The sequence below is a fragment of the Brevibacillus sp. MS2.2 genome, from assembly GCF_013284345.1.
In the GTDB taxonomy this organism is placed as follows: Bacteria; Bacillota; Bacilli; order Brevibacillales; family Brevibacillaceae; genus Brevibacillus; species Brevibacillus brevis_C.
This window is the reverse complement of sequence record NZ_JABSUZ010000005.1, coordinates 57672-173014: the sequence shown is the minus strand read 5'-3', so window position 1 is coordinate 173014 and position 115343 is coordinate 57672. Positions and strand designations below refer to the sequence as shown.

The 115343-nt window shown below is 46.5% G+C and carries 108 protein-coding genes, 3 tRNA genes and 3 pseudogenes (2 of these 114 cut by a window edge); 87 read left to right on the top strand and 27 right to left on the bottom strand.

Going from position 1 to position 115343, the window contains the following annotated elements; genetic code table 11:
• The 10 genes from HP568_RS06465 to HP568_RS06420 form a co-directional block, all read left to right on the top strand.
• Window positions 1–150: the 3' portion of a hypothetical protein gene (locus HP568_RS06465; RefSeq protein WP_048032724.1), read on the top strand. 93 nt of this gene lie to the left of the window's left edge; the window shows 150 of its 243 coding nt (coding positions 94–243); the start codon falls outside the window, past its left edge; the stop codon is at window positions 148–150.
• Window positions 147–1445 carry a sigma-54 interaction domain-containing protein gene (locus HP568_RS06460; RefSeq protein WP_173628663.1) on the top strand — a complete coding sequence of 433 codons (1299 nt, stop codon included), beginning with the start codon at window positions 147–149 and terminating at the stop codon, window positions 1443–1445. Before HP568_RS06465 ends, HP568_RS06460 begins: the two co-directional genes overlap by 4 nt.
• 162 nt (window positions 1446–1607) lie before the next feature.
• The gene (locus HP568_RS06455; protein ID WP_048032726.1) at window positions 1608–2477 is read left to right on the top strand and encodes an energy-coupling factor transporter ATPase; all 870 of its coding nucleotides are present in this window, start codon (window positions 1608–1610) and stop codon (window positions 2475–2477) included.
• On the top strand, window positions 2474–3334 hold the full coding sequence (locus tag HP568_RS06450) for an energy-coupling factor transporter ATPase (RefSeq protein WP_173628662.1): 861 nt from the start codon (window positions 2474–2476) through the stop codon (window positions 3332–3334). The genes HP568_RS06455 and HP568_RS06450 overlap by 4 nt, the downstream gene beginning before the upstream one ends.
• Before the next feature lie 13 nt (window positions 3335–3347).
• The gene (locus tag HP568_RS06445; RefSeq protein WP_048032728.1) at window positions 3348–4184 is read left to right on the top strand and encodes an energy-coupling factor transporter transmembrane component T family protein; all 837 of its coding nucleotides are present in this window, start codon (window positions 3348–3350) and stop codon (window positions 4182–4184) included.
• A gap of 66 nt (window positions 4185–4250) precedes the next feature.
• Entirely contained in the window at window positions 4251–4808 is a 558-nt protein-coding gene (locus HP568_RS06440; RefSeq protein ID WP_056493023.1) for an ECF transporter S component, read from the top strand.
• Window positions 4808–5770, top strand: coding sequence for a P1 family peptidase (locus HP568_RS06435; protein WP_173628661.1), 963 nt, complete (start codon window positions 4808–4810; stop codon window positions 5768–5770). Before HP568_RS06440 ends, HP568_RS06435 begins: the two co-directional genes overlap by 1 nt.
• Before the next feature lie 37 nt (window positions 5771–5807).
• Complete coding sequence (locus HP568_RS06430; RefSeq protein ID WP_173628660.1) at window positions 5808–7025, top strand: M20 family metallopeptidase; 1218 nt, start codon at window positions 5808–5810, stop codon at window positions 7023–7025.
• Between the two features lie 143 nt (window positions 7026–7168).
• Window positions 7169–8956, top strand: coding sequence for a M3 family oligoendopeptidase (locus HP568_RS06425; RefSeq protein ID WP_048032732.1), 1788 nt, complete (start codon window positions 7169–7171; stop codon window positions 8954–8956).
• Window positions 8957–9077: 121 nt separating this feature from the next.
• The gene (locus HP568_RS06420) at window positions 9078–9320 is read left to right on the top strand and encodes a hypothetical protein (protein WP_007722993.1); all 243 of its coding nucleotides are present in this window, start codon (window positions 9078–9080) and stop codon (window positions 9318–9320) included.
• Between the two features lie 79 nt (window positions 9321–9399).
• Here the strand turns inward: HP568_RS06420 and HP568_RS06415 are convergent, their stop codons facing one another.
• Window positions 9400–10308 carry a C40 family peptidase gene (locus tag HP568_RS06415; protein WP_173628659.1) on the bottom strand — a complete coding sequence of 303 codons (909 nt, stop codon included), beginning with the start codon at window positions 10306–10308 and terminating at the stop codon, window positions 9400–9402.
• Window positions 10309–10484: 176 nt separating this feature from the next.
• Between HP568_RS06415 and HP568_RS06410 the strand changes: the two genes are divergently transcribed.
• The 19 genes from HP568_RS06410 to HP568_RS06320 all read left to right on the top strand — a co-directional run bounded on the left by HP568_RS06410 (window position 10485) and on the right by HP568_RS06320 (window position 26409).
• Window positions 10485–10561 (top strand) — tRNA-Asp (locus HP568_RS06410).
• A 43-nt stretch (window positions 10562–10604) separates the two neighbouring features.
• Window positions 10605–10680: transfer RNA gene (locus tag HP568_RS06405), tRNA-Thr, on the top strand.
• Window positions 10681–10687: 7 nt separating this feature from the next.
• Window positions 10688–10774, top strand: a tRNA-Leu gene (locus tag HP568_RS06400).
• A 180-nt stretch (window positions 10775–10954) separates the two neighbouring features.
• Window positions 10955–12001, top strand: a complete 1047-nt coding sequence (locus tag HP568_RS06395) for an NAD(P)/FAD-dependent oxidoreductase (protein WP_173628658.1) — start codon at window positions 10955–10957, stop codon at window positions 11999–12001.
• 138 nt (window positions 12002–12139) lie between these two features.
• Complete coding sequence (locus HP568_RS06390; protein ID WP_173628657.1) at window positions 12140–12769, top strand: VanW family protein; 630 nt, start codon at window positions 12140–12142, stop codon at window positions 12767–12769.
• Between the two features lie 26 nt (window positions 12770–12795).
• Complete coding sequence (locus tag HP568_RS06385; protein WP_254551050.1) at window positions 12796–13449, top strand: hypothetical protein; 654 nt, start codon at window positions 12796–12798, stop codon at window positions 13447–13449.
• A gap of 58 nt (window positions 13450–13507) precedes the next feature.
• The gene (locus HP568_RS06380; protein ID WP_048032737.1) at window positions 13508–14134 is read left to right on the top strand and encodes a fumarylacetoacetate hydrolase family protein; all 627 of its coding nucleotides are present in this window, start codon (window positions 13508–13510) and stop codon (window positions 14132–14134) included.
• Window positions 14135–14435: 301 nt separating this feature from the next.
• Window positions 14436–15338 carry a C40 family peptidase gene (locus tag HP568_RS06375; RefSeq protein WP_048032738.1) on the top strand — a complete coding sequence of 301 codons (903 nt, stop codon included), beginning with the start codon at window positions 14436–14438 and terminating at the stop codon, window positions 15336–15338.
• Window positions 15339–15535: 197 nt separating this feature from the next.
• Window positions 15536–16141, top strand: a complete 606-nt coding sequence (locus tag HP568_RS06370; protein WP_017248223.1) for a TetR/AcrR family transcriptional regulator — start codon at window positions 15536–15538, stop codon at window positions 16139–16141.
• Between the two features lie 33 nt (window positions 16142–16174).
• Window positions 16175–17701, top strand: a complete 1527-nt coding sequence (locus HP568_RS06365) for an o-succinylbenzoate--CoA ligase (protein ID WP_048032739.1) — start codon at window positions 16175–16177, stop codon at window positions 17699–17701.
• Window positions 17702–17711: 10 nt separating this feature from the next.
• Complete coding sequence (locus HP568_RS06360; protein ID WP_048032740.1) at window positions 17712–18128, top strand: MaoC family dehydratase; 417 nt, start codon at window positions 17712–17714, stop codon at window positions 18126–18128.
• On the top strand, window positions 18125–19171 hold the full coding sequence (locus HP568_RS06355; protein ID WP_173628656.1) for a 3-oxoacyl-ACP synthase: 1047 nt from the start codon (window positions 18125–18127) through the stop codon (window positions 19169–19171). Before HP568_RS06360 ends, HP568_RS06355 begins: the two co-directional genes overlap by 4 nt.
• Before the next feature lie 67 nt (window positions 19172–19238).
• Window positions 19239–20405 carry a substrate-binding domain-containing protein gene (locus HP568_RS06350; RefSeq protein ID WP_375154924.1) on the top strand — a complete coding sequence of 389 codons (1167 nt, stop codon included), beginning with the start codon at window positions 19239–19241 and terminating at the stop codon, window positions 20403–20405.
• A gap of 12 nt (window positions 20406–20417) precedes the next feature.
• On the top strand, window positions 20418–21188 hold the full coding sequence (locus HP568_RS06345) for an ABC transporter ATP-binding protein (RefSeq protein ID WP_173628655.1): 771 nt from the start codon (window positions 20418–20420) through the stop codon (window positions 21186–21188).
• A complete protein-coding gene (locus tag HP568_RS06340) occupies window positions 21172–21873 on the top strand; it encodes an ABC transporter ATP-binding protein (protein ID WP_173628654.1) in 702 nt (233 codons plus the stop codon). The genes HP568_RS06345 and HP568_RS06340 overlap by 17 nt, the downstream gene beginning before the upstream one ends.
• Window positions 21874–21900: 27 nt before the next feature.
• Window positions 21901–22761 carry a branched-chain amino acid ABC transporter permease gene (locus HP568_RS06335; protein ID WP_173628653.1) on the top strand — a complete coding sequence of 287 codons (861 nt, stop codon included), beginning with the start codon at window positions 21901–21903 and terminating at the stop codon, window positions 22759–22761.
• 7 nt (window positions 22762–22768) lie between these two features.
• The gene (locus HP568_RS06330) at window positions 22769–23767 is read left to right on the top strand and encodes a branched-chain amino acid ABC transporter permease (protein ID WP_173628652.1); all 999 of its coding nucleotides are present in this window, start codon (window positions 22769–22771) and stop codon (window positions 23765–23767) included.
• A gap of 137 nt (window positions 23768–23904) precedes the next feature.
• A complete protein-coding gene (locus HP568_RS06325; protein WP_173628651.1) occupies window positions 23905–25488 on the top strand; it encodes an acetate--CoA ligase in 1584 nt (527 codons plus the stop codon).
• Between the two features lie 105 nt (window positions 25489–25593).
• A complete protein-coding gene (locus HP568_RS06320) occupies window positions 25594–26409 on the top strand; it encodes a transglycosylase domain-containing protein (RefSeq protein ID WP_048032747.1) in 816 nt (271 codons plus the stop codon).
• An 838-nt stretch (window positions 26410–27247) separates the two neighbouring features.
• On the opposite strand, the gene HP568_RS06315 is transcribed toward HP568_RS06320, so the two are convergent.
• Window positions 27248–28081, bottom strand: coding sequence for a hypothetical protein (locus HP568_RS06315; RefSeq protein ID WP_173628650.1), 834 nt, complete (start codon window positions 28079–28081; stop codon window positions 27248–27250).
• Window positions 28082–28353: 272 nt separating this feature from the next.
• Here HP568_RS06315 and HP568_RS06310 point away from each other — a divergent pair, with 272 nt between their 5' ends.
• Complete coding sequence (locus HP568_RS06310) at window positions 28354–28602, top strand: YuzF family protein (RefSeq protein WP_173628649.1); 249 nt, start codon at window positions 28354–28356, stop codon at window positions 28600–28602.
• A gap of 70 nt (window positions 28603–28672) precedes the next feature.
• Window positions 28673–29566: a manganese catalase family protein gene (locus HP568_RS06305; protein ID WP_173628648.1), complete on the top strand. Its 894-nt coding sequence runs from the start codon at window positions 28673–28675 to the stop codon at window positions 29564–29566.
• Between the two features lie 80 nt (window positions 29567–29646).
• On the opposite strand, the gene xerS is transcribed toward HP568_RS06305, so the two are convergent.
• Complete coding sequence (gene xerS, locus HP568_RS06300; protein WP_048032749.1) at window positions 29647–30759, bottom strand: tyrosine recombinase XerS; 1113 nt, start codon at window positions 30757–30759, stop codon at window positions 29647–29649.
• A 146-nt stretch (window positions 30760–30905) separates the two neighbouring features.
• On the opposite strand from xerS, the gene HP568_RS06295 reads away from it, so the two are divergent.
• The 5 genes from HP568_RS06295 (at window position 30906) to HP568_RS06275 (ending at window position 34422) form a co-directional block, all read left to right on the top strand.
• A complete protein-coding gene (locus HP568_RS06295; RefSeq protein WP_048035797.1) occupies window positions 30906–31283 on the top strand; it encodes a (2Fe-2S) ferredoxin domain-containing protein in 378 nt (125 codons plus the stop codon).
• Between the two features lie 293 nt (window positions 31284–31576).
• Entirely contained in the window at window positions 31577–32770 is a 1194-nt protein-coding gene (locus HP568_RS06290; RefSeq protein ID WP_017248237.1) for a glycine C-acetyltransferase, read from the top strand.
• Complete coding sequence (locus HP568_RS06285) at window positions 32767–33729, top strand: L-threonine 3-dehydrogenase (RefSeq protein WP_048032750.1); 963 nt, start codon at window positions 32767–32769, stop codon at window positions 33727–33729. Before HP568_RS06290 ends, HP568_RS06285 begins: the two co-directional genes overlap by 4 nt.
• A 162-nt stretch (window positions 33730–33891) precedes the next feature.
• On the top strand, window positions 33892–34227 hold the full coding sequence (locus tag HP568_RS06280; protein ID WP_173628647.1) for a hypothetical protein: 336 nt from the start codon (window positions 33892–33894) through the stop codon (window positions 34225–34227).
• Window positions 34228–34269: 42 nt separating this feature from the next.
• On the top strand, window positions 34270–34422 hold the full coding sequence (locus HP568_RS06275; RefSeq protein WP_173628571.1) for a hypothetical protein: 153 nt from the start codon (window positions 34270–34272) through the stop codon (window positions 34420–34422).
• Window positions 34423–34529: 107 nt separating this feature from the next.
• Here the strand turns inward: HP568_RS06275 and HP568_RS06270 are convergent, their stop codons facing one another.
• On the bottom strand, window positions 34530–35084 hold the full coding sequence (locus HP568_RS06270; RefSeq protein WP_056493088.1) for a spore coat protein: 555 nt from the start codon (window positions 35082–35084) through the stop codon (window positions 34530–34532).
• Between the two features lie 260 nt (window positions 35085–35344).
• Window positions 35345–35713 carry a hypothetical protein gene (locus HP568_RS06265; RefSeq protein WP_082195919.1) on the bottom strand — a complete coding sequence of 123 codons (369 nt, stop codon included), beginning with the start codon at window positions 35711–35713 and terminating at the stop codon, window positions 35345–35347.
• A 129-nt stretch (window positions 35714–35842) separates the two neighbouring features.
• On the opposite strand from HP568_RS06265, the gene HP568_RS06260 reads away from it, so the two are divergent.
• Window positions 35843–36007 (top strand): hypothetical protein, encoded by a 165-nt coding sequence (locus HP568_RS06260; RefSeq protein WP_173628646.1) that lies wholly within the window; start codon window positions 35843–35845, stop codon window positions 36005–36007.
• A 76-nt stretch (window positions 36008–36083) separates the two neighbouring features.
• On the opposite strand, the gene HP568_RS06255 is transcribed toward HP568_RS06260, so the two are convergent.
• Complete coding sequence (locus tag HP568_RS06255; protein ID WP_254551049.1) at window positions 36084–37685, bottom strand: glycosyl hydrolase family 18 protein; 1602 nt, start codon at window positions 37683–37685, stop codon at window positions 36084–36086.
• Window positions 37686–37834: 149 nt separating this feature from the next.
• On the opposite strand from HP568_RS06255, the gene HP568_RS06250 reads away from it, so the two are divergent.
• Window positions 37835–38809 carry a YpdA family putative bacillithiol disulfide reductase gene (locus HP568_RS06250; protein WP_048032754.1) on the top strand — a complete coding sequence of 325 codons (975 nt, stop codon included), beginning with the start codon at window positions 37835–37837 and terminating at the stop codon, window positions 38807–38809.
• 13 nt (window positions 38810–38822) lie between these two features.
• On the opposite strand, the gene HP568_RS06245 is transcribed toward HP568_RS06250, so the two are convergent.
• The gene (locus HP568_RS06245; RefSeq protein WP_173628644.1) at window positions 38823–39161 is read right to left on the bottom strand and encodes a histidine triad nucleotide-binding protein; all 339 of its coding nucleotides are present in this window, start codon (window positions 39159–39161) and stop codon (window positions 38823–38825) included.
• A 70-nt stretch (window positions 39162–39231) separates the two neighbouring features.
• Complete coding sequence (locus HP568_RS06240) at window positions 39232–40521, bottom strand: acyl-CoA thioesterase/bile acid-CoA:amino acid N-acyltransferase family protein (protein WP_173628643.1); 1290 nt, start codon at window positions 40519–40521, stop codon at window positions 39232–39234.
• A gap of 155 nt (window positions 40522–40676) precedes the next feature.
• Between HP568_RS06240 and HP568_RS06235 the strand changes: the two genes are divergently transcribed.
• The gene (locus HP568_RS06235; RefSeq protein ID WP_012686286.1) at window positions 40677–41117 is read left to right on the top strand and encodes an Rrf2 family transcriptional regulator; all 441 of its coding nucleotides are present in this window, start codon (window positions 40677–40679) and stop codon (window positions 41115–41117) included.
• Between the two features lie 126 nt (window positions 41118–41243).
• On the opposite strand, the gene HP568_RS06230 is transcribed toward HP568_RS06235, so the two are convergent.
• Entirely contained in the window at window positions 41244–42299 is a 1056-nt protein-coding gene (locus HP568_RS06230) for a bifunctional transcriptional activator/DNA repair enzyme AdaA (RefSeq protein ID WP_048032756.1), read from the bottom strand.
• A gap of 299 nt (window positions 42300–42598) precedes the next feature.
• Here HP568_RS06230 and HP568_RS06225 point away from each other — a divergent pair, with 299 nt between their 5' ends.
• From HP568_RS06225 to HP568_RS30150, 10 genes and pseudogenes are all read left to right on the top strand, one after another.
• On the top strand, window positions 42599–42973 hold the full coding sequence (locus HP568_RS06225; protein WP_007727358.1) for a response regulator: 375 nt from the start codon (window positions 42599–42601) through the stop codon (window positions 42971–42973).
• 138 nt (window positions 42974–43111) lie between these two features.
• Entirely contained in the window at window positions 43112–44473 is a 1362-nt protein-coding gene (locus tag HP568_RS06220; protein ID WP_048032757.1) for an ethanolamine ammonia-lyase subunit EutB, read from the top strand.
• A gap of 20 nt (window positions 44474–44493) precedes the next feature.
• A complete protein-coding gene (gene eutC / locus HP568_RS06215; protein ID WP_173628642.1) occupies window positions 44494–45327 on the top strand; it encodes an ethanolamine ammonia-lyase subunit EutC in 834 nt (277 codons plus the stop codon).
• 76 nt (window positions 45328–45403) lie between these two features.
• A complete protein-coding gene (locus HP568_RS06210; protein ID WP_173628641.1) occupies window positions 45404–45613 on the top strand; it encodes a hypothetical protein in 210 nt (69 codons plus the stop codon).
• A gap of 375 nt (window positions 45614–45988) precedes the next feature.
• Window positions 45989–46918, top strand: coding sequence for a helix-turn-helix transcriptional regulator (locus tag HP568_RS06205; RefSeq protein WP_173628640.1), 930 nt, complete (start codon window positions 45989–45991; stop codon window positions 46916–46918).
• Between the two features lie 83 nt (window positions 46919–47001).
• A complete protein-coding gene (locus HP568_RS06200; protein ID WP_173628639.1) occupies window positions 47002–47496 on the top strand; it encodes a GyrI-like domain-containing protein in 495 nt (164 codons plus the stop codon).
• 126 nt (window positions 47497–47622) lie between these two features.
• On the top strand, window positions 47623–48207 hold the full coding sequence (locus tag HP568_RS06195) for a TVP38/TMEM64 family protein (protein ID WP_173628638.1): 585 nt from the start codon (window positions 47623–47625) through the stop codon (window positions 48205–48207).
• An 11-nt stretch (window positions 48208–48218) separates the two neighbouring features.
• Window positions 48219–48908, top strand: coding sequence for a response regulator transcription factor (locus HP568_RS06190; protein WP_048032763.1), 690 nt, complete (start codon window positions 48219–48221; stop codon window positions 48906–48908).
• A gap of 7 nt (window positions 48909–48915) precedes the next feature.
• Window positions 48916–50262, top strand: coding sequence for a HAMP domain-containing sensor histidine kinase (locus HP568_RS06185; protein ID WP_173628637.1), 1347 nt, complete (start codon window positions 48916–48918; stop codon window positions 50260–50262).
• 27 nt (window positions 50263–50289) lie between these two features.
• Window positions 50290–50370: pseudogene (locus tag HP568_RS30150) on the top strand (LysE family translocator); the annotation flags it as partial.
• A 54-nt stretch (window positions 50371–50424) separates the two neighbouring features.
• Here HP568_RS30150 and HP568_RS06180 read toward each other — a convergent pair.
• From HP568_RS06180 to HP568_RS06165, 4 genes and pseudogenes are all read right to left on the bottom strand, one after another.
• Window positions 50425–50760, bottom strand: a pseudogene (locus HP568_RS06180) (chromate transporter); the annotation flags it as partial.
• Window positions 50739–50966, bottom strand: a complete 228-nt coding sequence (locus tag HP568_RS06175; RefSeq protein WP_173628636.1) for a hypothetical protein — start codon at window positions 50964–50966, stop codon at window positions 50739–50741. The pseudogene HP568_RS06180 and the gene HP568_RS06175, both read right to left, overlap by 22 nt.
• 101 nt (window positions 50967–51067) lie before the next feature.
• Window positions 51068–52450 carry a M14 family zinc carboxypeptidase gene (locus tag HP568_RS06170; protein WP_173628635.1) on the bottom strand — a complete coding sequence of 461 codons (1383 nt, stop codon included), beginning with the start codon at window positions 52448–52450 and terminating at the stop codon, window positions 51068–51070.
• 129 nt (window positions 52451–52579) lie between these two features.
• Entirely contained in the window at window positions 52580–54217 is a 1638-nt protein-coding gene (locus HP568_RS06165) for an ABC transporter substrate-binding protein (RefSeq protein ID WP_173628634.1), read from the bottom strand.
• Between the two features lie 545 nt (window positions 54218–54762).
• On the opposite strand from HP568_RS06165, the gene HP568_RS06160 reads away from it, so the two are divergent.
• The 5 genes from HP568_RS06160 (at window position 54763) to HP568_RS06140 (ending at window position 59195) form a co-directional block, all read left to right on the top strand.
• Window positions 54763–55389 carry a LysE family translocator gene (locus HP568_RS06160; protein WP_048032767.1) on the top strand — a complete coding sequence of 209 codons (627 nt, stop codon included), beginning with the start codon at window positions 54763–54765 and terminating at the stop codon, window positions 55387–55389.
• Between the two features lie 215 nt (window positions 55390–55604).
• On the top strand, window positions 55605–56816 hold the full coding sequence (locus HP568_RS06155; protein ID WP_048032768.1) for an MFS transporter: 1212 nt from the start codon (window positions 55605–55607) through the stop codon (window positions 56814–56816).
• 78 nt (window positions 56817–56894) lie between these two features.
• Window positions 56895–57869 (top strand): LLM class oxidoreductase, encoded by a 975-nt coding sequence (locus HP568_RS06150; protein WP_173628633.1) that lies wholly within the window; start codon window positions 56895–56897, stop codon window positions 57867–57869.
• A gap of 28 nt (window positions 57870–57897) precedes the next feature.
• Window positions 57898–58227, top strand: a complete 330-nt coding sequence (locus tag HP568_RS06145; RefSeq protein ID WP_056493139.1) for a winged helix-turn-helix transcriptional regulator — start codon at window positions 57898–57900, stop codon at window positions 58225–58227.
• Between the two features lie 14 nt (window positions 58228–58241).
• Complete coding sequence (locus tag HP568_RS06140; RefSeq protein WP_173628632.1) at window positions 58242–59195, top strand: NADP-dependent oxidoreductase; 954 nt, start codon at window positions 58242–58244, stop codon at window positions 59193–59195.
• Between the two features lie 137 nt (window positions 59196–59332).
• On the opposite strand, the gene HP568_RS06135 is transcribed toward HP568_RS06140, so the two are convergent.
• The 3 genes from HP568_RS06135 to HP568_RS06125 form a co-directional block, all read right to left on the bottom strand.
• Window positions 59333–59488, bottom strand: a complete 156-nt coding sequence (locus HP568_RS06135) for a hypothetical protein (protein ID WP_162837747.1) — start codon at window positions 59486–59488, stop codon at window positions 59333–59335.
• 252 nt (window positions 59489–59740) lie between these two features.
• Window positions 59741–60970, bottom strand: coding sequence for an MFS transporter (locus tag HP568_RS06130; protein ID WP_173628631.1), 1230 nt, complete (start codon window positions 60968–60970; stop codon window positions 59741–59743).
• Between the two features lie 215 nt (window positions 60971–61185).
• Window positions 61186–62619 carry a SulP family inorganic anion transporter gene (locus HP568_RS06125; protein WP_173628630.1) on the bottom strand — a complete coding sequence of 478 codons (1434 nt, stop codon included), beginning with the start codon at window positions 62617–62619 and terminating at the stop codon, window positions 61186–61188.
• A 231-nt stretch (window positions 62620–62850) separates the two neighbouring features.
• Between HP568_RS06125 and HP568_RS06120 the strand changes: the two genes are divergently transcribed.
• The 8 genes and pseudogenes from HP568_RS06120 to HP568_RS06085 all read left to right on the top strand — a co-directional run bounded on the left by HP568_RS06120 (window position 62851) and on the right by HP568_RS06085 (window position 70977).
• Window positions 62851–63393: a DUF3221 domain-containing protein gene (locus HP568_RS06120; protein ID WP_173628629.1), complete on the top strand. Its 543-nt coding sequence runs from the start codon at window positions 62851–62853 to the stop codon at window positions 63391–63393.
• Window positions 63394–63515: 122 nt separating this feature from the next.
• Complete coding sequence (locus tag HP568_RS30210) at window positions 63516–63650, top strand: phosphoadenosine phosphosulfate reductase family protein (RefSeq protein WP_173628699.1); 135 nt, start codon at window positions 63516–63518, stop codon at window positions 63648–63650.
• A 355-nt stretch (window positions 63651–64005) separates the two neighbouring features.
• Window positions 64006–64263, top strand: a pseudogene (locus HP568_RS06110) (DUF5412 family protein); the annotation flags it as partial.
• 202 nt (window positions 64264–64465) lie between these two features.
• A complete protein-coding gene (locus HP568_RS06105) occupies window positions 64466–65563 on the top strand; it encodes a C39 family peptidase (RefSeq protein WP_173628628.1) in 1098 nt (365 codons plus the stop codon).
• 77 nt (window positions 65564–65640) lie between these two features.
• Window positions 65641–65949, top strand: a complete 309-nt coding sequence (locus HP568_RS06100) for a YfjL-like protein (protein WP_217366434.1) — start codon at window positions 65641–65643, stop codon at window positions 65947–65949.
• A gap of 393 nt (window positions 65950–66342) precedes the next feature.
• Window positions 66343–68088, top strand: a complete 1746-nt coding sequence (locus HP568_RS06095) for an ABC transporter ATP-binding protein (protein WP_173628626.1) — start codon at window positions 66343–66345, stop codon at window positions 68086–68088.
• A gap of 21 nt (window positions 68089–68109) precedes the next feature.
• Window positions 68110–68895: a Fe-S oxidoreductase gene (locus tag HP568_RS06090; protein WP_235617686.1), complete on the top strand. Its 786-nt coding sequence runs from the start codon at window positions 68110–68112 to the stop codon at window positions 68893–68895.
• A gap of 141 nt (window positions 68896–69036) precedes the next feature.
• On the top strand, window positions 69037–70977 hold the full coding sequence (locus HP568_RS06085) for an EAL domain-containing protein (RefSeq protein WP_173628625.1): 1941 nt from the start codon (window positions 69037–69039) through the stop codon (window positions 70975–70977).
• Window positions 70978–71004: 27 nt separating this feature from the next.
• On the opposite strand, the gene HP568_RS06080 is transcribed toward HP568_RS06085, so the two are convergent.
• The 3 genes from HP568_RS06080 to HP568_RS06070 are packed head-to-tail and all read right to left on the bottom strand — an operon-like array spanning window position 71005 to window position 75609.
• The gene (locus HP568_RS06080; protein WP_173628624.1) at window positions 71005–71142 is read right to left on the bottom strand and encodes a hypothetical protein; all 138 of its coding nucleotides are present in this window, start codon (window positions 71140–71142) and stop codon (window positions 71005–71007) included.
• A 7-nt stretch (window positions 71143–71149) separates the two neighbouring features.
• Entirely contained in the window at window positions 71150–74008 is a 2859-nt protein-coding gene (locus HP568_RS06075; protein WP_173628623.1) for a DEAD/DEAH box helicase, read from the bottom strand.
• Window positions 74005–75609, bottom strand: coding sequence for an SWIM zinc finger family protein (locus HP568_RS06070; RefSeq protein WP_173628622.1), 1605 nt, complete (start codon window positions 75607–75609; stop codon window positions 74005–74007). The genes HP568_RS06075 and HP568_RS06070 overlap by 4 nt, the downstream gene beginning before the upstream one ends.
• Before the next feature lie 237 nt (window positions 75610–75846).
• Between HP568_RS06070 and HP568_RS06065 the strand changes: the two genes are divergently transcribed.
• The 13 genes from HP568_RS06065 (at window position 75847) to HP568_RS06005 (ending at window position 90547) form a co-directional block, all read left to right on the top strand.
• A complete protein-coding gene (locus HP568_RS06065; RefSeq protein WP_173628621.1) occupies window positions 75847–76701 on the top strand; it encodes a DMT family transporter in 855 nt (284 codons plus the stop codon).
• Window positions 76702–76802: 101 nt separating this feature from the next.
• The gene (locus HP568_RS06060; protein WP_048035802.1) at window positions 76803–77687 is read left to right on the top strand and encodes a YitT family protein; all 885 of its coding nucleotides are present in this window, start codon (window positions 76803–76805) and stop codon (window positions 77685–77687) included.
• Window positions 77688–77846: 159 nt separating this feature from the next.
• A complete protein-coding gene (locus HP568_RS06055) occupies window positions 77847–78638 on the top strand; it encodes an IclR family transcriptional regulator (RefSeq protein ID WP_254551048.1) in 792 nt (263 codons plus the stop codon).
• Window positions 78638–79591 carry an ABC transporter ATP-binding protein gene (locus HP568_RS06050; protein ID WP_173628619.1) on the top strand — a complete coding sequence of 318 codons (954 nt, stop codon included), beginning with the start codon at window positions 78638–78640 and terminating at the stop codon, window positions 79589–79591. The genes HP568_RS06055 and HP568_RS06050 overlap by 1 nt, the downstream gene beginning before the upstream one ends.
• 20 nt (window positions 79592–79611) lie before the next feature.
• The gene (locus HP568_RS06045; RefSeq protein WP_173628618.1) at window positions 79612–80598 is read left to right on the top strand and encodes an ABC transporter ATP-binding protein; all 987 of its coding nucleotides are present in this window, start codon (window positions 79612–79614) and stop codon (window positions 80596–80598) included.
• Window positions 80599–80666: 68 nt separating this feature from the next.
• Complete coding sequence (locus HP568_RS06040; protein WP_173628617.1) at window positions 80667–82247, top strand: ABC transporter substrate-binding protein; 1581 nt, start codon at window positions 80667–80669, stop codon at window positions 82245–82247.
• A gap of 69 nt (window positions 82248–82316) precedes the next feature.
• Window positions 82317–83252 carry a nickel ABC transporter permease gene (gene nikB / locus HP568_RS06035; protein ID WP_048032782.1) on the top strand — a complete coding sequence of 312 codons (936 nt, stop codon included), beginning with the start codon at window positions 82317–82319 and terminating at the stop codon, window positions 83250–83252.
• Window positions 83249–84160, top strand: coding sequence for an ABC transporter permease (locus HP568_RS06030; protein ID WP_173628616.1), 912 nt, complete (start codon window positions 83249–83251; stop codon window positions 84158–84160). Before nikB ends, HP568_RS06030 begins: the two co-directional genes overlap by 4 nt.
• 12 nt (window positions 84161–84172) lie before the next feature.
• A complete protein-coding gene (locus HP568_RS06025; RefSeq protein WP_173628615.1) occupies window positions 84173–87370 on the top strand; it encodes a M14 family metallopeptidase in 3198 nt (1065 codons plus the stop codon).
• Window positions 87342–87989 (top strand): pyroglutamyl-peptidase I, encoded by a 648-nt coding sequence (pcp, locus tag HP568_RS06020; RefSeq protein WP_173628614.1) that lies wholly within the window; start codon window positions 87342–87344, stop codon window positions 87987–87989. The genes HP568_RS06025 and pcp overlap by 29 nt, the downstream gene beginning before the upstream one ends.
• A gap of 31 nt (window positions 87990–88020) precedes the next feature.
• On the top strand, window positions 88021–88770 hold the full coding sequence (pxpB, locus tag HP568_RS06015) for a 5-oxoprolinase subunit PxpB (RefSeq protein WP_048032786.1): 750 nt from the start codon (window positions 88021–88023) through the stop codon (window positions 88768–88770).
• A complete protein-coding gene (locus tag HP568_RS06010) occupies window positions 88771–89778 on the top strand; it encodes a 5-oxoprolinase subunit C family protein (protein WP_173628613.1) in 1008 nt (335 codons plus the stop codon). It abuts the gene before it with no gap.
• 4 nt (window positions 89779–89782) lie between these two features.
• The gene (locus tag HP568_RS06005) at window positions 89783–90547 is read left to right on the top strand and encodes a LamB/YcsF family protein (RefSeq protein ID WP_173628612.1); all 765 of its coding nucleotides are present in this window, start codon (window positions 89783–89785) and stop codon (window positions 90545–90547) included.
• 4 nt (window positions 90548–90551) lie between these two features.
• Here the strand turns inward: HP568_RS06005 and HP568_RS06000 are convergent, their stop codons facing one another.
• The 3 genes from HP568_RS06000 to HP568_RS05990 are packed head-to-tail and all read right to left on the bottom strand — an operon-like array spanning window position 90552 to window position 94276.
• On the bottom strand, window positions 90552–91685 hold the full coding sequence (locus HP568_RS06000; RefSeq protein ID WP_173628611.1) for a GerAB/ArcD/ProY family transporter: 1134 nt from the start codon (window positions 91683–91685) through the stop codon (window positions 90552–90554).
• Between the two features lie 21 nt (window positions 91686–91706).
• Entirely contained in the window at window positions 91707–92750 is a 1044-nt protein-coding gene (locus tag HP568_RS05995; RefSeq protein ID WP_309142207.1) for a Ger(x)C family spore germination protein, read from the bottom strand.
• 50 nt (window positions 92751–92800) lie between these two features.
• Window positions 92801–94276: a spore germination protein gene (locus tag HP568_RS05990; RefSeq protein WP_173628609.1), complete on the bottom strand. Its 1476-nt coding sequence runs from the start codon at window positions 94274–94276 to the stop codon at window positions 92801–92803.
• Between the two features lie 154 nt (window positions 94277–94430).
• Here HP568_RS05990 and cdaS point away from each other — a divergent pair, with 154 nt between their 5' ends.
• Window positions 94431–95045, top strand: coding sequence for a sporulation-specific diadenylate cyclase CdaS (gene cdaS / locus HP568_RS05985; protein WP_048032792.1), 615 nt, complete (start codon window positions 94431–94433; stop codon window positions 95043–95045).
• Between the two features lie 70 nt (window positions 95046–95115).
• Here cdaS and HP568_RS05980 read toward each other — a convergent pair whose 3' ends face one another.
• Window positions 95116–96342 carry an aminopeptidase gene (locus tag HP568_RS05980; protein WP_173628608.1) on the bottom strand — a complete coding sequence of 409 codons (1227 nt, stop codon included), beginning with the start codon at window positions 96340–96342 and terminating at the stop codon, window positions 95116–95118.
• Between the two features lie 247 nt (window positions 96343–96589).
• On the opposite strand from HP568_RS05980, the gene pepF reads away from it, so the two are divergent.
• A complete protein-coding gene (pepF, locus tag HP568_RS05975) occupies window positions 96590–98389 on the top strand; it encodes an oligoendopeptidase F (protein WP_173628607.1) in 1800 nt (599 codons plus the stop codon).
• Between the two features lie 80 nt (window positions 98390–98469).
• Complete coding sequence (locus HP568_RS05970; protein WP_173628697.1) at window positions 98470–98778, top strand: MGMT family protein; 309 nt, start codon at window positions 98470–98472, stop codon at window positions 98776–98778.
• 16 nt (window positions 98779–98794) lie between these two features.
• On the opposite strand, the gene HP568_RS05965 is transcribed toward HP568_RS05970, so the two are convergent.
• Complete coding sequence (locus HP568_RS05965) at window positions 98795–99154, bottom strand: Lin0512 family protein (protein ID WP_173628606.1); 360 nt, start codon at window positions 99152–99154, stop codon at window positions 98795–98797.
• 167 nt (window positions 99155–99321) lie between these two features.
• Between HP568_RS05965 and HP568_RS05960 the strand changes: the two genes are divergently transcribed.
• Window positions 99322–101286, top strand: coding sequence for an ATP-dependent DNA helicase (locus tag HP568_RS05960; protein WP_173628605.1), 1965 nt, complete (start codon window positions 99322–99324; stop codon window positions 101284–101286).
• A 43-nt stretch (window positions 101287–101329) separates the two neighbouring features.
• Here the strand turns inward: HP568_RS05960 and HP568_RS05955 are convergent, their stop codons facing one another.
• On the bottom strand, window positions 101330–102946 hold the full coding sequence (locus tag HP568_RS05955) for a multicopper oxidase family protein (protein WP_173628604.1): 1617 nt from the start codon (window positions 102944–102946) through the stop codon (window positions 101330–101332).
• 188 nt (window positions 102947–103134) lie between these two features.
• Here HP568_RS05955 and HP568_RS05950 point away from each other — a divergent pair, with 188 nt between their 5' ends.
• From HP568_RS05950 to HP568_RS05925, 6 genes are all read left to right on the top strand, one after another.
• On the top strand, window positions 103135–103335 hold the full coding sequence (locus HP568_RS05950; RefSeq protein ID WP_017248292.1) for a hypothetical protein: 201 nt from the start codon (window positions 103135–103137) through the stop codon (window positions 103333–103335).
• Between the two features lie 973 nt (window positions 103336–104308).
• Window positions 104309–106390, top strand: a complete 2082-nt coding sequence (locus HP568_RS05945) for an acyltransferase family protein (protein WP_254551047.1) — start codon at window positions 104309–104311, stop codon at window positions 106388–106390.
• A 199-nt stretch (window positions 106391–106589) separates the two neighbouring features.
• On the top strand, window positions 106590–107861 hold the full coding sequence (locus tag HP568_RS05940) for an ATP-binding protein (RefSeq protein WP_173628603.1): 1272 nt from the start codon (window positions 106590–106592) through the stop codon (window positions 107859–107861).
• Window positions 107862–107892: 31 nt separating this feature from the next.
• The gene (locus HP568_RS05935; RefSeq protein WP_173628602.1) at window positions 107893–109164 is read left to right on the top strand and encodes a tetratricopeptide repeat protein; all 1272 of its coding nucleotides are present in this window, start codon (window positions 107893–107895) and stop codon (window positions 109162–109164) included.
• On the top strand, window positions 109130–109846 hold the full coding sequence (locus HP568_RS05930; protein ID WP_173628601.1) for a hypothetical protein: 717 nt from the start codon (window positions 109130–109132) through the stop codon (window positions 109844–109846). Before HP568_RS05935 ends, HP568_RS05930 begins: the two co-directional genes overlap by 35 nt.
• Before the next feature lie 101 nt (window positions 109847–109947).
• Window positions 109948–110835: a DMT family transporter gene (locus tag HP568_RS05925; protein WP_048032802.1), complete on the top strand. Its 888-nt coding sequence runs from the start codon at window positions 109948–109950 to the stop codon at window positions 110833–110835.
• Between the two features lie 72 nt (window positions 110836–110907).
• Here HP568_RS05925 and HP568_RS05920 read toward each other — a convergent pair whose 3' ends face one another.
• Window positions 110908–111435, bottom strand: a complete 528-nt coding sequence (locus HP568_RS05920; RefSeq protein WP_048032803.1) for a GNAT family N-acetyltransferase — start codon at window positions 111433–111435, stop codon at window positions 110908–110910.
• A 431-nt stretch (window positions 111436–111866) separates the two neighbouring features.
• Complete coding sequence (locus tag HP568_RS05915; RefSeq protein ID WP_048032804.1) at window positions 111867–113177, bottom strand: helix-turn-helix domain-containing protein; 1311 nt, start codon at window positions 113175–113177, stop codon at window positions 111867–111869.
• Window positions 113178–113561: 384 nt separating this feature from the next.
• Between HP568_RS05915 and HP568_RS05910 the strand changes: the two genes are divergently transcribed.
• Both HP568_RS05910 and HP568_RS05905 read left to right on the top strand, forming a co-directional pair.
• On the top strand, window positions 113562–114494 hold the full coding sequence (locus tag HP568_RS05910) for an ABC transporter permease (RefSeq protein ID WP_056493248.1): 933 nt from the start codon (window positions 113562–113564) through the stop codon (window positions 114492–114494).
• Between the two features lie 3 nt (window positions 114495–114497).
• On the top strand, window positions 114498–115343 hold the 5' portion of the coding sequence (locus tag HP568_RS05905; RefSeq protein ID WP_173628600.1) for an ABC transporter permease. 99 nt of this gene lie beyond the right edge of the window; only the first 846 of its 945 coding nucleotides appear in the window; its start codon is at window positions 114498–114500; its stop codon lies beyond the right edge, outside the window.

The window sequence follows — 115343 nt, the reverse complement described above, 5'->3', positions numbered from 1 at the left end:
CAACCAATCGAGCTCGCCATCCTCGGGCTGATGCTCCTGTCTATTTTCATTTTACGGAAAAAGAAACGAAAAAAGCGTCGGGCAAGTAGACGAGCACCGGAAGTAGCAGTCATGCTTGAGCATGCCGAGGAAGGAGAGCCGGGCAAATGATCCATGACATCCACATGCAGGCGATTCTGGATGCTTCTCATGACGGGATCATTGCGGTCGATCGGGATTCCATTATTATCGGGGTCAATAAAAATGCGATGGAAATACTCGGCCTGCCAGGCAATATCGTTGGACAAAAAATTACCCGTTATATCCCCAATTCAGATATGTTGAGAATTTTGGCAACGGGGAAAAAAGAGATTGGGGACATCGCAACGATCCTGAATCGACAAATTATCATCAACCGGTTGCCGATTGTCGTAGAGGGTGAAATCGTAGGTGCTGTGTCCACTTTTAAAGAGATCACCGACATTCAAAAAATGGAGATGCGCATTCGCAAGCAGAGCATGGAGAGCGGCTTGGAAGCCAAATTCCGCCTGGAGGATATCGTTGGAGATTCTTCTGCGATCCGCGAAGCGAAGGAATGGGCGGAAACTTTCGCACGGACAGATGCGACGGTTCTCATACAGGGGGAGTCCGGGACTGGCAAGGAGCTGTTTGCCCAAGGGATTCATTTGAGCAGCCAGCGTGCAGCCGGGCCGTTCATTCCGGTTAACTGTGCGGCTCTCCCCGGCAACTTATTGGAGAGCGAATTGTTTGGATACGAGGAAGGAGCATTTACTGGCGCGCGCAAAGGCGGAAAGCCTGGGCTGTTTGAATTGGCACACGGAGGGACTCTGTTTCTCGATGAAATCGGAGAGATGTCGATCCCGATCCAAGCGTTGCTCTTGCGTATCTTGCAGGAGAAAAAAGTGCGCAGAATCAGCGGGGAGCGTATCGTCCCTGTCGATGTGAGAATCATCGCGGCAACGAATCGGGATTTGGAACGACTGGTAGAGGAAAAGCAGTTTCGTTCAGACCTGTACTTCCGATTGAATGTGTTGACGCTTGAGCTGCCTGCTTTGCGAGAACGAATTGAAGATATTCCGCTATTGGTGGCATCGATCATGGGAGAAATCAAGGAACGGGAAAATAAAAGGCATCTGAAAGTAGAGGAGGCCGTTTTCCACGTTCTCAAACAATATGACTGGCCAGGCAATGTACGAGAACTGCGCAACGTGGTAGAAAGAATGGTTTTGCTCTGTAAGAATGACGCGCTTGGCAAGGAGGACACGGCTTTTTTTGCCAAGAAGCTGTATCAGCGACAATCTTACCGTGATCAAGAAGAGAGAGAAGCAGAAGTCATCCGAAAGGTTTTGGCGGAAACGAAGGGAAACAAGGGAGAGGCGGCGAAAATTTTGGGAATGGATCGGTCCACCCTGTGGAGAAAAATGAAGCGCTACGAAAGATTGTAGAAATTGATGCAAGCGCAACATCAGCGATGCATGTTTGCAACAGAGTTATTCAGTTTCTTGTTTAATTTACAGAAAATTTAAAACATATTCATTTGGCATGGTAGTTGCTTATTGATGGAGAACACAGCACATACGACTTTTACGAAGAGGCGAGGGGAGAGCATGACACCACAACCGATTATTCGTGTAGAAAATGTCTCGTTTGCCTATCAGGTTAACCAAGATCAACAAATTCCTGTCCTGCAAAATGTCTCCCTAGAAGTGTTTCCAGGAGAGTATGTTGCCATCATCGGTCATAATGGGTCCGGTAAGTCAACGTTGTCTAAGCATCTCAATGGAATTTTGACTCCAAACGATGGCGATGTCATTGTTAACGGTATCAACACACGTGAAAAACAGCGAATTCACGAAGTGAGGAGCCGTGTCGGGATGGTTTTTCAGCATCCGGACAATCAGATTGTCGCGACGATTGTAGAGGACGATGTGGCCTTCGGATTGGAGAATATTGGGACATCTGCGGAAGAAATGAAAACGCGAGTGGATAATGCTCTAGAGGCTGTTGGGATGAGTGCCTTTCGTCATCGACCGCCTCATCATTTGTCTGGCGGACAAAAGCAACGGATCGCCATTGCGGGGATATTGGCGATGAAGCCGCAAGTCCTTGTCATGGATGAAGCGACGAGTATGCTGGACAGCTACGGTAGACAGGATATACTGGCAGTCGTTCGCAAGCTGCATCGCGAAGGAATGACGATCGTCACCGTGACTCATCACATGTCAGAGGTAGCAGAAGCGGATCGCGTCATCGTGATGGAGGGTGGCAAGATCGTATTGGAGGGTACCCCGCGTGAAGTGTTTTCCCATCAGGAAAGACTACGCGAGCTTCATCTGGATGTTCCGGACGCGAGCCGAATTGCTCATCTCGTTCACTCCGAAAATAGCGAATTTTCACCTGATCTCATCCACAATGAGGAAGTTGTCGCGGAGGTTAATCGTCTATACGTCAGGCAAGCGGAGGCGAGTGGTTCATGACGCAACCGATTGTAAACGTAGAAAATCTATCTCATGTCTACATGCAGGGAACACCCCTCGAACATCGGGCTCTCGACCAGGTAAGCATACAGGTGGCAGAGGGCGAATGCTTGGCGATTATCGGCCATACCGGATCGGGGAAATCGACGTTAATCCAGCATTTTAACGGCCTGATTCGCCCGCAATCCGGTACAGTCATCATCAATGGAATGGATGTATCTTCACCCAAGATCGATATTCGTACGTTACGCAGACAAGTGGGGCTCGTTTTTCAAAACCCGGAGGATCAACTGTTCGAAAAACTGGTCGGTGATGATGTAGCCTACGGCCCTTTTCGGATGGGGCTTCCTTTAGAGGAAGTGCGGCGACGCGTTCAGTGGGCGATGGACTTGGTCGGCCTCTCGTTTCAGGAGATGAAAGACCGTCCCACTTTTGCCTTGAGTGGCGGACAGAAACGCAAGGTGGCATTGGCTGGCGTCCTTTCCTTGCAACCCAAGGTTCTCGTGCTTGACGAGCCAACAGCAGGGCTGGACCCGCGCTCTCGTCTTGAGCTATTGGAACGCATCCGCCGTCTCAATCGGGAAGAAAAGCTAACGGTTATTTTCGTCTCACACAATATGGAAGAGGTCGCCAAGCTTGCGGATCGTGTCTACGTCTTGGCAAACGGGAAATCAGTCTGCGAAGGGACACCGCGACAAATTTTTGGCAATCAGGAATTGCTGCGACAGCATCATATCGGCACACCAGAATCGGTTGATATTTTATACAAACTCCGTGAACAGGGCTACAGCATCGATCCTAGCGCTTTTTTACCCGAAGAGACAGCGATGGAAATTTTGAAACTGTTGAACCGCTAAGGAGGGGGTCCACATGTCAGCAGAATTTGAATTGACGCGCAATATTACCATCGGTCAATATTTACCCACTGCTTCGGTCGTTCATCGTCTCGATCCTCGCTTCAAGCTTGGTGCCTTCGTCATTCTCATCCTAGCCATTGCCATCTGCGATACATACGTGGGTAATCTGTTTGCTTTAGCCATTTGTATCTGGATGTTTCAAATCTCAAAAATCCCCTTGCATTACGGCATATCCGGGATCAAGCCAGCTATCCCCTTTATCATTATTTTGGCGATCATGCAGTTGCTTTTTTACGGGGAGGTTGTCAATGGCGGAACCGTTTATTTGAAATACGGCTTCATCACGATCACAAGTGAGAGTGTGCGCCTCGTCATCGTGTCTGCCATGCGGTTTGTAGAAGTGATCTTCTTATCAAGTGTCCTTACGCTCAGCACTTCGACGACGGAACTCACGCACGGCATGGAACGACTGCTGGGGCCTTTGGAAAAAGTAAAGTTTCCCGTTCACGCGTTTGCATTGATCATCACGATTGCTGTGCGCTTTGTACCTACCTTCGCGATGGAAATGGAAAAAATGATGAAAGCACAAGCGTCCCGTGGTGCAGATTTTGGTACAGGAGAATGGTGGCGGATCATCCAGCGAACAAAAGATATGTTTCCCATCATCATCCCGCTATTTAATGTGGCACTCTCCAGAGCAGAAGATTTGATTTTGGCAATGGAAGCCAGATGCTACACACCAGGTGCTGCACGGACCAGATACACCCAATACAAGGCAGTGGGCAAGGATTACGTCGCGCTGATCGCAAGCATAGTCATTTCTGCCGTCATGCTCGCCATACCTTGGTAAGGAAGACTAGCGGGAACTCGCCCGAATAGGGCATTCCACATAAAACTCGTAAAAGGAGGAGTATGCATGGAAAAAGGCTTGACCGTTCGCAAGATTGTCATTGCAGGCGTTCTGGGCGCGATAGCGATTTTGCTCGGGGTGACACGTCTCGGCTACATTCCGGTTCCGACAGCAGCGGGCAATGCCACTATTATGCACATCCCGGCTGTTATCGGGGGCATAATGGAGGGCTGGGGCGTTGGTATGATCATTGGCCTTATATTTGGAGTCTCTTCTTTCTTAAATGCCACCGTCCCGCTGTTTAAAGATCCCCTTGTCGCCATCCTGCCACGGTTGTTCATCGGTGTGACTGCGTACTTGACCTATGTCGGTTTGAAAAACGTCAATCAGTACTTGGCGATTGGTGCCGCTGGCTTTATTGGGGCGATGACAAACACGATTTTGGTACTGGGCATGGCCGTTATTCGAGGATACATGACGCTTGGTGTAGCGACAACAGTCGCAATCACAAGCGGTTTGCCAGAAGCAATTGTTTCTGTCATTGTTACATTGGCTGTCGTTGCGGCTTGGAAGAAATTGGGCTCAGCGGGCAGACAAAAATCAAAAATTTCAGGAGACTTATAATGACCGGAACGATTGTTGACGTACCCGGCGTTCTCGTCGGGCATGCACAAAACGAAGAAACATTAACGGGATGCAGTGTGATTATGCTGGAAAAGCCGTCTGTCTGCGGCGTGGATGTCCGGGGTTCTGCCCCGGGCACCCGCGAGACAGACCTTTTGGACCCTATCAATCTGGTGAGTGTCGTCCATGCGATTTGCCTCTCAGGTGGCAGTGCATACGGTTTGGATGCTGCAACAGGTGTCATGCAGTATTTGGAGGAACAAGGCATCGGGCTAGATGTTGGCTATGGCGTCGTTCCTATCGTTCCAGCAGCCGTCTTGTTCGACCTGGCTGTAGGCGACTATCGGGTTCGTCCGGATCGTCATATGGGCTATGAGGCAGCGCAGGCAGCGAACCGTGAGACAGTAGCACAAGGAAACGTCGGTGCTGGTACAGGTGCGTCAGTAGGCAAGCTGAATGGATTTGCGAATGCGATGAAGAGCGGGTTGGGCACAGCTTCCGTGATTTTACCCAATGGACTCGTCATAGGCGCAATCGTCGCTGTAAATGCGGTCGGTCATGTCGCAGATCCGCAGTCAGGGACGATCATAGCCGGGCCGAGAGATGAACAGGGAACCATTCGAGATAGCATGGAGATGATGCGCCAGCAAGCCTTTTCTCCGATCCCACCAGGTACGAACACGACGATTGCCGTAGTCGCGAGTAATGCCCGCTTGTCCAAAACAGAAGCAAAAAAAGTAGCGCAAATGGCTCATGACGGGCTTGCCCGTACGATCCGTCCGATTCACACCATGTACGATGGCGATACGATCTTTGCTGTAGCAACAGGCGAAGTAGAGGCGAGTGTAGACCTGGTGGGCGCGTTGTCCGCAGATGTGCTGGCAGAAGCCGTCATCCAAGCGGTTAAGCACGCAGAGGAAGCAGGGGGACTGCCATCTTATCGCAGTTACTTCCAGGAATAGGTGTAACATAATTGGATGCAGAGGAGAGGATTGTCGGATGAATCAGGTGATATCCTTTGTTGACGAGCAGGAAGTTGTGCGCCTAACGCAGGAGCTAGTTAGAATTCCGAGTGTGTTTCGCCCCGATCAGGCAGGAGCGAATGAAGAGCGGGTCGCACTATTTGTCGCCGATTATCTTCGCAATATGGGTTTGCAGGTCTTCTATGAAGAGGTTGTTCCGGGCAGACCGAATGTCATCGCTTTTTACGATTCGGGCAGGCCTGGCAAAACGCTTTTGTTCGAAGCCCATACAGATGTCGTAACAGAAGGGGACCGGGATGCTTGGAGCTACGATCCTTTTGGCGGGACAATATCTGGTGGACGTATCTATGGACGTGGCTCCTGTGACACAAAAGGAAATCTGGCTGCCGCGATATGTGCCGTCAAAGCTATCCAACGATCCAAACAGTCTTTTACAGGAAAAATTCTCCTGTGCATCCCTTGTGATGAGGAGAGCATGATGATCGGGATCAAAGATTTCATCCGTCGCGGCTGGGCCAACAACGTCGATGCGGCGATCATCTGCGAACCGGAAGAAAATCAGCTCTGCATCACGCAAAAAGGAGCTATGCGAGCCATCCTTCGTACGTTTGGCAAAATGGCGCATGGTGCCATGCCACTGACGGGAATCAATCCAAACACAAGGATGGCACGCGCCATAGTTGCATTAGAGGAGCTGGAGCGCAAGGAAATGGCTCGTCTGGGAGAGCACCCGATGTTGGGGTGGCCGAGTATCACTCCGACGATTTTGCAGGCACCGGTCAAAGGAGACGCCCAAATTAACGTCGTGCCGGATCAATGCATGACTACACTTGACATTCGCACGGTACCCGGGCAGGACCACCAGGAGCTGTACAAAGAAATCAGTGCGATATTAGAAGGTTTAAGCAAAGAAGATGACAAGTTCAAAGCCACCTTGGAAGTCATCGAAGAGCGTCCTTGGACGTTGACTGGCATGAAGGAAGAAGTCGTGACCGCTGTCGCGAGCGCCTATCGGGAAATCACGAAAAAAGAACCCGTATATAATGGCGTTCCAGGTGCGACAGATGGAACCTTCCTGCACAAAGCAGGTATTCCAATTTTGACGACAGGCGCAGGCGATCGTCACATCCCTCATCATGCAGATGAGTACGTAACGATTGACCAATTGGTAGAATCCACCCAGCTTTTTGCCTTGTCTGCATTAACGTTTTTGACGCAGTCAGTACGAGCTTGATCGCCTACAAAAGAACTCTGCTTAAGCTAGTGGCAGAGTCTTTTTATTCTCGAAAAAGAAGTTTTCTTAGTAAAAACTTGCAGAATCCATCTAAATTTTTTTACAATAGGCTTGTTACATAAGCGAAAAGGAGGCGCGTGCCCATGAATATGCGCTGGAAATTGGATGTCTTGTATTCCTCGTTTGATGCACCAGAATGGAAACAAGATTGGGAGAAGTTCGTACGGGAAACAGAAGAGATCAAAAGCTGGGCAGCGCAAAACTTGCAATCATCAGAAGATGCAGTAGCGAAGATGGAGACATACATCACGATGATGACCTCCGTTCTGCAAACGCAATTCCGCTTGTACGCCTACGGAGAGCTGACTGCTAGCGTAGATGCCAAGAATGAAGTAGCACTGCTCGCGATTGAAAAAGTACAGAATCAGGCTGTGGAATTGGTTGAACCAGGCGTGCAATTCCAAAAATGGCTAGGAGCGTTGAGTAACCTGGACGAGTTGATTAGCCGATCGGAGCTGTTAGAAACACACCGCTTTATGTTGACAGAAATGTCAGACAAGAGCAAATACATGTTGAGCGAAAAAGAAGAAATCGTCCTGGCAAAAATGAAAAATACAGGGTCAAATGCATGGACAAAGCTCCATGAAATGTTGACTTCCACTTTGCTGGTAGACATTACAATCGATGGGGAGCACAAGCAGCTTCCATTGCCAGTGGTGCGGAACATGGCGAACGAAAAAGATCCGCAGCTTCGCAAAACGGCATACGAGGCGGAGCTTGCCGCTTACAAAAAAATCGTTGAAGCTGCTGCTGCCAGCTTGAATGGAATTAAGGGCGAGGTTATTACCGTAGCGAAGCTCAGAGGCTATGAATCGCCGCTGGATAAGACGTTACAAGACTCCCGCATGGACCGCGAGACGCTCGAAGCGATGCTTCAGGCGATGCGTGAGAGCCTGCCATCCTTCCATCAATACTTCCGTACAAAGGCGAGGCTGCTCGGTCATGAGAGTGCTCAGTTGCCGTTTTATGATTTGTTTGCGCCAGTGGGCGAGGCAGACATGCGGTTCTCGTATGAGGAATCCCGCGACTTCATCGTGAAGCACTTTGGTAGTTTTAGCGAAAAACTCGCCAACTATGCAGCACGAGCTTATGACAATCAGTGGATTGATGCTGAGATTCGTGAAGGCAAGCGTGGAGGGGCATTCTGCTACAACCTGCACATCGTAGGGGAGAGCAGAATTATGTCCAACTACACAGGCAGCTACAGCGATGTGAGTACAATGGCACATGAATTGGGACATGGCTATCACGGTGAATGTCTCGTAAACGAAGCATTCTTGAATAGCGAATACCCGATGCCAATCGCCGAAACCGCGTCCATTTTGTGCGAAACCATCATTGCCAATGCAGCGCTTGAACAGGCGACCTCCGAGGAAGCATTTGCGATTTTGGAACATGATATTAGTGGTGCAAGTCAGGTGATCGTCGATATTTATAGCCGTTACTTGTTCGAGACGGCTGTATTTGAGCGCAGAACAGAAGGTGCCTTGTCTGTTTCCACATTGAACGAACTAATGCTGCAAGCGCAAAAGGACGCTTACGGGGATGGTTTGGACCCGGCAGCCCTACACCCGTACATGTGGGTATGCAAACCGCACTATTATAGCGCGGATTACAATTTCTACAACTTCCCGTATGCTTTTGGGCTTCTGTTCGCAAAAGGCTTGTACGCAGAGTATCTCAAGCGCGGGGAAGCTTTTGTTGAGCAGTACGACAAGCTCTTGTCTGTAACAGGCAAAATGAGTGTTGCAGATGTAGCAGCTATTATGGATGTTGATGTACGCTCAGTCGATTTCTGGCGGAATTCACTCTCTTTGGTTGCAAAAGATATCGACAAGTTCGTTGAGCTCGCGTCTGCACGACTGAACTAATATAAAAAGAACGTCCGCTATGTCATTAGCGGACGTTTTTTATTCATGATGCAAAGCGTTTTTGTGCGCATAGGGAACAGAGGGGAAGGAGAAAGTAAGAAAAAACAGATGAGGTGATTACGTGGTAAACGGATTGCAGTTACTCGACCTATTACGGGAAACGGAGAACAAGATGCTGCATTTACATAGAGCCATAGACAGAGTAAGCAGCGAGCCGGATTTCAAGGAGTCTGTCAGTGTTCTTACTGTAGTCGTTCGTGATTATCAGCTTCAGCTCGACAAAATGAAGCAAGCGTTGGGCAAAATCGAAATCGGAGGGCAACAACAGCAGCAACAGCAGGCCCATAATACCGAAATACATTAAGCACAAAGAAAGACAAACAGCCCTCGAACTGCTGTAAAGGCAGATAGGGCTGTTTGTTTGCTTTTATGTGTAGGAAAGCTTACTGGAAATTAGCGTAACGCTTCACTCCGTAAAACGGGTAGAGCTTATGCATGTATTCTACTTTGCCATAGCGAACATCTTCGCCATTCGCATGCACGATTGCTCCATTACCCAGATAGATCGCTACGTGGGACACGCGTCCTTTACCAAGCGCATCGTAGAACAAGAGGTCACCAGGTTGTGCTTGATCCAGTGATACTTCTTGACCGCCACGGAATTGATCTTCAGAAGTGCGCGGAAGTGTAACCCCAAGCTGCTCAAAAACGTATGAAGTAAAGCCACTACAATCAAAGCCATTCGGAGTAGTTCCGCCTAAGACGTAAGGTGTATTGAGCAATGGTTCAAAAATTTCCTTCATCCGACCCAGATCTTCTTCATTTATCTCGGCAGGCAGCGAAACGGTAGAAGTGAGGTTTGGACTTAGGAACTCTGTAGCAACGTATGCTTCACGATCTTCGAATTCGATTTTCGTCCATTCACTACCCGTTTCTACGACTTCTACAATGGAACCGAATCTTAGCTTGCCTAATACTTTTGCGTCAGTCGAAGGCTTTTTACGCACATTCAGTACATCACCAGTGACGCGGGCTTTTTCCCCAGCGGTTAGTTCTTTCGACTCACTGGTAGCGTTGTCATTCTGATCGACAGCTACATCGGAAGGAAGGTCAGGCTCAATGGAGCCAGAAGTGCTTGCACCATGAATAGACAAAGTTTGTCCAATTGACAATCTATCATCGTTCAGTTGGTTCCATTGAATGATTTGATCCACGGTTACTTGATGCTCGCGAGCGATCTTGCTCAGCGTATCACCTGCTGATACCACATATGCCGATGAGGATGCATGGGCAGCAGTAGGCAGCAGAGTGAAGAGCGCGAGGAAGGTGAGTAGCCTTGAAGTCTTTTTCATGTCATCGTCTCCACCAATCTACTAAAATCTGCATATCTAGCTAAAATTCTAGCGGATTTTGCTTGGTAAATCTATGAAAAAAATAATCTTTATTTTATTTTTTAAAAACTATTGCATCAAGAGATAGGAATGTGCTATATTACAGAAGTCGCCGCAAGCTGGAGACAAAACTACATGGAGCTGTGGTGAAGTTGGAGTTCACGCCGGTCTGTCACACCGGAGGTCGCGGGTTCGAGTCCCGTCAGCTCCGCCATTCTTTTACTAGAATGTGCGAATTACATAGTTTCTCGTAATGTGCCGGTATAGCTCAATTGGTAGAGCACCTGACTTGTAATCAGGGGGTTGTGGGTTCAAGTCCTATTGCCGGCACCATTTTTATGCGGTCGTGGCGGAATTGGCAGACGCGCTAGATTCAGGTTCTAGTGGTGGCAACACCGTGGAGGTTCAAGTCCTCTCGACCGCACCATATGGTAAACAACAGGTTCGTAAATTGGCTGATGAAGCTAATTACGAGCCTTTTTATTTTTTCTTGAATGTTGAATCCTCCTCCATTTTCCATTACAATCACAATGTGATAATGAATCTCATTTTCAATGTTGTTTTTGATGTTTCATAAACAAACATGAGAGACGGTGGAGGGGTAGTTGTGGCAAAACAGTTGGAGCTGTTTGATGTAACCATTATTGGCGGTGGCCCTGCGGGTATGTACGCTGCCTTTTATAGCGGAATGCGCGATATGAAGACGAAACTCATTGAAGCGAAAGAAGAGCTCGGTGGACGAATGTTGATCTATCCAGAAAAGATGATCTGGGATGTGGGCGGTGTACCCCCACAACTATGTGAAAAGCTGGTTGCCAATCTGGTGGAGCAAGCAAAGACATTTGATCCCACCATCGTGCTAGGCGAGGCGATTATTGGACTGGAGCCACAAGAAGATGGCACGTACATACTCGTTGCAAAATCGGGGAGACGACATTGGACTCGCACGATCATATTGGCTTTGGGCCGAGGCATTTTGAAAATGGCAAAGCTGGAGATCGAAGGAGCCGAGCGCTACGAGGTGACAAATCTTCATTATACGGTGCAGGAATTGGAGCCATTCCGTGGGAAGCACGTCCTCATCTCAGGGGGCGGGGACTCCGCGGTCGATTGGGCAAACGAACTGGTGCAAATCGCAGCGTCCGTAACTGTCGTGCATCGCCGTGATGTATTTGGTGGACATGAGCGGAATGTAAAGCGCATGAAAGAGTCATCTGCGATCGTTCGCACTCCATATGCGGTCACGCAATTGCAAAGCTCAGACAAAGAAACGATCGATAAAGTGACGATACGTCATTTGGAGACAGACGAGACGGAGCAAATCGATGTAGACGCCATCATCGTCAATCACGGATTGAAGGCCGATTTCACCGGGATTAAAGAGTGGGGCTTGGACATGGATGAGTGGAACGTGTTTGTCAGTCCTCGCCTGGCAACGAATCTGCCAGGTATTTTTGCGGCGGGAGATTTTGCGAGCTTCGACAGTAAGATTACGTTGATCGCGGGAGCATTCACAGATGCTGCTGTGGCTGTAAACAGTGCCAAATTGCACATAGACCCGGTAGCAGATCGGATGGCCTATGTTTCTTCCCATAACCAGCGCTTTAAGGAAAAGAACAAAGCCCTTGGGGTTATGGATGAGGACGACGAGTAGAACTGCTGTAGGCCAAAAAGCCCAACATTTGCAGGTTGATTGTCGCTTTCCCCATACGTTACATTGTTAGTGGCAAGGTGTAATAACAATGACAGGCTATATATAAATCGATCAACAAATGTGGGAGAGGAAGTAGAAATGAAGAAAGTTCGGCATTGGCCGATCACGATAGCGACAGTGGCACTTGTGTTCTCACTAGGTATGAACTACGCGCCTGAGCATGCAATGGCGTTACAAGTAGACCCGTTATCTCCTGCTATCGACTTGCAGGGAAAGTTACAGGAAAAGTATGTGGAGAAGATGGACCTCAAGGAAGAGGAGGTTCTCGGGTTTTATTACTCTTCGATGAAAAACAGCACAGATGCGCGTAAACATAACATCAAGCAAGCATTGAGCAAGATTCATAATGAAAAAATCAAGCCGCAACAGGTGTTTTCTTTCAATGAAATAGTGGGAAATTCGAATTTGTCTGAGGATGGTTGGCAAAAGGCCGGCGTTATTCAGAATGGCCAGCTCGCCGATGACTATGGAGGCGGGATTTGTCAGGTTTCCAGCACGCTTTACAATGCCGCTGCTGAAGCGGGGATGATCATGGTGGAACGGCATAACCACAGCAAATCAGTGGGATACGTACCTCTGGGTCAAGATGCTACAGTAGCCTATGGTTATAAGGATTTTAAATTCACCAACCTGTATGATTTCCCTGTGAAAATTAAAGCAAAATCATACGATGACGAACTTGTTGTGATTGCGATCATACGTGCGTAGCTTAGCAGGAATAAAGGGGGCATCCTATGGATGAACCCCGTTTTTTTCGGCATTTCGTCAGGAAAAAAATGGATGGCTATTTCGTTTTGAGTCATGCATTCCTGACCATACTGTATGTAGAGGGAGGTGCCGTGATGTTCGTTCAGGTGACAGGTGATTCAAACAATCAAGAAGTTCTCGTCATGGGAGAACGGTTAGATCGCCAGCAGGATGGTTACTATCTTTTGCCTGGGAGACTCGTCCACGCATTGAAGCCACAGGATTTGCCGGTAGGAATCCCATTCAAGCTCTCAGGTGCGCTGCCCTCTGGCTACGGCTTTTATCGGGAGGACTCTGTTATTTTTCGCCGGACGAATGATACTCCCTCCCTGTGGATTGATGTTACTTCTACATATATGGTTGCTGAATGGGATGGTTTGTTCTCGGTAGAAGCGACGGTTGAAGCCAGAAAGCATGTTGTGGAACAACAGCAGCAGTTTGCGTTTGTTCTCTCCGAAGCGACAGAGCAGCAAGTGATTTTCCATTACGAATTTTCCTGGAGCTCTGAGCAAGAGATGGACCTGGAGAGTGCATTGGAATCTATTTGTGATACTGTGATTGAAGTAGAAGCACGAGGAAATGCCCGTCTTTGGCCAGGCTATCGAAACTGTGTGGAAGAGGACGAACAAGACAAGCTGTAATACGCCGTGCAGCCATGATATAGTGAAAAAAGAGACAGCCACCAAAGGAGAGGACAAAATGGAGTCAGTCAAAAATATTTACTGTATCGGGCGTAACTATCGATTGCATGCAGCGGAGTTGGGGAACGATGTGCCAACCAAGCCAATGATCTTTGATAAGCCAACACATGCGCTTGCAATGGCAAATGGCGAGGCGATTGAGCTTCCGGCATCTCGTGGAGAGCTCCATTATGAGGCGGAGCTTGTGATTCACATCGCGAGACCATATGAGGCTGGGGTTACACTTGACGAAATGATTGACAAAATAGCACTCGGAATCGACTTTACTTTGCGGGATGTTCAGAGCGAGCTGAAGAAAGCAGGGCATCCATGGTTGTTGGCAAAAGGGTTTAAAAATTCAGCAATTTTGACGCCGTTTCATCCTTTCCCTGGTATCCATGAGCTGCACCAAACGGATTTCTCCTTGCTGAAAAACGGAGAGCAAGTGCAACGCGGCAATCTGCGTGATGTGATTTTTGATTTGCAAACCATTATGGCCTATATTTCCGAAAATCTAGGTCTGGATCAAGGGGATATCATTTACACGGGTACGCCAGCGGGGGTAGGCCCAGTTACGGATGGAGATGTCCTGACTCTCAAGTGGGGAGAAGAGACCTGGGGACAGTTTACGGCGAACATGAAATAGGTACAAATGGAGAACCATCTTCTGACAGAAACATGCAGAAGATGGTTTTTGTTTGGAGTTCGAGCCAGCAATATAGCGGGTTTTTGCGAAGAAAATCATCTTTGATACCGTTTTGTAACTTTTATGGTTCCATGGAACTAAGAAGTAGCAACCGCCTACATTACACCTTGTTTTCTGACTAGTCCCATGCTACCAATTCCATCATTGGAAAATTTTACGGTCTTATCCTCCTGTTTCCTCCTGCGCTATTCTGTCCATGTACCCAAGACGGGTGCCACAACATGACATGGAGGAAAAGAAAGTGACGAAACGAGATTGGGTAATGAAGTCAACAGTAGCAGTCATGCTGAGTACGTCCCTGTTAATGGGTGGTCAAGCTGGAGTAGTGGCCGCTAAGACACAAGATTCAAAACAGTCAGAGGTTGCAAATATTGCTACTTCTTTGATCGGGAAGGATTACGAGTACAAAGCAAAGGGACCGAAGCAATTCGGATCAGCGGAGCTGGCTACGTATGCTTACAAACAAGTAGGGATTTCCATCGGGAGCACAATCTCTAGCCTGTACAAGACTGGGACGAAAGTATCCGAAAAAAGCGTGGTGCCAGGAGATTTGGTGTTCTTCGCTTCTAGCGGAAGCGGCAGCCCAACCTTTATGGGAATATACATAGGCAGTGATCAATTCGTTTATTCTTCGAAAGGGGAAGACGAGGTAGTTGTAAAAAAATATTCGGAGTACAGCAACAAATTTGTAGGGGCTCGTCGTGTTATTGATAGCAATTCCTCAGAGAATACGCCTAGCAAGCCAGAAAAGCCGGTAAGCAATATTGCCGACCAAGTCATTAAAAATGGCGAAAAGTATATGGGCACAAAATACAAATACGGGTCTAGCAGCAGTACGACTAAAACATTCGATTGCTCTTCCTTTACACAACGCGTCTTTAAAGAAGCGGGCATTACATTGCCGCGCGATTCCCGCCAGCAATCTACTGTGGGGAAATCTGTTTCCAAGAGCAATCTGCAAAAAGGTGATCTGATCTTCATGAAGGCATCGGTAACCAGTTCTTCTGATCGGATTACACACGTAGCTATTTATGCAGGGGATGGGAAAATCCTGCACACGTACGGTAGTCCTGGTGTGACTTATTCCAAGTACGATGGTACGAATTGGGAAAAGCGCACAGTTAAAATCAAGCGCGTCATTTAAGCATCAAATCCATTTCAGCTCTCGTGCATTCGCATGGGAGCTCTTGTAATATATATGACGTTTGTTCGTACAGATCGTTTCGCGTCAATTTCTGCCAATGGGAATCATACCGTTTTCCGTTCGCTGAAAATGAACATCGAGAAATGTGTTGTAATATTTTGAATTATACATATAATAAAAACTGAGAGGTGATTCAGGTGTCAGAAAATAGTCTGCCTACCCCTGTTTTAACCAAAAAAGGACAGGAGACCCGCAAAAAAATACTGGATGCCGCAGAGCATGTGTTTGGTGAGCTGGGCTATTATGATGCGTCTATCGTCTTGATCACACAGCATGCACAGGTGTCCCAAGGAACGTTTTACAATTATTTTGAGTCGAAGAAAGCGATTTATGATGAATTGATCAGGCAGCTGAGCAGAGAGCTTCGTTCAACGATCAAAGAAGCGATCATGGGTGCGACCACACAAGAAGAGAATTTGCGCCTGGGATTTCTGGCCTTTTTTCGTTGGATTAAACATCATCGCAACATGTACAGCATTATTCAACAGGCTGCCCTCGTCGATCAGGAGCTGTATCGCTGGTATTACGCCAAATTGGCAGCGGGGTACGTACGAAGTCTGAAAAACGCTATGAACGAAGGTGCGTTTCGGGAGATGGATCATGAGACGCTGGCTTATTGTCTCATGTCGATCGGACAATTCATCGGGATGCGTTGGGTTTACTGGGAAAATGAAGACGTACCGGAAGAGGTGTTAGAAACAGCCATGTCGATGATTATGAAAGGGATTGCTGCCAAGCCGTAACCGATCCATTTTATAGGCAAAGGAGTAGAGTTCATGCACGGAATTGCTTATTGGATTGAAAAGCGAGCCCGAATCACTCCGACGCGGATCGCAGTGATTGCCAACGATCAATCACTTACGTATCAGCAAATGAATGAGCAGATCCAACGTCTTGCCAACTATTTACGGCATGAGCTACAGGTCAAAAAGGGAGACAGGATCGGCATTTTGTCCCAGAACAGTTTGGAGTATGTGCTCTTGCTGTTTGCCATCGCCAAACTCGGTGCGATTGCCGTCCCCTTTAATATCCGCTTGACCCCTGCCGAATTAGACTATCAGTTTGAGGATAGTGGTATCCGTGTGTTATGTGCCCAGCCGGAATTCGCTGCCACGATTGAGCTGATCAAGGCGAAGGCCAGTATTGCGCACATGATATGGCTGGAACCGGGAGAGCTCCCTTGTAACCAGGATGACCCGAGTGAGTCATCCCAGCACAGTAGGACCGAGGCAGATGACGGCAGTGGAGATGATCCATACATCATTTGCTATACATCAGGAACGACAGGAAAGCCAAAGGGAGCAGTGCTCACCCAAGAAAATATGTTTTGGAACGCCGTACACAATGTAGCCGCGCTTGATCTCACCTCAGAAGACTGCTCGATTGTCTTATTGCCACTCTTTCATATCGGGGGAATCGGACTGTTTGCCTTCCCAACATGGCTTGCTGGCGGTCGCGTTGTTATCGCCGGGAAGTTCGACCCTGATAGAGCAATTCAATTAATGGAAACACACCGAGTCACCATCGTGATGGGTGTGCCCGCCATTCATGAAGCCATTCGTCAAAGTCCCTTATTTGCTACCACATCATTCGATTCCGTCCGTTGGTTTTACAACGGCGGCGCTCCATGCCCCATGGAACTCATCCAGCATTTTCAGGAGCGAGGCCTCCCTTTTGGACAAGGATACGGCCTAACAGAAACATCCCCCACCGTGTTTATGATTGCGAAGGAAGATGCAAAAAGAAAAGCCGGCTCAATCGGCAAGCCCGTTATGTTTTGTGAAGTCCGCCTGATCTCGGATGACGGAAAAGACGTGGGTCAGGGCGAAATCGGAGAACTGCTCGTCAAAGGTCCGAATGTGATGAAGGAGTACTGGAACAGACCAGAAGAAACAGCCAAGACCATCCGGGATGGCTGGCTGTACACAGGGGATTTGGCGCGTTTTGATGAAGAAGGGTTCGCCTATATCGTAGGCAGGCGCAAAGATATGATTATCTCAGGCGGGGAGAACATTTATCCGTTGGAGCTGGAGCAGGTCATCGGTGAGCTGGATGGCGTTCAGGAAGCCGCAGTCGTCGGTATACCCGATGAAAAATGGGGAGAGGTCGCGAAGGCGTTTATTGTGCCCAAATCAGGTGCAGTCATCACGGAAGCACACATCAAAGTACACTGTGAGCAAAGACTGGCGAAGTATAAAATCCCGAAGTCATTCGTGTTTTTAACCGAGCTGCCACGCAATGCAACAGGGAAAATCGTCAAGCAAGCATTGACCAGATTGAAGAGCGATTCCATTACGCAATGAGGTGATTCACATGGCGAGATTTGCAATAGGGGAACAAGCATCTTTTAGTAGAACGATTACGGAAACAGATATCGTCCTATTTGCGGGAATGAGTGGGGATTACAATCCGGTGCACATCGACCAACAGTACGCAAAAGACACGCGGTTTGGCCAGCGTATCTCACATGGACTGTTGACGGCGAGCATGTTGTCCAGATTGCTCGGGATGCAGTTGCCTGGCATCGGTTCCATTTACAAGGAGCAAACCATTCAGTTTACGGCTCCGGTATTGATTGGAGACACGATCACTGCGACCGCCACCGTGTTGGAATATCAGGAAGAGCGGGGGATAATCCGCTTGCTTACGGAATGTGCGAATCAACATGGAAAAGTAGTTCTGACTGGAACAGCGACGATGCTCGTACCGAGGGAAGGAGCGAAAGTATGAATCATTTTGATGCAAATACGATTCACGAGCAGACCATCGGAGTGGAAGCGACGTCCGTATTTTTTCCAGAGGGAGTAGAAACAGCCGAGCGATTGGCTGAAAAGACAGGAATCCCCATAAGAGTCATTATCGAAAAATTCGGTCTTTATCAAAAGCATGTCGCAGATGATACCCTTCATGCATCAGACCTCGCTGTGCTCGCTGCCCAACAGCTAACCGAATCGGTGATTGATCCATCTGAGATTGACGTGATTATTTACTTCGGCAGTCCGCACAAAGATTACTATGTATGGTCCAGCGCACCGAAGATTACATACGAACTTAAAGCAACAAACGCATACGGTTTCGAGATGATGAACGTCAGCTCGTGCTTTCCAATCGCCTTGAAGGTTGCCAAAGATATGCTGACGGCAGATGCATCCATTGAAAACATCTTGCTGGTTGCTGGCTGTAAGGAATCACAAATCGTCGATTACGACAATCCTCGCTCACGCTTCATGTTTAATTTTGCAGATGGGGGGACAGCGGCTCTCGTAAAGCGAGGTGCGACAAAGAGCAAAATTCTCCACAGCTGTGTCATTACCGATGGTTCTTTTCACGATGATATAAGGGTTCCCGCAGGCGGCTCGAGGCACCAACCTAGTCATGAAACGGTGGAAAACAGACTCCACTACATCGATGTGCCGAATCCGGTCGATATGAAAGAACGACTTGATCCCATCTCGATACCGAATTTTGTTCATGTAGTAGAGCAGGCATTGGCAAAAAGCAACCGTTCCTTGCAGGATTTGAAGCTGCTGCTTCCTTTGCACACAAAGCGTTCGATGTTCTTGGAGCTGTTGGAACGTTTGCAACTTCGCGAGGAGCAGGCTGTCTATCTCGATCATTACGGGCATTTGTCTGCACTCGATCCGTGTATTGGACTACATGTCGCACAGCAAGAGGGACGTCTGGCTCCAGGGGATATTGTCGTAGCTGTCAGTGCTGGAACTGGCTATACGTGGGCTGCAACGGTACTGGAATGGTTAGCCGAATCGCAATGAACAGTTTGACTCTTGAGGAGGAACGGACGTGAAAAGAAGAGGATGGAAAATGTTGCTCCCGCTAGCGATGTCAGTCGTGCTTGTTGTTGGTTGCAGTCAAAATGAAAGCGCTTCATCTGGTAGTAATACGATCAAGGTAGGTGTACTCGCTTCCCTTACGGGGCCATTGGAGAGCTACGGCAAGCAGACGGCAAGAGGTTTTGAGCTCGGACTCGATTATGCAACTGAGGGCAAGCGAGAGATCGCTGGTAAAAAGATCGAGTTTGTCGTGGAAGATACGGAGACGAAGCCGGATGTTGCCGTCCAAAAAGCGACGAAGCTTTTGGAGACGGACAAGGTAGATTTTCTCGTAGGCTCCTCGAGCTCAGGCGATACGCTAGCTGTCCTTCCCCTGGCAGAGGAGTACAAAAAAATCATGGTTGTAGAACCGGCTGTAGCAGATAGTATCACCGGGAAAAACTGGAACAAGTACATTTTCCGCACAGGTCGAAATTCTTCGCAGGACGCAGTTGCTGGTGCTGCGGCGATTGCTTCCAAAGGAACGAAGATCGCGACGATGGCCCAAGACAGCGCCTACGGTCGAGAAGGGATCGAAGCCTTTAAGACCGCGGCTGAAAAATTAGGGGCTGTCATCATCGAAGAGCAATACGTGGACACGAACACGACTGATTTTACAGCCAACATCCAAAAAATCATCAGCGCCAAACCCGAATATGTGTTCATCACGTGGGCAGGTTCGAACTCCCCGTGGAAACAGCTTCAAGATATGCAGGTTCAGCAAAAAGGCATCAAGGTATCTACGGGAGCACCTGATATCGCTGCCTTGAAAACGATGGAGGCTATGATCGGAATGGAAGGTTTCTCGGTGTATTACCATTCGCTCCCGAAAACGAAAATGAACGATTGGCTCATCGATGAGCACAAGAAGCGTTTTCATGGCGAGATTCCAGATTTATTTACGGCAGGTGGGATGACAGCAGCCGTAGCGATTGTGGAAGCACTGAAAAAGACCAACGCTGATACAGATTCGGAAAAGCTGATTGCTACGATGGAAGGCATGACCTTTGATACGCCGAAGGGCCAGATGCAGTTCCGGGCGGAGGACCATCAGGCACTGCAAACGTTGTACGCGATCAAACTGGAGAAAAAAGACGGAGTCGATCATCCTGTGCCTGTACTCGTCCGGGAGATGACGATTGAAGAGACAGCACCACCTGTCAGGAACCAGAAGTAGAGGAGGTGTGTGATGAGTTACTTGTTGGAAACGGTTGACCTCAGCGTAGCATTCGGGGAGCAAACAGTCATAAACAAGGTATCGCTACGAATACCGAAGCAGCGATTTACGTCGATCATCGGACCAAATGGAGCAGGAAAGACGACATTGTTTAACTTGTTAAGCGGACAGCTTACTCCATCGCAAGGAACGATCAAGTACAAGGGGCAAGAAATTACACACTTGCCCCCAGCAGCACGAACGAGATTGGGTATTGGCCGTTCGTTTCAATTGACAAACCTATTTCCCAAGCTAACGGTGCGGGAAAATATTCGATTAGCAGTGCAAGCCGCACAGGGCGTTCGGTTTCGTTTATGGATTTCCCAAGGAGATCAGATGCGACAGACTGAGGAAGTCGAGCGATTGCTGCATCTGGTATTGCTGGAAAAAAAGGCGGATGTGCAGGCAAGCTTACTGGCTCATGGGGAGAAACGAAAGCTGGAGCTAGCCATGCTTCTTGGACTGCGTCCAGATGTTCTCTTACTCGACGAACCGACGGCGGGGATTTCGTTGGAAGAAGTCCCCGCTGTATTGAAGGTGATCGAATCGATTAAGGAAAGCCATTCTTGTACGATCATCCTAATTGAACACAAGATGGACATGGTCAAATCACTCTCCGATCACATGGTCGTTCTGTTTCATGGAGAGCTATTGGCTGAGGGGACACCGACTGACATGATGCGAAATGAACAGGTGCAGTCAGCCTACTTGGGAGGGTTGTATAAGCATGATGCTGCAACTTGATCAGATCGAAACGTACCTCGACCAGTTTCACATCTTGCAGGGTGTCTCGCTATCCGTGCAAGCGGGCAGTATTACCGTTTTGTTTGGTCGAAACGGAGCGGGTAAAACAACGACGCTTCGTTCCATCATGGGGCTTGCCCCGATACGTCATGGCCAAATCCGCTATCTAGGAGAAGAAATCGGACATCTGCCGACCTATTCCATTGCGCGTAAGGGGATTGGCTATGTGCCCGAGAATCAAGGAATTTTTCATGATTTTACGGTAGAAGAGACGTTCCGGCTCGTCATGCAAAAGAATGACGACGAACAAAAAGAAAAGCTCGCGTGGATGCTGGATCTATTCCCTGATCTGCGTCACTACTGGAAAAAGAAAAGTGGGCACTTAAGCGGTGGTCAAAAGCAAATGCTGGCGATTGCACGAGCTTATGTGAACAGCAACGGACTCTTGTTAATTGACGAGCCGAGCAAGGGACTGGCGCCCATCATGGTGGAAAAGCTCATGTTCCACATCGATTCGATGAAGCAGAAAACGACCGTACTTTTAGTTGAGCAAAACTTTATGATGGCGAGCATGATCGGCGAGCAGTACTACTTGATGGATGAAGGGAAAATTGTCCGCGGTGGCGCGATGCAGGAGTTGAAGGATGATGCAGATACACGACAAAAGTATTTGGGCATTGCCTGAGCGTATAACAGGGAGGGGGAGGATGAAATGGATGTCGCGACTAATTTGCTTGTAAATGGACTGGCGACAGGCACACTCATTTTCTTGCTCGCTTCCGGGCTCACGTTGATCTTTGGCTTAATGAGTGTATTGAACTTTGCTCACGGTGGTTTGTTTGCCTGGGGAGCTTTTGCTGGTGTATGGCTTTTCGGATTGACGGATAGCTTTCTTCTGGCCATCGTAGGGGCTGTAGCCATTGGTATGCTGCTTGGCTTCGTGTTAGAGCGCGTGCTGATCCGTCCCGTGTACGGTGATCACATTCAGCAACTGCTCGTGACATTGGGCGGGATGCTCGTAATAAGTGAACTGCTCAAGGTATTTTGGAGCCCCAATCCCATTCGGGCGGTATTACCAGATTATTTGCAAGGGAGCATCGAGCTTGGCGACATCATATTGATCACATATCGCTTGTTCGTCATCGCAGTGGGAATAGTTGTGTACGTCGGGTTGCACCTGTTATTGACGCGAACCAGACTAGGCTTGATCGTCAGAGCGGGTGTCATCGATAAGGAAATGGTGCAGGCACTCGGCATCAATATTAAACGAGTGTTTACTTTCGTCTTTTTGCTGGGGGCAGGCATGGCCGCGCTCGGAGGAAGTCTGCTGGCCCCGTATTCGGGGGTTATTTTTGCGGAAATGGGTATGCAGTATGCGATTCTGGCATTCATCGTCGTCATTGTCGGAGGGATGGGAAGCGTTCAAGGCTCTATGATTGCGGCGCTTTTAGTAGGGGTGCTTGGCTCGTTTATGGCTTACTTCGTTCCAGAGCTTTCACTGGCAGTGAATATGCTGCTGATGCTGGCAGTGCTGCTTATCAAACCATCCGGCCTGTTTGGAGCGAAGGGGTGATCATGCGTTGACTACGTCCGGATTGTTGAACCATCGATTTATTGTTTTTGTCTTTCTATCCTTGGCGGTTTTGCCGATTCTTTCTGACTCGCGAAGCATGTACATCTTGTTCACCCAAATCTTTATCTTTGCGATTTTTGCGATGAGCTTTGATTTGTTGCTTGGCTATACGGGGATCGTCTCATTCGGACACTGTATGTTTTTCGGAATAGGTGCGTACTCCGTGTCTTTATTCCTGAAAAATTTTGAGGCGACGATCAGTTATTTCTTGCTTGGCGTACTCGTTGCTATCGTGCTCTCCGGTATTCTCAGCTATGTGATCGGGATGCTGTCCTTGCGATTGAAAAGTCATTTTTATGCGATGCTGACCTTGGCGATTTCCCAACTGCTATTCGTGTTGGCAGAAAAATGGCGCTCGCTGACGATGGGTGGCGATGGCTTCACCTTCCCGGTGCCTGAGCTGTTTCGTGATCGTTTGTCCTTTTACTATGTATGCCTAATGCTAATGGTCATGCTGTTCGTCATCTTGCGGGCGTTTACGCGCTCTCCACTCGGAAAGGTACTGAAAGCCATCGGTCAAAATGAACAACGCGCGGAAGCATTAGGCTATCAAATTCTTCATTATAAGGTAATCGTCAGCATTGTCGCTGGAGTGGTTGCTGCAATTAGTGGAGGCTTGTACGCGGTCATGCTGCGATTCGTAAACACCCAGGTATTTTCGATTGAAACGACGCTGGATGCGCTCTTAATGAGCATGATCGGTGGGCTGGGAACGCTATTTGGCTCTATTTTGGGGTCGGGGATCGTGGAGCTGGCGCATCACGGGCTGACTGAGTTGGCGAAGCTTCACCCCATATTCGAGAGATGGGTCATCTTCCTTGGCTTGCTCTATATTTTGGTCGTGCTCTGCTTTCCGAGCGGAATTGTCGGCAGCTTTCAAGAGTGGAGGGAAAAAAGAAAACAGCGTTCTGGGCAGGCTGCAACGATCACGGAGCAAGTAGAGTGACAGGAATAAAGAAGGGAGGTCAACCCCATGCAAAAGGTTGGCCTTTTTTTGTCCCATTTTTGTCGAAAGAAAAAGGTAAGAATTATAGTTATGTCGAATTATTATTCATCACTCTTAGAAAAGGTGGAGATGTGCCTATGGAACTAAACATGCCAGTGAACTATAACTTCGCTGCCCAGGTGGACGAATGGGCGAAAAAACATCCGGAGAGACGAGCGGTTTGGGAGCTAGATGAACAAGGTCAAGAAAGTATCCTTACGTACGAATATTTGCGCCAATATTCAAACAAAATCGCAAATGGTCTAGGTTCCATTGGAATTGAGCATGGGGATCGGGTACTCGTCCTGGTTTCCCGAGGAACATTGGCTTATGGTCTCTATTTGGCACTGCTGAAGCTGGGGGCAGTGATTTTGCCAGGGTCAGAGATGCTGCGTTCCAAAGATATCGAGTACCGGATCAATCATGCAAAAGTCAAGGCTGTGATCAGCTTCGCGGGAGCAATGAGTGAGGTTGATCTGACGAGAGGTAACTGTTCTACACTGCAACACTACATCACGACTGGCGAAGAGAAAGAAGGGTGGATTTCGCTTGAGGGGTTGCTCCAGGGGCAGGACACAGAATTTGAGGTAGTAAACACGAAGTCGGATGAGCTGGCCTTCCTGTCTTATACATCAGGGACGACTGGGGGACCAAAAGGGGTTATGCACGTTCACGGTTGGCCGTTTGCGCATTTGGCTGTGGCCGCTACGCAGTGGCTGGACGTTCGTGAAGGTGACGTCGTTTGGGCAACGGCTGGGCCTGGTTGGGCCAAGTGGATCTGGAGCCCGTTTGTCTCTACGTTAGGGCTGGGAGCGACTGCGTTTGTCTATAAAGGAAAGTTTTCTGCGGAAAATTATTTGACAATTCTGCAAAAGTATCCGGTTTCTGTCTTGTGTGCGACGCCAACCGAGTATAGAATCATGGCAAAAGTAACGGATTTGGAACAATACAAGCTGTCCGCTTTGCGCTCCGCATGTTCCGCCGGTGAACCGCTCAATCGGGAAGTGATCGACACATTCCGCCGCGTATTCCATTTGACCGTGCGAGACGGATACGGACAGACAGAGAATACTTTGCTGGTGGGTACCTTTGTCGGCATGGAGCCGAGGCCAGGTTCGATGGGCAAGCCATCGCCAGTTGTAAGGATCGCTATTATTGACGAAGAAGGAGCCGAGCTGCCGGTAGGTAAAGTGGGCGATATTGCCATTGATCGCCATATGGTAGCGCTGTTCAAAGGCTATCTGGATGATCCCCAGCGAACAGCCAGAGCGTTTCGCGGCGACTGGTACGTGACGGGTGACCAAGGTCGCATGGACGAAGATGGCTACATCTGGTTCGAAGGACGTTCAGACGACATTATCATCTCAGGTGGATATACAATTGGTCCGTTTGAAGTCGAGGATGCGTTGGTGAAGCACGCGGCAGTAGCGGAATGTGCGGCGGTTGCTAGTCCAGATCCAGAGCGTGGTCATGTGGTAAAAGCCTTTGTCATCCTGAAAAAAGGGAATGAGCCATCCGAAGCGTTGATCGGGGAATTGCAAAACCATGTGAAGCAATTAACAGCTCCGTATAAATACCCGCGCAAAATCGAATTTGTACAGGAACTGCCGAAGACGACCTCCGGTAAAATCAGACGGATCGAGCTGCGACAGCAGGAGGCACAGCAAGATCAGCATTCGTAATGGTTTGTCTTACGAAATTGTAAGATTGCTGTAAGTGGATTCGATGGGACGAAATGCGCGCATCCCCTACAATGTGAGTAGAAGCAAGGCAAGGGGGAATGCAGCATGAACCACCTTCCAATCCCATTAGGAAGAAACACCGACTTGTATGAAGCGGCAAGCATGCCCAAGAGCATCAAGAATCTCGGTGTTCGTTGGAAAAAACGACTGCGTATCAGTTTTCTCGTGATCATGATGGTAGCCATCCTGGCACCGATCGTGCTCGCGTGGACAGGGAATATATGGATAGATGAAAAAAAGCTGGCTGCTGTACAGCAATCCAATAGCTATGTAAAGCTGGACGAAATGCCCGACCATGTGTGGAAGGCGTTCGTTGCGATAGAGGATCACCGGTTTATGCAGCATCCAGGGGTTGACCCGATTGGATTGAGCCGGGCAATCTGGGTGGATATCAAGGAAGGTGCCTACGTGCAGGGCGGAAGTACGATTACCATGCAGTTGGCGCGGAACCTGTTTCTGACGAACGATAAAACGATGACCAGAAAAGGGAAGGAAATCGCGATCGCTTTGCAATTGGAACAGCGATACAGCAAAAAAGAACTGCTCGAAATGTACCTCAACGTTATTTATTTCGGGCACGGAAAATACGGGATTGGCGAAGCTGTTCCCTTTTACTTCGGAAAAAAAGCAACAGAAACAGGGGATCGAGCGGTAACACTGGGAGAAGCGGCAATGCTGGCTTCTTTACCAAAAGGACCAGAGCGTTACTCCCCGATAAAGAACTGGGACCGAGCCAAAGAACGGCAAGCGGTTGTGTTGGACCGGATGAAAGAGTTAGATGTGATTGATCAAACGGAAAGTACGTTGGCGAAAAAGGAGCAAATCGCAGTAGTTCCCGCTGTCAAACGTGTAGCAAATTAAATAGAAAGCAAGAGAATCCCCTGTCTGGTTGGCAGGGGATCGTTGTTTTGGAATCGAATTACCTCAAAACGGTTAGGACTAAAAATTTTAAGCTGTGAATTATTTTGTGGAAAATTTAATATTAACATAAAAATCAAAAAAGCATTTTGTATAAATACTTGATTATATTCTACCAAACCCTCCTAAGGTAAGGAGTAAGAATATTTAATGTAGACATGTAGAGTTTGCGGGTACAATGGATTGAATTAACACCTATATACGTGAGATAGGGCATGCAAGTCAAAAAAGTTATCACTGTTGTGGTTATCAGTCAGGTTCTCACGACGATGCTATAGATGAACCATTTACTATTGAGGAGTTTAGAGGGCTATGGTTAGAGAACGGGGCGAAGTGGGGTAGCAGGTTTAGTCCCAATCCCTAAACGGGGATGTCAAGCAACAATTAAAAATGATAGGTATCAATATCTAAATAACTCAGTATATTTAATATTTCTTTATACGGGAATAGGCTGCAGCCATAGACTAGGGAATGCAGCCTTTCGTGTGCCTTAAAATCTAAGAGAAACAAAACACTTATGACATTTAAATATCAGAAGTCAGAAGAAGGTTTTAGAATTCCTGAATTTATATGAGGCGATGGACCTATATGCTGTAATTTGAATGTTTTTATGGATGCATTGCTCTTTGCGTTAATACAGGATCGGGATAGTTATTATAGGAATTTGGTACCGAATGAATGGTGTAACCTATGTACAGTTAGGTTTGGTTTGCCAAAGGTAGTAGCATATTTCTCAACCATTATTTCTTTTTTGATTATGTTTATTACATATTCTCAAAGTCTAACGTCCTAGAGGTTTTTCACGCAAACGAGGTAATAGAAATAAAAAGACAACTTGGATAACGGTAAATACTATTCCTCCATAATTAAAAATAAATAGAACCGGAGATGCCAATAATATAATTGAAGTGATAAATCTAATAATACTTAGTAAGGAAAAATTTATTTTGCTTTCAGCAATAATCTCCATACTCGCAAAAATTGAGAGAATCCAAAGAACGAGAGCGAAACCATAAATCATTATTAACAACTTGTCTAAATCAGAGGTGCTTGTTGTAAATGAATACAACCAAATCAAAATTAAAAAAATCGTAACAATAATTAGTAAAGCCAAAAATAACGGCTGTGTAACATGTTTTAACAATGAGACGAAATATAATAACTTACCAAAAGGACCATCAAAATCATAGTCCTCTTCGTTAATTATGCTAAGTTTACGTCTAAAGTCCGAAATCTTATTATCAATTTCTAAAGTTATAGTAGCGAGATCATCTCCTAACTTTAGTTGGCAGAAACGATTTAATCTTGTTAAAAGACTAGGACTAATAATAATACTAACTTCAGCAGTCTTTTTATATAGTTTTTCTAGAGAGTCTGTTGTTCCATGTAATAAGTATAATTGAACACTGTACTTTAGCTCAGTGTACGCAATCACTTTCGAAGAGAGATCCTTGATGAGTTTTTCTTGTGCTTCTTTGGAACGTTGTGCACAAACTTTATAAAGCCATATAAGTAGAACTATAAATAGTACAATACAAAAGAAGAGAACTGAGTTCCTACCTAATAAGTCAAACAATGTAGCCCACAATACTGATAACGGATTAATGTTTAACACTTCAATACTCCTACAGGATAGAATGTGTCATGTTTTGAGTTCATGATACCATGTTTTGGTAGTACATCAAATGTAATTATAAATAATTTTATTCCGTATTTTTATGTATCCGATATATAAGGATCCAGAGAGTCCGTTAGGTTTGTTGACGTTAACATTACTCTATTTTTGACAGAAGCTTGCTCCGTGAAGAAACTTCCTATGCACTCACCCATCCCAACCCTTGGGCATAAAATACAGGGAGGAACTACAGGAAGGAGTCCAAAAACGTCATGAGTTCGTATCCTTTTCAGACACAAGCACAACCAGCGTCGAGTACCCCCTCTATGAATTCCTTCATTGACCCTTATTTGTACCAGACGTTGCAGAGTGTTATAAAGCGTGAAGCTGCCATTCAAACAACCCAGGGAAATGTCCGTGGAATCGTTGTCGATGTGCTACCTGACCATGTGGTACTACAGACGGGAGGTTCTACGTTTTTTGTACGCATACAACAGATCGTCTGGGTCATGCCGTTTTAAACTGGTATGAAACAACCCTTCGCCCACATAAAACAGTACAGGTAGGTGCAAAACGGGGGAGGGAAGCAGGTTGTTTACTCGTATCAACAGGTTGGCAATTGAGCTGCCAGAACCGGCTTATGGAGATGCCAACGCCGCTGCGGCCGTCCAGGAGCTATTGGGCGGTCGTTTTGGTGAGATGTCAACGCTAAACAATTATTTGTTCCAATCCTTCAACTTTCGTGGAAAGAGCAAACTAAAGCCTTTTTATGATTTAGTCGCCAGCATTACAGCGGAAGAAGTCGGGCATGTGGAGCTGGTCTCCAACGCAATCAATTTGTGCATGAAAGGGATTACTCGTCCGGGGGACCCTGATACGACTCCACTAAATAACGGATTAAATAAGCGTAATACGTACCATTTTATTGCGACCGCGCAAACCGCGATGCCAGGAGACTCCATGGGAAAATCATGGACAGGTGATTACGTATTCTCGAGCGGGAATCTGGTGCTTGATCTTTTGCACAACTTTTTTCTGGAGTGCGGAGCGCGTACTCACAAGATGAGGGTGTACGAAATGACGGATCATCCCACAGCTCGGGCCATGATCGGTTACTTGCTCGTCCGAGGGGGCGTCCATATCGTAGCGTACGCCAAGGCGTTGGAGATCGCTACGGGTGTGGATATGACGAAAATGCTGCCTGTTCCCGATCTGGATAACACACAATTCGATGCCACTCACCCGTATATCGCGATGGGATTGAATCGCAAGTTGTTTACGTTCAGCTATCAGGACTATCAGGATATCGCCATGATTTGGCGCGGCCCTTTGCCTGATGGTGGAACAGCAGAGGTCATTCAAGGCGTCCCGGATGGCGGCCCTGTTCCGGACTTGGATGAACTGCCAGAAGAATTTGCGCCAGGTGTATCGCGGGAAGATTTTATGAAAATCGCGGAACGCTTGCAAAGGTCAGCGGGGATGTAGATGGAATGGAAAAAGCACGAAAAAAAGTGACCAGTCGGCTGTGGTGTGCAGATTGGTCACTTGTTCTTGTTGAGGCAGTCTTACGTTGTCCGGTTCACAGCCTTGCCCAAAGCATCTTCTAATACATGGGCATACTGCATGGTCGTTTCAATTTTGGAGTGCCCCAGTTGTGCTTGGAGCTGATGGGGGTCAGGGTTCAACCGGAGAAACTGTGTAGCAAAGCTGTGACGAAGCTTATGGACAGACAAATCGGGGATGCCGAATGCTTTGGCATACTTTTTGACCAGCTTTTGGACAGACCGCACTTCAATGCGATGCCCATTTGGATTGGTAGGGGAAACAGCGAGAAAAACAGCGTCCTCTTGCGGTTCGGGATTGTATTTGTCACGCACCTGCAAGTATTTGGCTAAGTACTCCTTACCCCAATCACTGAAAAAAGGAGCGTCCTCTTTCTTTCCTTTGCGAATCAATTTCAACTGGTTTTTTTCCATAATAATGTCGGATAGATCGAGACTGACGATCTCTGACACTCGGAAGCCACCGGAGAGAATCATCGCGATCAAGGCAGTATCCCGGTCGCGGTTTTGCATGTGATACTGCTTCTTTTTCTCCGTATCACAATGGGCTAGATATCCGTTGTAGACAAAATCGACGAACTGATAGATTTCGTCGTCAATCAGGATTTTTGCCCGAATGGCATGGGCGCGCGCGAGGGGAGTCAGCTCCGTGATCTCCAGCTCGATTTTGGCGAGTACATTCCGCGTCAAATACGATTCCCCATTCTCGTCTTCAGCGAGAGCGGATAAGTAATGAAAAAGCGATTTCAGGCTCGATATTTTTCTGCTGATCGTACGGTCGCTGTACTCTTTCTTCGCGCTTTTGGTAGGGTTCGAGAGCAAAGCAGATCGCTCATACAAATGCGACTCCTGCAAGTATAAGATGTAGCTTTCAACCGTTTCCTTCTTCAAGTCATTCAAGTCGCTTAACGGAATGTCCTTCATATCCGCTGCGGTACTTAATCCTTCTGTCATCATCCAGCGAAAGAAAAAAGAGAAATCGCGAAGGTATCCAAGCAAGGTGGAGGGGGAATTCTTTTTTGCTTTTTTATGCTCAATAAACTTTTCGACATACCATGGGTAGGAGCCGACTGTTTGCAAAAGCTGCAAGGCATCGCGCTGTTTGGTAACGGACATGCTTTCACCACCAACATCTTTTTGTAAATCGTATACGAACATATATTCTATCAAAAACCAAACGTTCTGGGAATTGCAAATTGAGCAAGAAACCGTCATGATGGGGAGTGTGGATGGATATTGGACAAGAACGGAGTGGATATGAAGTGGCAACATGGGACTTATCTCAGACAAAGCATCACGTGCTGATTTGTAATGGTGGAAGCTGTATGCGCAAGGGTGGCGAAGAGGTTACGGTAGCGATACGCGAAGCGATTACCAACGCAGGCTTGGATGACTATGTACATACAACTCGCACGCGCTGCAACGGGCGATGTGAGGACGCATGCGTGATGATCGTGTACCCTGAGGGAATCTGGTATGAAAACGTGACGCCAGAGGATGCACAGATGTTGGTGGAAGAGCATTTTCAAAATGGCAGACCAGTAGAGGCCTTGATGACACATCGCTTCGAAACAAACGGTTTTGTGCGTACGATCGACACCAAGCCTGGTATCTTAAAATCACAAAAGGCAAAAAAATGAAGAAAAGGCCACGATCTGCTCATAGGAAGCTAGAGAGTGGTTTTTTCATTTTCAGGAGTCTACGAATTACGACAAAAGGAGAAAGTAGGAGAGATGACAGCATCGAAAGGAAAATGATTGAAAGCGTTAACAATATGTCTTTGTGATGTGGACGTTTTAAGTAAATGGTGGTAAAATGTTTGTAGATTAAGTTGATTTTATGCGAATTTTATCAAAATGATGTGTCCATACAGCGTGAACAATTGTTTTTGTGGAACTTACTAATCGATGGCTGAATAATGGAGGGATTCTCGTTGGCGAGCAAAACACTTGAACATTTTTTACATGAAAATCTGACAGATTTGAAGAGCAAGGGACTGTACAACGTCATTGACCCCTTGCAAAGCGCGAACGGTCCTGTCATTACGATTGCAGGAAAAGAACTGATCAACCTCTCCTCCAATAACTATCTGGGCTTGGCTACTGATCAACGCCTTGTGGACGCTGCGATTGCAGCAGCAAGCAAATACGGCGTAGGGGCAGGGGCTGTACGTACAATTAACGGAACCTTGGACTTGCATGTGAAGCTGGAAGAAAAGCTCGCTGCCTTCAAGCACACGGAAGCCGCTATTGCTTACCAATCTGGTTTTAACTGCAACATGGCTGCGATCTCTGCTGTCATGGACAAGGATGATGCGATTCTTTCTGACGAGTTGAACCACGCTTCCATTATTGATGGATGCCGCCTGTCTCGTGCACAAATTATTCGTGTGAATCACTCCGATATCGATGACTTGCGTGCGAAAGCGAAGGAAGCGAAAGAATCCGGCAAATATAAAAAGCTGATGGTCATTACCGACGGCGTATTTTCGATGGATGGCGATGTTGCCAAGCTGCCGGAAATCGTAGAGGTAGCCGAACAATATGACTTGATTACGTATGTAGACGATGCCCACGGCTCTGGTGTTCTCGGTAAAGGGGCAGGAACGGTTAAGCATTTTGGCTTGTCTGATAAAATCGACTTCCAAATCGGAACACTTTCCAAAGCAATTGGGGTAGTCGGCGGTTATGTAGCGGGACGCCAAGAGTTGATCGACTGGCTCAAAGTGCGCAGCAGACCGTTCCTGTTCTCGACGTCGTTAACGCCAGCGGATGTGGCTGCTTCCATTGCGGCTATCGATATTTTGATGAACAGCACCGAGCTGCACGACAAGCTGTGGGATAACGGACATTACCTCAAAAAAGGCTTGAAAGAACTCGGCTTCAATATCGGGGAGAGCGAGACGCCTATCACTCCTTGCATTATCGGAGACGAACAGCAGACCCAGGAGTTCAGTAAGCGACTGTATGAAGAGGGCGTGTACGCGAAAGCGATCGTGTTCCCGACTGTACCAAAAGGAACGGGCCGTGTACGAAATATGCCTACAGCGGCACATAGCAAAGAAATGTTGGATCGTGCCCTCAGCATCTACGAAAAAGTTGGGAAAGAAATGGGGATCCTGAAATGAAAAAAATTCTGGTAACCGGGGCGTTAGGACAAATTGGTTCCGAGCTCATCATGAAATTACGCGATATTTACGGAGCGGATCAAGTCATCGCCACAGATATCCGGAAAAACGAAGATGATCCTGTCGTACAATCGGGTCCATTCGAAGTTCTTGATGTCACAGACGGGAACCGGATGTTTGAGCTGGCGAAGAAACATGGCGTAGATACCATCATGCATTTGGCTGCCCTGTTGTCTGCAACTGCTGAAGCAAAGCCTCTCTTGGCATGGAACCTGAACATGGGCGGGCTGGTAAACGCTCTGGAAGCAGCGCGTGAGTTGAACTGCCAGTTCTTTACACCGAGCTCGATTGGTGCATTTGGTCCGACAACACCAAAGGACAACACGCCGCAGGACACGATTCAACGCCCTACGACCATGTATGGTGTCAATAAAGTATCCGGTGAGTTGCTCTGCGATTACTATTATCAAAAATTTGGGGTAGATACGCGTGGTGTACGCTTCCCAGGTCTGATCTCGTATGTAGCGCCTCCAGGTGGTGGTACGACCGATTACGCGGTAGATATTTACTACAAGGCGATCCAGCATGGAGCATATACGTCCTACATTGGCAAAGGAACGTACATGGATATGATGTATATGCCTGATGCGCTGAATGCGATTGTTTCCCTTATGGAAGCAGATGCCTCTAAGCTCATTCACCGCAATGCGTTCAACGTGACTGCGATGAGCATTGAGCCAGAAGATGTAGCAGCAGCAATCCGTAAACACATTCCTGAGTTTACGCTCTCTTATGAAGTTGACCCTGTGCGTCAGGCGATTGCCGATAGCTGGCCGAACTCCATTGATGCTACGGCTGCCATGCAAGAGTGGGGCTTCAAGGCGGAGTACGACTTGGACAAAATGACTGAGGACATGCTCGCAAAACTGCGGGGAAAGTTGCTCCAGCAAGTCGGATAAACGAATAGGGAAAAGGAAAACGGCCACTTCTTCTTGTACGTGATGCGAGAGAGGTTGCCGTTTTTTATGCAATCACATGCACCGTGCAAGACTTTTGAATACCTTTCCTGTTCTATGGGCACATTAACAAAGGATGCTTGGAGGAAAGGATGAACGAGATCGATGAGCAAAAAGGATTATATCCTTACGATTATTGAAAAATTCGAGAAACACAACGATATGATGCCAGAACGGTTGCAGGCTGTGATAAAAGAGGTGAAGCAGGATATTGAAAATGTCCCCGCAGAAACCTTCTATTTGCAAACGAATGGGGTAGTGACACATTCTGCAACGAGTGGTGATTCTGAGCGTAACAACCCTCTATTTCGATTATCAGAAGTGTATTTCGATCTGAAAAAGCTCGCTGAGACAAATAGAGATACTCATCCAGATTTGATTTCAGCCATTACCCAGTATGAGGGCTTGCTAAACGAATCCGAGGGGTATTCTCCAGAGTAGCTAGCTCAAGCCAACGAAAAAGAGAGGGGGAGAGCCATGGACATGCAAAAAAAACTACATGGCAACCATTCGAAGCACGACGAAGAAGGACAGGTCATCCAAAATCTACCGGATGCGAAGGGCAGTAGTCCTGAGGAACAAGTAATAGAAAGCTGGGGCTGGTCTAATAATACAGAGACCGTTCGAGATCGCTGACACATCGTAACAAATAAAACCTTCCGGAAGCGGGAAGGTTTTTCTTATTCCAAGATGCCATGACACGCATAATATGAAAACCGTCCAAACGAGGACGGTTTTTTGACTTACAGGAGCATTTGCTGTTGAGGCTGGTAGGCGTTAATCATCGTGTTCATCGTGTGATCGGCAAGCTGCGGAGCTTGGTAGTAGCCTTTGGCATTCATGTATTGCCAGGTTTCATAAGCCATTTGCTGGCAAGCATTTGCGCCATTTACATGATATTGCCGGATACCTGGATCTACGCACTCAGCCGCCCAGAGCATGCCAATTGCCGAACCCGCTTTATGCCAGTTCAGCATCAGGGTAGCAATCGTCATATCTGACAAGCGTGTCGGGTGTGGGTTGGGAGCAGCCATCTGCGGATTATTAAGACCAACTGCTGTAGGTTGTGCTACACGCAATTGAATAGGAGCTGGAGCAATGTTGAAGCCTTTTCCTTGCAAGAGGCTGATCCCTTGCTGGTAGGCGTTCATGATCATTTGCTGATGTCTGTTAATGATGCCTGTTAATTGAGGGTCCTGTGCCATCTCGGCAAGCACTCCGTGCATTTCAATCGCGGCGTGTTTGGAGCGGAGTGCTTCTTGTGTTTCCAAAAACTCATGAGCAGCAAATCGTTGCATAATGGCCTCCTGTAATCGAATTGGGTTACTGTCAACCTTTGATAGTGTTTGTATAGAATCAATGGATATTCAGGAAAAAAATAGAGAAAAGATTAGCCGGAGATATCAACCGAGCTTTAAAACATGTTTTCGTAGCCAGTGCGTGGTATCTCGATGTTCCGACTACCCCGGCTGCCTGAAGCAAATCTTCATCATTGTTTTGCATCGTGTTTCCCTCCTCGAGCTACAAGATAATCCAACGGACATTTTGCAAAGTGGTACTAACTCAGATATTCAGCCGAGTACGAATTGAAGCCTGCATGTACCGAAAGCAACGTATTTGCATAGCCCACCAGACGATTGACGGCTTCATCTACCACTGCGTAGACCAGTGGATGCAGAGTAGGGTCATACAGTTTGGGGTCATCGAAAATCACGGTGGTGTTGATGAACACATCCCGATTTCCAATCAAATCGTAATGAATGAATACTTTCCCGCAAGCCCCTTCTGTTTGCGGATCTCGGTATCCTGGCAAAAACAGATACCATTCCTCGGCTGTTGCAGAACGGAAATTTTTCGTGAATGTGAGACCTTGGATAGCTTCTTCTGTTTTTCTTTGTAATTCAGGGCTCATCAAAATATCCGGCAAGAATCTTTCCTCCTTCTGCTCCCTTTCAGTATGAAGAAAGGAGGACAATCCCATGCAGAACACCAAAGATTGTCTAATAATCGTTAAAAGGAGACAAACTACTGCTAACTTGCATTTGGGGGGATCACATTGACTGAACAAAACAATCAGGAAGTGGAAAATAAAGAACTGAAAGTATTGGGGACGCATGCAGCAGGAAGCATCGATTTATTTGAGACCCGGAAAGCATCGAAGGACGAAGTCGTCGAGGCGCCCAAACATCCTGGAGGCGCAGGCTCATCCGGGACTTATTGAGAAGTGCCTCGCTTAAACAAAAAGAAGCGCCTCTGCCATGGTTGTAGCCGGACGAGGGCGCTTCTTTTCATGATTCTTACAGTTTTTCACGTGCATGTTTTAAGGTGATAGAATTGGCAATGGCTGTCCACATATCAGTTGATTCAGAACCAACGTACCAGTACGCGAGCCCTCCTATTTGCCATTGCAGACTAGCCTGAGCTTTCAACCCAATCGACCGGCTTTCTTCCAGCCAAATCGTGTGCGTGACGCCTTGCTTTTGATACGTCGACCGGTATTGTCCAACTTTATCATCCCACACTGTTTTTGCTCTGTATTGCGAGAGCAACTGGTAAGACTGAGGGATGCTGATATCTGTCGATTTCAATGTCCCATTCGATTGGTACCAGTCACGTGTGTAAAGAGGCATTCCGGCGATCAGCTTTTGGGTCGGAACCTCGTCAAGCAGGTCGGTAATGACTTTCGTAAACCAAGGCAGGGATGCCACGGAGCCTGCTTGTGACCCGCCTACCCAATGTTCTTCATAGGCCATTACTACTAAATAATCCGCATGCTTTGCTAATTTAGCAAAATCAAAAGGGTCACTCCAGTCTGAATCACCATCAGGTGGAATATCTACAGATAGGACAGCGCCTTTTGCGTGAAGAGCAGTCGCCAGCTCCTGAATAAACAAGGTGAAGTTGTTACGATCCGCAGGGGAGAACCCTTCGAAATCGATGTTAATCCCATCTAGCTGGTACTTATCAATAAACGAAGTAAGCTTTTGCACGGCTGCTTTTCGTTTATTGGGATCGGACAGCATGGTGTGGGTAGCAGTGGGATCAAATTTATTTCCGAATAGCGGCCATATCTGTTTGCCATTCGCATGTGCCCATTGGACAAGTGAAGTATCCGTAGAGTCACTGATCGTTCCGTCTTTTTGCAGGAAGTACCAACGCGGGGACAGCGTGTTGACTCCGCTTTTCTTTACTTGTGCAATGAACTCCTCTGTCGTGGATTGGTATTGCCATCCGAGAGAGACAAGCGGTTTTGCTGTAACGTTTTGCTTCTTCAGATTCTCCTGAATTCGATACAAAATAACAGCAGTTTCTTCTCTCGATAGTGCTTGAGTCGGCCGGAAGTAGCCATTGTAGCCAACCAACCATTTTTTCTGCATGGCGTGGCTCACAGAGGCGCGTGCCCAGCTCGATATCGCATTGGCATCCTTCACGGGCAACTGGTAAGAAGGCGAAATGCTTTGTTCCAGTGCGCGTACGAGAAACGCAGCGGCCTCTTCGCGAGAGATCGTCCGCTTCGGAGCAAACGTAGTAGGACCGATGCCATTCGCGATGTTAAGTCCAGCAGCAGCTTGTACATACCCGTATGCCCAAGAGCTTTTCGGGACATCCGAATAGGCTGCGACGTTGCTGGCCACCGGTTTCATACCGAGCGTTCGTGTGAGCATCGCGACAAACTCAGCACGCGTCACCGGGCGAGTCGGGTGAAAATACCCGTTTTCATCCCCAGCGATGACACCTGCCGCTTGTAGCGAACGGATTTGCTCTTTCGCATAGCTGTTTGCGATATCTTTTAAATTTTTCGTCGATGCTGTGGATGCAGGGACTCCGATGGCAAAAGAGAGACCGTACACCAAAAAAGCAAAGGAGACTAACCAGATATGTATGTTTTGTTTTTTCATCATACATCCAGTATAAGGAGAGAGAACCATTCTTTCATTGGTCAGATATTGGTAGAAACCTTGCAGAGGTGCCCGAACTCTTTTTCTGGAAATGCGATATGATATGATGGAGGAATAAGAATAGAGAGAATGAAGCGAGGCGGAGAGAAATGGAAGACGTACTGATTGTAGGCGGTGGGCCTTGTGGACTGGCAGCGGCAATTGCCTGCAAGCGAGCTGGACTTGATCCCATCATTATTGAAAAAGGGTCGCTTGTCCATTCGATTTATCGCTACCCGACCTATATGATTTTTCATAGCACACCTGATTTACTGGAGATTGGGGGCGTCCCTTTTGCAACGGCGAACGACAAGCCGACCAGACAGGAGGCACTCAATTACTATCGACTGGTAGCAGCGCGAGAAAAATTGCGCGTGAACGTATACGAAATGGTGACGGAAGCGAAGAAGACGCCAGCTGGCTTTCAAGTCACGACAACAGACCGATTCTCCAAAACACATACGTACGAAGCGAAAAACTTGGTGATCGCCACAGGTTACTTTGACAATCCGAATCGGCTGCATGTATCAGGCGAGGAGTTGCCGAAGGTTTCGTCCTTCTACAAGGAGGCACATCCGTATACAGGACTGAAAGTAGCGGTAGTAGGGGGGAACAACTCTGCTGTAGACGCGGCGATGGAGCTGGAGCGGGCAGGAGCAGAAGTAACGGTGATTTGCCGCCGAACGGAGCTATCTGACAAGGTTAAGGCATGGACAAGACCTGTTTTTGAGAGTCTGATCAAAAAAGGACGTATCCGCATGCTATTCGGTGCAACAATCGAGAGCATTGAGGAGCGTTCCATCAAGGTGAAAACAGGGGAGGAGGTCATTACGCTTGCCAATGACCATGTGTTTTCTTTGATTGGATATCGTCCGGATCGTACCTTCCTTCATTCGTTAGGGGTCATGATTGAAGAGGAAACGGGAATCCCTGCGCATCATCCTGAGACGATGGAGACGAACATTCCAGGTCTCTATATAGCGGGAGTTATTGCGGCGGGCCATCACGCAAACGCCATTTTTATCGAAAATGGAAGGTTTCACGGTGAAGGTATCGCCCGCCACATTGCCTCTCAAAGGGAGTAGTCGCTGCTATTGATTAGAACTGCCACTCCAATTGTCTGCCTCCGATGAGGTGGTAGTGCAGATGGAAGACGGTTTGTTGTCCGTGTTTGCCAATGTTGGTCACGATACGGAAGCCATCCTCGTTCACGCCCATTGTCTCTGCTACTTTTTGCAGCGACAGATGAAGGTGACCGATCAACTCCTTGTCCTCAGGCTCGATAGCCAGAACGGATTGAATATGCTTTTTTGGAATCATCAGGATGTGCACAGGGGCAACTGGATTAATGTCGTGAAAAGCCAAGACATGCTCGTCCTCATACACTTTTTTAGAGGGAATGTCTCCGTTTACAATTTTGCAAAATAGGCAGTCCATAGGGCGATACATCCTTTCTAAAATGATAGATAAAGCCTACTTCGTCATGCGAGTAGGCTTTCCCTGTTTTTTACGCTGGAAAAGTCCGTTCCAAAAACTGAAGAACCTCACGCCAAGAGTGCTCGGATGCGTAGGCGTTGTTTTTGGGCGTACCACCATTGAGCTGTGTGCGGGTAGTAGGGATGTAAGGAAAGCGGATTCCATGTCCTGTATCCGCGTAACGTAAATGCACCACTGAATGTGCAAACTGATACTCCTTGAGCCGTCGTACTATTTGCTCGCAATGCTCTGCCGCTGGCCACCAATGATCGTCATCCGAGGAGAGGAGGAGGATCGGGCCATTGATTTTTTCTACCGGGATTTCGGCATCTTCTAACCACTCACAAGCAGCCCAGGCTTCGGCATGGATGTGATCAATCCGTTGACCTGCGTCGAGCCGCTCCTGTGAGACTTTTGTCTGCTCCTCTGTCCATGGCACGAAAGGAAGAGGCTCTCCTTGAAACGACCAAGAGGAATGCGGGGAGAACGTGTCTGATCCAGCGAATGCCTTGTCGGTCCCGATAGAAACCGCAGAGCTGGGACTCGAAGCAATAACAGCATGTACGTGTTGATCGATCGATGCTGTGACTAATGCCAATTCTGCTCCTTTGGAACGTCCGAATAACGTAATTTTATCAGGATGTACGGAGGGCTGCTGCTGTAGCCAATGAATGGCGCGTTGAACATATTCAATCGGGATCTGGCGAATATCGTCAGGAAGATCATTGCATTGGAAATAAGCGAGTGCTAGCGCCGGATAGCCGTGAGAGGCGAACAAAGCAGCGAATTGTGAGCAGGAACCAATTCCACCTTCGCTTCCACCAAGTACGACAATGGCGGGTCTTTGCTCTGTGTGGGGTTTTGAAAAAAACAGACCGACCAAGCCATGGTCTGTCACTTTCTGTATCGAGACGTCGCGGGAGACAAAAATACGTTTCACGACTGCTTTCGCTACGGGTTTATCGTAGACTTCTGCCGTTAATTCTATCTCGGTGGAGCGTGGGGTGAACTGAAAGTCGTCCAGGGAATAAGCATGATAAAAACGCATGGTCTGCACATTCATCGACCAAAACAACCCCATCGGATCAATTCCTTCATAAGTACCAAACAAAGGGGCTTGAGAAACCAGATCGACTGAGCCATTTTCGTCCGCTTGAAAGATAGCATGGGAGGATGCAGTCAAATCTCCTCCAGGTAACCCATTTTTCAGAGTGGCATGAAGGGTGATTAATTGATTCGGGACAAAACCGCTAAGTGTAATGTGGACGGGAACATCTATTAAGGCTGTAGCAGGCGTAACTTCAATTTGTGGAAGCATCATTTTTGTCAACACTCCTTCCAGATTACGGGAACACTTGACACAGTCATTATAGTAGAATGAATAAAAGTTCGACGAGACGAAATGTGACGGTATGGTTAACTTGACTTCTTGCATGGGGTGTAACTATAATCATTACAACGAAAGGGTGACAACGTATGAAAATCAGCAGCCGTTTCTCCATTGCGGTCCACATCTTATCACTGCTTTCCATTGATTCTAATTCGCATTGTACTTCCGAATGGATCGCAGGTAGTGTGAATACGAATCCGGTCGTGATCCGACGTGTGCTGGGGCTGTTGAAGAAGGCTGGGCTCGTGAACGTACGTGCCGGAGCTGGCGGCGCTTCTCTCGCCAAGGAACTGGATCAAATCACGCTTCTGGAGATTTACCGTGCAGTTGATGTCGTGGAAGAAGGGCAACTTTTTCACATCCATGAGCAACCGAATCCCGATTGTCCAGTGGGAGCGAATATACAGTTTGTGCTGGAGTTGATTCTGACCCGTGCGCAGCATGCCATGGAGGAGATTTTGGGCGGAGTGAAAATGTCCGAGCTCGTAGATAACCTACGTCAAAAAATAACGGAAAAAGCGCAGTAAGAACAAAAATGCCCTTGCGTAAGCGAGGGCATTTTTGCGTGCAAGGAGTGTCGGTATCCATTTGGACGAGAAGCACTGCTCATCCGGACTGACGGGCTATTTTCTTCTCCTTCCAGCTATCTTTCTTTAATTGCGGCAGAGTGTTTCTTTTTCATGATGAAGCAGCCAGCGCTTGCGTGAAAGTCCTCCTCCGTACCCACCCAAATCACCATTGGAGTTGATGACACGGTGACAAGGAATGACAATCGCCAACTGATTCGCACCATTTGCTTGCGCGACAGCACGAAAGGCGCTTGGTTTCCCAATAGCTGCTGCAACATCGGAATAGGATGAAGTTTGACCGGGGAGGATCGTTTGTAAATGCTCCCAGACCATTCTTTGAAAAGGCGATCCGCTCAAAAACAAAGGCGTTGTAAATTGAGTTAGCTTTCCGTCAAAATACTCCTCTAATTCACGCTCAATGGAACGGATTGGCGCTGTGGAACCAGGGATGATCGCAGACTTCGTTCTTAGTCTAAGTCGTTCAACTTCTCGTTCCAAGCCGCGGCGGTCAACGAATTCAAGTAGATAGAGCGCTTCTTCATCCGCGATGGCTATCATCGGACCGAGTCTTGTATCCAGCCACGATGCTTTTAAGACATGATGATCTCCAAGAAGAGTAGGTGCTGCCCCCATGATTCGTGCAAATGCGTCTCGAAAACCACTGCTGGACTCGTACCCGGAGGATAGTTGGGCATCGATGATTGCTTTTCCTTCTCTGATTTCTTTCAACGCAATTCCCATACGTCGCGCCCTTGCATATTCGACAAACGTCATACCAAAACGCTTTTTGAATTGGCGACGCGCTGTTACAGCGTCCACGGATAATCGTTGAAAGTCTTTTTCCGTCCAGCGTTGCTCGGGGTTCTCTTCTACAGCGTTTACTAGCAGACGCACGAGCTCTGAAACATGATTGGGATGTGAAAGCGGACGGCAGCGCTGGCAGGGCCGGAATGAGGCCAGAAGTGCTTGTTTGGCATGATCAAAAAACTCGCAATTAACAAACTTAGGTTTTCTTGCTGGACATGTCGGGCGACAGAATACGCCAGTTGTCTTGACTCCAACAAAAAAGACACCTTCATATTCTGAATTTTTATCCAGTAATGCCTGATAATACTCGGACTTCATCTCGGCCGATATCATTCTTTTCCCCCTCCATTTTTCTATTTTCATTGTATCGCTCACCCAAAATGGCTGCAGCCGAAAATCGTACATTGATTTTTAAAAAGCGGTGACAGGCACAGTCGAGAAGCGTATCGTAAGAGGGGCTGTTTTAGGAGAAACGAATGGCTCTTGGACTGGATTTAAGCTGGAATTAGCCAGAAAATATAGATATAATAGACGTATTCAGAAATATGCGATAAACCGACAACGGCGTCGGTTGCGTATGAAAATGATGAGCAGTTGGCACGTCCGTTCAATGGTGATCGGGAGGTGGAGTATTGCGTCAGCATTATCGAGTCATCATCATAGACGACGACCCCATAACGCGTATGGACCTGGTCGAAATGTTGCAAGAGCAGGGATATAACGTCGTAGCTGAAGGAAAAAACGGCAAAGAGGCCGTTCGATTGACGCAAATGTGGAACCCGCATCTCATTATTATGGATGTCAAAATGCCAATTATGGACGGTTTGACAGCGACTGGGATTATCCGAGAGCATTCGGACGCGGCTATTCTTCTCTTGACTGCTTACAGTCAAAAGGACATGGTCATGCAAGCCAAAGCGAAAGGGATATGTGCCTATCTGGTCAAACCCGTCATGGAAGAAGAACTGCTACCGGCAGTGGAGTTCGTGCTTACGGGCAAACAATGAACGCAAAAAAGTGAATCGTAGGAAGAGCAACGGCGCTTGGACCAAGGCGAGCATTTCGTCTTATGTTTCGAAGCGCTTTTTTACGTTCCATGAGATAGAGTTTACGGAAAGTTGAAAAGAAAGTGAGTGAAGCTAGAGATGAAATTGGCTTGCATTGTACGTAAACAGCATTACCAGTTTACTTCGGTTCGTGATGTATTGGCAAAAGCGAGTGAAGAAAAGTCTGGCGATCACATGAGTAAACTAGCAGCCAATTCCGCACTGGAGCGAATGGCGGCCAAAGTCGTATTAAGCGAAATGCAACTTCGTGATATCTATGAAAATCCAGTCATTCCGTATGAAAACGACGAAGTGACACGGATCATTTATGATGATATCAATCTCTCTATTTACGATGAGATTAAAAATTGGACAGTAGGGGAGCTACGGGAGTACATCTTGTCGTTTTCCACAGGAATGCCTGAGCTCACAAGAATTAGCCGTGGACTCACTAGCGAGATGATTTCCGCTACGGCCAAGCTGATGTCCAGCATTGACCTAGTCATGGCCTCACAAAAAATGAAGCATCAAGCCTACTGCAATACACTAATTGGCGAGCCGGGAAGACTGGCGTTCCGTTGCCAGCCGAATCACCCCATCGATGATCCCGATGGCATTTTGGCTTCGATGAAGGAAGGCTTGTCTTATGGATCAGGCGACGCTGTCATTGGAATTAACCCCAATAATGATTCCGTTGAAAGCGTTACCAAGCTCTTGAAAATGACACATGATTTTATGCAAAAGTGGGAAATTCCTACGCAAAACTGCGTACTGGCGCACATCACGACACAGATGCAGGCTCTTCGCGGCGGTGCACCTATTTCCTTGATGTTCCAAAGTTTGGCAGGTTCACAACGGGCGAATGATGCGTTTGGCGTGAACAAGGAGATTTTGGATGAGGCAATGGATTTGATGCTCCGAAAAGGTACAGCATCGGGACCAAACGTCATGTATTTTGAGACAGGGCAAGGCTCTGAAGTGTCACTGGATTCCCATGAAGGGGTCGATATGCAGACGCTGGAAGCGCGTACGTACGGTTTTTGCCGTCACTGGAAGCCGTTCATGGTCAATAACGTTTCTGGCTTTATCGGACCAGAAACCCTTTATGATGGCAGACAGATGATTCGTGCCGATCTGGAGGACTTGTTCATGGGCAAGCTTCATGGTTTGCCGATGGGAATCGCTCCGACTTATACGAATCACATGTATGCAGATCAGAATGACCAGGAAATTGCAGGGATGCTGACGACCTTGGCTGGGGCGAATTTTTATATGGGCGTACCCGGTGGGGACGATGTCATGCTCAGTTACCAGGACACGAGCTATCATGATGACGCCAGCTACCGCGAGCTATTGGGACTGCGACCTCTCCGGGAATTCGAGAAATGGTTGGAAAAAATGGGCATTATGGAAAATGGTCGTTTGACAGAGCGTGCAGGCGATTTAACCATTTTTGACTAACGAGTGGGGAGGGAAGCAAGATGAAACAGATCAATATGGACGACTTGGTTCAGCGCGTAATCGATGAGCTATCCAAAAAAGGTCAAGGAGTTATTCATTTTCCTGAGCAAAAGCAATGCGGAGTCATGAACCCAAACAATCCAGAAGCATTGGAGCTAGCGATGAAACGAACGCCGGCTCGCATCGGAATCGGGCGGGCGGGGACCCGGATGAAGACGGGAAGCTACCTCCAATTTCGGATTGATCAGGCAGCAGCACGCGATGCGGTCATGAAAACCATCAGTCCGGAGCTGATCGAGAGCCTGCAGCTACCTGTCCTTCATTCAAGAGCGACGAGCATGGAGGAGTATTTAATGAACCTCGACTCCGGGCGGACGCTATCAGATGAATCCGCTCGCTGGCTGGAGCAGCATGGGGATAAAAACAAAGACGTGCAAATCGTCATCTCGGACGGACTGAGCACCTCTGCATGTGAGGCGACCATTCCAGACCTCTTGCCTGCATTGATGCAGGGATTGTCCATGCGAAACATCAGTGTTGGGAAACCAGTGTTTATTCACAAAGGCCGCGTTTGGATTCAGGATCAGGTCGCGTCCATCGTCAATTGCAAGGTTGTCATTTCCTTGATCGGGGAAAGACCGGGGCTTGCGACGGCAGAAAGTCTCAGTGCTTACATGATTTACAAACCGGATGCTAATACGGTAGAATCGGATCGTACGGTTATTTCTAATATTCATAAGGGCGGCACACTACCGATTGAAGCGGGTGCTTACCTTGCAGAGCTTTTGGAGGAAATTTTGAAGTACCAGGCGAGTGGAGTAAAATTATCACAGCTTCGGGCAATTAACGGGTAGATTCCCACTGGCGCTTCCTCCTGTCTTGCACTAGAATACATAGAAGATAACCAATTTCTATGAGGAGTTGCTACGCATGCCGGAGCCAAACCAAAACGAAAAAGAAACCACTGAGCAAAAGCCTGGGAAGATCAGCCTGCAAGAGGCGATGAAGCGCAAAATGGCGGAAAAGAAACAAGCGCAAGCACAGGCTAATAACCCAATGAATCAAAAGGCGAAAAATCAATCGATGAAAAGCCAGCTCACAAAAAAACCAAACAATCAACGCAGACGTATGGGCGTATAGCTTCGAATGAAGCAAGGCAAAAAGGGAATGTGCAGCAAGATCAGGCTGCAGATTCCTTTTTTTGTATGATCATTTATACAGATTGCTCTTCAAATTTTTTAAAGGTATCGATGAACCAACAAAGCTGGCGAGAAGAAAAAGCACAGGGCTCGTAGACCTTGACAACGCCTACCCAGTCGGAACTTCAAAAAGGGGACCACGTTTGTCGAACACGTCTCCTCTGAGAAACTTCCGCCCGTAGGGTGGCTTTGGCTCGACGGTCCCCTTTTTGAAGTGGAGACGTCCAGTCAATCCCCCAACTGGCGTGTCAGAGTCGTAGAGACCTGTGCTTTTTCTTCTCCTCCACTATGTTGACTCAAAAAAACGGAGGAGATCATGAAGGTAGAACGACTACTCGCTATTGTCATCATGCTGTTGAATAAGCGTCGTGTAAGTGCTCGTGAACTATCCGACCACTTTGAAGTATCCTTGCGTACGGTCTATCGGGATTTGGAAACCATTAACGCAGCAGGGATTCCGATCGTAGCTTACCCCGGGGCAAGCGGCGGATACGAAATCATGGAGAATTTCACGATCGATCGGCAATACTTATCCTTGGACGAGCTGGTCGCGGTTATTGCTGCCCTAAAAGGGGTTCATTCCTCCACAGACGATAAGCAAATCGGACAGCTTCTGGAAAAAATAAAAGCGTTGCTCACCACTGCACCATCCTCTCAGCAAGGAAGTGCACATCCCGTTGTTTACGACTTTAATCCGTGGGGCAGTACACCTGCGATCGCCGAAAAAGTAAACAAGCTGCGGGAAGCCATCGAGAAGAGACTTCGTGTGCGGATCACCTATACGAAAATACAAGGCGATGCGACAGAACGCACCATTGAGCCTGTCACACTAATTATCAAGGGGTATGTGTGGTACGTGTATGGCTATTGTTTACAGCGCCAGGAGGATCGGCTGTTTCGCTTGTCACGGATTGCAGACATGTCTGTGCTGACAGAGGAGTTTTCGCCTCGCCCGTATCATGTAGATAAACTGGAATGGCTCGAAGAATGGTATACAGCAGAGCGCATTTCTCTTGTCCTCGAATTTGCGTCGCGTGTACATGTAAGAGTACGGGATATGTTTGCGCCAGAAACAATAGAGACCATGCAGGATGGCTCGATGCTGGTACGAACGAAGATGCCAGACGATGAGTGGTTAACGGGTATGCTGCTTAGCTTTGGCGATACCTTGTGTGTACATGAGCCTCCCCATGTAAGACAGCGAATTGGTGATACTGTAAAAAGAATGGCGAAACTTTATGAATAATCGTTGGAACGTTGACAGATAGTTGTCAGGGTATGGTCGTTATACTAAGTCATGTAAACAAACTTCTTACAGGAGCGTGGTTAATGATGAACCCAACGATTGTCAAACTGGATGAAATGCGTATAGCAGGCTTGCAAATTCGAACAACTAATGAGGCGGAATGCGGACCGAATGCGAAAATTGGGGAACTGTGGCAGCGTTATTATCAAGAAGAGCATCCCTTCAAAACTCCCCATCAAAAAGAGCCGGGTGTTGTACTGGGCGTGTATTGCGATTACGAAAGTGACGAGAAAGGCGAGTACTCCTTGTTAGTAGGAACCGTTGTAGAAAAGAACGGTGAGCTTCCTGCTGAGCTTACTGTCAAGACTCTGCCGGCTTCTACCTACGCTGTATTTACGACTCGCGTAGGCCCGATGGTAGAGGTTGTGATGGAAGCGTGGGCGAAGGTGTGGGAGTGGTCCAATCAACCGGGAAACAAGCGGACTTTTACCGGAGATTTCGAACGATATGACGGAGTGCGCTGCGCTGATCCCAACAACGCGCAAGTGGATTTGTACATCGCGATCGCACAAGAATAATCATGCAACAAATCATACACGCAGTCGTAGTCGATCAGGCTACGACTGTTTTGCTTTTTTCCATGATTTCTTCACAAGTTTCGTTTACTCTAGAGAGAGAGTGGCAGAGGGGAGTCATACAGACGGATGGATTGGATAACGAATATAGAAGCCCTGGCAGAGTGGATTCGTTCTTTGGGGATGCTGGGGATTATCGGTAGTATTTTATTGAACATCGTGATCAGCGTGGCAGGTGTATTGCCGTCCATTTTTTTATCGGGTGCGAATGCGGTCGTATTTGGCTTGTACGGAGGGTTCTTGATTTCTTTGACGGGGGAGGTGGCTGGTGCTTGCATTGCCTTCTTCCTTTACCGCTACACGATCAAAAAAGCAGATCGGCGGGAAAAGATGAAATCGTTCAAATGGGTACATGCCATCAATGGAACGACGAGTTTTCGCAAATGTGTTGCCATCGTTTTGCTCCGATTGAATCCGATGATGCCTTCCGGACTAATCAATTTAGGTGCGGCTTTGACGAATATCACCTTCGCGCAATTTTTAGTAGCGACCTTGCTTGGAAAAATACCGTCAATGGTTTTTGAAACATTCGTCGGTCATGATCTGATTACTTTTAGTGAAAACAAGTTTCGCTTGCTTTTTGCCTTGCTGGCAGGTGCTCTCGTCTTTTTGCTTTTCTGGAAAAAAGGAAAGGGTCAAACACAAGAGGAGTAGGGAGGATTCACATGTCTACCATTTTGCTAGTCGATGATGAGCCGCAAATCTTAGAAATATTGTCCTCCTATCTGCAAAAGGAAGGCTATCATGTTCTGACCGCCCAAACAGGGAAGGAAGCAGTGGAAATGGCCACGACGATTTCATTGACCTGTATCATTTTGGACCTGATGCTTCCTGATCTGAGCGGGGAAGAAGTCTGCGTCCAAATTCGCAAAGAGTCGCGTGTCCCGATCTTGATGCTAACGGCGAAAAGTGGAGAGGCGGATCGGATTCGCGGGCTTACAATTGGTGCTGATGATTATTTAATCAAGCCCTTTAGCCCGAGAGAACTCGTAGCACGTGTTCGAGCTGTCATGCGTCGTGCAGGCGATTATTCAACACTCTCCGATTTCATCGAGGTGGGCGACTTGACCATATCGATGAATGAGAAGAGAGTCACGAAAAATGGAGTCGCTTTGGAGGTTACGCCAAATGAATACCGCTTGCTTACAACGCTTGTCCGTTATCCGGGGAGAACGTGGGGCAGGGAGGAGCTTGTGCGTGAAGTCATGGGCTTTGATTTCGAAGGGTACGACCGAACCATTGATACACATATCAAAAATCTTCGCCAAAAGATCGAGGCAGACCCGAAGCAACCGGAGTATATCAAGACGGTGTATGGATTGGGCTATCGCTTTGACGATCCCATGAAGAAGTGAGGCCACGATGAAGCATATTTGGGTAAAGCTCGCCTTTGTGATCATGGCAGTCGGCGCATGCGCTGTTCTTTTTTCCTCGTTGTTATCCGTAAAGGAAATGGATGTTCATTTTTCCATGTATGCCAATGAAGTGAGAAATCAGCATAACCAAGAAATATCCCGTGTCGCACTCCAGGCGTATCAGGACAATCAAGGCTGGGGACCGGAAGCCTATCATAAGCTTGAAGCGGTATCTGAGGTCTTGGGATTGCACATCACACTCCTCGATCAACAACAACAAGTGAAGAACGAGTGGGGCAAACGTCCAGTCCATACGAGCAATTACAGTGTAGACAAGATTCCCCTTGTCAGTAAGGGGGTCATGATTGGGCAACTGGTGATTAGCCACGATGATCGCGGTGCGTATATGACCTTGGAAAGTCATTTTCAATGGGCGCATAAAAACACAACGTCGTGGACGATGGCTGTGCTGCTCATCCTGGTCATTATCATCAGTATACCGCTCGCTCGAACCATGGTGCGTCCCGTCGTACAAGTGAGTACCGCAGCCCAACGAGTCGCGCGAGGCAATCTGTCGATACGCGTACCGGAGCCTCGTGGCATGGATGAGGTTACGTCATTGGTCGCTGCTTTTAACAACCTGGTCCAAAGCCTTGAGCACCAGGAGGAACTGCGCAAGCGACTGACCTCCGATATTGCCCATGAATTGCGAACACCATTGAATACCTTGCTGGCGCAAGTAGAGGGAATGATCGACGGCATATGGGAAGCAACTCCCAAAAATCTCGAAAGCACAAGGTCTGAGGTACTGCGTTTGAGCCGTCTCGTCCGCGATTTAGATCAGGTGATCCAGGTGGAGTCGGGCTCCTTGCAAATGCGCAGTGAAGAAGTGGAACTGCGTGAGGTTGTCAAAGAAGTCACGGAGTCCATGAGTGCTACGTTTGCCCGTGCGCAAGTGAATTTTCACTTCAAAGGCGATCACGCTGTCTGGATTAAAGGGGACAGGCAGAGACTGGCACAAATCGTTGCCAATTTGTTGACGAATGCCTGCAAGCATACGCCAGCGGGAGGAGAAGTCGTAGTCACGGTAGACAAACCGAGTACGATGGTCCGTTTGCAAGTGAAGGACAGCGGCACGGGCATCGATCAAAAGGACCTCCCGTACGTCTTTGAGCGCTTTTATCGGGGAGATCGCTCGCGAGCAAGGGAAAGCGGTGGAGCAGGATTGGGGTTGACGATTGTGAAAGGGATTGTGGAGGCGCACAAGGGAATCATCTCGTTGGATAGCAGAGTGGGGGAGGGAACGTCCATCACGATTTTGTTTCCGCCACAAGCTCATGAAGGCGAAAAGTAAGCCTCAACCGTATCGTTCTTGCTGCACATCGTTTATGCGGTCGGCTTATCCGCGATTTTGATGACATCTGCATGGGCATTCAATCACGTCAAATTTGTGGGAGCCGCTTAATAACACAATTACCCACGGGGGAAGTTTCCACAACATAAGTAAACCGAACGCAGCGATAGCAAGACAAAAATCGTAAGGCGTATGAATCGCCTTCATCCAAACGGGATTAAACAGCGTAGCAAGCAAAATGCCAACAACAGCAGCGTTTATCCCTTTTAAGATCGATTGAAAATTTGGGAGGCGGCGAATTACATCCCAAAACGGTAAAACACCTGTAATCAACAGAAAAGACGGAAGAAACATCGCGATTAAGGCGACCAATGCTCCGGTCCATCCGTTCATTACAGTTCCCAAGTAAGCAGAGAAGGACAGAGGCCCTGGTACGGCTTGAGCTGCACCGTAACCTGCAAGAAATTGAGAATCCGTCAGCCAATCTGAAGGAACCACTGTACGAATAGAGGCAATCCAATCAACAATCCAAAAAACAAAATCCAGGCGACAACTGCTGTACTACGGCTGATCGATATATCCATATGAGGAGTTTCCGGGATTTCGGACTTTGCCAGAAAATATCGGCCAAATAGCCCCGCAGCAGCAATGAGTATCAATTGACCGTAAGCGGTTGGCCATAATAAGGTAATGATAGCGGTCAATATTGCTATGGTTCCACGAGTACAAGTGCTGGCGAATTAAGCAACCTTTAATAGCAAATGGGAGGGGAGTGCCCCCTCCCATTTGCTATTAATCAGCAAGACTACCGATTCTTGCTGATGTGATTGGAGACTAGTAAACCGCATTCCAACTGAATACGTACCAATTTCTGAATGGGAATAACTGTATAGTTTAGTTCTCGTTCCAGCTCATCTGTATACTGTCGCAATTGGCGAAGCCCTTCTTGCAGCACTGCTTTCAGTTTTGTAATTGCCTCTTGGTCGTTTGAGCCTTCCTTTGCTAGACGCTCTAGCTCAAATTCGCAAGTGCGGACCGCTAGTCCTAAGCTCAATCCTCGATAAAACTTCGATACCACGAAACTGCTGAAAACTTGGGAACCCTTTGCCGGCTTTTCAAATTCAGGATCGCTCATTGCCCATTTTCTCTGTGCTTCGTTCCTTTCTTTGCGTGCCGGGGAAGAGGGGTCCATCAACTTGAAAAACGGGTTATCCTGCGAAATATAGGACCGTATGCCACCCACAAGTCCCTCCAGCATTTCAAAAAAAGCCTCACTTTGATCTGCTTCGGTCAGAAGTGCCTCTCTGCGGGAGATATCTGAGTCACTCTGATCCTCTATTCGTGGATCGAAAAAATATGGCAGCTCGGTAATTAATGTTACACAATCCGCTTTCGAAGAGGCGTATGTGTGGCTGTCTGCCCCCACATCAAGTGTCGGGGGTTTTCCTGTATGTTTCTCCATATAATCATAGTATTCGTCTTGCCCGTTTAAACTGAAAATGGCCGGAGCAAACTCTGTCGCAAATGGCGTCTCTGGTTCTCCTAGATCTAAAGGCACGTCTTCCTTCCTTGCTGAATTGTGAAATCCCTCGTATAATTCTGGCAAATCGTGCGAAATATACCAATAAGCACCGCATAACCCCCCATTGTGTAGAGAATACATAAACTCAGGTCTAGTCTCGTCTATGATTTTCATGAGCACTTGCGTTTCAGGCAATGGTTTGTCAAAGCGATATTCTTTATATTCAAACGGAAAAGTCCATTCAACCTGCTCGTAGCCGACAGGTCTATAGTAATTTTTAATGTAGTTAAAAATATTGTATGGTCCTTTAAACCAATTTTCATTTAGTCGCGTACCATCAGGGTCAGCACATTTGATGATGTACCACGTGAAGCCCAGCTCGTCGCGCAGAGCCTTGTCCTCTGCCAATGCGCGGGAGAGATATTCCATCGTCATCGCGCCAATTGGCTCGTTAGGATGCGGGCAGGCAAAGCATAACGCATTTTTGGGCCCGTCTCCGATTTTGATACATTGAATGGGGTGTCCATCGCGGGACTTTCCCGCCTCAAATACGGTTACAGCATCAGGAAACTCTTCGGCCAGCTTTCTGGTGCTTTCATCCATTTCATCTACTGTTAGAAAAACCTTGTAGTCTGGCACCTTATCAATCACATGTTGAAAATTCATCGATCATTCCCCCTCGTCTGATGCAATATTTTAATCTTGTCTCGGTTCCAATCTTCCAAGTCATTCTAAAAAAGATGCTATTCCTGTAACGTATCGATTAGGTTCTTGACGTAGACGTAAAGACTCCATTTATTTTTCTACCCAGCTATCTTGGAAATTGGGGGAATAAGACGTCCATTTCACGCCTTTTACTCGCGAGCTTACTACCACAAAGAGCTTGTCACTATAGATGGGAACAACGTATGCTTGCTCAAGGAGATGTTTTTGGGTATCTACATATACCTGTTTTCTGGCTTCCGTTTCAGCGGTTGCACGTCCTTTTGTTAATAAGGCATCCAGCTTGCCGTCTTTTAGACCACTTATGTTAAAGCCAGCACCAATTTGGCTAGAGTGGAAACTTTGGTATAAAGCATCAGGGTCATCGTAACTATATGTAACCATCGTCACATCAAAATTTCCTTTCATTTGTCCATCACTAAACGCTGACTCCTCTAAATTTTGAATGGTAGCTTTGATACCCACCTCGCCCAGCATAGCTTGCAACAACTGAGCCTGCATCTCAAACCTAGCCGAACTCAAAAAGGAAAGGGTAAATACTTTTCCATCCTTTTCTCTCAGGCCTTCTCCGTTTAGCTTCCATCCAGCAGCGTCAAGGAGTTTCTTTGCTTCTTCCACATTGTATTGGTACCCGTATTTTTCCAATGACTTATCATACCCCAATGTTGAAGGGGATAACAACGATTGGGCAACTTCTCCTTCACCCATCAAAACCGCATGGACCATTGCTTGTTTATTAACCAGCATATTGAATGCTTTTCGGACTTGGATATCCTGGAACTCCGGTTTTGTCAAGTTCATATATAAACTAAGAGGTATCCCAGCCCGTAAGAGTTCCAGAACCTGATACTTTGGGTTATTTCGATACTTCTTGATATCTTTTGCGGGTACATCGAATGCAACATCGATGGTACCGTTTTCCAAAGCGGCCAACATAACACTTTTATCTGGAATTGTTTTGATCACCAGTTTATCAGCTCTTGGCGGTCCTTGATTTTCATCGAGCGGCATGGCCCACTTAAAGGCTTCATTGCGAACCAATGTAACCCCCTCGCCAGCCTTCCAGCTCTCAAACTTCCATGGACCCATTCCCACAGGATTTCGTCCATATTCCTCACCATATTTTTCAATGGCCTTCATGGATAGCGGTTGAGTTACACCAGTGCCTAAATCTTCAAGAATCGACACATTGGGTTCATGTAATTCAAGGATGAGGGTTTTATCATCAGGGGCACTGACGGTCTTCACCGGCATCATAACTATTCCCGCCAGTTTTGCTTTTGTTTTCGGATTCTTAATGCGTTCAAAGGTATCTTTAAAACTCTTGGCAGTCAGAGGTGTCCCATCGTGAAACGTAACACCAGAACGAATGGTAAAGGTGTACGTTTTTCCATCATCTGAAATCTTGAATTCACTTGCGAGATTAGGTTTGAATTCTTTTGTAACAGGATCCTTGTAGACCAGCGATCCACCCATATTCCAAGTAACACCCATATCGTTGCCAACTGACTTGTGAACATCTAAGGTATCTGCTTCACTTGCGTAAGCCACAGTGATGGTTCCGCCTGTCTTTGGTTTGTCAGCCTCTGGCTGTTGATTTGGTTCAGGTGTGGTTGATTGTGTGCTGCATGCAACCACCAACGACGTACATATCATAATTATTAATCCTAAAATAATGCCATGAAATCTCTGTTTCTTCTTCTTTACCATGTGACAGCTCCCTTGTTCTGTATTGTTTAAAAAATCTACATGACGACATAATTTTGAAAGATATCTGACCTCCTTTACGTTTAAAGCGCCGATTTGGCAAGCGCTTTAAAAAATATTTTGCAAGTGAATCCAACGCATCAGCCCCCCTAGGTCCCGATTATAAAACCTCCAGCAAGAGGAGATTCAATCGTTAGTTTTCGACAATATGTTTCTTCAAAAGAATTGGGAGCTTGTTTAAGAAGCTCCCTGCGCATGCTGAAATTCCAGCTCAGTCTCATTTCATTATCGTATTGTTCGAGTGATCGGAGCGTTGTAGATGGGACCTTTATTCGATAAAGACTTCCTGACTACTGTAGATCTGTTCCATACGCTCCTGCCGCGTTTTTATCGGGGAGACCGCTCGCGAACAAGGGAACGACCATCATGATTTTGTTTCCGCCACAAGCTCATGAAGCCGAAAAGTAAGCCTCAACCGTTTCGTTCTGGCTGCACATCGTTTATGATAGGATGAGAATTTGAATATTCGATACAAAGAGGGAGAGCACATGTTTGATTGGACTACCATGGGAGCATTTTTGGCTGTTGTGATCGGCCTCTTTTTAATTCCGGGACCCGCTGTCCTGTTAACTGCCACGCGTACCGTACAGGGAGGGCGAAAAGCAGGGATCATGGCAGGGCTGGGCATTGCCACCGGTGATTTCATTCATACGATTTTTGCTGCGGTCGGTTTATCCGCGATTTTGATGACATCTGCATGGGCATTCAATCTCGTAAAATTTGTGGGAGCCGCTTACTTGGTCTATTTAGGGGTTCGGGCCATGCTTGAAAAACCGGTTGACCCAGAGCTGCCAAAAGTAACACCGTTACCACCGCTGCAATCGTATGGGCAAGCCATCCTCGCAGAACTACTGAACCCAAAGACGGCGTTGTTCTTTCTGGCGTTTCTGCCGCAATTCGTACATCCGGAGCGTGGGGGAGCCATTTTCCAATTCCTTGTCCTGGGACTGATTTTCGCCATCTTGGGATTCTTTTACACCGCGCTGATTGCGATCAGTATCAGACCATTAGGGCATCTGGTGAAACGAATTTCCTGGCTGGGCCGCTGGAGTGGCAAAATCGTAGGTTCTGTGTACATCTTATTGGGATTAAAAGTAGCGCTGCAAGAGAGATAAGGTAATGAGTCGGGGAGTAGTCTTCCCGGCTTTTTTTATTGCCTAATGACAGGTGTAAGGTACTTTTTAGTGCCTATGATACTTGAAAGTACGTACTTCCTATCAAGTGAGGCATGAGACATAATAGCATTCAGATGCAACATATTCGCCAATCATGTTAAGTAAGGGCCCTGCTTTGTGAATGGCAAGAAAAAATAAGGGAGGATACACCTCAGATGAGCACAATTACATCCAATGTGAAGCAGCAAGCAACTGGTGCGAAAAACTCCACTCTTGCTTTACTTGCTCTCGCAATCAGCGCATTTGGTATCGGAACTACTGAATTCGTTATCGTCGGTTTGTTGTCTACAGTCGCACAGGATTTGAAAGTAACCATCACCTTAGCAGGACTTCTTATTTCTGGATATGCATTAGGAGTAGCAATTGGAGCGCCGATTATTACAGCACTTACTAGTCGAATTCCACGCAAAATGCTACTCATGCTTTTGATGATTGTCTTTGTTGTCGGCAACAGTGCGGCAGCCTTGTCGAGTAGTTTTACGCTTTTAATCATTGCCCGTTTCTTTACCGCGTTTTCTCATGGAGTATTTTTCTCCATCGGTTCGACGATTGCAGCCGATCTGGTGCCAGAAAACAAGCGTGCCAGTGCGATTGCGACAATGTTTACTGGTCTGACTGTCGCAACCGTTACAGGCGTACCTTTGGGAACGTTTATTGGACAAATGTTTGGATGGAGAGCGACTTTTTGGGGTGTGGCCATTCTTGGCGTGATTGCACTTATCTCGACAGCGATTCTGGTACCAAGCAATTTGAAAAAAGCCAAGCCTGCTTCCATTAAAGACCAAGTGAAAATAATCACAAACGTGCCACTGTTGCTTGTCTTTGCGATTACGGCACTTGGCTACGGCGGTACCTTCGTAACCTTTACGTTCTTAGGGCCGATTCTGGAAGAAATCACGGGTTATCAGGCAAGTGCTGTCAGTCTGATTCTTCTCGTCTATGGGATTGCAGTAGCGATTGGAAATACGGTCGGAGGAAAAGCGGCTGACAAGAATCCGATAAAAGCGCTGCGCTGGATGTTCATCATTCAGGCGATCATTCTGATCCTGTTAACATTTACTGCTCCTTTCAAATGGGTGGGAACCCTGACGATTATGCTGATGGGCCTCTTGGCTTTTATGAACGTACCGGGTTTACAGGTATATGTCGTGCAGTTGGCTGAAAAATACGTGCCAAGTGCTGTTGATGTAGCTTCTGCCATTAACATTGCGGCATTCAATCTCGGCATTGCGATTGGAGCCTTTGTGGGAGGAATCATCGTCGATACCATTGGACTGATTCATACACCATGGGTGGGTGGAGTAATGGTGTTAGGTGCAGCATTACTCACGGTGATCAGCAGCAAGCTGGAAAAAGCTCGTCATTAATTGTAAAAAGACGGCGGATGGATGAATGCATGAGTCCGCCGTTGATTTCCATATACATCACGTAAGGAGAGAGCATCGATGAGCAAATTCGACGGTCATTATGGATTTCAGCGAATGTTCCAAGAAGGCAAGATGACCTTGGGATTTCACATTCCGTTAGAGGCATACGAATGGGAAGCACCGACAATGGAGCGCCAGGTTGAACTCGTCCAAGCGGCAGAAGACTATGGCTTTACCGGAATCTGGCTGCGGGATGTGGTTTTGCAGGACCCCGCTTTTGGTGACCCTGCAACCGGGCAAATTTATGACATGATGATTTATTTAACGTATTTGGCTGCGCAAACCAAAAAAATCGCTTTCGGTACCTCAAGTATCGTTCTTCCACTGCGGCATCCGCTACGAGTGGCAAAAGAGACAGCGACCATCGAAAATTTGTTTCCCCAACGTTTGATGATGGGGATATCTTCCGGGGACAGACGGGCTGATTTTCATGGATTGAATGTACCACATGAACAACGTGCAGAGCTGTTTCGCGATGGCTACGACTATTTGCAGAAGGTCATGGCAGAGAATTTCCCAAAAATCAACTCCCCATATGGCATGATTGACGGAGCGAATCTGGTGCCAAAATCGACCGCGCCCATTCCTACTTTTATCACGGGGTACAGTCAACAAACAATGGACTGGTTTGCGCAAAACGGAGATGGCTGGATTTATTACCCGCGTGATCCATTCAATCAAGCACATGCCATCCAAGAATGGAGAGAGCTTGTCCAGAAATATCATCCAGGTGTATTCAAGCCGTTTATTCAGCCTCTTCACTTGGATCTTGCGGAAAATCCGGATGAGTCGGTCACGCCGATTCGATTAGGCTACCGAGTCGGTAGAAAAATGCTTTTGGAACTACTGGCCATGTATCAAGAGGTCGGTATCAATCACTTGTTTTTCGCCCTGTTCCCTAGCAAGCGTCCCATTGACGAGGTCATCGATGAGCTAGGACAAGAAGTATTGCCTTATTTTCCGGCCCATATCGATTCACCGGAGCGAGTTTGATTCCAGCTTCATATGAGGAGGGGAGGACATGGAAAAATACAATATCCCTGTAGAGGCAACATTGGAGGTTATTGGAGGGAAATGGAAAGTGGTGATCCTTTGCTTGTTGGCAAAAGGAACAAAGCGGACAAGCGAATTGAAACGCGCAATGCCTGCCATCACGCAAAAAATGTTAACGCAGCAACTGCGAGAATTGGAAGCGGACAACATTATCACCCGCAATGTTTTTCAGCAGGTTCCCCCACGAGTTGAGTATGACTTGACTGAGTACGGCAAGACACTGTCGAAGGTACTGGATGTCATGTGTGAATGGGGAGAGAGTCACATCGAAAACCAATTGCAAAAAATAGTCGAATAAAAAGGGGAAGTTCGATGAGAGGAATTGGCATCAAGCAATACGGCGGCATCCAACAGTTAACAGAAATTGAACTGCCAACAAAACCAATCGGTCCGGACGATTTGCTCATATCGATCAAAGCGAGCGGGGTAAATCCTGTTGATTGGAAGGTGCGGGAAGGACTGCTGCAAGCAGATTTTCCTTTTGAACTGCCACTGATTTTAGGGTGGGATGCCGCGGGCACGGTAATGGCTGTCGGTACGAATGTGCAGGATTTTCAAATCGGGGATGATGTCTTCTTCCGTCCAGAGCTGGATAGAGAAGGGACATACGCAGATGAAATTGTCGTTCCGGCGAATATCGTAGCCCCGATACCACGTGGTTTGTCTTATGCGGAAGCAGCTTCACTTCCATTGGTCGGACTAACGGTTTGGCAGGCATTGGTGGAGGTAGGGAAGGTACAAGCGGAAGAAAAAGTCCTGGTGTTGGGGGGAAGCGGCGGGATTGGTTCCATGGCAATCCAGCTAGCAAAAGCGCTAGGTGCCTACGTGGCGACGACAACCAGCTCCAAAAACAGCGATTATGTCCGTGAGCTGGGAGCAGATGAAGTCATCGTGTATGATCAGGGACCACTTCACACCTCTACACAATTTACATTCATGCTGGACACGCTGGGTGGAGAAGCATACGGAGAAGCTTTAACATTTATGAAGCGGCAAGGAAGAGTAGCAACCATTATCGGCGAGCGTGATGCCAAGAAACCTTCGTTCGCTGATGCAGTTGAGAAAGAACGAGAGCTGGATGTTACTTTTGTGTTTACGCGTCCAGATGGGGTAAACATGAATCATATCCGTGAGCTGGTGGAAGCCAAACATGTAAAGCCTTCTTTGATGAAGATATATCCATTGACCATTCAAGGCGTTCGAGACGCGCATCTCTTTAGTCAAACGGGTAGAGTACGTGGCAAGATTGTGCTCGTCCATTCATGAGTGGGAGACGAGCACGAGTAAATGGCGCGAATGTAACAGCGGCGGGCTAGGATTGGATTTTTCAACCGAACCCGCTGCTGTTTTCATGAAAAAGCCAGCGTGACTGTGTAGATCGCCTTCGCTGGTAACCGCCAGCTTCACCTCTTCCGAATCACGGCCCCCTGCAAGACAAAGGTAATTCCTAAGATTCCTGCGATAGCAAGCAGGCGAATGAAACCGTTGGAGACAAACAGATTGACACAGATCAGCCCAATAATGATCAGAACAAGCAAGATTACCGTTTTTCCCGACATGTACGTGTTCCCCTTTCCTCAGACAAAATGAGTGGTCTCGTCAAATCGGTTTATGCGGGTAGATCCAAGGCGTATGTAATTTGACTTTTTGGTTGTCAGAATCTTCTGTTCATCCTATGGATACGTACTATTGTAGCGAATACGATCGTGGAAGAAAAGGCGGGATAACGTGAAAAAACTCCCTTCTGTCATCGCCAGGTGCTCACCTGCACGCTTGAGAGGGAGTTTTTGCTTGTAATCGTGCTACACTCATTACTTTGTCGCTAGCTGACGCTCCGTGCTCTGGTGCTTCATCGGCTGTCCGGCCAATTGTGATCGCTTGGATCGAATCATGATGGCAGTAATCAACAGTGCAATGCCATTTATGATAAATACGAAGCGAATGGGGATGAGTCCCCCGAGAAAGCCGCCAATGATTGGCCCCATCATCGTCGCGAGCTGCGTCGAAGATTGGTTCAGGCTAAACGCTCTGCCGCGAAATTCTGGTTCCGTGACTTTTACAATCATGGCGTTGATCGACGGATAAACAGCGGCAAAAAACAGTCCGTACGCGAATCGCAAAATGCCAAATCCATACAGATTAGTGAAGAAGAATTGCAGTAAATTTCCGATCGCCCCACCCATTAAGCCGATGAACAAGATTTTGGAATAGCCGACCTTTGTCCCAAGCTTTCCCCATTGTGGAGCAGCGATGACCGTCGCGATTCCGACTGCCGCAAAAATGATGCCGGAGCTGAGAGAAGCGTCTTGCTGCGAAGCGCCCAATTGCATGACATACACGGTTAATAAAGGTTCAAGAAGCATAACGGAAATCGTGACCATCAGGCTCATACCCAGTATGGACATCAATGGGCGATTTGCTAGTGCAGCACGCAAATCTTCTCGTACACTCGAGCGGCTGCCGGAGCGGTTCAAGTTCGTTTCCTTCACGAAGAAAGTAGCGATCAGCGCTGCTACAAGCACAACAAATCCTGAAAAAATGAAAGCTTCCGCGTTTCCCCATACATGACTGACGACGCCGCCAACCAACGGACCGATAATTCCTCCGGTTGCACCCGAAGTCGCCATTATCCCAAGTGCGTACCCGACGTTTTTTTCTGGTGTATTCGTCGCTACCAACGCAATGGCGGCAGGTACGTAGCCGGCTAGTAGGCCCTGGAAGATCCGTAACACAAGAAACAAATAAGGGTCCGTAATCAAATACGTCAAAAAGTACAGCAAAGCGAGGCTAAATCCAGAGCGAATCAACATAGGCTTTCGTCCATATTTGTCCGCAAGAGAGCCCCAAAATGGCGAGATGAGTGCACTTGCTAAAAACGTGATGCCAAACGAAATGCCAGACCAAGCTTCCAGATGCTCATTGACCCCCAGTGAAGTATGGAGGAAGATGGGCAGGAAAGGGATGGAGATGGAGTAGGCGGTACTACAGAAAAATACCCCTATCCATAACACGATCAAATTACGTTTCCATGAAAATTCCATCTTTCTGTCACAACCTTTGCAGTTAAAAAGCAGGAATATTGTTATTGATCATTCTAGCACTGCAATTTACTGCTGACCAATTCGGAAATATGATCGGACTATTGCAAAAAAGAAATAAGAGGAAACCTTGACTTCATTCAGACAAAAGAAAATCCCCTAACGACAAGAGATGTCAGCTCTTGTATCCGTTAGGGGATTTCCATGTAAACGGCAGGTTAATGTCCGGCAGGCGTGCTTATACCCACTCGATCAATCAATCGCTTGCTTTCCTCATTAAGTCCAGTGATGACGACGAATTTGTCCAACTGTCTGTATTTCTCTACGACCTTTGAAATAGCTGTTACGGCTGACAAATCCCAGACGTGGGAACGAGAAAAGTCAATGATAATCTGCTGGGGATCATCCTGAAAGGAAAAGAGGTCGACGAAGTGCGTCATGGTACCAAAGAAAAACTGACCCGAGACGGCGTACACTTTTTCACCAGTATCGCTCACGTAGGAGGTGGCATGCAAGCGAGCCATCCTCCAGCCAAAAATGAGGGCACTCAGGATCACTCCAGAAATGACCCCTTTAGCCAAATCGTGCGTAGCGACGACGACGATCACTGTCGTAATCATCACAATGGCATCTCCAACAGGAATTTTCCATAGATCCCGTATAGACTGCCAGTTAAACGTCCCGATCGAAACCATGACCATGACACCGACGAGAGCAGCCATCGGGATTTGTTTGACGACGTCTCCAAGAACCAGGATCAAGAACAAGAGAAAAATCCCTGCAACCAAGGTGGACAGACGGCCACGACCACCTGATTTCACATTGATAACGGACTGTCCGATCATGGCACAACCAGCCATTCCGCCAAAGAATCCGGTGATGATGTTGGCGATCCCTTGGCCTTTCACTTCTGTATTTTTGTTACTGCGGGTATCTGTCATCTCATCAAGAATGGCAGCAGTCATCAATGATTCCAGAATCCCGACCAATGCAAGTGGAAAGGAGTAGGGCAGTATGATCATGAGTGTTTCCCAGTTCAACGGGACACTAGGAAAGTGGAAGATTGGTAATTGACGTGTGATTTCGCCCATGTCTCCAACGGTCCGCAAATCAAGACCTGCCCAAATGGAAATGACCGTCATGACGATGATTGCTACAAGAGCAGAAGGGACAGCTTTGGTGAGACGCGGTAACAAATATATGATCGCGAGCGTTCCAGCCAGCATGACGTACATAACCCAGGACGCCCCAATGAAATGGGGAAGCTGAGCCATAAAGATGAGAATAGCCAACGCATTGACAAAACCAAGCACAACGGTATGAGGGACAAAGGTCATCAGCCTGCCGATTTTACAGGCCCCCAGTACCAGTTGCAAAATACCAGTCAGAACAGTCGCGGCGAATAAATACTCGATGCCGTGCTCTTTGACCAGAGTGATCATTAATAGCGCCATAGCACCTGTAGCTGCGGAAATCATGCCCGGTCTTCCTCCGACAAACGCAATAATAACTGCGATGCAAAAGGAAGCGTACAACCCAACCATTGGATCGACACCGGCAATAATAGAAAAAGCGATGGCTTCCGGAATCAGGGCAAGTGCAACTGTAATACCTGCAAGTACGTCCGCACGTACATTAGAAAACCATTCCATTTTTAGTTGTTGAAGGTTCAAAAATGTTCCTCTTTTCTGTATCGTATCGTGACTTTCCCCTTTCAGAAAAGTCGGGGCCGTTTTTCACAGTTTTTCATTATAGTAAAAAGGAGTCCTCTTCGCCATCTTTTTTTAGGAAATGGTATTGGCATTGATTCAATTTTTACTGGTAACTAGTTGAAATAAAGTTCCTCATGAGAGAATGTTTTCTTATGGGGAATAAGAAAGGAAATGAGCACATTGAAAAAGGCTTTGACATTAATCATTGCAGCATTACTCATAACTGGATGTGCAACTAATCACAAGAAGGTTGAAAAGCAAGCATTAACAGGATACGTAACTGAAAAAGATTTTGAAAAAAAAGCTCTCTTAGTTATAGAAAATGATGAAACCAAGACGAGCGATGAGAATTTCTATGCAGCAGAGTGGTATTTTCCAAATGAAGAAGCCGTATTCCTCGATAGCAAGGGGAATAACATCTCGTATGATGAAATCGAAGTTGGTCACACAGTATCTACATGGTCAACAACACCATCAGCACAGTCTTATCCCAGTGGCGCAGAACTCAGTAAACTTGTAATTAATGAAGAAAGCAAAAATCCTATTTATCAAATGGATGAAAAAAGTGCGATTCAACACGCAATCAATTATTTAAAGAGCAAACATGATGACGGAATCATTATTAAAAGTGCAAGTGGACAAAAGGATTATTGGCAGATTACAGCAACAGACTATGATCATAAAAAAGAAACTAATCTACAAATTCATGCATAAACCGGGGAAGTAAAAGAGTTTTAAAGTTTGTACCCTGCTGCAACTAAAGAAAGGAGTGATACATGCGTGATGGAGAGTACTTTTATAGTTCGGTTGAATGGGGAACGTTTGGTTGATGTCTAATTCACAGGTGGCGTGAAAAAGATATCTGGGTCTATGTAGAACAAGAAGAGATTCCTTATAACGATTTGTACAAGATGAATATTATCCAAACGTATCGGAAAAAGTTAGATATTTTAACTAAAAATAATGAATAAGATTAATTGTACTAGAGATTTATGTAAATGAACTGCTAAACGAGCAGATTCAAAAAGTTAAACGATTCCAAGCAATATTTCTTGAATCAATTGGATTCAAAATTTTCACTCCACGCATTGGCTATATGATGTGTCCATTGCCCGTGAAGCATGGTTACCATGCAGGAAGGTATTTAATGCAATGGTTTACAATTGGTTAACCGATCAAGCAGCTATCAATCGAGGTGTTGATTGGTTCGAAGATGATAGATTCAATAAGATATTTTTGATTCACCAAGGTGGAGTAACATGAAAAAAATCCTACATAAATAAGTTATTCATTGCTCCGTTTTTTTGACTCTATTACAACGCATTTTATTCAATATTATTGATCGGGCAGGGAGAACTGACTAATGAGGTGTATTCGCCAAACAGTCAGTACGTTTCCAAGGTATATCGTGTCGGTGATGAAAGGGGCTTACGAGTAGATGTAAATACGGGACTTTTCGGTAGTGAGAGACTTATTTACTGGAGTGGGAAAGAATCCGAAGCAAAAGTAGAATGGCTTGAATTTTATGCCCAGTTGGATATTCAATATAAGGAGGAATTCCCTCCTTATATTCGAGTAAATTAACCAAAAATAATTAATATGATCAGTAAAGCAAAACGTTAATAGGGTATAGACGTTTTATAAGCATAAAATGAATTCAGGATTTTAATGTAAATACAAACAATGTATCTCCCGACACTTTTCTATAATATACAACATCATACTAGGAAATATTGACGAATATTCTGAATATTATATAATATAGTAAAAAAAGGGAGTGCTGGTAATGGTTAAGAGATTTTCTTGGTTGCTTTTTGCAGTTTCTCTACTATTTTTTTCATCTGGGGCATATGCTAATGAAGATGATACATACGTTTCAGAAGAAGTTGCAGATGAGATAGTCAAGGATTACATCAAGAAATTCAAATTTGATGTTAGCCTTGAGGACAAGCAGGATGTTGTTGAACTTTATGACACCAACGATGAGCATATCGGATATTATTATGAGTTAGAAAATGAAGAAAGTTATTTCTTTATTGTTTCAGCAAACACTGAATACTCTCCAGTGTTTGCTGCTGGAAAAGGAAAGATTAAACTGCAAGAATTAGAAGATGATGAAAAATATTACTTTTTGGGAAACACTTCAATCCTAAAATCTAATGATGGTAGTAGGTTGGTTAAAAAAATCAACAAAGGACTACAGAAGAAGGAACAGGACATTGAATTTACAATCCCGAAGAACAGAGAGGCAAAGTCTATTTGGAAAAGTTATACGTCAGAAGAAGCTAGTGATGTAAGTACCTTAAGAGTAGACGAAGACTATCTTAACGTAACAAGGTTCACTCAATGGGAAGATGGAGTAAATAACCCAGCAAGTTCATGTGGGCCTGCAACAATTGCTGCAATAGCTGAGTACTGGCGTAACAAAAAAGGATTTGACACAATAGATGGTTTAGATTATTTCACCAGAACTGAGATGATAAATGCTGTTTACAAGTATCATGGCGGAAAGTCATATGGCATGTCAGTTTCAAATGTGCGTAGTGGGTTGAAAAGTTACATAAACCGAGGTCACACTCATACTGTGTCAACAGACTCGTTTAATAGTTTTTCTACTTACAAGTATGAAATTGGTAGAAGTCGCCCACTTGCAGTAAAATTTGATCAGTACTTCACGTTTTTCGAACCAGATGCTGAGTACGCCTACGACTACCATTGGACTGTTGGTGTTGGGTATCTAGAAGATGGAACCGATAAATATCTCTATATTCAAGACAATGGAATTGGATACACGGATGGGACTTGGGATTGGTCGAAAGAATTGTACATTGACTACATAACAAACAAGCCAATTATTACTATGGTATCTTTAGAAGTTTCATGAGTCATTTAAATAAGGAGCAGGTGTTTCTGCTCCTTATCATTCCATATAGATGGAGGGCATTCATCATTAAAAAAAAGATGATTTGGAGTGTAGTTAGTGTACTTGGTATTATATTAGTTTGGAACCTTTACACTATATTTTATGGAACATCTGGAGACAGGGCATTGGCTATTAACTATGCAACAGAGTATGTAAGTGAGAAGTATAATTTACCAATTGAGAGCTTAAGGACAGATGAGCCTACTTACAATTTCTCACATGGGACATATATGACAAAAGTCAGAAATACAAAAGCCCAAGAATCATATCTAATCAATGTTAAAATAACTTCCAATGGTGATATGCAGAGAATTGAAGAATATTCTAAGAATCCGGTAAGGGAATAATGTAAAAAATACCCAAAAATATTATAATACCAAAAAGCAAGTTTAATAAAAACAACCAAACTTTACATGCGTTAATGAGCACACGAGATGTACCTAGTGTAAGCAACTGTAAAGAATGGGTTCAAAACATCATGAATCGTGTAAAAGATGTTGATCTATTTACAGCACACAATCTCAGTATCAAGATTTACGCTGAGGGAAATACTGGTTCGAGCCTCTCATTCCTTGATGGATAAGGAGGTTCGAACCGTTTTTTTCTGCCAATGTGCTCCGCGAAGAAAAAAATTCCAATAAAACATCGATATAAAAGACAAATCCATATATAATGAAAATGATTTTCAAAATCAAATGCTTGATTGATGTTGTTCTTGAGAGAGAGGAGTTGCTGCTTCAATGCTTCGCAGATTTTTTTCTTACTATCGGCCTTATCGTGGATTATTTATCCTCGACTTCACGTGTGCAGTATTCGTTGCCTTGTTGGAGCTGGGATTTCCGCTTGCAGTGAACATGGTTGTCGATCAACTACTTCCGAGCAAGGATTGGAATATGATCGTGTGGGCGTGCATTGGACTTTTGGCTTTGTATGGTCTTAACGCCGGGATGAACTATGTCGTCACCTACTGGGGACATATGCTTGGAATTAATATCGAGACGGATATGCGGAAGAAGCTGTACGACCATATTCAAAAGCTCTCTTTCCGCTTTTTCGATAATACCAAGACGGGGCATCTGCTATCTCGTCTAACGAATGACTTGATGGAGATCGGGGAGGTCGCTCACCACGGTCCGGAAGATTTGTTTATCGCCGTGATGACGCTGATCGGTGCTTTTCTCCTGATGTTCAATATTAATGAAGAAATGGCGCTGCTTACGTTTTTGGTGATTCCGCTCTTGATATTCTTCGTCGTTCACTTCAACCGTAAAATGACGGGAGCGTTCCATCGCCTATATGGCGACATGGCGGATTTCAACGCACGTGTTGAGGACAACGTAGGCGGAATGCGCGTCGTACAAGCTTTTGCCAACGAGAAATTTGAAAACAAAAGATTCGCAGAGAACAACCAGCGTTTCCGGCTCACGAAGCTGTTGTCCTATAAAATCATGGCCCAAAATATTTCTGTCAGTTACGTCCTGATGCGTTTAGTCAATTTGTTTGTCCTGATTTGCGGTAGCTGGTTTGTTATTCAAGGGGAATTGACCTACGGTGAATTTGTCGCTTTCTTACTGTTAACAAATGTATTTTTCCGTCCCTTGGAGAAAATTAATGCGATTATCGAGAGCTATCCAAAAGGGATTGCCGGCTTCAAACGCTACATCGAAATCATGGACACAGCACCGGATATTGCGGATGCTCCAGATGCGATCCAGGTAGAGTCGCTGAAGGGCGATATCTCGTACAAGAATGTTTCGTTTAGCTACGACCAAGAGTCTTCTGTTTTGCAAAATATTGATTTGAACATCCGGGCGGGCGAGACCATTGCGTTTGTAGGCCCTTCTGGAGCAGGAAAAACCACGTTGTGCAGTCTCTTGCCGAGATTTTATGAGATCGGCGGGGGCAGCATCTCCATTGATGGAATGGATATCCGCCAAATCACGTTAACGTCATTGCGTAGCCAAATCGGAATCGTTCAGCAAGATGTGTTCCTCTTTTCAGGGACGATTCGCGAAAATATCATGTATGGAAAACTAAACGCTTCAGAGGAAGAGATCTGGGAGGCAGCGCGTCTGGCTAAACTAGAGGAGTTTATCCGTTCTCAGCCTGCTGGTCTGGAGACGATTATTGGTGAACGCGGAGTCAAATTGTCCGGTGGTCAAAAACAAAGACTGGCGATTGCGCGCATGTTCTTGAAAAACCCGCCGATCCTGATTTTGGATGAAGCTACCTCTGCACTTGATACCGAAACGGAGGCGGCGATCCAGCAGTCCTTGCAGGAACTGTCCAAAGGCCGTACGACATTGGTGATCGCCCACAGATTGGCTACCATTAAAAATGCAGATCGAATCATCGTTGTAACGGAACAAGGCATTACGGAGCAAGGAAGTCATGATCAGCTCTTGGCTCGTGAAGGCATCTACAGCAGACTGTATCAAGCACAGTTCGGTACGTACCTCGACCAGTCAAACAGCGTTTTTTCTTGATAATGAATAGGGAGGGAGATCATGATGCTAGAGTGGGATGACGATTTTATCGCCCAACGGTTTGATATTTCTTCAAAACCGAGACCCAATGCCTTATTTTCGATGAAGGCAAGAGATTTGGTAGACCCGACACATATGAATGAGCTCGTACAAATCTATGCTCCGCTAATCAAGGCACATGAGCTGACTGCTGCTGGTACTTACATCAGCAGTTGGCTCACGAGCCCTTCTCTCGGTCTATCGTATATGATCTCTGTCTGGAACCGTGCACTTACCATGACACTGGATAATATGACGATTGAATTGTTTTACGAGGATGATTATCCGCAATTCGTCTTTGTGCTCCCGGCGTATGAGATCGTAGAAGCGCCTACGAGCGAAGCGGAGCGCTCAATCTGGCTGAAGGAATGCTATCGTGCGTATTTTCAAGACTTCCTTCACCCGTTGCTTACGACTCTTGCAAAGGTAACGGGAAACCCAGAAGCGATGCTCTGGGGACAGTTCCCAACCAAGTTCAATTACCATACGGATGCTTTTGTGGCGTTGGTAGAACAGGATAGCATCAAGCAACAAGTGAAGGCTGATTACGATTTCCTCTGTAATCAGTTGGAAGGCGAGAGCTTTGGATTGCAAAAAAATCCATTTCGCGTGGGTGTGCGGTGGATCGAGGATATGCGTGACCCCCAAGCGAAAGTCCGGATTAAGAATCAATGCTGTTTGTATTATAAGACGGGGGAGCAAAAGTATTGCTATACCTGTCCGCGGATAAAAGAAGAAGAGCGCGCTCTGATGAGAATTCGTGCGTAGCTGACCCTTCCTTTGTGGAGGGTTTTTTCTATACACAGTAGACGTATGGACATGGGCTAGCCTCTTCCTATAAAGTAGAGTCAGGGGTAAAGTTGGAAAAATCAGAATGATTTCCAGGAAGGCGTGGTTCGTATACAGACAATGAACCAAAAGGAACTGGATCGCTACGTTCGAGATTTTCATCAAGCGGTTGTCAATCAGCAGCTTAGCCTTTATTATCAACCACTCTACGACCTGAGGACAGGCAAAATAATCGGAGCAGAAGCTCTGGTAAGATGGAACCATCATCAAAGAGGGCTACTGCCCCCGGAATGGGTATTTTGGTTAGCAGAAATGAGCGGGTTGATTCTTTTGGTAGAGGAATGGGTGATCAGAACGGCTTGCAAGCAAAACAAAGCTTGGCAGGACGCTGGACTACCACCTCTTGTGATATGCGTGAATCTGTCATCGTATACCCTGGAATCGGATCAGTTGGGTAGCCGGATTCAAGCGATCTTAGAAGAAACGAACCTGCGGCCTCACTATTTGGAGCTGGAATTTACCGAGGATTCTGCGAGAGATGGGGAGCGAACCATCGAAATTTTAGCAGAACTAAAAAGAATCGGGGTAAAAATCAGCTTGGATGATTTTGGGAAGGGCTATAGCAGCATTCAACATCTATCTCGCTTTGCCATGAACAAAATAAAAATCGATCAATCCTGTGTAAGGGAATGCATGAGTGATGTCACACAGGCGACCGTTATCAAAACCGTCATGGCGATGGCACGAAGTCTTGGCGTGCAAGTAACGGCAGAAGGTGTAGAGACGCAAGAGCAACTGGATTTTCTTTGGCAGCTTGGCTGTGATTCTGCTCAAGGATTTTGGTTTAGTGAGCCCATGCCTGCCGAAGACTTGGCTCGTGTGTTGAAGCGTGAGGAAAGGTTTAGGAACAGTGCATTTCTACTACTCAATGGTGGACAACACCGAGCTTTAGATACATACGAAATGGATCAGAGTGAGCGAGGAGAAGTTCTTCGCAAGCAGCAACATGAGAATGAATCGACATATCGAATGATTGCAGAAAACTTGTCCGATATTATCGTGATCATCAATAGTCAGGGGATCATTACGTATATTTCGCCATCCGTTCAATCCGTTCTGGAGATCGCTCCTGATGAAGTTGTGAATCGACACCTGCTAGCTGTACTACCATTGGAAACGGGCAGGCTTGTTATGCAAACGATTCGTCAGATCACGGTAAAGAAGCAGCCTCGTCTCATTACATTTACTTGCCCGGACCGGAATGGCAAAAAGATCACGCTGGAGGCAAAAGGCACTCCGGTGATTCATGAAGAACATGAGGCGAACCAAGTCATCTTTATCATTCGAAATCACACGAAGCACGTGCAAACAGAAGAGTTTTTACAAAAAATAGACAAGCTCTCCGTCATAGGGCAAATGGCTGCCGGGGTTGCACACGAAATACGAAACCCGGTAACTTCTATCAAGGGCTTCGTACAATTGCTCCGTCGAGATCAATGGAAGAGAGAATATTTTGATATTATGCAGGCTGAATTTCACCAATTAGAGAGTGTCTTGCGAGAATACGTCTTTTTATCAAGAGAGTGCACAGAACCGTATGAAGCAAAAAATCTAGCGAGTTTGCTGCGACAGGTTACCCGATTGATGCAAGTGAAGCTAGAGTGTCATCATCTGGCGCTAGATGTCAAGGAAGTGGAAGGGACCGTGATTTGGTGCGATCAGAATCAAATTCAGCAGCTTTTCATGAACCTTCTGTCAAACGCCGTTGACTCGATGCAAGATGGTGGCACGATTCACATCGTGGCTGGGCGTAAAGAAAACGAGCAAGTAATGATTCGAATCATTGATCAAGGCTGCGGTATGGCGGAAGAACGGCTGAAACGACTAGGCGAGCCTTTTTATAGTACAAAGGAAAAAGGGACCGGGCTAGGACTCATGATATGTTATAAAATCATTCAAGCACACGACGGGTATATCCATTTTTCGAGTACCCCGAATAAAGGGACGACAGTGGAGGTTTCCTTTCCACTAGGAAAATCAAACCCAAGGCTTGATCCATAACGTGATCAGGCCTTGGGTTTTTCATCCTTACTCTTTCTTTGTTTGGTTATCGGAAAATTGTTGTTGAACAGCTTCCAAAAAACGCAGCCATGCCTCGGGCAGCTTGGGCTCTTCTGTAGCATGGCGCATAGTGGAATTGCTGTCGTTTTGCTGCACTCGCTCCATTCTCCACCTATCCTTTCGTGTCTAGCCAATCATGACGCAGGGTAAACAAGTCCCGCAGCTCTTCTGTTGATAGCTCCGTGATCCAGCTTTCGCCCGTCCCGACAATTTGCTGGCTCAACGATAGCTTTCTCTCCATCATTTCATCAATGCGTTCCTCAATCGTCCCGAGCGAGATGAATTTGTACACGTGAACATTGCGCTGCTGTCCTATGCGATGGGCCCGGTCAGTGGCCTGATTTTCTACCGCAGGATTCCACCAGCGATCTACGTGAATGACATGGTTGGCTTCCGTCAAGTTCAAGCCGGTTCCACCCGCGCGCAAGGAAAGAATGAAGATGGCTCCGCGTTCATCGTCCGGAAGTGTCTGGTCTTGAAAACGAGCGATCATCTCATCGCGTTTTTCTTTCTTCGTGGCTCCATTTAGGAAGTAGACAGGTCCATAGCCTTCTCGTGTCAGCACTCGTTGGAGCAAATTGCCCATTTCGATGTACTGGGTAAAAATCAGGCAACGCTCTTTCTTTTGGCGAATATCCTCCACCAGTTCCAGCAGTCTTTCCAATTTGTGTGAGCGACTGGCTTCATCCGTTGTTGAGATTTCATTCAAAATGAGGGCAGGATGGTCACACAATTGCTTCAGACGTGTCAGTGTCGTTAGAATCAGACCGCGCCGCTCCATAGGGGAGGCTTTTTCCATACGATCAAACATATCCTGAATCGCTGTCTCATAAAGTGCGCCTTGCTCGGTAGTCAGCGGTACATATTCCTTGCTCTCATTCTTATCCGGCAAATCGAGCTGAATGTTCGGATCTGTTTTCACGCGACGGAGCAGGAAAGGCTGAATGAGTCGTTGCACCTGATTGATGAGTTGCTGGTCTTGGTCGCGTTCGATGGGATGGACAAAGCGCTGGGTAAATTCCCCGAGACTTCCCAAGTAACCAGGATTCAAGAAATCAAAAATAGACCAGAGCTCACTCAGACGATTTTCGATCGGAGTGCCTGTGAGAGCGATCCGGTGCCATGCTTTCAAATCGCGCACAGCGGATGCTTGCTTTGTATAGGCGTTTTTAATATTTTGCGCCTCGTCGAGACAAATCGTATCCCATGTAATCATTCCTAGCTCTTGCTCATCCAAATGGGACAGGGCGTAGGAGGTAATCACCAGATCCGCTCCCTTGATCGCTGGCAAAAACGCCTCCTTCTTTTGGCGATCATTGCCATAATGAATCATTACTTGAAGAGAGGGGGCAAAGCGCTTCAGCTCTTTTTGCCAGTTGCCTATGACGGAGGTCGGGCAGATTAAGAGAGAAGGGGTATTGGCTGGGCCATGTTGTTTGACATGAAGCAAATACGTAATAAATTGAACCGTTTTTCCCAATCCCATGTCATCGGCCAGACAAGCTCCCAGCCCAAAGCGGCGTAAAAAGAACAGCCACGAACTGCCCTCCAGCTGATAATGGCGTAACGTCCCGTGAAAAGTAGATGGCTGCTCCATGATCGGGATGCGCTTCGTTTCTTGCAATTGATTCAACAGCTCTCGCAAATGCTGGTTTAGCTGAACTTCAACCGTTAAAGAAGTATCGAAATCGAACTCATCATCGGGTAGCTCCTCCACCTCTACAGTAGGGGCGAGGTGCATTCTCATGACATCACGTAGGGACATGCCGTTTTTCGCTTTGTTTTTCTTGAGTGCTTCTTGCAACTGCAAGAATAAATCGGGAGTCAATTGCACCCAATGCCCGCGAATTTTCAGCAGGCGCTGCTTTTGTTTAATGAGTTCCTCAAATTCCTCTTCGCTGAGCTCCACAGGTCCCAAGGCGAGCTTCCATTCAAAATCCATGAGCTGGGAGACACCCAGGAAGGATTGTCGGCTAGCCCCGACAGAGGTTGTAATTTTGGCTTTTAGCTTCGGTTTTACTCGGCGTACTTGTTCCCACCATGCTGGTAGAAAGACATGAATACCGGCTTGCACCAACTGCAAACTGCTCGACGTCAAAAAGATCCACGCTTGCTCGTTCGTCAGTCGGGTGAGAAAACGGCTTTGATTCTCCTGGATGTCTTTTTGCCACGGGAGAATCTCCTTGCATTTGGCGAGGTCCGTGAGAAAACGATTCCAGTGTTCACGCCAGTCAGCAGGGATGCGTGCGGTAGCTACTCCCTCAGCCGTCAACTGGTGTGGCTCAATGAGAAATAACTGATCTGGCTCTTCACGATTCTGCAAATACACTTGGAGTTGCCAGTCATTGGGATGCTCCTCGGCTTCGACGATTTGCAAACATGTGCGAAACGGTGTCGTATCTGGCAGCCAGCCTATCGATTGCAACCATTCCTGTTCCTGAAGGTGTGGAGAAAGCTCGGAGCCCATGACGTACAGAGCCGGGTATTGCGTCAATAGCTGCTCCCACTTTCGTCCAATCTCACCAGTGCCCTGCAAGGATTCCTCTACGACGAGCGATAGCCACCTGTGTCCGTACTCTGGAAAATCGCCGGGAGTATGCATGGCTCTCCAGCCTATTTGTCCTTTTTTCCAGGAAGAAAAATCAGGGGCAATAGAGCCTTGTGCGAGCGTATCCCGGATCATTCTCGCTACATGCGTATATTGTTCAAATGACTTGCTGGATGAATAGGTCCGATGCAAAAGCCATTGGGGGGAGACGAAAAAGGAGAGGGCCTTGGCAGGGCTGAGCAATACGCCATGCTCGTTTTTGTCGAGGAAGGTTCCGTAATAGGAGGACTCATCCCACGCAAAAAGTGTTCCTGCCAATTCTTCTGGATCGATCACTGCTCCTTGCGTGTCTTTGCCAGTAATCAAGAATTGTCCGTCTGCCAAAAGCTCTCCGTCTAGAACCAATGTAGTGACGGTATTCATAAGTTGAAATTTCCTCTCCTTAGCTCTTCTTGAAAAGCACGTAACCGATTATGTTTGGCAGATAATTGTTCCACGTATCGTTCCCAGCGCGGATCTTGGTTTGCTCTGTTGTAAATCGTCCTTACCTTTTTCATGAGCTTGATCGCTTCTTTGTAGGCCGTTCGATTACGTTCCGCAATCAGTCTGTTTACCTCACGCAAATAAAAAGGGAAGAGCAGAGTCGGCTCGGCTTCCTCGATTTCTTTCACCTGCACGATCGAGATATCTGCCATGGGCACTTGAAATGACATTTGCAAATCAATCCATTGCTGAAACTGTCGTTCGTCATATAAATAGGCGGCATATTCGTGGTAACTGCTTGGTAAGAACTGCTTTAGCTTGGCGCCGCACTCGGCTGATCGTCCCACTTGCTCCATCGCTTCCTGCCAAATGGCGATAACGAGACGGTATTGTTGTGTCTCGGCTTGACCGATTAAGGACGTCAAGGAAGCAGTCCAATCGAGAAATCGTTGCCATTCGCCATTGCGTGCGAATGATTTCATATAGGACAAGTAGAAGGATAGGTTCAAACGGCTCATTCTTTTCCAGATTTGTAGAGCAGCTTCATCTTCTTTTTCCATCACATGAAAGTGGGCGCGGAGCAGCAGCCCTTTTTCCTTTTCGGCGGCAGAACTGTTTTCGTCGTTGATAAGCTGATCCAGTACATGGATCTCCTCTTGCATCCACTCCGGCTTCTTCAATAGCATCCACCATAACATTTGATAGGCGAAAATCCAGTAGAGGGAGGTGGCTTCGTTTTCTTTCAATTGCTTTGTCAGTTGAAGAGTATCTACGATGGCATCCTGGTGGTCAGTCAAGAGAGCAGGGATATCTGCGAAGTACAATGTCCCTTCTAATTGATCCAATAGCCGCTCGGCTGTCTGAACCAAATCCAGGAACCAGTATGATTGGCGGTACGTTTTCACGTATTGTGTAAGCTTCATGAGATGAAACAGATTGGCATGAATGACAAAAAGTTGTGCGCGATCTTTCGGCCACGAGGCAGCAACACTCAGCACATTCTGATAGCTCGATAATAACTCAGAGGAAGCTCGATACGATTCCATGGCCGCAAACAGGTTGCGTGTCCAGCTCTCAAAAAATGCCCACCATTCTTTGACGGAGCTATTTGCGGTAAGCGGAGAGGAAACAGACGCTGTATCCTGCTGAGCAGGAGCGGTATGGCTATATTTATAAGCAGGAATCAGCAGATGAGGAGAAAAAGTAGCTCGTCTTGGTTGTTGGGAGCGGGTCAAAAATGTGCGAGGATTCTCGAACACACTGTACATCTGAAAAAAAGTAGCAGCAATATGCTTGCAAATGCGCGAATAAGGGCAGGTACAGGTACTGTTTTGAACCATTTCCATATCGAGGCGAACATGATACACCTCGGAACCTTGAACATCACTCATCAAATATTGGCCTTGTTCTACGCGTGTATTGAAGACGACGCCATCAGAAAAGTACGTATAGCCCCGTTCAATGATGTGTCCTTCGACGGCAATTAGGATTTGCTCGCCTACCTGTATCGCTTGTTCCCGAGTCAACTCTCTTTGCAACATGTAGTCAGATCCTCCGAACGAAGTGTCATCCCTCCATTATAACCCAAAATGCGGAGAATGGAAAAAGATGCGTGTGTTCGCAGCATCAATAAAATGGTTTGGGCCATAAGCAGAAACAATGCTTAATTTTTGCGGGGACTGGGTGTATACTGAACACGTCGAATGAAAGGCAACGAAACGCAATGTGTTTTATTGTCTTTCGTTGTATTTGTACAACAAGAGAGAGAAGGGGCACACATGTTATCGATTTCGATTCTGCTCGTACTATCGTCTGGCCTTGCGCACGCAGTCTGGAACCTGTTCACGAAAAAAAGTGAGAACAAAATGGCGTTTCTTTGGTTGATTACATTACCAACAACCGTGATCCTCTTGCCTGTTCTCATTTGGGAATTGATGCACGTACAACTGACATGGTCTCTGGTTCTTTTTCTGTTTATGTCCTTTTTCTTTCAAGGATGCTATACCTTGTTGGTTTCAAAGGCGTATACATACGGGGATATCTCTCAGGTTTACCCTATCATGAGGGGGACGGGGACGCTTCTCATTCCGTTTTTTAGCGCCATTTTCTTTCAAGAGTATTTATCTGTACCGGGATGGCTGGGGGTCATTTGCATCGTGATCGGAGTCTTCGCCATTAGTGGAATGATTGGCACAGATCGTCAAGCTCAACCAATAAATCCGCTCGCCCTGCGATACGCTTTTGCTGTTGGGCTCTGCATTACAGGGTACACGTTAACCGACAAGCAAATCGTACAACAATTATCTCCATTGGCTTTATTGGAAATCACCAACTTTGCCTGTCTGATTGTCGCCGGGGGCTTTGTTTGGAAAAAGGGACTTATCCGCCGTGAGTGGCAAAAAAACTGGCGAACGATTGTACTTGGTGCCGTCCTTTCACCAGGCTCGTATTTGTTGTTTTTGTTTGCCATGACATTGGCACCACTGGCAGCCATTGCCCCCATTCGTGAGGTAAGTACGGTTTTTGGTACGCTGCTCGGGGTCTTTTTGCTAAAGGAACGACAACGCGTATGGCGTCTGTCTATGTCTTTGATGATCACGATTGGCATTATTTCCATTGCGGTTTGGGGCTAAAGGATATGAAGAGGTCGGCTGGGAGAAATCCTGGCTGGCTATTTTTTTTGCTACCAGGGAAAGATGAAGTGGTAAGAAAAAAACGGCTAAGGATGATCAAAATGGATGCAAAAGCAATTGCTCCGATCACTCATAAGCGGACGAAAAAAAGAAGGATCGTACTGAGAACTCTCGGAATCATCATTGGAGCTTTGTTGGTGGCAGTTGGACTGGAAATCTTTCTGGTTCCAAACAACATCATTGACGGTGGTGTAACCGGTGTTTCCATTATGGCCTCAAAGCTGACGGGAGGAGCACTCGGATTATTTTTATTCCTGCTGAACCTGCCCTTTTTACTTATTGGCTACAAGCAAATTGGCAAGACATTCGCCATCTCTACGCTGTTCGGTGTGGTCGTGATGTCGTTGGGGACGAGCTACCTCCATCATGTTCCTAGCTTGACGGACGATTTGCTTCTCTCTGCCGTTTTTGGTGGGATCATCATCGGCATCGGTGTCGGACTTGTCATTCGCGCGGGCGGTTCCTTGGATGGAACGGAAATTGTTGCGATCCTGATGACGAGGAAAAGTCCGTTTTCGGTCGGCGAAATGGTCATGTTTTTTAACATCTTTATTTTAGGCAGTGCTGGCTTCATTTTTGGGTGGGACCGGGCTATGTACTCGTTAATTGCTTACTACATCGCTTATAAAATGATCGATATTACCATGGTCGGGCTCGAGCAATCAAGATCAGTCTGGATCATCAGTGATTATCCAGACGAAATTGGCGATGCGTTAACCGCGAGATTGGGGCGGGGAATTACCTATTTGAATGGAGAAGGTGGCTACTCGGGAGACGTCAAAAAAGTCATCTTCTGTGTCATTACCCGATTGGAAGAAGCGAAGCTGAAATCCATCGTGGAGGAAATCGATTCCTCTGCATTTTTGGCGATTGGTCATATTCACGATGTTTCTGGTGGACGGTTTAAGAAAAAGAATATTCACTAAAACCTTACGTACAAATTACCCCCGAGCCAGTAGGTAGAACAACCTAATAGCTAAGGGGGAAAAATGTATTGACGGAAATAACTGAATTCATTTAATATTGTGTCATGCCAAAATACAAAATAACGTTCCGTATTTTGGGACAATTGAATGGTGATGAAAATGGACAAAACAGAAAAAACGGCAAACCGAAGTGTGTTAAAAACGCTAGAGTTTTTAGAATATTTTATCCAAAACAGTGAATTAAGCCTGGCTGAGCTTGTCGAGTTGTCGGATATGCCGAAGAGTACGGTGTTTCGAATTCTTCAGACGCTCGAAATGCGCGGCTTTGTCTCCAAAACGACCACTCATAATCCGCCTAAATACCAATTGGGATTGAAGCTGCTGGAGTTTGGGAACATTGTTGCTCAACGGCTGGAGATCAGGAAAATCGCGCTCCCGTATATGCAGCAGCTGCGGGATACGGTGGATGAGGCAGTCAACCTGATTATTCGTGATCAAGACGAAGGGGTTTACATCGAAAAAGTCGATACCCGCCAGTATGTTCGTGTATATACGCAGGTAGGTAGAAAATCACCGTTGTACGCAGGGGCATGCCCGCGCATTTTACTCTCATTTCTGCCGGATCAAGAGATCGAAGAATTGTTGAACCGGGTAGTCATGAAGAAAATCTCACCAGACACCAATACAGACAAAGATCTGCTATGGCAATGGATTCACGATGCACGTGAAAATGGCTATACAGTCAGCTACGGTGAATTGGAGCCGGATTCCGCAGCCATTGCTGTACCTATTCGAGATTTTACGGGACAAGTCATAGCTGGATTGAGCTTGGCTGGAGCTACATCACGCTTCCAGCAAGATCGATTGGAGTATTTGGTACAGGAGACAAAAGCAGTAGCGAATCAAATCATGAGCAAGCTGGGATATTCAGATGCAAAGGCGGGACTTTGATGCTGGAAATCAAAAATCTTCAGACGAGATTCCGAACCGATAATGGAGAAATTACCGTTTTGGATGGTGTTAGTTTTCAAATCAACAAAGGGGAGACGATTGGCATCGTAGGGGAGTCGGGTTGTGGAAAAAGTGTCACCTCCCTATCCATCATGGGGCTTCTGCCGAGAACCGCGCGAATCACCGGAGGAGAGATCCTGTACAACGGTGAAAATCTGGTTGCCTTTTCCAAGGATCAGATGAGGAAGGTCCGAGGAAAAGAGATCGCGATGATTTTTCAAGAACCGATGACCTCACTCAATCCGGTTTATACAATCGGGGCGCAGATCATGGAGCTCGTCTTGAATCATACAAGTATGAACAAAAAACAAGCCAAAGAGCATGCGATCCAAATGCTGAAGCTGGTCGGGATTCCGAGAGCGGAAGAAATCGTTGATGAGTATCCGCATCAGCTATCTGGCGGGATGAGGCAGCGTGTGATGATCGCGATGGCAATGTCCTGTAGTCCATCTCTATTGGTTGCAGATGAGCCTACGACTGCACTAGACGTGACCATTCAGGCGCAGATTCTTGACCTGATGAGAGAGCTACAGCAGAAGAGCGAGATGACCATCATGCTGATCACGCACGATCTTGGTGTGGTAGCAGAGATGTGTGATCGGGTGGTTGTCATGTATGCGGGGCAAGTCGTCGAGGAAGCCGAGGTCGAAAAGCTATTTGCCACTCCAAAGCATCCGTACACGGTTGGTTTGTTGGGCTCGATCCCGGATATGGACACAGAGCAGGAGTACTTGTTTACGATTGGCGGGACCGTTCCGAGTCCAGGTCAGATGCCCCCAGGCTGCCGTTTTGCTGAACGTTGCCAGAAGGCGATTGACAAATGCTACGAGCAAGCACCACCGTTATTCGATTTGAATGATGGTACAAAAAGCAGATGCTGGCTGAATGAGTAAGCGGAAAGGATGTGAATCTTTTGGAAAAGTCAGAATGTAAGCCCTTGCTTGAGGTGAGAGGGTTAAAAAAATACTTTCCGATTCGCAGTGGATTATTGAAGAAGGTAACGAATCACGTCAAAGCTGTTGACGATCTCTCTTTTACCGTTGCAACAGGGGAGACGCTCGGAATTGTAGGTGAATCCGGTTGCGGGAAGTCAACCACAGGCAGAGCCATTCTACGATTGCTCGAGCCTACGGGTGGCGAAGTGATTTTTCAAGGAGAGAATTTAGCGGCACTTTCCCCATATGAGATGAGGATGAAGCGAAAGGATTTGCAAATCATTTTCCAAGACCCGTTCGCATCCCTCAATCCGCGAATGACAGTAGGGGAGATCATAGAGGAGCCAATGATCATATTCGAACTGTATGAAACTGCAAAAGAACGCAAGGCAAAAGTAGCGGAATTGATGCAGGTTGTCGGTTTGAAATCGGAAAATTCAGAGCGTTTCCCTCATGAGTTTAGTGGTGGTCAGCGACAGCGGATCGGCATTGCACGTGCACTAGCACTAAATCCCAAGCTGATTGTGGCAGATGAGCCAGTATCTGCGCTCGATGTATCGATTCAATCCCAGGTATTGAACCTGATGAGAGATTTGCAAAAGCAATACGGACTCACTTACATATTCATCTCTCACAACTTGAGTGTCGTGAAGCATTTTTGCGACAGGATCGGCGTGATGTATTTGGGACGGATGGTTGAGCTGGCACCCAAAAATGCGCTATATGAAGAGCCGCTGCATCCTTATACGCGCTCATTACTGTCAGCAGTTCCGATTGCCAAGCCAAAAACGAAGCGTGAGCGCATCATCTTGACTGGAGATGTACCGAGTCCTGCGAATCCTCCGAGTGGTTGCACGTTTCATACCCGTTGTCCGGATTGTATGGAAATTTGCAAAACGGACAAGCCCGAATTTCAATCGATGGGCGATGGTCGATATGTTGCCTGTCATTTGTATAACCAATAGGAACAAATGACGGTCTATCATATTTTTTCAACATGAATTCCAGAACGAAAAGAAAAGGGGGACTTGTTTTGAAAAAGAAAGTAGGTATCACCGCTTGCTCCGCATTACTCGTGCTAGCTGCTGCTATAGGCGGATGTTCGAGTAAGCCGGCTGACACTGGCACACAGGCAAATCCGCAATCTAAGACAGAAGCGCAAGCTCCGGCAAAAAATGAACTTACACTTGGTGTGAATGGAGATCCGCACTCTTGGGATCCGATTGATACGTTTTTGCTTGATTGGAGTACGGTAGCAACATCTGTATTTGAAGGCTTAGTCGAGCGTACCACTGACTTGAAAATCCAGCCAGGACTCGCTGAATCGTGGGAGTTCAAGGATGACAAGACCCTTCAATTTAAACTTCGTCAAGGAGTTACCTTCCACAACGGCGAGCCATTCAACGCGGAAGCAGTGAAATTTACATTTGATCGCCTGCTTGGTGAAGAAGGGAAAAAAGGACCACAGCAAGCGAACTATGCGTCGATTGACCGTGTAGAAGTGGTAGATGAGTTTACAGTCAATATGATTCTCAAGGAAAAAGATCCTGTACTCCTTACAAAGCTGGCAGGTTATGGCGGTGTGATCGTTCCGCCTAAGTATTACAAGGAAAAAGGGGACGAGTACTTTAACACGCATCCAGTAGGTACGGGTCCTTTCAAAATGGATAGCTATGAAAAAGATAACAAGGTTGTACTGGTGAAAAATGAAAACTATTGGAAGCAAGGTCAACCGAAGCTGGAAAAAGTAACGTTCCGTTTTATTCCAGAAGCGACTACACGTCTAGCGGAAATGCAAACAGGTGCCATCGACATTATGAAAAAAGTCGAGATTAGCCAAACAGAATCCATCAAGGGCATGTCTGATCTTGAACTGATGCAAGTCGGGTCGCCCACCGTTTATTCGATTCGTTTCAATACATCGATGAAGCCAGTCGACAATGTAAAAGTCCGTGAAGCGATTGCTTACGCGATTGATGCAGACTTGATTATCGAAACGCTGCTCGGCGGATATGGTAAGCGTGTCAATTCATTCCAAAGCGATATGTCTTTCGGCTATGATCCTAACCTGCCATTACGTAATTATGATCCGGAAAAAGCAAAACAACTGCTCGCAGAAGCAGGCGTAAAGGAAGGAACTGAGCTTGATCTCTTCCTCCCTGGTACAGATGCTACGTTTAAAGAGGTAGCGCAAGCGATCGAAATGCAATTAGGCCAAGTCGGTCTCAAGGTGAAGCTGAATCTGGTGGACGCCTCCACATTTACTTCTGACCTCATTCCGAACGGAAAAGCAGGACATATGTACCGGAATGGCTGGGGTGGATGGACGCTCGACTTTGATAATACTGCCTATCTGATGTATCACAAAGGCGAGTTCTGGAACCCTGATTTCTATGACGAAAAAGTAGAGGAGCTCTTGAAAGCAGAACGCTCCACATTTGACCAGGAAAAGCGTCTGGCAGCATTTAAAGAACTGAATCAACGCCTGTATGAGCTAGTCCCAGATGTACCGCTCTATCAAACGATCAACCTGTGGGCTGTAAACAAACGAGTAAAAGGCTTCCAACCTCCGGCAGATGAACGTATCGATTTACGCGAAGCATCGGTTGAATAAGAATGTTTTGAACAGGGGAGTAGAAGATGTCTCTTCTATTCCCTTCACTTTTGATAAAGGAGGAGCGGGATGGCAGCCTTTTTAATTAGACGTCTACTACATAGTGTTTTTGTCGTTCTTGCTATTACTCTTGTCATTTTTGTCCTGGTACGAATGACTGGTGACCCAGTATCGATCATGTTTCAAGCAGGTGAGCCTACCAAAGAGGCAATTACTGAGCTTCGGAAAAATCTCGGTCTGGACGAGCCCGTTCATGTACAGTTCGGGCTTTATTTAAAAGATATGTTTACCGGTAATTTTGGCACGTCTTTCCGAACGGGTGAGAGCGTGATCGACATGATGAAAGAGAAGATGGGAGCAACTTTGCTGCTTGCCTTCGGGGGAATGTTTGTCGCCCTGTTGATTGCGATTCCAGTAGGGATCATTTCCGCTGTTTACAGAGGCAGCGTAGCTGACTTTTTCGGACGTATTTTTTCATTGCTAGGAATCTCTTTTCCTAACTTTTGGTTAGGGATTATGTTAATCATCATATTTGCCGTTAAGCTGGGCTGGTTTCCTGCTTCTGGTTATGAAGGTCTGGAGTATTTGGTTCTGCCTTCCGTTGCACTCGGACTCATCTTGTCAGGAATTTTAGCTCGATTAGTTCGCTCTTCCATGCTGGAGGTAATGAATCAGCAATATATCAATACGGCCCGTTCCAAAGGGATCAAGGAATGGCTTGTCATCATCAAGCATGGCTTACGAAACGCATTAATCCCAACGGTAACCTTTATTGGATTGCAATTTGGAACGTTGTTGGGTGGTACCGTGATTATTGAGCAAGTTTTTTCATGGCCAGGTATCGGGCGTATGCTGATTGATGCGATATCGCAACGTGATTTTCCAGTGATTCAAGGCTCTGTGATTATCTTGTCTTTTTTGATGATCTTCGTGAACCTGTTGGTTGATATCAGTTATGGCTTTATTGATCCACGTATTAGGCAGGGAGGAGGAAAAAGCGAATGACGACAGCGACAGTTACAAACAATCAGACCAATCCACCAATCAAAAAACGTGGAAAATGGAGCAAAATGGGCAGAAGATTCGTTCGAAATCCGTGGGCAATGACGGGGATGTTCTTGCTTATGCTTGCCGTCATATCCGCACTTTTTGCACCGGTAATTGCGCCATCCACTCCTGATAAAGCTGATTTGCGTGCACGGTTGGTTGCTCCCTCGTGGATGGACGATACGGGGAAGTCCGAGTATTTGTTAGGTACGGATCAGGTAGGACGTGACTTACTGAGCCGGATCATTTACGGAGCGCGAATATCGTTATTGGTTGGTGTCGTATCCGTATTGATTTCCTTAGTTATCGGGGTGATTCTGGGCCTCATCGCAGGCTTTTACGGGCGCTGGGTAGATGATTTGTTAATGCGCTTGGCAGATGTACAGTTGGCATTCCCTTTCATTTTGTTTGCGATTATTGTCATGACGGTCTTTGGGGCAGGTCTATGGAAGCTCATACTTGTTCTGGGGATCAGTAACTGGGTAGGCTTTGCGCGACTGGTTCGAGGACAGGTCATGAGTGTAAAAGAAATGGAATACGTCCAGGCTGCCAAAGCAATCGGGGCTACGAATTTTCGGATCATCAGAAAACATGTCCTGCCAAACGTTTCTTCTTCGATCATCGTATTGGCAACGTTAAATGTAGCCACCAACATTTTGTTGGAAGCATCGTTGACGTTTATTGGATTGGGTGTAGACCCTTCGATTCCTACATGGGGCGGCATGCTGGCAGACGGTCGCAACTATCTGGAGACGGCATGGTGGGTTGCTACTTTCCCTGGCATCGCCATTATGATTACGGTGTTTGGAATTAACCTGCTGGGCGATTGGCTGCGTGATGAGCTAGATCCAAATCTGCGCGTGTAAGGGGGCTAACCAATGAGAGGGCTAGGTGATATTTTTACAACGAAAGGGTTAGTTGCGGACCGAAACAATGACGGTGTAGCTGATTCATTGTCTGTTTCCTTCTGTTTTCAAACGGGAATCGTCGTAGAAGGATTCATTGATTTTTGTGCCCGATTAGGCCTTGAAACAAGTGAGCTGGATCTGCCTTCCATTCGTATGGAAGATTCACCGATGGTTGCTAGCAGCACGAAAAGCGGTGAGTGGCTGTGTACAGTATGTATCGAGCCATCTTGCGACGTAGATGAGGCGTCATGCACTCTCGATCGAGGGAACAATCGAATTGCTTTCGTTGGTGGAAGCGAGGAGAGTCTTAGCCGATTACTGCGCTGGATGGCGGCATATTGGACAGATGGAGTACATGCAACGGCTTCACTCGGTGACATTGAAAGGATTCGTTGTTCTTTACAGGAGGTTCAACTATATGTTCGTGCGGATGCTTCACCTGTCTGTCAGATTGCGATACCCCAGTACGCGATGATGAGCTCGCATGAGGGAAGTCCTAACGTAGAGAGACCAACTCCACTTGATAGTCTGACAGAGCTATGGACAACGGCAGGGTTCTATCAAGCGGGGCGTACGGATTTAACGAGTCGGACAGATGTATTTTTTACAGGAATCCATACTGTAGAGGCGGTTATGTCTGCCGCCCGCTTTGCAGCTCGGATTGGTCTAGCCTCGACCGGGATACATTTCCCGCTCACAGGAGAAGCAAATCGGATTGCGGAGCTCACTTTTTCCTTACACATGAATGGTGAAGCACCTCTTGCAAGTGGAGTGGTCGAAGTAATCCCGGACCCTAGAGAAAAGACAACAAGAATCATCCAGCTTTCAGGGGGAGGACAAGCGATAGTTGCGGCGCTTGATTATTTCGGGACTGCCACTTCGCACCGACTCGGGGGGACTTTTGGTACATGGGAAGAATCAGACGAGCCAAAAGAGAAGGAATTCCCCCTATTTATAGAGAAAACATGGAAAGACCAGGGCGAACGAAATGAGATAGAACAGTTGTTTCATGAGCAGTTAATCGCGATTGCTAGTCAAAAGGAGACGGCCGGGTGCTTATCGTCTCCGCTTGCGGTCACCGCTTTTTTGTCCGAACCAAAAGAAATTCGACGTGCGTTGGAGCGATGCTGGAAGAGCGCAATCACGGAGCTGCTTCCGGATAACGATAATACGGTACATATTCACTCTGCTTTTAAACCAGGTTTGTGCTGGATAAAAGAAACGATTTTGCCGTCTCTTGTACGAGGGGAACGAGTAGAACGAATTTTGATCTCTTTCCAACGAGAAGAAAGAGAAGGCGGGATGGAGCTTTCTCATCGATGGCTTCAAGAATTATACCCCGTTGATCAGTTGTTGGAAAAAGAATTGGGCTTGTCTTTGGCGCAAATATCATTCGTGATGGATGAGAACCTACCGACTACTTACCAAGTCGAGGCTTGGGGAGTCGGATTTGCGCACTTAGGTACATGGAATTTGGATGTACCTGTATCTACAGTGCCGTATGCTGACGAGCAAAGTCGAGCTTATCCAACTACGTCAGGGCTCTTCTTCTCCTATGAAACAACAAAAGAACAATTCTTGGTTCCTACGGATCGAGAGAGGTTTTGGCAATTCTATACGCAGCAATTTTTACCTGAGTTGACAGAAGAATTGTTATGTAAACAAAATGAGCCGTATCAAGGAAACATTCCGCTCTTTCATTCGATAGAGGTAACCGTCACTATGAGTGAACAGGAAGAACGGCTAGACATAGACGAAGAAACAATATCGTCGTTAGAAGCGTTGCATGAAGATATTTATTTTTATACGCTGGACTACTATGCGTATTTGGGTGAAAGAAAAACGGGAGTGGCGTGGAATTCTCCTGGGGCGGTGCGACCATTTGTAAAGGTCAAGCCAGCCAGCTCTCCAGAGGCAACCATTCGCGTAAAAGAATATAAAGAAGAACAAGCTTTCTCTATCAAAACGACTCATTTATACTTCGAGGCAGAGCAATCTGCTCCTGTAAAAGCTCGCATCCTGAGAACGAACGAAAAGAGTACCAGCATCGAAGAACGGAAGCTTCCTGATCTACACCGAAACCATCATCCAGATATGGGCGAATGGGCAGAGCTGGCTACACATCCGTCTGTACATATGTGGGAAGTAGAGAAATCGTTTGAAGGACGGCCGATTTTTGCGGTGGAGGTAACAGCACCCCAGATTTCCAAATACGTATCAGCTCACAAGCTATCTCTGTATAAACCAACCATTTTGCTCGAAACCGGACATCATCCAAACGAGGTTTCCAGCATGCCTGCTGCACGTGAGCTGGTGGCAGAGCTCCTAACCGAAAGAATGGAGTGGCTTACTCGTTTCAATCTGGTCGTGATTCCATTTGCCAATCCGGATGGGGTCGCACTTCATCAAGAGCTCGTCAAGGATAATCCATTTTGGAAGCATCATGCTGCCCGTTATAATGCCGTTGGATTAGAATATACCAATCACCGTTTTCAGCCGAGTGTTTTTGGCGAATCGCGGGTAGTTCCCCAACTGTTTTATCGCTGGTTGCCGGATGTGATCATCGATGATCACGGAATCCCTTCGCATGAATGGACACAACCATTCGCAGGGTACAATAGCCCGCCGAGATTCCCTGTATCTTATTGGATGCCGATTTCACTCTTTTACGGAATTGGCCGCGAGATGGAGCGATCTGACTATCCTCATCATGCTGTCGCTCTTGATACGATTCAAAAGGCAGCCGAGGAAGGGCTGAGACATCATCCGCGTCTTTGGAACAAAAATAAACGCTTTATCGAGCGCTACATTCGGTATGGACATAACTGGGAGCCCGCCATTTTCCCATTGCCTACAGATCAAGATTTCTTGTTTTATCGTTGGCCTACAAAGCCGAACAGAACCTCTCCTTCCTTGCTCTCTCGTTTTCCTGAATGGGTGACGCTTGATTTAATAACGGAAGCGGCTGATGAGACGGTCGCGGGAGGAGCATTGCGAGATTGCATAGAAACACATAAGGTTTTCAATCGTGCTGTCATGGAGTGTGTGGCATCTAGCCCACGGCGTGTTTCTCGACAGTATGGACAAGACCATATTCGACTTTCACGAATAAGACCGATGCGGATCGGAGGAGACAATCATGAAGACCATTTTAGTAACAGGGTTTGATCCTTTTGGTGGAGAAACGGTTAACCCTGCTTGGGAATCGGTAAAAGAGCTGGGAAAAATCGAGTCTGATTTGTATAAAGTAGAGCTGCGCCAAATTCCTACGGTTTTTGAAAAATCTATTGAACATTTGTACACAGCAATAGAAGAAACGAATCCGGACATCGTGTTATGTATCGGTCAGGCAGGTGGACGAGGAGATATTGCGGTTGAGCGTGTAGCCATTAACGTCAATGATGCTCGAATCCCGGATAATGAAGGAAATCAGCCGATTGACACACCGATCAGGGAAAACGGTCCTACTGGCTACTGGTCTACATTGCCAATCAAAGCGATTGTACATGAGTTAAAACAACAAGGAATTCCGGCTTCTATATCGCAGACGGCCGGTACCTATGTGTGCAACCATCTTTTTTATGGATTGATGCATTACCTTGCTGAGAAAAAAGCTTCCGTACGCGGAGGGTTCATCCATATCCCTTATTTGCCTGAACAGGCTGCAAGGCAAGCAGGGCAGCCAAGCATGGCATTAGAAACCATTGTAAAAGGCTTGCGATTGGCAATCGAGACGACCATATCTAATGATCGGGATATTGTCATGGAAGGCGGACAAATTAGCTGAGAAGGAGGAGAAACCCTCCTCCCTTCCATTCATGTGGCAGTGCCGATATTCGAAAATGGAGGGAAAAACGTTGCCTAGATATGAATTCTCTCCTCTTGGGGACTCGGGTGTCATGGTCAAACTAGGAGAGGTTATCGATCAACTGACCCATGAGCAGGTCATCCTATTCTGTGAATACCTACAGGAGCATCCTTTCCCCGGTATGATCGAATCTGTACCTGGCTTTACGACTGTTACAGTCTATTACGATCCGATTACTCTTTTCGATCCACTTGATGATATTTTGCCATACGATCGTGCCGTTGCTATTCTTGAGCAAATGTCGCAGCAAATCTCCAACACTCACTCTAAAGAGTACAGACTGGTAGAAATCCCGGTTTGTTATGGTGGGAACTTTGGTCCAGATCTGGAGGTAGTCGCCAAACAAAATGGTCTTAGTATAGAAGAAGTGATTTCGATCCATTCGACAACAGAGTACCTGGTGTACATGATCGGATTTGCTCCCGGCTTTCCGTATCTCGGTGGAATGGATGAGCGACTGGCCACGCCGCGACGTTCCTCGCCACGGCTATCTATTCCAATGGGGAGTGTAGGGATCGGAGGATTGCAAACAGGTATTTATTCGATAGAGAGCCCAGGTGGGTGGCAAATTATCGGAAGAACACCACTGCGCTTATTTCAGGCAGGTGAAAGCTCTCCAAGTCTCTTGTGCGCTGGTGATAAAGTTCGCTTCCGTCCTATCTCCGAGCGGGAATACGAAAACGGGGAGAAGGTGTACTAAGTGAGTATAGAGGTGATTACGCCAGGACTTTGCACGACTGTTCAAGATACAGGTAGATTTGGCTTTCAGCAGTATGGGGTCAGTGTCAGCGGGGTGATGGACAAGCAAGCTGTACAGATTGCGAACATGTTAGTTGGCAATCAACAAACGGATGCGGTTCTGGAGCTGACGATGAGAGGTCCAAGCTTATTGTTCCATAAGGACATGCTAATTGCCATTTGTGGTGGTGACTTCAAAGTCACGATCAATGATAGATCCGTCTTACCCAATCGAGCAGTCTGGATCAGGAGTGGAAGCATCTTGAAGTTTGGCCTGGCCAAGGAAGGCTGTCGCGCCTATCTCGCAGTCGCAGGCGGATGGGATGTGCCACTTGTGATGGGAAGTCGCAGTACGAATCTCCGTGCAAGCTTCGGAGGCTTTGCGGGTAGAATGCTTGCGGCAGGAGATAAGCTAGTTCAAAGCTCTCCAGGTTCATTCAGTCAATTTCTCGCTAACCAATTGGAAAAAAAAGCAGGAGCAGCTCCCTTCTATCAAACGAATTGGTTTATTCCTTCTAATACGTTTGTCAAAAATGGAGAAGCGGTTGTACGGGTGATACAAGGGGAGCAATTCGCAGATTTTACAGAAGAGAGTCGTCAAAGCTTTTTCGAACAAACCTTTCAAGTGTCTACTCAATCAGACAGGATGGGGTATCGTTTAACAGGACCGGCGCTCGAACTTACGCAGTCAATGGAACTGATCTCGGCTGCGGTCACCATTGGTACGATACAGGTTCCACCAAACGGTCAACCTATTATCCTGATGGCAGACAGACAAACCATTGGCGGTTATCCGAAGATAGGCTATGTGCCGACTATAGATTTGCCGATCGTCGCCCAGTTGCGGCCAGGCGAAAAGATTCACTTTCAAGAAATTTCTCTGCGTGATGCTCAAAAGGCGCTTATCGAGAGGGATTCATTGATGAAGGCGATCAAGCTTGGTATAGAAGTAACCGTGGGATGGAGGTAAAAAGATGAAAACAGTAGATCTAAACTGTGATATGGGAGAGAGCTTTGGCGCCTATCAGTTGGGCAACGATCAAGAAATTTTGTCCTATATCACCTCTGTAAATGTGGCATGTGGTTTCCATGCTGGCGATCCTGCAACGATGAGAAAAACAGTAAGAATGGCAGTAGAGGCAGGTGTGGCAATCGGTGCCCACCCTGGATTCGCTGATTTGATCGGTTTCGGTCGCCGCAACATGGAGATTTCCCCTGAAGAAGCCTACGATCTAGTCGTGTATCAAATCGGCGCTTTGCAAGCGTTTGTACGGGCAGAAGGGGGCGTCATGCATCATGTGAAGCCACATGGGGCCTTGTACAATATGGCAGCCACAAGACCCGCTCTGGCCGAGTCTATCGCCTTGGCCATTTACAAAGTAAATCCGGAACTGATACTGTATGGCTTGGCCGGAAGTGAATTGACGCGTGCTGGGGAAAAAATCGGTCTTGCTACGGCTCACGAAGTGTTTGCCGACCGTACATATCAGCAGGATGGCACACTGACACCGCGCAGTCAGCCGAATGCGATGATTACAGACCAACAGCAATCTCTTCAGCAAGTCATTCGTATGGTAAGTGAAGGACTTGTCTTGACCCAGCAAGGCGTGGATATCCCGATTCAGGCCGATTCCATTTGTATTCACGGCGACGGTGCCCATGCGTTGGAGTTCGCGCAGAGCATCCGAGAAGCTTTGTCAGGAGCTGGTATTACAATCGCAGCACGAAAAGCTCGATAGACATCTATCGGGCTTTTTCTGTTTCCGCCCCGGGAGTTTGGTATCGTCCGGTATTTCGCTTTTTCCCCCAGAGGAGGAAGAGCAAGAACAACAGCGGTATATAGCCAAAAATGAAAACGAGGCTCACTTTCCCATAATAATCGAGTGCCATGAGCAAAGGAGTCGTACCTTCGAGCAGATAGGAGCCCATTGCCAAAGACGCTAAGAGAAGCAAGAGGGCGCGGAATTGACTGATACCAAATATCTGTTTCATTCCGCGGGTAACCCCCCATAGGTTGAGGCAGATGTTTGGTAAAATCACGAACAGCCATAGAGATATCACAATGAACTCCAGTCGCTGCAAAATCGGAATTTCGACGATTTTGAGCATGGTCAAGGTCGGCCAAATAATCTTATCCAGTTCACCATGACTAAACATGAGGAATGTTACGATAGCGACGGCTACATACAGGAACGTGCTGAAAAGGACGCCAGCGTGAGCCCATTTTTGCGAGTGAGCTGCTCGTTTGATAAATGGGTAGTAAAAGAACAGTAATTCAAAGCCCATATAATTGATAACAGCGTCTTTGGCAGACGCCAATAGGGAGGGGAGGTTATGCGAAAACAACGGGAACAAGTTATTCGGGTGGGCGTACTCGAAAGGGAAAAGAAACAAAGGAAGCATCAAAATCGCCGGAATCACCACACCGAAAAAGCAGACGCCCGTAACCGTGCGAAAACCACCAGTGATAATGTACAGAATGAGGAGCAAGATAATGAACGTCGTACTCCAGGTATGCATGAGAGGGAAAATAAACTGTTTCACAATACTGACGTAAGAACGCAGGATGAGAAAAGCAGCCATCCAGATGTAGATTAATACCACAAAGCTCATTACTTTTCCTAGCCATTTTCCATAGCAGAGCTCGTGAAGGGAGAACAAATCATGACTGCCCGCATTCAACATGGAATAGAGCATCCAAACAATGAGATGGATGCTTGCCCCAGCAAGTAGAACCGAGATCCAGGCATCGTATCCGGCATGGGTTACGATTGTCCGTTGAAACCCTAGTATCCCGACCCCCACGATATTGGCATGCACGAGAAAGAATACAAAAAAAGGTGAAACCTTCGCGTTTTCCCGAATGGAAGTACTCACCTGATCCCTCCTGGTTATTCATTACTCACCCGTTTGCTCCAGCTTAATCGAAGCAGTCACTGCGATTTTCATCTGTGGATAAACCTTTTTAAAGTGCGAGTAGTCCCATGAAGCGCTTCGACTGCGAACCAAATCACCAAATCCAACCGGATCTACGCCAAGCTTTTGTAGATGCTTCACAAAGCTCGTCGCCTCCTTTTGGAGGTACGAGGAAAGTTCTTTTTCCATTTGACGCAATACTTGTGGATCGGACAATTGCAGCCACTTCGAATAATCTTTGATTTGCCCATTTACCGTGAGCTTTACCTTGATGCTGGGGACAGGCTCTGCCGTATTGATATCGAATGCGGCATGGGAATGAAGAGTTTTCAACAATCCGGATTCTTTTTGATTGTTTATGGTCACTTCAAATGGAATTTGACCACTCTTGGCTTTTTCGACCATGATTTTTAGCAAAAAGCTTTCTTTCGAATTGATGCGATGCACGAATTTGTCATCGCGGAAAAGCGCGAGACCATCCAGCTTCACTCTGTCATTATGCATGACGAAATAGGGAAGGTAAGGATCACGGCCCTCGCCGTATAAATTGAACAAGAAAATATGCAGGTTGGTCTTGGGCAAATTCAGGGTTTTGATATTTTGAGCGACACTATCGGAGATGAAAAAAGGGACTTGCGTTTGACGGATGCCCTTCAAAATTGTCAATGCCTTTGGTTCCGCCACACCGAGTTGAAGGCGAAAACCAATAGAGGGATCGCGGCAAAGTGTATGTACGAGCGTTTCCACTCCGTTTTCAGCATATTTCCTCCCGACAATGACAGAGCGTAATTGTCCTAGCTCCACTTGAGAAGGTGTGATGGCATTAAAATCAGGGAGGATCGTAAATAAATTCGAGCTTTTTGTTTCCAGCAGCTCTACCTGTGTCTTTTCCTTCCCGTACACGTGAGTGATGGCTGCCCCTTTAATCTTTTGATCTTCGATATCGAGCCCCAGTGAATGAATCAGCTGTACTTCGCTGACGATTCGAGTCGAAGAGCAGCCAGCTATGATCCATATAAGAAACACCAGTATCCATTTGCTTTTTGCAACCATGGTTTCCTCGACGGCTCCTTCATCTATTCATCAATGTCTCTTTTCTGAGTGGCCTTGTCAGGATCGTATCTCCACTGTGAGATGACGCGCATAACAGCAGACCTTCTGGCCGTTCTGCTATAGGAAGAGCGAATGAAGCTGTCCGCGAAGCTACGTCTGCGAAAAGGGTAAAGCGGAGCCAGGTAAGGTGTTCCTAACGATTTAAGCTGAAGAAGATGAGTCAGCATGAACATGAGACCGATGGCAATCCCAAGCCCGCCCCAAATTCCAGACAAAATAATGAGCGGGAAGCGCAGGAAACGAATCGTATTTGACATTTTGTAAATGGGGGTAGTGAAAGAGGCAAGCGCCGACAGAGCAACGATGATCAGCAATATATTGCTGGTCAAGGCAGCTTCTACAGATGCTTGACCAATGACGATTCCACCTACGATTCCAAGAGTCTGTCCGACTTTTGTCGGGAGCCTTGCACCTGCTTCTCGCAAGAACTCGATCGTCAACTCCAGGAAGAGCACCTCTAAAACGGGGGGAAACGGGACGTATTTCCTCGATAAAATAATCGGTGCCAACATGTCTTGCGGAATCATTTCCAAATGGAAAGTGAGCACCGCCGTATAGGCAGGTGTCATCAAAATAGAAAAAAGCACACCAAAAATGCGAATCAACCGAAATAAAGACGATAAGATCCACGGTAAATAATAATCCTCGGGAGAAATGAAGAAATCAATAATCGTGGTTGGACCGGTAATGACATACGGAGATGCATCGGAAATAATCACGATTTGCCCGAGGGTTAACGCATAGATGACCCGGTCAATCCTTTCTGTAGACAAAAACAATGGGAAAGGGGTATTCGAATTATCACTCATGATTTGATCGAGCTGTGATGAATCAAAAATAATATCGAAGTCGATCGCCTGAAGTCTTTGCTCAACGGTTTCAATGTGCTGAGGATTCGTAATACCAGACAAATAAACAACGGCGATGCGCGTATGAGAGAGCGTACCTATGGTTAACTCTCGAATGATTAATTTGGGTGTGCTGATTTGCTGGCGGATAAGATGCAGGTTGATATCGATGTTTTCAACAAAGCCTACCTTTGGTCCAACGACACTAAACTCGTTTTCCGTGTCATTGTCCGTTCGCAGTCCTTCAGTCGGATTAGCTAGATTGATGAGGGCGAAGAACTGTAGATTGTCTTTCGATTGGATGGCAGCATAGCCTGTCATGATTTTGGAGACGACTGTCTGTATGTCGTCTGTATAAATAATATCCTCCACATAGATAAAGCGGGAAAAGTGGCGCAGATCCGTGATTGATTCATTTGCTTCCATACGCTCTTGGAGGGGGCGCAAGAGATTTTTTTGCAGCAGCTCTGTTTTTATCAAGGTTTGATAGTACGAAATAACAAAAGGACTTTCCTCGTTCAGCAGGGGATAATACTTAAAATCATTCGAGACTTGTGCGATGGAAAGAAACTCATTCCATTTCGTTATCATTCGGTTTCGCTCCATAAGCTGTTCATCATTTGTGTGTTACTATGTCCGGTTTGTAGTGGAATTATCATCAAGGAAATAGAATGATTTCCTGTAGGGAGGGGAACAATCAAACAAAGGACGAAACGTGAAGAGAAATGGAAATTGAGGGGTTCATATGCTAGAAGTAAACTGTGATACATCATCGCTGAAGGCTGAATTGCTGCAAGAGCTGAGGGGAATATCCGTTACGTTAGATGAGAGCATCCATGCGTTAAAAAATGAAAACGAATGTGTGCTCGGGACGTTTGATCAAATACGGACGAAGTTTAGCCGACTCGAAACAGTAGCAGCCTCCTTTTATTTACAATGCTATCTCTCACCCTATACGGAAAAATATCTGGATTTATCCAAGGCCGTGCAGCACTTGGCCAAAAGGCGCCAAGGAGCATTGATTGTCGTTGAGCGTGAGGACCCGCTTGATTTACTGCTGCAAGCAGGCATACCGATTGGGGCCACGGTGAGCCATTCCTTGCTGGAGTCGATCTTTTATCCTGGCAGCCCTTTGCATGATGGGGCCGTCCTGATTCGGGAAAATCATATCGTTTCCGCGGCCAATGTACTGCCATTATCTCAGGTTGTGGTAGGGGAAAAAAAACTGGGAACCAGACATCGTGCTGCTTTGGGGTTAAGTGAAAAAAGCGATGCACTGATCGTTGTTGTTTCCGAGGAAACGGGGAAAGCGTCCTTTGCCATGCAGGGACACTTGTATCCGATTATTTCACCTTCATGAAAAGAAAGAGGCTGGATTTGTCATGGATGACAGAAATCCAGCCTCTCGCTATGCCATTCTCAGGTCAGATTCAAGCCCAATTTCCGTTGCGGAATAATGGTTCACGCTGTCCGTCAGTTGTTTCTCCATCAATGTTCATCTCGGCAGAGCCGATCATGAAATCGACGTGAGTGAGGCTGATATTGATACCGCGGCTAGCCAATTCCTCATTGCTCATGTCAGCGCCACCTTCGATATTCACACTGTAGGCATTCCCGATCGCCAAGTGGTTGGACGCATTTTCATCAAAGAGCGTGTTATAGAAAATGATATCGGACTGCGAAATAGGGGACAAATGAGGAACCAGCGCCACTTCTCCCAAATAATGCGAGCCTTCATCTGTTTCAATTAATTGCTTCAGGGACTCTTCTCCCTTTTCAGCAGTTGCCGAGACAATTCTTCCTTTTTCAAACGTCAGGGTAAAGTTCTCGATCAAATTCCCATGATAGCTCAAAGGCTTGGTGCTGCGAACGGTTCCGTTGACGCCTTCTTTTAATGGCGCGGTGAATACTTCTTCTGTCGGCATATTGGCCATGAAGGAGACACCGTCTTTATTTACGCTTCCGCCGCCAATCCAAATGTGGTTTTTAGGCAGCTCAATTGTCAGGTTGGTACCAGGAGCTTCGTAATGAAGGTAGCGGTACTGTTTGGCATTGAGCTGGTCCACCTTGCTGTTCAATGTCGCATGATGGTCATGCCAAGCTTGGACAGGGTCATCCATATCTGCCCGAGTGGCGCGGAAGATCGCATCCCACAGAGCAGGCTCCTGTTCCTCTTGTGGCAAATGCGGGAAGACCATGGCGGCCCATGCAGGTGATGGAACTGCAAGCACGCACCAGCTCACTTTATCGGACATGGTATAGCTGCGGAATTTATGGAGAGCTTGACCAGTTGTTTTGTTGGCAGTAGAAATGCGGTCAAGACTGACACCCTTCAGCAAATCAGGATTCGCTGCAGAAATGTAGAGAAAAGCCGCACCATTTTCCGCCATTTCCTCTAATCCCTGTACCTTCCATTGCGGGTATTCACGAAACGCTTCTTCAGGAGCCAAATCATATTTCATCCGTGTGAGTTCATCGTCGGTCCACTCAATATGTACGTGCTTGGCACCCGCTTCGTACGCTTTTTTGGCTACCTTTCTTACAAAAGGAGCGGTAGATAGCGGAGCAGTTACTACTAACGTTTGCATAGGCTGTACGTTCACGCCGACTTTTACCGCGAGATCAGCATAACGGTCAAACAAGGTTTCAAAAGACATGGTTCATTTCCTCCTTTTAAGAACAAAAGGCTTACTTGCACTCTATCTATTTTACCTTCCCCTCCGAAATCACCTGCTTATGATTTGAAAGAATTTCCTAGGAAAGCGCAGAAAAAGACAGATTACGGCCTAATTCGAGCAAGTTATCCACTTGTTTATTTTGGTTAATTGTAGGAAAATTCAAATGAAAAGGCAAATTTATTACATAAAAAATATTTTATTGGCAGAATTAAAGGAGGCAGTCAGAGTGAAGACAAGACAAACACGTGATCAAGTCGCTGTCGAGTATACGTGGAACCTGAACGATCTATTTGAGAGCCAGGAAGCGTGGGAGCAAGAATTAGCAGAAATCATACAGCATCTGCCTGTCGTCACTGCATTCAAAGGTAAGCTGCATACGAGTGGAGAGACGTTGTTGGCATGCATGGAGGCAAACGAGGCGATCCATGTTCGGGCGAATATCGCAGCGACGTATGCCAGACTGCGCTCGTCTGAAGATGGGACGAATCCCCAAAACCAAGCGAACTCTGCACGGGTAGGGGATGTCGTGTCCCAGCTAAACGCTGCGCTTTCTTTTATCCATTCCGAGATTTTGGCTTTGCCTGAAGGAAAAATCGAGAGCTTCTTGGAGGAAGAACCAGGACTCGAAATATTCCGCAAAAGCTTGAATGATTTGCTGGAAACAAAGCCGTACCGACTGTCTGCCGAGACGGAAGAAGCGTTTGCGGCGATGGGCGAGGTTTTCTCTGCACCATATAACATATATGCACGCGGAAAGCTTTCGGACATGTCATTTGCACCCGTCCATGATGGAGAGGGAAATGAACGCCCAGTATCCTTCGCGCTGTTTGAGACCGATTATGAAATGTCGTCCGATACGACGCTGCGCCGTTCTTCGTATGAATCTTTCTCGAAGACACTCGCTTCCTACCAGAACTCCTTCGCTGCGGTATACGCGACAGAGGTGAAAAAACAGACCGTCATGTCTCGCCTGCGTGGCTATGAGACCGTAACGGACATGCTGCTTAAGCCACAGCAAGTTACATTGGATATGTACCACAACATTCTGGATATCATCGGGAATGAACTCGCTCCGCACATGCGACGCTATGCGAAGCTGAAAGCAAAAGAGCTCGGCCTTGAGAAGTTGGCCTTTTGTGATTTGAAGGCACCGCTTGATCCAGAATTCAGCCCGCCGGTTACGATTGAAGAAGCTGGGCAAAAGATATTGGCATCCTTGCAAGTGATGGGACCAGAGTACACGGCGATTATGGAAAAGGCACTGAATGAGCGTTGGATCGACTATGTAGACAACGTGGGCAAATCGACAGGTGCTTTCTGCTCAACGACATACAGCAAACACTCTTACATTCTCATTACGTGGTCAGGAAATATGCGTAGTGCTTTCACGCTGGCTCATGAGCTGGGACATTGCGGACATTTTATGCTGGCGACAAGAGAGCAAAGTTTTACGAACTCTCGTCCATCCCTGTACTTTATCGAAGCACCTTCCACACTCAATGAGCTCTTGCTCGCGCAGCACATCGTGGAGCAATCCGACGATCCTCGTCTGAAGCGTTGGGTCATTTTGCAATTGATGAATACGTATTACCACAACTTTGTCACGCATCTGCTAGAAGCGAGAATGCAACGAAAAGTGTACGAAGCAGCGCAAAAAGACGTACCATTGACTGCCAAACAGCTCTCCGAATGGAAAGGGCAAGTGCTTGCAGACTTCTGGGGTGATGCCGTTGATTTGGACGCGGCCGCGAGTCTTACATGGATGCGCCAACCGCACTATTACATGGGGCTGTATCCGTACACGTACGCAGCTGGTTTGACCGCTTCTACAGCAATGGCAGCGAGCATCAAGCAAGAGGGACAGCCTGCTGTTGATCGTTGGATCGAGGTGCTCAAAGCAGGGGGAACATTAACGCCGCTGGAGCTCATGAAAAAAGCTGGCGTGGATATGTCAGATCCGCAGCCAATCCGCGAGGCAGTCGCATACGTCGGCAGTCTGGTTGACGAGCTGGAAAGACTGTTTTAACCTGATAAAAGAAGAAAAGGCTTGTGATCGCGAGGAATCACAAGCCTTTTGATTTGATCAAGCAAGAAGGAGTAGTCATCATGACCGAATTTACGCTGCGCGCACTAAAAATCATTGCCGGGATTCCAGCGGGCCATGTCATGACGTACGGGCAAATTGCTGCGTTGGCCGGGAGTCCAAGGGCTGCCAGACAAATCGTTCGCATCCTTCATTCCATGTCCAAAAAGCACAAGCTTCCTTGGCATCGGGTCATCAACGCACAAGGAAAGATCGGATTGCAAGATTTGGATTCGTTCACGCTGCAAAAAATGGCCTTGGAAAGCGAAGGGATAGTCGTGTCAGCAGCAGGAGAAATAGAGTTGGAGCGTTATCGGTTTCACCCACTGTAGTGAATGAGCCGCTATTCTAGTAGCCTACCTCTACGGAAGCAATGACAATATAGGCAAGGTCGTTCTTGTCCTCTTTTTCAGCGATCACGACACCACTGCTCGTCAACATGCCACCATCGACGATTTCGAAGGAGACTTCTCCGTATGGCAATGCTTTACGAACCGTTTCCAAGTCGAGCTTGTCCTTGTCAGCAGGAACGGCCAGTCTCAAATTTACTTTCATGTTATGGATATCGTTTCCTGGCAGGACAGAACGCAGTCCAGGCATCGAATTGTGATGGATGGCATTTTGAACAGCGCGGACTGCGGCTTTGGTGACGTTTTGTCCATGCATGTCAATGCCCATTCCTATTTCAATAAACATTACTTTTTCCATTAGCTTGTTCACTCCTGTTTCATTCTACTTTTCTACCATCCTTATCTTACCACGAAAAGGAATGGTTTTTTCTCTCATCTGTATTGTGTTTATCGTCAAGACATGTCATCATAACATGTTGGCATCTATTCTTGACGATTCTTTACATTATTGGAGGCAGGTCACAATTGGAACGTTATCCTTTTGCCTACGATCCGTCCCAGCCGTTCATCTCTCAGGTGAGTGATTGGGTAGCGGACGTTTTTTATGAAGTATTGCCTGAGGCTGGATTCGAGGTGCGTGATGAGCAAATCTACATGGCCTTTCAGCTTGAACGGGCTTTTATAGAAAAGCAAACGATTTTTGCAGAGGCGGGAGTAGGTACGGGAAAAACATTGGCTTACTTACTGTACGCCATTTGCTATGCACGATACACCAGAAAGCCCGCCATCATTGCCTGTGCGAATGAGTCGCTGATTGAGCAACTCGTAAAACCGGAAGGCGATATTGCAAAACTGGCTCGCCATCTCAACCTGACGATTGACGCGAGACTCGGAAAATCTCCGGACCAATATGTCTGTTTGCGCAAGCTGGATGAGGCGAGATTCCAGCCCGAGACAGGTGAAGCTTTCCAGCATATTTATCAAGAGCTGCCTTCGTTTGTTCATACACATGAGGCCTTGCAGTCGTTTTATCCGTACGGGGATCGCAGCACATATCCTGACCTGGATGACCAAGAATGGGCGCAGATGAACTGGGATACTTTTCAGGATTGCTTTGTGTGCGACAGACAGCACCGCTGTGGTCAGACCCTTTCCAGAAACCATTACCGTCAGTCAGCCGATTTGATCATTTGCTCCCATGACTTTTATATGGAGCATGTGTGGACCTATGAGATCCGCAAGCGCGGAGGTCAGTTGCCGTTGCTGCCACCGCATAGCTCGGTCATTTTTGACGAGGGTCATCTGCTGGAGCCCGCTGCCCAAAAAGCATTGACGTACAAGCTGAATCACTCCGTGTTCGAAGAAACGATTACGCGTGTCTTGAAGGGTGAGATCAGGGAAGAGCTCGCCATTGCTATTGAAGAAGCCATTGCTCAGAGCGAGGAGATGTTCTCCCGATTGAACGAAGAGAGCAAGGCCGTGATGGGCTCCAACCGCAAAGAAATCCACTTTCATCCGGAACTCGTTGCAACCATCCACCGTTTTACAAATCTCGTCAGTTGGATTGAAGAAGAGCTGGCGCTAGAGGGTGGACTGTATACATTGGACGAGTTCCAGCTGCGAATTGTCGAAGAGCATCTGGAAATGATGCAGCTGGCACTGGGACTTTTCCAAGACCCGGATCACGTTATTTCCTGGATGAGCGAAGAGATTACAGGGCCAACCTTGGTCGTCATGCCAAAAAAGGTGCAGGAAGTACTGGAAGAGCGCGTATTCTCCCAAAAAATGCCGATTGTCTTTTCGTCGGCGACTTTATCTGTTGACGGATCGTTTACGTATGTGGCGGACAGCTTGGGTATCGAGCAATTCCTGTCATTCTCGGTGGCTTCTCCGTACGAGTACGACAAGCAAATGGAGGTATACGTACCGACACTTTCTGCAACCGACACCTTTGCGGAAAAAATGAGACAGGCTACCCAATTGCTGCAAAAATCAGCAGGTAGTGCGCTCCTGTTGTTTTCCTCCATGGAGGAATTACAGCAATTCAAGGCTGCTATCAAAAACGAGCCTACCTGTACGGATCTGCGATTCTTGTTTGAAGGAGATGCGGAAATCAGCCATCTGATCTCTCAGTTCCAAAACGACGAGAAAAGCAGCCTCTGTGCGGTGAGCCTGTGGGAAGGGCTAGATGTTCCGGGGCCTTCGCTGTCCAATGTGATCATTTGGTCACTGCCATTCCCACCGAATGATCCGGTGTTTACAGCAAAACGAAAAAGTGCAGCGAATCCTTTCGACGAGGTAGATATGCCTTACATGCTGCTGAGACTGCGTCAAGGCATCGGGCGTTTGATCCGTTCGAGAGAGGATAGCGGTCTGGTATCGATCTTAAGTCCACAATTGAGCCAAAATGACAAGCTGAGACAGCAAGTACAGGATGTTTTTCCGACTGGCGTAGAGTGGAAAACGTCTTTGGACGGGGTATTGGCGTAATGAAAAAGCAGGAGCCTGCGTGGCTACCTGCTTTTTTCTATGGTTATTCTGGCATATTGCCGACGGTAGGGTCGACGACGAAATCTGGCTTGAAGCCCTCATATTTTACTTCGGATACCATTCCTTGAGCAGCATGACCCAAATCGTGGCAGTGGAACATCCAGTCTCCTGGATTGTCAGCTTCAAAGGCGACTACGTAAGATTCACCCGGCAAGATGTTCAGCGTATCTTTGACCAGAGGGGAGCCTGAGATAGGCTGTCCGTTTTTGCTTAATACTTGGAAGAAATGTCCGTGCAAATGCATCGGGTGGATATCTTTTGGTGATTTGTTCACCATCGTGACTTTGACCAGATTGCCTTTTTTGACGTTGAGCGGAGGGACATCCGGAAACGTTTTGCCATTGATGGTGAAGGCCATTTTTCCATCTGCCGTTTCCGTGTTCAGATCCATTTGATACGTGATGTCATACTTCTGCTCCAGTGTAAAGCTGCTTTTTGCCGCCTCGCCGTATTTGGTGATGTCTATCGTTGGCATATCGCTAGCTTCGGATTTGGCTGTTTTTGCTTCCGAGCCTTCGTAGACGATGGGTACAACAAGGGATTTGGCGCCTGGATTCGTGCTGCGCTCCTCTAATAACCACTTGCCAGGATTGTTGGCAACAAATTCAAGATCATATCGTTCTCCTGGACCGATATTGAGGAGCTGGCCTCCTACGAGGGGCGGATTATTGATAGGTTGCCCGTCTGTTGCTACGATTTTAAATTCATGGCCTTGCAGGTTCAGCTTGTGGTTCAAGTATCCGGCATTGATCAGGCGGATTCTGACCTTCTCGCCTTCTTTAACAGATAGCGGCTGGATTGCCGGGCCTGTTTTTCCGTTCACGGAAAAGATCGTATACATCAACGGCATCATCTCAGCGTCACTCATGGGCATTTCCATACTGGCCATGTTGTGACCACCAGAGGACGAGCTATCAGAAGAAGGGGCACTCATGCCGTGGCTCATGCCACTTCCGTGCATTTCCGCCATGCTATCGTCCTGCATCCATTCATCCAGAACGAGGGTAAAGTCCTTATCGGCTGGCTCTGGCGTAGCCGGTTCTACGACAAGGGAACCGTACAATCCTTTGTCTACCTGTTTGGCGCTGTTTTGATGCGAGTGGTACCAGTATGTCCCGGCAACGTCCACCTTGAATTTGTAGGTGAAGCTTTCGTTTGGTTTTACGGCATTTTGGGTCACGCCAGGGATTCCGTCCATGTTATTCGGGACGGGTAAGCCATGCCAGTGAATGGTGACCGGCTCGGGCAATTCATTTTTCAACGTCACGCTGATGGTTTCTCCTTGTTTGACACGAAGCTGTGGACCAGGAACGGTTCCATTGTACGTCCATGCGTTTTTCATGGTCTTGTCATCGAGGTGGAGCATGTTTTCTTTTGCCGTAAGGGTAAACGTATTGCCTGTAAGCACCTCCATCGACGAGTCGCTGGAAGCAGACATCTGCTGCGGTTGCGTTTCTGCTGTTGCTTGGGGTGAAGAATTCATGTTGTGTCCATTATGATCCATCGTAGTATTATCAGTGGCAGTGGAGCAGGCAGATAACAGCAAAACGCCACCTAGAACCACGGGATAAGCCCATGGGCGTATTTTCCGTTTGTTCATGTGCACTTTCCTCCTTTGAGCTGTTGGAGAAAGCGTACCAAACGATTGTGTAGAAAACATGAAGACGGGATGTATGACACTTCTGTTACGCATTGTACAAAAATGGGAAAGTAAGCGTGAACAAATGCTATAATGGAGTATCGTACATACAAGTAATCAGTAGAATCAGACAGGGATGGTGTTCACGTTTGGGTAACGTAGATTTTGCGAGCTTGCCTTGGAATGTTTTTTGGGTTGGAGTCGCTTACTTTTTGGTCACAGGAGTCTTTTTCTGTCTTGGATTTATGCGATTGCTTTCCGAACGGGTGAAAAGCGGCATCGTATGCATGGTGATTGCGGTTGTCAGCGGTGGTTTTTTCTTGAATTATTTGTTTACTCATCACATTTAAATGTAGATAATCAAACGAAAATCCTCATCGGTGCTGGTAATCGATGGGGATTTTATTTTTGTCTTGTGTTTCCCGTTTCGATTGGCGAAAATGGAAGTGATAGGGGAATAACCGAGTTGATGGCGCTTTACTTCGGGGGATACCGATTCCAAAGCAACCATTCCTCACAAATTGCAAGAGATGATACATACAAGCTTTTGGATTTGGCATTACATCAAGCAGAAACTTATTAGCTCAAAGGTTTATCAACAAATGACAATCAGAAATGTCAATACAACTCGCAAAAAATTACGAACGGATGAGGCTGTTGATCCGTAAAACTTTTGTGACAAGTAAACACGTTGCATTTTGCATCTGACAGTGGTGGTCTGCGATGATCTACAATCGTGAAGCTGATGGGGGAAAGTATACCAGCAGCTTCTTTTTTTGTTCCGCATTTTTACCGGGAAAAAACATAGTCAGAATGTAAACAGTTTGTAACGAGTTATCCCCCGAAACCGTCATATAATCAGGTTACAAACAACTATTCAGCAAGAGTCTACCGTAAGACAAGGACCGGGTAATTTCCTTGTGAGGTCATCCAATATAAGGAGGTGTGATGCATATATAAGGGAGTAAGAGACCAGAAAACAACCAGATAGTGAGTAGTTCATCACATCCTGAATACGGGCAACGATGATTGGAAGAATTCATTTTCCATAAAGTTAATGAACGAGACCAACCCCCGTTTTCGCACGATTCCAGAAACAGGGGTTTTTGTATTCATAGAGCACGCAATTCCCGATGTGTAATGACTGCCCCCAACAACAAATGATGAAAACAGAACGGAAGTAAAAGGGGAGAATGCAGATGTTTTGCATGGCGAGCACGAAGAACCACCATAAAAAAATGAAAAGGACGATGGGTACGAAAAGAATCAATAATCAGAACGAATTAATCACTCGCCAATATGCAACGATAGGAGGCCACCAGCATGCCTGATCCGATCAAAGGCTCCAGCAGTCGATACATGGCTGGGATCGACGGGCTTCGTGCGCTGGCGGTACTCGCAGTCATTATTTATCACTTGAATTACGACTGGGCACCTGGGGGTTTGCTGGGTGTCGGTATTTTCTTCGTTTTATCGGGATATTTAATTACAGACTTATTAATTGCAGAATGGAATCGGAATGGCAGACTCGACATGAAAGACTTTTGGTTGCGCCGTGCCAGAAGACTGCTCCCAGCGCTTTTCCTTATGCTGTTTGTGGTGGTGGCAGGTTTGGCTATCTTTTCGCCAGACCAGTTGGACACTATCCGCGGAGATGTCGGAGCAGCCGTTCTGTACGTGAGTAACTGGTGGCTGGTCTTTCATGACGTATCTTATTTTGAAAAATTCGGTCCACCTTCACCATTAGGCCATCTGTGGTCACTGGCAGTAGAAGAACAGTTTTATGTCATTTGGCCGCTGCTACTCGCTCTGGGACTCCGCTTCCTGAAGCGCAGGGGACCAATCATGATTATCACTTTGGTGCTGGCTGCACTATCCGCCATCTCCATGGCCGTTTTGTATGAGCCAGGTCTTGATCCGAGTCGTGTTTATTACGGAACGGACACACGGGTATTCGGATTGTTGATCGGTGCAGCACTCGCGATGATGTGGCCGAGTCGCTTGCTTACGACAAACATTTCACCAAAGGCGCGAATTACACTTGATCTAAGCGGTCTCTTGAGCTTAGGGATTCTGTTGTACAGCATTTGGAACACGAATCAATATGATGATTATTTGTACGAGGGCGGGTTAGTTCTCTTGTCGGTTGTCAGTGCCGTGTTGGTCGCAGTACTCGCACATCCGGCGAGCAGCTTGGCGAAATGGATGGGCAGTATGCCATTGCGTTGGATCGGCGTTCGATCTTACGGTATTTATTTGTGGCATTACCCTGTTATCGTTTGGACGAATCCGTTTTTAGCGGAACGGGAGTGGATGGCGGTACCTGGAGCGGTTTTACAGCTCCTCGCAAGTATTCTGCTGGCATCGTTGTCATGGAAATATCTCGAAGAGCCTATTCGCTACGGAGCATTGGGAAAAGTCTGGAATCGCTCCAATAAAGCCGGACAGAAAACAAAACGGTTAAACCGTGTATTGGCTACTGGTTGTGCGATTGCTCTTTGTGTCACGTACTATGGGATCGCTTCGCTCACGTCAGATGCGACTGCTGGAAATGTGACACAGCCAACGCAGACCGTCATCGAGACAAAGATCCCCGACAAGCCACATGGTCCTGCGGTGCCAATTGTAGAGAAGAAGCCGGAAACGGTTCAAAAACCAGCTACTCCACCAACAAAGCCGAAAAACGAGCAGAAGCCAACTAACAACGCACAAAAGCAGAAGCCGGTTGAGAAGCAGAAAGATTCGAATGCTTCCAAACAGCCTGATCAAAAACAGGAACCGGTCAAAGCGATAGGCTCTGGTAAAGGAATCACGGTGATTGGTGACTCTGTCATGCTCGATGTGGCTCCTCACCTGGAGAAGCTATTGCCAGGAATCGTCGTTGATGCCAAAATCGGAAGGCAAATGTCGCAAGCTCCTGACGTAATCGCGCAGCTCAAGGCAAAAGGGCAATTGGGGAAACGCGTTGTGATTGAATTAGGCTCAAACGGCGCATTTAGTAAAGGGCAGCTCGACAAGCTACTGCAATCACTGGATGGCGTCGAGCAAATCATTCTCGTCAATTCTCGCGTACCTAAACCGTGGGAAAGCGTCGTGAATAAGATGCTGGCGGAAACGGCTGCCGCCCATCCGCATGTCGTTCTTGTAGATTGGTATGCGGCAAGTGAAGGGCAAAGCTCTTACTTTTACAAAGACGGTGTTCACCCGAATGAGGAAGGCTCGCAAAAATACGCGGCACTCGTGGCGAGTGCAATCGCGCCGATGGAGCCAGAGAAGAAGCCGGAAGTGAAAGAGGAAGAGAAAGCGGCAGAGTCGGCAGTAGAAGAGTCAGGGCAGATTGATACACACAATTCAGTATTGGAAGCTGAAGGGCCTGAAGTTAGTTCAACGGAAATTGTAAATTGAACCAAGATTTGAGGACAAAAGATATGAGATCGAAAAGATGATCTCTGTCTTTTGTCCTTTTTACATTTGAGTTATGAAATAAGAACTAGGACTTATTGCCCTGCATAAAATCGCGGAAATACCGATTAAAAGATTATGTGTAAATAACTGGTTTAAATGGTTGCTTTTATTTTTGTGTTACTAAAGGAGTAGTTTAATCATGGATAAACTTGAATGGCTTCAACAGCTTTCCGCAAAACAACCAGAGGATGCTACAACCTTCTATTGGCTAGGGAAGGAATTCGCGAGTAACAGCCGCTGGCTAGAAGCGATAAGTGCGTTCTCTAAAGGTCTGACATACTGCGGCGATGATCATGAACTCAGAAATAATCTACTGCAAGAATTAACCACATCGACTCAGCAATTACAACAAAGCTCAAGTGAAAAAAGTTTGGATCCATTCATTCGTAATACAGAAGAGCCGTTAAACAATGCCCAAAACGAAGAAGTAGTCCCAGATGAAGCGTGTGATGGAAGTGAAACCTATACCTATTCGATAAAAAACAATCCAGGCTTTCAAGTTATTGATGGGGGTCAGATACCAGAACCGACTGAAATTACAAGCTTGAACAAGGTAACTTTTGCAGATGTAGCGGGTTTGGTGGAGTTGAAAAAAACGATCCAAATTAGAATCATTAGTCCGTTTTTCAACCAAGGACTGTTCTCGAAATTTCGAAAAAAGATCGGTGGAGGAGTACTACTCTATGGGCCTCCTGGTTGCGGAAAAACTTTTATTACCCGCGCGACTGCTGGAGAATGCAAAGCTAACTTCTTTCCGGTACATATTACAGATGTGTTGGACTCGTATATCGGCGTTAGCGAGCAAAATTTGAAGGCTATGTTTGAAAAAGCTCGTGCTCAAAAACCGAGTATCATGTTTTTTGATGAGATAGATACGATCGGCTACAGTCGGTCCAAATCTTCCAATAACTATATGAGAGGTGTTATCGATACATTTCTTACCGAAATGGAGGGCATTGATACGAGTACAGATCAAGTGCTTATTATCGGGGCCACGAATATGCCATGGGACGTAGATCATGCATTGAAACGCCCAGGCCGTTTTGACCGATTAATATTCGTAGCGCCACCTGATCTGGAAGCGCGTAAGCAAATCTTTGATTTAAAACTAAAGGGTCGTTTTTCGAAGGACATCGATACGTATACAATGGCCAAAGCGACCGAATTTTTCTCAGGAGCAGATATTGAAAATGTGATCGAAAGAGCTACTGAAGCGGTTCTCGAAGAAATCCTCGACTCAGGTGTAGAGCGGCCCATCATGATGAAGGATATGGAGAGTGCTTTGCAGGTGGTAAAGCCTACCACTATGGAGTGGTTGCAAACGGCCAAAAATTACGTAAAATACTCAAATCAAAGCGGGCTGTATAACGATGTGGAGCATTATATCAGGCAGTTCGGTAGGTTGATATAGTCTTCATCATCAATTTAGGGGGAATAGATAAATGTCGAGCGAAAATTTGACAGAGGACAATCAAGTAGAACAGATTTTAAAAAGAATGGACTTTTTTTATGAAAATAGAAAGTACGATCATGTGCTGGACGAATACGGTCAATTAATGCGTCATGTTCCAGATCATTATGATGGGATATTAACAGCCGGTTGGGCGCATTATTATTTAGGCCAAAATGAAGAGGGAGTGCAACTTGTCAAGCGTCTGGTTAGCTTGTATCCCGAAGACGATAAAGTACATTGTTTATTGGGGCTGTTATATCGAGGGTTGTATCAATTTGAGGAAGCGATCTTTCATGGAAAAAAAGCCATTGAAATAAATTCAAATATGGCGTTTCATTATCTGGATCTTGCTACTACACTCAATATCAAAGTTCAGGAACAATACGGTGATTCCTTTATTTTTACGGGGTTAAAACGCCCGACGATTTTAGAAGAATATAAGCTTGAACTTGAAACAATTGTTGAAATATTACAGACCGGAACGAAACTCATGCCAGATAATGCGACCATGCATGGTCTGTTAGGATTCACGTACCTTCGTTTGTGTATGTTTGAAGAAGCCGAGGATGCCTTTAAAACAGCCTTAACTTTGGATCCTCAAACTCCGAAGTATTATGTGACGTATAGTCGATTGCAATATTTCTTAGGAAGAAAAGATGAAGCAAAAGAGCTGGTACATTTAGCACTCACTATTAATCCCGAGGATAGTACAGCATTGGAAATCATCCAATTTTGGGAAAAAGAGGATGAAATCGATAAAGATGGTGCTGTTTATGCTGCTCAAATCAAAAGTCTTCACAGGCGTATAGTGCAGTTGTATCCGAAAAGTCCAGTTCATCACCTTCGGCTGATCAAAATATTATTTTATTTTGGAGAAAACGAACCTAGAAAAGAATTAAAAGCCTATTTGAAATTAAATCCGAATGATCTTGAAATGAATCTTAGCTATGGGAAGATTCTTTATGACAATTCGGAATATAAAGAGGCCCTTGGGCATTTCCGGAGATGTAATACCATTTTTCCAGATAATGAGCATATTCAAAATTGGATAGATAGAATATCTGAAAAGGGAAGCTTTGTTATAAATTTTCTTTACTGGGGCATAAAACCGATTGCTAAGTTGATTATTTGGCTAATTATTTATCCGTGCTTTGTTGTTAAGAACAGTCCAGCGATCATTCAATTTATTTACTTAAAGGTAAGTAATTTCCTAAAAGGAGGTAATGATGAAATATCATTACAATATACAGGAGGAAAATAGTCAGATTCAAAAATCAGAAGTGAACGTAAATCTTGATGTTGCGTACATGAAAGCATTGTGCAATCGGTATGGCAAGGATTTTGATTTTATTTCGAGTACAAGATTATCTTCAAAACATCTAAAGTTGATCGATAAATATTATGGCACAGCAGACGGGGAATCTATTCTTGCTTTCTATTCCAATAGGTTTATTTTTAATAAGGTAAAGGAGGGGGTTGTGCTTAGCTCGAAAGGGATCTATTGGCGATCAGGTCAAATGAATCTCAATCCATCGTATTTGACATGGTCCCAATACACACAAGTTACATCGGCAGTTGATGAGGTTTGCTACATTCAGTTCAGACCTGACCATATATTTCAATCCAGAAGGTCAAATATCCTCACAGAGGTTCTGGAAGATTTTTATGTTTATATCGCATCGTTGTCGGTGTCAAATCACCCAATTATTTATCAGTACGATCAATCTTATAATCACATTGGACGAATTCCTACCGTCCGGACGTATCATGACAAATGGATGTTGGTCGAGAATGGTATGCCGCTGTATCCTTTGCGGAATAACGATATTCATTGGGTGATTGAAATGGGGCAGGTTGACACGGCGAAGTTACAAGTTTGGAAACCAGGGATGTCAGAATGGGTTTATGTCGAGGAAGTTGCTGAATTGATGAATAAAGGATAATTTCCATCAAACAATAGCAGATCAGCTCATGGACTTTTTTCGCACTCTCCTGTACGATAACTAACGGAAGAATAATGCATCGGGTGAAAGAAGGAACAATCATGATTCGGTCGTACTTGCTGTTGCTTTTTTGTGTAACGCTGTGGGGCAGTAATTTTGTGTTTGGAAGCATGCTGGTCAAAGAGTTTCCTCCGCTATTTTTGGCAGATGTACGCTTGCTTTTCACGTCTATGTTTCTGATCATTTACGCGTGGCTGACCAAAAAATTCGTAAAAATCACTGCTCGTGAGCTAGGACTTCTTGTATTGCTCGGATTGATCGGGACGCTGGCGAATCAAACGGCGTATTTCAACGGGCTGTTGACGACAGACGCGACAACGGCATCGTTGATTCTTTCCTTGTCACCGATCGTCACCGCAGTGCTGGCCTCTTTGTTTTTGAAGGAACAGTTTACTTTGCGGATGAAGATTGGATCTGGCTTAGCACTCCTGGGAACATTCTTTGTTGTCGGTATTGGGGCAGGACTCTCCATTTCCAAGGGAGTCTTTCTCATTGTGATTGCTATGGTCACATTCTCGTCGTCTATGATCATCATTCGCAAACTGACGCAAACCGTGCAACCGTTTATTGCAACGGTGTACTCGACAACGGTCGGTACCCTGTTCTTGACTCCTGCGGCGCTGTTGACGATCGAGCCAGGGGCGCAGATCAGCCACGAAGTGTGGGCATGGGCAATGCTCATTTTGACCGCGATCCTTATGCAAGGAATATGTGGAATCGTCTGGAATCAACAATTAAAAGTGGTAGGGACGGGCAAAGCAGCTATTTTTCTAAACTTGCAGCCCTTTGTAGCGATGCTGGTCGGGTTTTTACTGCTTGGTTCTCAGGTGACGTCGATTCAAGTAGGGGGCTCCTTGTTAATCGTCGTGGGTGTGATTGTTGCCAGTGTTCAAAAGAAACAAGCTGTTCAGCCATCTAAATCGGTATAGAGCTTACTTGCTCATAAGAAAAAGGACCTGATGCGAAGGTCCTTTTTTGCATGGAAGGAATACGAATGGACGTTATACGAATTTGTACATCAGGACATCATCTGCGTATTCATTCTCAGCCAGCTTGAATTCTCTCACTTTTCGTCCTTCTTCCACAAATCCAAGGCTTTTGTATAAAGCAATCGCTCTCAGATTGTTGGAGAACACCCCCAAGCTCACTTTTTCAATGAGCGGATGTTGCTCAGCCCAAGCTAACAACTCCTTCAATAAAACCTTGCCGATGCCCTTATTTCGGTGAGCTTTCTGGATCATCATCGTGATCGAACCTGTATGAGACAAGCGTTTGCGAGTCGGAGAAACGAACACGACCATACCAGCCAATTCACCGTTTATTTCCGCTACGAACATGGTTTCCCTGTCATTGTCGATGATGTTTTGTACCCACTCAAGCTGCTGCTCCATGGTTTTATTGAACTCTTCGGAAACAGCAATAAAAAATTCACCTTCACAAACCACATCTCGCTGCAAAGATAAAATGGCAGCCGCATCCTCGATACGAACGAAGCGAATGGACACGTTGTCGTCTGTATGTCTAGTCAATGATTTCACCCTTCCTACGATGGTGATGCCTACGCTTTGTTTATTCAATATGACCTACATTTTGAATGCTTTTTGCAATTGTGCCGACATCTCATCCAACGATTCTTGCGCTTGCTTGATAGAGGGATAGAATCCGATGTAAGGAATGGATCAAGCCTTGTTTTACCTGCTCACGTTCCTCGCCTGAATCTCGACTTTGATCAGTCGCCATTCGTATAATCTGTGGTGTCAATTGGTTGAAATCAACATCATGGCATGAACGGTTGAAGACGTCTCATATTTGTTGAATCTGTGGATGAACGGGCATGTGTATGCCTCCCTCATTCATTTGATATTTGGATAGCTTACAACCGAGAAAAAAGCGCAAGCAAGGTTCCAAAAAAGAAGTTTTCTGGAAATCATATGCTTACGCATTTCTCATGGAGAAACAATTAAGTGGTTTGTGGAGAGGGGAGTATACGATAAATCTTCCGTGGGCGCCCTCGGTTCGTCGGCGTTTCTTCCCCAATGAGTTCGATGATGTTGTGCTCTGCTAAATCACTTAGTATTCTTCGCGCATTGCGAGGAGTCATGCCCATCCATTCCGCGATCATCGAAGCGCTGATATATTTTTGCCCCAGCGCTTTTTGGACGGAAATGATTTTGTTAAATGTCGTAATACTGACACCAGCTTTTTTTAGATTATCGCTGATTTCTTTGTCCTGTGTCCAATATTCGTAGCTGATGCTGTTCGTTTGAAGCAGTGGTCCTTCAATCGAACCATCATGGTCAACGAGAATGGCGGCATCTCTATGATTTTTGGCATGGCCGAGAGCGAGCTGTGCATTGCGCTCAGCAGACAATGCTGTGACACCAAAGCCGATTCCCATATTGGCATGTGAATTGGTGAGGAGCTTGATTTTTTCCAAAAGGATCGTGGGGTGAAAATCTGGATTGTCTTCATACGATCCGCGGGTGGAAAAAATAATGAACTTGGAATTACCGACCGCGACGAAGCTACCGGATATCGACTCCGTGTAATCGAGCACGAGCTCTTGCAGCTTCAGATCGAGACGGCGCAGCTCGTATGCGTTTGCAGGTTCATTTACGAGCTTTTCCATGTCGGATACCTCAATCAATTGAACAGCAATTTGGGAGCGCTTGAAGTGGAGCGTTTCGCCCTCTTGGAGAATTTGCTTGAAAATCTCTCGAAATATAAAGCGTGTGAAGCCCATTCGGTATACTCTGATTCCTTGTCGCTTCAATTCTTCGGTGACGAAAAGCGTTCCCGTGACACAAGCGTCTACCTTGCCTTCCTGGACAAGGTGGGTGTGATAAGCTACCAATTCAGACCTCTTTCTGAATTCTTTATACGGCTTTAGGTATGGGTTCTCACAGTGCAGACCCAATTCCTCTAAAGTCTCACGAAAATGCGCTTCCGAAATGGTATCGAAGCTCACGCGATCCAAAGACAAACCATCGCGGTATACCAATTCGAGCAATACTTTGGTCAGGACACTTGAATTGACTTGCGGATAAAAGGCTTTTTTCTTGCCAATATGCGCTTTTGCCATCGAGTAGGGGGCGACTCCAGAGAAGAACCAGATGTCTGTTTCCATATCATTTTCGGCTACATAGGCAGGTACTTGTTCCACTCCTTGATAAATAAAGGAAGTGAGAAGGATGTGATCGGAAAACTCACGTCCCACAGCTATCATTGCATCTACTGAATCTTTTGGACCGACTATGCCAACTTTTATCATCAAAATGTCCTCCAAAAAAGGTAAACTACGGGATAAACAATTCGTCAGGAAGGAGACCTATCCTTTTTTCGGCATTCTAGTATGCCAGTCTTTCTTATATAGAAAGAATATAACCCATTGACTGGGCAAGCGAGCTGTAGCGACCTCGAAGCTTTTAATAGGGATGTTTTAGGGAAATTTTCCGTATTAATTGTTTTATATTTGACAACTTTCAGCAAATTCCTTTATGAATCGATGTAAAAAATAAAAAAATCAGAATTGACATTAAATAACCACGGTACTATATTGTTGAATTAAGGAATGTTTTAGGTCAATTTCCGTTAAAGGGGGACGAGGTGAATTTTTGTAATCTTTTTGCAAGTCTGGACTAGGGGGCTCGTATAGATGTCGCGTTATTTACTTAAAAGAATTTTGATGATGGTACTCACCTTGTGGATTATTGTAACGTTGACCTTTAGCCTGATGCACATGATCCCTGGTGATCCATTCGCGTCAGAGTCAGATCAGTTGCCCGAGCAAATTTTGCTGAATCTGCGTGCCAAATACAATTTGGATGAACCGCTGCCGATGCAATATTTACTTTATCTAAAAAGTTTGGTCATGCTCGATTTAGGACCTTCTATTAAGTCGGAGACTCGCGGTGTCAATGATATGATCAAAGACGGCTTTGGAGCATCTGCACTGATTGGTTTGCAAGCGATAGCGGTTGCCCTTTTTTTCGGACTTTTATTCGGAACAATTGCGGCATTAAACCGAAATACCTGGATCGATTATGCGGCAATGGTCATGGCCGTATTAGGAATTGCTGTACCCAGCTTCATTATGGCGCCATTGCTCATTAATTACTTGGCAATCAAATGGCCGTTATTCCCAGTAGCGACGCTTACCAGTTGGAAACACTCGGTTCTGCCTTCACTCGCACTTGCTTTTGGACCATTAGCCATCATTACACGCTATATGCGCACGAGCATGATCGACGTGATGAATCAGAATTACATACGGACCGCTGAGGCAAAAGGAATTCCGACTTTTCTGATAGTGGTCAAGCATGGAATCCGCAACGCGATTTTGCCGATCGTCACGTTTATGGGGCCGCTCATCGCGGGGTTGTTAACCGGAACGTTCGTCGTCGAAAAGATTTTTGCGGTACCGGGGATCGGCAAGTACTTCGTCGATGGTATTTTCAATCGAGATTATCCCGTTATTTTGGGAACGACAGTATTCTACAGTGCCATCTTGGTGCTCATTATCTTCTTGATTGATTTGGCCTATATGTTCATTGATCCACGAATCAAACTATCGAGCAGGGGGAGGTAGCCAATGGCGGTAGATCAATCAGTAAATGAGTTGTTTCGACCTAGAGCTCAAAAAGCAGATGGACAGATCGGCCAGATGCGACCGAGCCTGACTCATTTTCAACAAGTAACGAGAAAGCTCGTCAAAAACAAGCTGGCAATGGTGGGGTTGACCCTGATTGTTTTGCTGATCGCCATGGCGATAATTGGACCCCATCTCGTTCCGTACAGCTATTCCGATCAGAGTCTCTTGAATGCGAATCAGGAAATTTCGGGCGAGCATTGGTTCGGAACAGATGAGCTGGGGCGCGACATGTTTTCACGGACATGGTACGGAGCGCGGATTTCACTGATTATCGGAATATCGGCAGCGTTAATTGACTTGATCATCGGTGTGACCGTCGGCGGTATTGCCGGATACATGGCTGGTCGAGGCAAAAAGGGAGACCGAATCGATACAATTATCATGCGTTTGATCGAGGTCTTGTACGGACTGCCGTACCTGCTCGTGGTAATCATGCTGATGGTTGTCATGGAGCCTGGAATTGTTACCATCATCATCGCGTTGTCCGCAACCGGTTGGGTAGGGATGGCTCGTCTCGTTCGGGGACAAATCCTGCAATTGAAAAACCAGGAGTTCATCATGGCTGCGCAAGTGCTGGGTGCCAAATTCCCTCGCATCCTGCTACGCCACCTGATTCCGAACACCATCGGAGTCATCATCGTAAACTTGACGTTTACCATTCCGTCGGCGATATTTGCAGAATCTTTCCTTAGCTTTTTGGGCTTGGGTGTGCAAGCGCCAATCGCTAGCTGGGGCACGATGACGAACGATGCACTCGGCGTTATTTTAACAGGGGATTGGTGGAGA

What these genes read in the sequence shown, in the direction of transcription:
- HP568_RS06090 (WP_235617686.1), top strand. Translation starts at nt 68,110, where the DNA reads ATGATGCTAGAGTGGGATGACGATTTTATCGCCCAACGGTTTGATATT.
- HP568_RS05965 (WP_173628606.1), bottom strand. Translation starts at nt 99,154, where the DNA reads ATGGAAAAAGTAATGTTTATTGAAATAGGAATGGGCATTGACATGCAT.
- HP568_RS06460 (WP_173628663.1), top strand. Translation starts at nt 147, where the DNA reads ATGATCCATGACATCCACATGCAGGCGATTCTGGATGCTTCTCATGAC.
- HP568_RS05935 (WP_173628602.1), top strand. Translation starts at nt 107,893, where the DNA reads ATGTCGAGCGAAAATTTGACAGAGGACAATCAAGTAGAACAGATTTTA.
- HP568_RS06345 (WP_173628655.1), top strand. Translation starts at nt 20,418, where the DNA reads ATGAGTTACTTGTTGGAAACGGTTGACCTCAGCGTAGCATTCGGGGAG.
- HP568_RS06050 (WP_173628619.1), top strand. Translation starts at nt 78,638, where the DNA reads ATGCTGGAAATCAAAAATCTTCAGACGAGATTCCGAACCGATAATGGA.
- HP568_RS06325 (WP_173628651.1), top strand. Translation starts at nt 23,905, where the DNA reads ATGGAACTAAACATGCCAGTGAACTATAACTTCGCTGCCCAGGTGGAC.
- HP568_RS06430 (WP_173628660.1), top strand. Translation starts at nt 5,808, where the DNA reads ATGAATCAGGTGATATCCTTTGTTGACGAGCAGGAAGTTGTGCGCCTA.
- HP568_RS06065 (WP_173628621.1), top strand. Translation starts at nt 75,847, where the DNA reads ATGTTATCGATTTCGATTCTGCTCGTACTATCGTCTGGCCTTGCGCAC.
- HP568_RS06450 (WP_173628662.1), top strand. Translation starts at nt 2,474, where the DNA reads ATGACGCAACCGATTGTAAACGTAGAAAATCTATCTCATGTCTACATG.
- HP568_RS06070 (WP_173628622.1), bottom strand. Translation starts at nt 75,609, where the DNA reads ATGTTGCAAAGAGAGTTGACTCGGGAACAAGCGATACAGGTAGGCGAG.
- HP568_RS06095 (WP_173628626.1), top strand. Translation starts at nt 66,343, where the DNA reads ATGCTTCGCAGATTTTTTTCTTACTATCGGCCTTATCGTGGATTATTT.
- HP568_RS06235 (WP_012686286.1), top strand. Translation starts at nt 40,677, where the DNA reads ATGAAAATCAGCAGCCGTTTCTCCATTGCGGTCCACATCTTATCACTG.
- HP568_RS06055 (WP_254551048.1), top strand. Translation starts at nt 77,847, where the DNA reads ATGGACAAAACAGAAAAAACGGCAAACCGAAGTGTGTTAAAAACGCTA.
- HP568_RS06200 (WP_173628639.1), top strand. Translation starts at nt 47,002, where the DNA reads ATGATGAACCCAACGATTGTCAAACTGGATGAAATGCGTATAGCAGGC.
- cdaS (WP_048032792.1), top strand. Translation starts at nt 94,431, where the DNA reads ATGCTAGAAGTAAACTGTGATACATCATCGCTGAAGGCTGAATTGCTG.
- HP568_RS05955 (WP_173628604.1), bottom strand. Translation starts at nt 102,946, where the DNA reads ATGAACAAACGGAAAATACGCCCATGGGCTTATCCCGTGGTTCTAGGT.
- HP568_RS06335 (WP_173628653.1), top strand. Translation starts at nt 21,901, where the DNA reads ATGGATGTCGCGACTAATTTGCTTGTAAATGGACTGGCGACAGGCACA.
- HP568_RS06440 (WP_056493023.1), top strand. Translation starts at nt 4,251, where the DNA reads ATGGAAAAAGGCTTGACCGTTCGCAAGATTGTCATTGCAGGCGTTCTG.
- HP568_RS06285 (WP_048032750.1), top strand. Translation starts at nt 32,767, where the DNA reads ATGAAAAAAATTCTGGTAACCGGGGCGTTAGGACAAATTGGTTCCGAG.
- HP568_RS06270 (WP_056493088.1), bottom strand. Translation starts at nt 35,084, where the DNA reads ATGCAACGATTTGCTGCTCATGAGTTTTTGGAAACACAAGAAGCACTC.
- HP568_RS06350 (WP_375154924.1), top strand. Translation starts at nt 19,239, where the DNA reads ATGTCAGTCGTGCTTGTTGTTGGTTGCAGTCAAAATGAAAGCGCTTCA.
- HP568_RS06205 (WP_173628640.1), top strand. Translation starts at nt 45,989, where the DNA reads ATGAAGGTAGAACGACTACTCGCTATTGTCATCATGCTGTTGAATAAG.
- HP568_RS06340 (WP_173628654.1), top strand. Translation starts at nt 21,172, where the DNA reads ATGATGCTGCAACTTGATCAGATCGAAACGTACCTCGACCAGTTTCAC.
- HP568_RS05910 (WP_056493248.1), top strand. Translation starts at nt 113,562, where the DNA reads ATGTCGCGTTATTTACTTAAAAGAATTTTGATGATGGTACTCACCTTG.
- pxpB (WP_048032786.1), top strand. Translation starts at nt 88,021, where the DNA reads ATGTGGCAGTGCCGATATTCGAAAATGGAGGGAAAAACGTTGCCTAGA.
- HP568_RS06455 (WP_048032726.1), top strand. Translation starts at nt 1,608, where the DNA reads ATGACACCACAACCGATTATTCGTGTAGAAAATGTCTCGTTTGCCTAT.
- HP568_RS06125 (WP_173628630.1), bottom strand. Translation starts at nt 62,619, where the DNA reads ATGGAATGGTTTTCTAATGTACGTGCGGACGTACTTGCAGGTATTACA.
- HP568_RS06100 (WP_217366434.1), top strand. Translation starts at nt 65,641, where the DNA reads ATGATTTGGAGTGTAGTTAGTGTACTTGGTATTATATTAGTTTGGAAC.
- HP568_RS06255 (WP_254551049.1), bottom strand. Translation starts at nt 37,685, where the DNA reads ATGAAAAAACAAAACATACATATCTGGTTAGTCTCCTTTGCTTTTTTG.
- HP568_RS06030 (WP_173628616.1), top strand. Translation starts at nt 83,249, where the DNA reads ATGACGACAGCGACAGTTACAAACAATCAGACCAATCCACCAATCAAA.
- HP568_RS05925 (WP_048032802.1), top strand. Translation starts at nt 109,948, where the DNA reads ATGATTCGGTCGTACTTGCTGTTGCTTTTTTGTGTAACGCTGTGGGGC.
- HP568_RS05970 (WP_173628697.1), top strand. Translation starts at nt 98,470, where the DNA reads ATGACCGAATTTACGCTGCGCGCACTAAAAATCATTGCCGGGATTCCA.
- HP568_RS06190 (WP_048032763.1), top strand. Translation starts at nt 48,219, where the DNA reads ATGTCTACCATTTTGCTAGTCGATGATGAGCCGCAAATCTTAGAAATA.
- HP568_RS05940 (WP_173628603.1), top strand. Translation starts at nt 106,590, where the DNA reads ATGGATAAACTTGAATGGCTTCAACAGCTTTCCGCAAAACAACCAGAG.
- HP568_RS06145 (WP_056493139.1), top strand. Translation starts at nt 57,898, where the DNA reads ATGGAAAAATACAATATCCCTGTAGAGGCAACATTGGAGGTTATTGGA.
- HP568_RS06025 (WP_173628615.1), top strand. Translation starts at nt 84,173, where the DNA reads ATGAGAGGGCTAGGTGATATTTTTACAACGAAAGGGTTAGTTGCGGAC.
- HP568_RS05945 (WP_254551047.1), top strand. Translation starts at nt 104,309, where the DNA reads ATGCCTGATCCGATCAAAGGCTCCAGCAGTCGATACATGGCTGGGATC.
- HP568_RS06155 (WP_048032768.1), top strand. Translation starts at nt 55,605, where the DNA reads ATGAGCACAATTACATCCAATGTGAAGCAGCAAGCAACTGGTGCGAAA.
- HP568_RS06320 (WP_048032747.1), top strand. Translation starts at nt 25,594, where the DNA reads ATGAACCACCTTCCAATCCCATTAGGAAGAAACACCGACTTGTATGAA.
- HP568_RS06240 (WP_173628643.1), bottom strand. Translation starts at nt 40,521, where the DNA reads ATGATGCTTCCACAAATTGAAGTTACGCCTGCTACAGCCTTAATAGAT.
- HP568_RS06160 (WP_048032767.1), top strand. Translation starts at nt 54,763, where the DNA reads ATGTTTGATTGGACTACCATGGGAGCATTTTTGGCTGTTGTGATCGGC.
- HP568_RS06195 (WP_173628638.1), top strand. Translation starts at nt 47,623, where the DNA reads ATGGATTGGATAACGAATATAGAAGCCCTGGCAGAGTGGATTCGTTCT.
- xerS (WP_048032749.1), bottom strand. Translation starts at nt 30,759, where the DNA reads ATGTCCGTTACCAAACAGCGCGATGCCTTGCAGCTTTTGCAAACAGTC.
- eutC (WP_173628642.1), top strand. Translation starts at nt 44,494, where the DNA reads ATGAAACAGATCAATATGGACGACTTGGTTCAGCGCGTAATCGATGAG.
- HP568_RS05980 (WP_173628608.1), bottom strand. Translation starts at nt 96,342, where the DNA reads ATGTCTTTTGAAACCTTGTTTGACCGTTATGCTGATCTCGCGGTAAAA.
- HP568_RS06280 (WP_173628647.1), top strand. Translation starts at nt 33,892, where the DNA reads ATGAGCAAAAAGGATTATATCCTTACGATTATTGAAAAATTCGAGAAA.
- HP568_RS06075 (WP_173628623.1), bottom strand. Translation starts at nt 74,008, where the DNA reads ATGAATACCGTCACTACATTGGTTCTAGACGGAGAGCTTTTGGCAGAC.
- HP568_RS06310 (WP_173628649.1), top strand. Translation starts at nt 28,354, where the DNA reads ATGAGTTCGTATCCTTTTCAGACACAAGCACAACCAGCGTCGAGTACC.
- HP568_RS06390 (WP_173628657.1), top strand. Translation starts at nt 12,140, where the DNA reads ATGAAGAAAGTTCGGCATTGGCCGATCACGATAGCGACAGTGGCACTT.
- HP568_RS06365 (WP_048032739.1), top strand. Translation starts at nt 16,175, where the DNA reads ATGCACGGAATTGCTTATTGGATTGAAAAGCGAGCCCGAATCACTCCG.
- HP568_RS06005 (WP_173628612.1), top strand. Translation starts at nt 89,783, where the DNA reads ATGAAAACAGTAGATCTAAACTGTGATATGGGAGAGAGCTTTGGCGCC.
- HP568_RS06130 (WP_173628631.1), bottom strand. Translation starts at nt 60,970, where the DNA reads ATGGAATTTTCATGGAAACGTAATTTGATCGTGTTATGGATAGGGGTA.
- HP568_RS06385 (WP_254551050.1), top strand. Translation starts at nt 12,796, where the DNA reads ATGGATGAACCCCGTTTTTTTCGGCATTTCGTCAGGAAAAAAATGGAT.
- HP568_RS06245 (WP_173628644.1), bottom strand. Translation starts at nt 39,161, where the DNA reads ATGGACTGCCTATTTTGCAAAATTGTAAACGGAGACATTCCCTCTAAA.
- HP568_RS06425 (WP_048032732.1), top strand. Translation starts at nt 7,169, where the DNA reads ATGAATATGCGCTGGAAATTGGATGTCTTGTATTCCTCGTTTGATGCA.
- HP568_RS06230 (WP_048032756.1), bottom strand. Translation starts at nt 42,299, where the DNA reads ATGATATCGGCCGAGATGAAGTCCGAGTATTATCAGGCATTACTGGAT.
- HP568_RS05915 (WP_048032804.1), bottom strand. Translation starts at nt 113,177, where the DNA reads ATGATAAAAGTTGGCATAGTCGGTCCAAAAGATTCAGTAGATGCAATG.
- HP568_RS06445 (WP_048032728.1), top strand. Translation starts at nt 3,348, where the DNA reads ATGTCAGCAGAATTTGAATTGACGCGCAATATTACCATCGGTCAATAT.
- HP568_RS06085 (WP_173628625.1), top strand. Translation starts at nt 69,037, where the DNA reads ATGAACCAAAAGGAACTGGATCGCTACGTTCGAGATTTTCATCAAGCG.
- HP568_RS06435 (WP_173628661.1), top strand. Translation starts at nt 4,808, where the DNA reads ATGACCGGAACGATTGTTGACGTACCCGGCGTTCTCGTCGGGCATGCA.
- HP568_RS06415 (WP_173628659.1), bottom strand. Translation starts at nt 10,308, where the DNA reads ATGAAAAAGACTTCAAGGCTACTCACCTTCCTCGCGCTCTTCACTCTG.
- HP568_RS06140 (WP_173628632.1), top strand. Translation starts at nt 58,242, where the DNA reads ATGAGAGGAATTGGCATCAAGCAATACGGCGGCATCCAACAGTTAACA.
- HP568_RS06135 (WP_162837747.1), bottom strand. Translation starts at nt 59,488, where the DNA reads ATGTCGGGAAAAACGGTAATCTTGCTTGTTCTGATCATTATTGGGCTG.
- HP568_RS06165 (WP_173628634.1), bottom strand. Translation starts at nt 54,217, where the DNA reads ATGGTAAAGAAGAAGAAACAGAGATTTCATGGCATTATTTTAGGATTA.
- HP568_RS06150 (WP_173628633.1), top strand. Translation starts at nt 56,895, where the DNA reads ATGAGCAAATTCGACGGTCATTATGGATTTCAGCGAATGTTCCAAGAA.
- pcp (WP_173628614.1), top strand. Translation starts at nt 87,342, where the DNA reads ATGAAGACCATTTTAGTAACAGGGTTTGATCCTTTTGGTGGAGAAACG.
- HP568_RS06220 (WP_048032757.1), top strand. Translation starts at nt 43,112, where the DNA reads ATGAAATTGGCTTGCATTGTACGTAAACAGCATTACCAGTTTACTTCG.
- HP568_RS06380 (WP_048032737.1), top strand. Translation starts at nt 13,508, where the DNA reads ATGGAGTCAGTCAAAAATATTTACTGTATCGGGCGTAACTATCGATTG.
- HP568_RS06275 (WP_173628571.1), top strand. Translation starts at nt 34,270, where the DNA reads ATGCAAAAAAAACTACATGGCAACCATTCGAAGCACGACGAAGAAGGA.
- HP568_RS06250 (WP_048032754.1), top strand. Translation starts at nt 37,835, where the DNA reads ATGGAAGACGTACTGATTGTAGGCGGTGGGCCTTGTGGACTGGCAGCG.
- HP568_RS05930 (WP_173628601.1), top strand. Translation starts at nt 109,130, where the DNA reads ATGAAATATCATTACAATATACAGGAGGAAAATAGTCAGATTCAAAAA.
- HP568_RS06080 (WP_173628624.1), bottom strand. Translation starts at nt 71,142, where the DNA reads ATGGAGCGAGTGCAGCAAAACGACAGCAATTCCACTATGCGCCATGCT.
- HP568_RS06120 (WP_173628629.1), top strand. Translation starts at nt 62,851, where the DNA reads ATGAGCACATTGAAAAAGGCTTTGACATTAATCATTGCAGCATTACTC.
- HP568_RS06060 (WP_048035802.1), top strand. Translation starts at nt 76,803, where the DNA reads ATGGATGCAAAAGCAATTGCTCCGATCACTCATAAGCGGACGAAAAAA.
- HP568_RS06105 (WP_173628628.1), top strand. Translation starts at nt 64,466, where the DNA reads ATGGTTAAGAGATTTTCTTGGTTGCTTTTTGCAGTTTCTCTACTATTT.
- HP568_RS06355 (WP_173628656.1), top strand. Translation starts at nt 18,125, where the DNA reads ATGAATCATTTTGATGCAAATACGATTCACGAGCAGACCATCGGAGTG.
- HP568_RS06170 (WP_173628635.1), bottom strand. Translation starts at nt 52,450, where the DNA reads ATGAATTTTCAACATGTGATTGATAAGGTGCCAGACTACAAGGTTTTT.
- nikB (WP_048032782.1), top strand. Translation starts at nt 82,317, where the DNA reads ATGGCAGCCTTTTTAATTAGACGTCTACTACATAGTGTTTTTGTCGTT.
- HP568_RS06210 (WP_173628641.1), top strand. Translation starts at nt 45,404, where the DNA reads ATGCCGGAGCCAAACCAAAACGAAAAAGAAACCACTGAGCAAAAGCCT.
- HP568_RS06360 (WP_048032740.1), top strand. Translation starts at nt 17,712, where the DNA reads ATGGCGAGATTTGCAATAGGGGAACAAGCATCTTTTAGTAGAACGATT.
- HP568_RS05990 (WP_173628609.1), bottom strand. Translation starts at nt 94,276, where the DNA reads ATGATAACGAAATGGAATGAGTTTCTTTCCATCGCACAAGTCTCGAAT.
- HP568_RS06185 (WP_173628637.1), top strand. Translation starts at nt 48,916, where the DNA reads ATGAAGCATATTTGGGTAAAGCTCGCCTTTGTGATCATGGCAGTCGGC.